A 115,343-nucleotide genomic window follows, 5' to 3' on the forward strand; every position below is an offset into this window, starting at 1 on the left:
ATAGCAGAAGTTTGCCGACGGGTTTCATAACCCCATTGGTGCCTTTTGCAGAAAGGCGGATTATAATTATGATAAAAATTATGATGCACGGATGCTGTGGACATATGGGTCAGGTAATTTCAGAGCTTGTGGAAAAGGATCCGGAGGCAGAGATCGTTGCCGGAGTTGACATCGCAGATAAAGGCAATACTTCTTATCCGGTGTATACAGATCTTTCTGTCTGTCAGGAAGATGTGGACGTTGTGATTGATTTTTCTTCTGCAAAGGCAGTTGATGCGCTTCTTGACTACTGTGGAGAAAGGAAACTTCCTCTGGTTCTGTGTACAACAGGACTCAGCGAGGAGCAGCTGGCTAAGGTGGAAGAAACTGCAAAAAAAACAGCAGTGCTGAAATCTGCAAATATGTCTCTTGGGATCAATACTCTTTTGAAATTAATCCAGGATGCAGCAAAGGTTCTGGCAACAGCCGGATTTGACATGGAGATTGTGGAACGTCACCATCGTCTGAAGCTGGATGCGCCAAGCGGAACAGCTCTTGCTCTGGCAGACAGTCTGAACGAGGCCATGGGAAATGAATATCACTATGTTTATGACCGCAGCCAGAAGAGAGAAATGCGTTCTGATAAGGAAATTGGTATTTCTGCTGTACGCGGAGGAACAATTGTAGGAGATCATGAGGTGATTTTTGCAGGTCCGGATGAAGTGATCGAATTTAAACATACGGCATATTCAAAGGCTGTATTTGGAAAAGGCGCTGTTGAGGCAGCTAAATTCCTGGCAGGAAAGCCGGCCGGCCGTTATGATATGGCAGATGTGATAGAAGGATAAATAAGTAAGGCAGGACAAGTGCTGAAAAGCATAAGTCCTGCCTTTTTTGGGAAATTTTTCCGGCATAAAAATAAAAAAAATACGCATATTACCTGTATGAGCTATAAAAACCCAAGAAAAGGAGACAATCAGTATGAAAAACGTCAAAAAGGTCATTACAGGTATAATGCTTATGCTGGCATTAAGTGTATTTACTGCCTGCGGGGAACGAACAGGCAATAATGCAGACGAAACAAATACGGCGAAAGACAATGTTATGGACAATGGAAACAGAGAGAACAACAGGAATGACAGGAAGGATGCAGCGCCGGGTGCTGACAAAACAGATGACAATATGACAGATAACAATGGAACATCTGCGGATACAAACACAAAGAATGACAATATTGCGTCTGAAAATAACGCAGCTGACGACAACACTGTTGCAGGTGAAAATAATACAGTAAATGACAACGCGGCAGACAACAACAGAGAAAACACTGCAGACGGCATGGCAGATCAGAACACTGACAGAAACAATGACACAGTTTCCGGTGAACTGGGAAACAGTGTAAGGGATCTGGGCGAAGGCGTTGGCAATGCTGTAGAAGATGTAGGTGACGCAGTGGGAAATGCTGCAAAAGGAAGATAGTCCTGCGGATTTGAAAAGCTGAAAAAGTTTTATATTGCACTGGAAATAAAATCGTATTATGATAACAGAATAAAAATCCGGATTGCAGCGACTGCCATACAAAGACATGCTGATACAGGACAGAAACAATAGCTGTAGGAGCATGTCCTACATAGAAAAAGACTACACGTTGAAATTATTTTCTGTAAAAAGGAAGAACAGGATATCAGAAGCTCATACTGTACCAGAAAGAGGGCAGAACCTGTACGTTTTTCCGTTGGTTCGGGATAAAACAGCCACATAGGGGCAAGATGTGGGAAGGAGGAATTATGTCAACAATGACAAAGAGAGCCCTTGCGGACGCTCTCAAAAAAATGATGGAAAAGAAGCCTCTTTCCAGGATCACTGTAACAGATCTTGCAGAGGTTTGTGAGATCAACAGGCATACATTTTATTATCATTTCAGAGATATTTATGATCTTGTGGAATGGATTTATCGCAGCGAGGTGGAAAAAGCAATCACAGGAGACGGACTTCCTGAAAGCTGGGAGGAGCGATTTCGGCGATTTTTTGCCTATGCACAGGAAAATAAAAAATTTATTATGAGTACTTATGCATCGGTTCAGAAAGAGTACCTTTTGAAATTTATGTATACATATATCGTTAAAATTATCAGTCACATCTTAGATGAGGCGTCAGACGGAATCACGGTTGCTCCTGAAAAACGTAAATTTATCACAGATTTTTATACCTATGCATTTGAGGGAATTATATTTTCATGGGTAAGAGACGGAATGGAACAGGATCCTGAGGAACTGATCCAGATGCTGGGGATTATTATTATGAGGGGAAATGGAGAAGCTTCTCTTTTACGAATTCTGGAAACAGAAAACGGATCTTAATAAAAATATATTTTTGGACAGATAGGGGACAGTGGTAAAAAATTAAACACTGTCCTGTTTTTGTTTATAGAAAAAATCATGCAGGAGAATATAATGTATTTATGAACAAAAGGAAAAGCATGATTGACCAGGCGCAGTAAGCGCTGTAAGGAGGAGTTTTCAGATGAACAGGGTGACACACGCAGCAGGAAGAAAGGTATTTGCCAGAATTATAGATCATGAGCTCAGTCAGATAAGCAGGAACCGGGAACAGGCTTATGAAAAAATTCTTGATACTGCTCAGAAGTATATGGATGAATTTAATCTGGGTATTAACTGGGAGTATCTGAGGAGAGTGACCTTAAATCAGGGATATACGCTGAATACATATATAAATTCTATGGTTGATCAGCTTCATCCAAATGTACTGAAAACAACTCTTCTGAATCTGGGATATGAAGCATTTTATAATGGAACAAAGACAATCCGTGAGATGCGTAAAGTCCATAACTGCAATATCCCCTGGATCATTCTGATGGATCCTACAAGTGCCTGCAATCTGCATTGTACCGGATGCTGGGCAGCGGAATATGGAAATAAGCTGAATCTGAGCTTTGATGAAATGGATTCCGTGATCACCCAGGGAAAAGAGTTGGGAATTTATTTTTATATGCTCACAGGAGGAGAGCCTCTTGTCCGCAAAAAAGATGTGATTGCTCTTTGCAAAAAACATAATGACTGCGTATTTCTTGCATATACCAACGGTACACTGGTTGATGAAGAACTGTGCCGTCAGATGCAGGAGGCCGGAAATCTGTTTCTTGCCCTGAGTTTGGAAGGAAAACCGGAGGTAAATGATCTTCGCCGGGGCAAGGGCGTTTACGGAAAAGTTATGCACGCCATGGATCTTCTGAAAGAAAATGGTCTGGTATTCGGAACGTCCATCTGCTATACCAGTCAGAATATTGAAAGTGTTACCAGTGATGAATTTATTCAGATGCTTGTGGAAAAAGGCTGCAGATATTCTCTGTATTTCCATTATATGCCAGTTGGAAATGAGGCTTCACCTGAACTGCTTCCTACAGTAGAACAGAGAACTTATATGCATGACAGGGTAAGAGAGATCAGAAATATGGAACATGGTCCCGGACTTTTTACCATGGATTTCCAGAATGACGGTGAGTTTGTAGGCGGCTGTATTGCAGGAGGAAGAAATTACTTCCATATTAATGCAAACGGTGATGCAGAGCCTTGCGTATTTATCCATTATTCCAATGGAAACATCAGGGAGAATACAATTCTTGAAATACTGAAACAGCCGCTGTTTATGGCTTATCACAATAATCAGCCGTTTAACGACAATATGCTCCGTCCATGTCCGATGCTGGAAAATCCGGAAATCCTTCAGAAACTTGTAGAAGAATCCGGCGCACATTCCACGGATCTTCAGTCACCGGAAACACCGGAACACCTTTGCGGAAAATGTGTGGAATATGCAAAGAAATGGGCTCCGGAGGCAGAGCGGCTCTGGAAAGAAACACAGGAGAAGAAAGCTTCCAGATAAATATAAAGTTTTTAGTCTTAAAGAATACAGGTATCTTGAAATCCGAAATATCAGGATGGAAAAGAGCCTGTATTTTTTGCTTTATTTTGGTGGTTCCATTTTGGAGATATTTGTATTAGAATAAATGATAAGGAAGTCGTACAAATGCGGCAGAGCATGATATAAGACACAAAATGAGGATTGGAGAAATATATGAAGGTTGTAATTCTGGCAGGAGGATTTGGGACAAGGATCAGTGAGGAAAGCCATCTGAAACCGAAGCCCATGATTGAAATAGGTGAGAAGCCGATTTTGTGGCACATTATGAAACTGTACTCTCAATATGGATTTCATGAGTTTGTAATCTGCTGTGGTTATAAGCAGCATGTGATCAAGGAGTGGTTTGCGGACTACTATCTGCATAACAGTAATATTACCTTTGATTTTACCCAGGAAAACAAAATGATCGTTCACAATAATGTCCTTGAGCCGTGGAAAGTAACTCTGGTAGATACCGGACTGAATACCATGACCGGAGGAAGGATAAAAAGAGTCAGAGAATACCTGGATGGGGATACTTTCATGCTGACTTATGGCGACGGCGTTGCAGATATTAATCTGAAGGAACTTCTGGATTATCACAGATCTCATGGCAAAATGGCTACGATCACAGCAGCTCAGCCGGGAGGTCGTTTTGGAATTCTGGATATCTGCGAAGATGGAAGTATTACCAATTTTAAAGAAAAGAAAAAAGAGGACGGAGGCTGGATCAACGCAGGATTTATGGTTCTGGAACCGGGGATCCTGGATCTGATCGAAGGCGACGATACAGTATTTGAAAAGGAACCTTTGGTAGAGGCTGCCCGGAGAGGTGAACTTAACGCATACCGTCATAAGGGCTTCTGGCAGTGTATGGACACATTAAGAGAAAAGAATCTTCTGGAAGAGCTATGGCAGAATGGACAGGCTCCCTGGAAGATCTGGGAATAAAATAAAAAGAAAGGAGGCAGGATATGAAGCGGGAAAAAGAGGCATGTCATTGCAAAAATATTACTTATGGAATGATCGAGGACGCTGTGAAGTCAGGAGCATCCAGTTATGAGGAAGTCCAGAAACTTACCGGATTCGGAACCGGATGCGGCAAGTGCAGGGATTTTATCCGCTGTTTGGTTCGTGATATTCTGGAAGAAAATCAGTAAAATAAGAATCATAAAAAGAGTACAGACAACTCTCAGTATCTGAGAAATCTGTACTCTTTGTTTTTTATGCTTATGCGCAGGATGCGGAAGCTGTAAAACGATCCAGAACCCTGCTGCTGAGTTTTTCGAATAACTGTCCGTAAACGGAGCCCAGAATATTGTTGAGGATACGGAAAAGAATTGCTCCGGGAAGTCCGAGGAAACTTGTTGCAATAGCCATTGCTCCAAGAGAATTAAATACTGCCTGCCATTTATAGGAAGCAGAAAGTCCTACGCCCACGCCCCCGATCATACCGATATAAGGTAAAATGGAAGGTGAAAACAGAAGGTACAGGGCAAGGAAAACAACCCCGCCGATTAGATTTCCCGGAATACGGCCCTTTACACGATATCTCAGATCATCACGGAACGGCATAAGTACGGACATGGCTGCAATTCCAATCCACATACATCTCGGGATATGGAGAAGTCCTCCAAAAAAGATTGCTGTAGAAACACCAAAAGTTACTGTGAGCTGCCAACGTGTACGAAGAGAATTCACGCGAAATTCTTTCAGAACATCAATCAGAGTTCTTTTGTATGGAATTTTACGGTGATTTCTGTAAAATACGATTCCGGTCAGCAGAGCTCCCACGCCGATAGCTGCCAGTCTGAGCAGATAATTTTTTCCGGAAGTATCATAACCATAAAGAAGGAGATAGCCAAGGACAATAGTGGAGTGGTTGGCCATCATTACATTGTGACAGCCAAGAAGAAGAAGGAGAAAGATGCATATCACATTGATAAGCAGTTCACCCAGGAGTCCGGCCATATTTGCAAGTCTTGGTCCAAATGCCAGAATAGCAAAGATAATTGCCATGGATGTGAGGGAACCTGTCATCTTCATTCCAAAATCTGCATGTCGGAAAACCATAACACAAAGAAGGATAATAACACCTACAATGCTGTTGTCATCTCCAAAAATTTTGCCATATGCCGTAACAAAGGCCACGCAGAATACCATAGTAATAAAAATCTTAAACAGATAAACAAATGTGTGACGTAGTTTTTCACGGGAATCAGTGCAGTTCTTGATAAGTGCTTTTGAACCCGCCTGATTTAACTGAAGTTCCTGATAAAATGTCATAAAAACGCTCCTTTCTGCTGAATTATCGGGGAGGAATTATATCATTCAGAAAGAGGTTTGTCAAATGATATTTTTGTGTCCGTTTTGTAAAAAAAGAAAATACCTTGCGTATGTACAACGGATATGCTGCTGAAAAACTATCGGATAGAAGCAGAGAATGAGATAAAAGAGAACGAAATAAAAGAGAATGAGATAAAAGAGAATGAAATAAAAGAGAACGAGATAAAAGAGAATGAAATAAATAAGAAAGCTCCCGAAGATCCATAGATGGAATTCGGGAGCTGATTTTTAATAAATGCTCAGTATCATATAGATAAATCCTGCTGCCAGCATGTCTACAGGAAGACCACGGAAAGCTTTTCCGGTGCGGGCAAATTTTAAGGTCCGTTTTACTGAAAGGAACAGGACAACAGGAACAATGATGCTCCATAAAGTTCCGGGAAGACCGCTGAAGCTTTCCACTGTAAAGGGGTGGAACATGATAAAAGCGGGAATAGCCGGGAACAGGCTGTTCATTCCTTTGCAGTCTTTTTTCAGGATTCCATTTGTAAATGCCAGTACAAGACCTGCTGCCAGGAATGCAAAAATTGTCTGCTGGAAGGCCTTTGACTGGAAGGATGCTGTCAGGAGTGTGTTTCCGAAAATGTTTCCGCTTCCCATGAATTCACGGAATATGGCAAGCAGGATCCACAGTCCCCAGGCAATGGCTGACTCCCAGAGGAGTTCGCCGTATTCAGCTTCTGTATTGCCGGAGAGAGCGTGTCTGGCGCACAGAAGACCTACAAGAAATACCATGATCCAAAGCTCTGTTGTCAGTGCAGTTCCGAGAACCGCAAAGCCCACCAGAAAGGCTGAGGCGCAGACAGAGCCGGAGGCAATATATACACAGAGCTGAAGGCTCCATGCAGGAACAGCTTTTTCCAGGAGATTTTTCAGCAACTCTGCAAACACAGAGGTAAAAATCACCAGGATTCCGGCTGCAAAGGCTTCCTTCATTCCTGCGGAAAAAAGAATGATTCCCAGGGCAAAGGCTTCTGCCGGATATCTTAATTTCATAGTGATTCCTCCGTTTTCTTATTTAACTGTCTGTAAGAAGTTATATGCGTCATTGATTCCGTTTACTGCTGCAGTAGAGGACATGGTTGCTCCGGAAACCGCATCGATCTGTGTTCCCTCTCCTGCTGTAGGTGCCTCTTCTTCTGCAGGAGCTTCTGTTGCTTCAGGCTCTGCGGCCTTAATTCCGGAAGCCTGCTCCAGACACTGAGTTGCCAGATCAATAAATCCGTTTACAGAAATGCTTACGCCTGTTACAGCGTCAGTTTTGCCTTCTGCGTCAGTGGTAAGGAAAGCAAGAGACTGGTTCTCAATGAGGGCTTCAGCAAGTGCTTCGGCCTGTTCTTTCCATGTAGGACCGTTCTCGGTCATAGTATATTCGCCGTTTTCAGACATGATACTTTTTTTGGAACCGTCTTCTGTTACAGCGTCCCAGTTTGCTTCTGTGATAGCGCCGTCTTTTACAGTAAGGGTAACAACTTCAGTGAAGCCGTTGGAATCCGGCTCAGATGTTTTTGCTTCATAGGTTCCGTCAGTAAGTTCTGCGCCTGCAAACGGATCCTCCTGTGCCGGCTTAAGTCCTGCAGCCTGTTCCATACACTGTGCAGCCAGATCGATAAAGCTGCTTACGGAAATACTTACACCGGATACCGCATCGGTTTTGCCTTCTGCGTCAGTGGTAAGGAAGGACAGGGACTGATTCTCGATCAGCGCTTTTGCCAGAGATTCAGACTGCTCTTTCCATGTAGGGCCGTCTTCGGTCATCGTGTATTCGCCGTTTTCAGACATGATACTCTTTTTGGAACCGTCCTCTGTTACAGCGTCCCAGTTGACTTCTGTGATAGCGCCGTCTTTTACAGTAAGGGAAACAACATCAATAAAGCCGTTGGAATCCGGTCCGGATGTTTTTGCCTCATAGGTTCCGTCTGCAAGCTCTGCTCCTTCCAGGCTGGTCAGGTCTGTTTCCTGTTTCGCAGATTCTGTTTCTGAACTGCTGTTTTCAGAGTCGGCAGAAACGTCCATTCCCGGAAGGAAAACAGGTGCCTCTGCGCCTTTGAACTGGTCAAGGAACTCAGGTTCTGTGATCTTGGAGCCAAGTCCGTCAGTTTCTGACTGTTCCACAACCTGAACATCTGTGATTTTGGAAGCGGAGCTGTCAAAAGCAACATCCATAACAATATCGCCTACATAACCTTTTGTGCGTACAGTTACCAGATAACCGTCAGCTGTTTTTCCTGCTTTTTCAATATTTTCTGCACCGCTTACATCAAATTCTTCCATAGTTTCTGAGTTTTCGCCGGAAGCGTCTGTGCCTGTACTCAGAGCAAGAGATTTTGAGCCGATGATCACACCGAAAGACAGTGCGGTCACTACAACCAGTGCCAGAATTCCTTTTACTTCTTTATTTTTCATGATTTTTCCTCCAAATTAAGCTTTTTTTACTCCGTATACATGTTTTTTATAGAGAAGAGACAATGCGCCGCCAAGACAGTTGGCTGTCAGGATTCCGAAACAGATTCCCTCCGGATAAAAACTGAAGATACGAATGGCTGCGGTGATGATACCCGCTGTGATCGCGTATAGCAGCCGTCCTTTTCTTGAGGCAAAGGCATAGTCCGTAAGCATGTAGCATGCGCCGAGGATGAGACCGCCGCCAAAAAGATTCAGGAGAATATCTCCGGTAAATAATCCTGCCGGTCCAAAGATAAAGGTCAGGATCACTACAGTTGCAATATAAGTAAGAGCGGCTTCTGCGTTTACGATTCCCATAAAGCACATATAGGCAAATCCTACAAGGAGAAGCAGTTTGCTTGTTTCACCAAGGGCTCCGGGCGTTTCGCCAAGGAACATCTGCAGATAGCTGTAGCCTGCCTCGCCGCCGTTTTTTACTGTTCCGAGAACAGTGGCAGAAGAAACAGCATCAAAACCAGCAGCAGTCAGTGTACGGGGAGCAACATACTGCATAACAGCTCCCGGCCATACTACCATGGTAAAAAGACGACCCATCAGCGCCGGGTTGGCAAAGTTGCAGCCGATACCGCCGAACATCTGCTTTACAACAAGAATGCTGAAGATTCCGGAAGCGGCAACCACCCACAAAGGAACAGTAACCGGCATATTAAAGGCCAGAAGGATTCCGGTGACAACAGCGCTGAAATCATTGGCAGTTACTGGCTTTTTTGTGATCTTCTGCCAGAAATATTCAGTCAGGACACAGACTGTAACAGAAAATCCGGTAATATACAGCGAACGGATCCCGAAAAAGTAAATGGAACCCAGAAGGGCAGGCATCAGCGAAATCGCAACGTGGAGCATAATATTTCGTGTTGTATTGGCTGTGCGGATATGAGGTCCGGTTAAGGTTTTTACCTGATTCATGATTTTTTCACCGCCCTTTCTCTGATTCGCTGTTTCACGATATCTCTGGCTGTGCGGGTACGCACGGAAAGTTCACGTCTTGCAGGGCAGATATAGGAACAGCAGCCGCAGGCAATACATTCACTTGCATAAAGTTTTTCGCAGAGATCATAGTCTTCTTCAAGGAGAGCAAATTCAATCTTGTATGGAACAAGGCCTGCAGGACACACGCTTTCGCATCCGGAACAGCGGATACAGGGCTGTTCTTCAAATCCCGGTTCCGGAAGGACCAGGATTCCGGAAGTATTTTTTGTAACATGGAAAAGCTCTGTTTCGCCATTCCAGTTATTTGCCACACAGGGACCGGTCATAGGACCGCCTGCAATTACACGGTTTTCAGAAACAGTAACTCCGCCGCAAAGCTGGATCAGCTCTCTGGCTGAGGTTCCAACAGGAACAAGGAAGTTTCCGGGATTTTTTACCGCGCCGGTCACAGTGACGATTCTGCGGGTAAGAGGATGTCCTCCAAGAAGCATATCTGCTGCTGCTTTGGCGGTGCTTACATTGGAAACGATCACTCCTGAATCAGCCGGAAGACCTCCCATGGGAACCTCGCGGTCAAGAACTGCCTGGATAAGCTGGCGTTCTCCGCCCTGTGGATATTTTGTAGGAAGAACTTTGATCTTTATATTTTCCTCTGGACCCATCAGACCGGAACCAGTCATTTCAGCCAGAACTTTATTAAGATTTTCCGCAGCCAGAGGCTTGTTGTCTTCCAGGCACACATAAGCGCTGGATGCGCCGCTTGCTTTGAGAAGAATACGGACACCGTTTAACAGGGCATATCCGTTTTCCAGCATAAGACGGTAATCGCAGGTGAGGAAAGGTTCACATTCTGCACCGTTGATCAGAAGATCTGTGATCGTTTTGTCAGTTTCGTATTTTTTGTGGGTGGGAAAGCCTGCGCCGCCCATTCCTGTGAGACCGCCGTCACGGATTCCTGAAAGGATTTCCTGTCTGGAGATTTTGCTGATATCAGCAGCCCCTTTATAATAGGAAACTTCTGTGTTTATTTCCGGATCAGTTTCTTTCTGTACAATACATGCCATGATGCTGCGCCCCTGCTCCTGAATCTCTTTGATCTCAAGAACTTTACCGCTTACACTGGCGTGAAGGGGAGCGACCATGAACGCTTCCGGTTTCCCGATCAGCTGACCCTCTTTTATATGATCTCCGGGACTGACAAGAAAGCTGCACTTTCCTCCAAAGGACTGTTCCGCAAGGATTGTAACAGTTTCCGGACAGTAAGGCTGTACGGCAGAATCCATGGACAGAGCCTTGTCAAAGCCGTCTGTAGGATGTACGCCGCCGGGGAATACAGATTTTTTTCGTTTCTGCATATCCTGACCTCCTTTATTTTTTGATAGTTCATTATTGTTAAATAGTTCACATGCCGAATCAGCATACCATATGAATAGGAATTACGCAAGAAAGATTTTACAAAATTATCTGTAAAAATTTTCTTCTGGAATTTACTATGTGCAGTCTTTTGTGATAAGATGCATAAGAAAACATAAAAAATAAATTTCAGTATATCAGATGAATGAATAGATACTATTTTTGAAAAAAGGAGGCAGATAACAGTGAAGTCAGCAGGCTGTGATTATTGTGCAAATTATGTTTATGATGATGAAACAGAAACTTACTACTGTGATGTAAATCTGGATGAAGACGAATACTACCGGTTTCTTACAGGAAATATGAAAGAATGTCCTTATTACCGCAACGGGGATGAGTACAGGGTTGTGCGTCATCAGATGTAAAGGACAGAAGAAAACCAAAGAAAAAGAGAATGGAGATTTTTAAATGGTAACAATGGAACTGGATAATTTCAGCCTGGAACAGATCTGTGATTCCGGACAGTGTTTTCGCATGAAGAAAACAGGGGAGTATACCTACTCTCTGGTGGCAGGGAATCAGTATCTGGAGATTTCTCAGAAGGGAAGTATTGTGGATTTTAATTGCAGCGATACAGAACTGATCTGTTTCTGGGTTCCTTATTTTGATCTGGATGCAGATTACAGCGCTTACATAGAAAAAGTAAATCCACGGGATAAATATTTAAGCGCGGCAGCGGCTCATGGAAGCGGGATCAGAATCCTCCAGCAGGATCTGTGGGAAATGATCGTTACATTTCTGATCTCTCAGCAGAATAATATTTCAAGGATCCGGGGCTGTATTGAAAGGCTGTGCGCCCGATACGGAGAAAAAAGGATTTCCGGAAACGGAGTGGAATATTATGGTTTTCCTGCTCCCGAGGTTCTGGCGCAGGCTACAGAACAGGAGCTGAGAGAACTGGGGTTGGGATATCGTGCAAGGTATATTGCGGAAACGGCCCGAACCATTGTAAAGGGAGAAATTTCACTGGAAAAAATCTACAGGATGCGTTATTATAATCGTGCAAAGAATGAACTGATGAAGCTCTGTGGCGTGGGAGAAAAGGTGGCGGACTGTATCTGTCTTTTTGCCCTTCATCACATGGACGCTTTTCCTGTGGATACTCATATCAGGCAGGTTCTGGACGAACATTATAAGAGAGGATTTCCGAACCGCAGGTACCATGGGATCAGAGGTATTATGCAGCAGTATATTTTTTATTATGAACTGACAGAAGGGAGAAGGTAATATGAATTTTCAGTTTGCACACTATAATTATAATGTGATCGACCTGGACAGATCTATCAGATTTTATGAGGAGGCTCTCGGGCTGAAAGAGATCAGACGTAAAGAAGCTGAGGACGGAAGCTTTATCCTTGTGTATCTTGGAGACGGAACAACGGGATTTGAGCTGGAGCTTACATGGCTTCGTGACTGGGAAAAGGATCATTACAATCTGGGAGATAATGAGATCCATCTTGCCTTTACTGTGGATGACATGGAGGCTGCTCATAAAAAACATCAGGAAATGGGATGTATCTGTTTTGAAAATCCTGCTATGGGTATTTATTTCATCAATGATCCGGATGGATACTGGCTTGAGATCGTTCCGGCAAAATAATACAGAAAAACAGGCAGCCTGCATAACAGCGGACTGCCTGTTAGATTTTTCAGACCTTTTCCTTTCGGTCGCTGCGCCCCACAAGATAATCAAGGCTGATATTATAATAATCCGCCAGGCGGATGAGCATTTCTACAGGAATATCTCTGGAGCCTGTTTCATAATGTGAATAAGATCTCTGACTGATATGGAGAATTTCGCCGATCTGCTTCTGAGACAGATCAGAATCTATACGCAAATCCTGAATTCGCTGAAATTTCATGCAAATACCTCCTTTTGCAAAAAGTATAGGTCGGAACGCTCCGTGCTATTCGGATTTGGAACGAAATGGACTATACAGAAAAAAGAGGGCATAATTGTGGGAAAGTGCGTAAACGACCGGTAAGTATAATGAAATGGATGGAAAGTACAAGGGTACGGTTTGCTTTATTCATAGTAACCTGTAAACTGTGAAGGATATGGAGTATAAGAATTGTATTTTGAACAGGATATGATTATAATAGGCACAAAGATTTTATTTTGAAGGAGATATGAAAATGGAATATGCAGTTTCGGTTATCAAAAATGTTCTGGGAGCGCTTTATCAGACCAGCGGCGCTTCTCTGATCATTGCAGTGCTGTTTATGAGTGTATATATGAGGATCAGGAGAAAGAGTACAGGCGCTGTGATCCGGGAGTGGGTAAATGAATTTCGCAGCAGCAGTCAGTTTCGCCGGGAATTTCTGCTGGTATTTTATGTGTGCATGATGCTTTTCAGGACCCTGCTGTGCAGACCGATATGGGGGAATCCTCTGGACAGTGTTCTGGGGATCTGGGGAGCTCAGAATGCAGACGGAGCTGTTTACACAGAAAATATTGAGAATCTGATCCTTTTTGTTCCGTTTATGATTCTTTTATACTGGGCGGAAGAGAAAAGAGAAGACAGGAGAAAAATGCCTGTACAGACAGTTCTTCTGAAAAGTCTGTGGATCAGCTTTGTTGTTTCGCTGTTTATTGAAGGATGCCAGCTGTTTCTGAAGATTGGGACTTTCCAGCTTACAGACCTTGTGTTTAACAGTCTGGGAGGACTTCTGGGAGGACTGATCTACTGGGGATTTGACCGCAGCCGGAAATATATCTCAGAAAATGTGAAAAAGCTGGGCGGCTGGGATGTTGAGCCCTGGAAAGCTCCAGAGGTTGAAACGGCTGAACATACTTCTGCCGTGTCCGGAACTATGGCGGAAACCTCAGAAGAGCCGCAAAAAGAAGAAAAAAGCAGTGTGAACTATGAAAGTATTGAACTTCTGGTCCGTCAGGCAGGCGAAATGCTTTATAAGGCCAGACCGGTCCGGGAAAATATCCATAAAAAAGAAGGATTTGCCAATTTCTGCACGGATTTTGACACAGCTATCCAGAAATTTTTAATTGAAGGTCTGGAAAAGATCCTTCCCGGCGCTGCATTTTTTGGCGAGGAGGATACCGAGGGCAATCAGGGAGCAGATGCCTGCGGTGAATATACGTTTTATATTGATCCCATAGACGGAACAACAAACTTTATGTTTGGCTACCATCACAGCTGTGTTTCTGTGGGACTTGCTCATAAGGGCAGGATGATCGCAGGATTTGTGTATAATCCTTATGTGGACGAAATGTATAAGGGGATCCGCGGTCAGGGAAGCTGGCTGAACGGACAGAAGCTTGAAATGGAAAATATTTCTGTTGCTGAGGGGATTGTGGCTTTTGGATGCGCAAGATATAATGAGGACGGAGCAGACAGCTTTTTCCGCGCAGTAAAGGAACTGTATATGAAGAGCCTCAGCATCAGAAACGGCGGTTCCTCAGCCCTTGACATTTGCAGGATCGCATCCGGAAACAATGCGGTATATCTGGAAATGAAGCTTCAGCCCTATGATTTTGCGGCAGCATCTTTGATCCTTGAGGAAGCAGGAGGCGTGATCAGACAGTTTGACGGAACTCCGGTTACTCTGGACGGTCCGTGTTCTGTTGTGGCAGGTACCGGAAAAGCCTGTGAGGAAACACAGGAGATCATAAAAAGCTGCAGATAAAAGATTTTGACAGGATATGGTGAATGAATGGCGAAAATACATAAAATTCTTACGGGAATTACCCTTTGCGGAATCATCAGTGCAGGGACTGTGCTGTATCCGGTGTGGGCCGGCGCAAAAACAGAAAAATATACGGATACAGATTTTGTCATGAATACAGTGGTTTCTGAAACTTTGTATACAACAGGAAAAAATCTGAATCCTTCTGTGGGAGAGCTTCTGAAAAATACAGAAGAGAACCTTCTTTCCTGGACAGAAGAAAATTCCCAGATTGCAGCTTTGAATGCCGCAGAAGGGAAAACTATGGAAGTTTCTGATGAACTGGCAGGGTATCTGGAAAAAATACAGAAGCTTTCGGTGGATTCGGACGGAGCGTTTGACCCCACCATTGGAAAAATCATCCGCTTGTGGGATATTGGAGGAGAAAACGCCGGAATACCTGAGCAGGAGGAACTGGATAAGCTGCTTAAAGAAACCGGTTATGAAAAACTTGAGCTGGATGGAAATAAAGTGACCTTAAAAGACGGAGCGACTCTGGATCTGGGAGCAGCAGGAAAGGGAATCGGATGTGACCTTGTGATGGAGCTGCTGAAAAAAGAGAAAGAGGTTTCAGGTATGATCCTGAATCTTGGGGGCAGCAGCGTCATGGCATATGGAGAAAAGCCGGATCAGTCTGACTGGCGGGTTGCAGTAAAAGACCCCAGAGATCCGGAAGGAGAGTATCTGGGAGCGATCACGTTAAAAGGTGGAGAATTTCTTTCTACCTCAGGCGATTATGAAAGATATTTTATGGAAGATGGAAAAAGATATCATCATATTCTGGATCCGGAAACCGGATATCCGGTGTGGAACGGACTGACAGCAGTTACTGTAGTCTGCGACAGCGGGATTCTGGCAGACGGCCTTTCCACCGCCTGTTTTGTGCTGGGAAAAGAGAAAGCCCTTCCGCTTCTGGAAAAATACGGAGCAGATGCTCTGTTTGCAGATGAGGAGCATAAGGTGTATCTTACAGAAGGCATGGAAGAGCGTTTTGAACTGATGAAAAATACATATAAGGTACAGAAATAAAATATTGGACTGGTGTAAGGGAAGTGACTTAAAGATGAATTCTTTTTGTCACTTCTTTTGTAAGCAGACCGATCAGAAGACCGGTGATCACTCCGGAGATCAGAAGCACAGGCGCATAATAGAGCAGGCTGGTATTTTCCACGATCAGGGCAGCCACGATCAGCTGTCCGATGTTGTGGGATACGCCCCCGGCAACGCTGATGCCAAGAATGCTGAATCCGGAACTTTTTTTCATAAGAGTCATGACAAAAAGGCTTAAAGCCGCTCCTGCAAGACTGTAGATGATAGTGAACATATTTCCGAAAAGAAAACCGATCACAACAATGCGTACTGCCGATACCAGAGCGGCTTCCTTCCAGGTATATGTTTCAAGTATAAAAAGAACGGCGAGATTTGCCAGTCCCAGCTTGATTCCGGGAATCCCCGCAAAAAACGGGATCAGGGACTCCACATAGCCGAAAATAATGGCTACAGCGGCAAACAGTCCGAGATATGCAGTTTTTTTATTGTTCATAATTCACACTGCCGTGTCAAATTCCGGAGAAGATTCTTCGGAGTCAGCGGCTTTTACTCCTTCTATTACAACTTTATTGGGAAGGCAGACAATGGTTCCGCCTGAACTTCCCACAGCTTTCTGCCTAATGCAGAGATGATCGGGACAGTCTGCTTCTGTCATTTTTACTTTTCCGTCTTTGATCTCGCAGACATTGGTATCTCCGATAGCGATCACCTGATCCTCTGCAAGAGAATAGGTTCCATATTCCTGACCGTTTACAGTAATGCGGATGGAACCATAGTCATCTTTCCGCATGAGAAACATACCGCCCCAGAGAGCCAGAGCAACAGCCAGAATGGCTGCGATCATAATCAAATCTTTTTTTTTCAATTCAGGATCCTTTCTTTATTTCTTTCACATGATCATCAGGGGTTAAAAGGGCTTCTGGTCCGGTCCGGTACAGTTGTGCCGGCACAGGATAAACCCTGCAGTTTGGTGTTTATCATAGCATAAGGCATAAAATCTGACAAGTCCTGAAGTTAGATGATAGAAACACAGCGGGGGTACAGGGAGAAAGAGGGAGACTGTTTACTGTGTCGGCATCAGCGAAAGGGCAATATTCAGGGTCAGACCACAAAAAATTCATTGTTTTCCATGTGAGAAAGTGATAGAATAGAATAGATTAATTGTATTAACCTAATTACGGAAGATTCCGTAAAACAGATTTTATATAAAAATAAAGATAAACAGGAGTATATTATGAGCGTGTTTTCAAAAGTATTCGGGACGCACAGCCAGCGTGAAGTAAAACGTATCATGCCGCTGGTAGAAAAGACAGAGGCTCTGCGCCCGGAGATGCAGAAATTAACGGATGAAGAACTCAGAGACAAAACAAGAGAGTATAAAAGACGTCTGGAAGAGGGAGAGAATCTTGATAACCTTCTTCCGGAGGCCTTTGCTACAGTGCGCGAGGCGGCCAAGCGTGTTCTGGGAATGGAACATTACCGTGTCCAGATCATCGGCGGTATCATCCTTCATCAGGGCCGAATTGCAGAAATGAAAACCGGTGAAGGTAAGACCCTTGTATCTACACTTCCGGCATATCTGAATGCTCTGGAGGGCAAGGGAGTCCATATCGTTACAGTCAATGATTACCTGGCAAAGCGAGATGCAGAGTGGATGGGCAAGGTTCATGAGTTCCTTGGTCTGACTGTAGGCGTTGTACTGAATGACATGAAGCCGGAGGAACGCCGGGCTGCTTATGGCTGTGACATTACCTATGTGACAAACAATGAGCTGGGATTTGACTATCTTCGTGATAACATGGTTATTTATAAAGAACAGCTGGTACAGAGAGATCTGCACTACTGTATCATTGATGAGGTTGACTCTGTTCTTATCGACGAGGCCCGTACACCTCTGATCATTTCCGGACAGAGCGGCAAATCCACCAAGCTTTATGAAGTGTGCGACGTTCTTGCAAAACAGCTGGAACGCGGTGAGGCAAGCCATGAGATGACAAAGATGGCGGCCATCATGGGTGAAGAGGTTGTTGAAACAGGAGATTTTGTTGTAAATGAAAAGGACAAGATCGTCAACCTGACTGAACGCGGTGTGAAAAAGGTTGAGAAATTCTTTAACATTGAGAACCTTGCCGATCCGGAAAATCTGGAGATCCAGCATAATGTGATCCTTGCTCTCCGCGCTCATAACCTGATGCATAAGGATCAGGATTATGTGGTAAAAGACGATGAGATCCTGATCGTTGACGAGTTTACAGGACGTATCATGCCGGGACGCCGTTATTCTGACGGACTTCATCAGGCAATTGAGGCCAAAGAACATGTGAAGGTAAAACGTGAGAGCAAAACTCTTGCAACCATTACTTTCCAGAACTTCTTTAATAAATATGCAAAAAAAGGCGGTATGACAGGTACTGCCCTTACTGAGGAAAAAGAGTTCCGTGATATTTACGGAATGGACGTTGTTGAGATTCCTACCAACAAGCCGGTACAGCGTAAGGACCTGGAAGATGCTGTTTATATGACAAAAAAAGAGAAATTCAATGCAGTTGTCGAGGCTGTCAAAGAAGCTCATGCAAAACAGCAGCCGGTTCTTGTAGGTACAATTACTATTGAGACTTCTGAACTTCTCAGCAGAATGCTGCGCCGTGAAGGAATCCAGCACAGCGTACTGAACGCCAAGTTCCATGAGCAGGAGGCGGAGATCGTTGCTCAGGCAGGACAGGCAGGAGCAGTAACCATTGCCACTAACATGGCGGGCCGTGGTACAGATATTAAGCTGGATGATGTGTCAAAAGAGGCCGGCGGTCTGAAGATCATCGGTACTGAGCGTCATGAATCCAGACGTATTGATAACCAGCTCCGCGGACGTTCCGGACGTCAGGGAGATCCGGGAGAATCCCGTTTCTACATTTCTCTGGAGGATGATCTGATGCGTCTGTTCGGTTCCGAGCGTCTGATGAAGATCTTTACTTCACTTGGCGTTGCAGAGAATGAGCAGATTGAGCACAAAATGCTTTCCAATGCGATCCAGAAAGCACAGGAAAAGATCGAGTTCAATAACTTTGGTATCCGTAAAAACCTTCTTGACTATGACCAGGTAAATAATGAGCAGCGTGAGATTATTTACAAAGAGCGCCGTCAGGTTCTGGATGGAGAGAATATGCGTGATTCTATCTACAAGATGATCACAGATATTGTGGACAATACAGTAGACAGATGCTTCTCAGATGATGTGGATGCGGTAGAATGGAATCTGGATGAGTTTAATTCTATTCTTCTTCCGATCATTCCGATCCAGGCTCTTACTCAGGAAAAAGTAAAAGGCAAGAAGAAAAATGAGATGAAGCATATTCTCAAGGAAGAGGCTGTGAAGCTTTATGAGACAAAGGAATCTGAGTTCCCGGAACCGGAGCAGCTTCGTGAGCTTGAGCGAGTGGTTCTTTTGAAATCCATTGACAGCAAATGGATGGATCACATTGACGACATGGAAATTCTTCGTCAGGGTATCGGTCTTGTAGGATACGGACAGAGAGATCCGGTTGTTGAGTACAAGATGAGCGCTTATGATATGTTCAATGAGATGATAAACAGTATTCAGGAGGACACAGTCCGTATGCTGTATCATGTACATGTTGAACAGAAGATTGAGCGTGAGCAGGTGGCAAAGGTTACCGGAACAAATAAAGACGATTCCAGCGCCCGCAAGCCTGTTCAGAGAAAAGAGGACAAGGTTTATCCGAATGATCCGTGTCCGTGTGGAAGCGGCAAAAAATACAAACAGTGCTGTGGCCGCAAAATGATGAAAGCATAAAAAAATAAGGAAACGGAAGGGCTGGTCACATCTGATGACAGCCCTTCTTTTATATAAGAAGTTTTGGGAAACACAGATGAATTAAGGGGACAACTATGTCCTGTCAGGAGAAAATATGATAAAAATTGACTTGGTGACCGGATTTTTGGGAGCCGGAAAAACAACTTTTATAAAAAAATATGCCTCTTATCTGCTGAAAAAGGGGATGAACATCGGAATCCTGGAAAATGATTTCGGAGCAGTAAATGTGGATATGATGCTTTTGAAAGAACTGGAAGGGGAAAACTGTGAGCTTGAAATGATTGCAGGAGGCTGTGACCGGGAAACTCACAGACGCAGATTTAAGACAAAGCTGATAGCAATGGGAATGTGCGGATATGATCGGGTGATCGTGGAGCCTTCCGGGATTTTTGATGTGGATGAATTTTTTGACGCTCTTCATGAGGAACCTCTTGACCGCTGGTATGAAGTAGGTAACGTGATTACCATAGTGGATGCCGGACTGGAAGAAGAGCTTTCTGCTCAGGGAGAATACCTTCTGGGGTCAGAGGCTGCCTGCGCAGGCCGTGTGGTGTTCAGCAGAGCCGGAGAAACTTCGGTGGAAAAAATAAGGGAAACAACAGCGCGCCTGAACCAGGCAATGGAAACGATCCGATGCAGCAGGAGATTTGGAGAAGATATTTTCTGTAAAGACTGGGAAAGTTTATCTGATAAGGATTATGAAATGCTGCTGAACTGCGGACACCGGAAAGAAACTTACGAAAAACAGCATTTTGTTCAGCAGGCTTTTCAGTCTCTTTATTTTATGAATACAGGAATCTGTGCAGAAAAATTAAAGGAAGCATCGGATAAGATCATGTCAGATTCTGAATGTGGATCTGTGTTTCGAATCAAAGGTTTTGCCAGAAATAAAGAAGGAAACTGGATGGAATTGAACGCTGTCAGGGGAGAAAGCTGCCTTCGCCCTATCGACACAGGACAGGAAGTAATAATTGTGATCGGAGAGGCTCCGGTAAAAGAAAAAATTGAATCACAGTTAAATTTTATGACTGATAATTAACATCTGTTCAGTTGTGGCAAAAGGATGTGTCTGGTATGATAAAAGCAGCAAAGGCCGATGCACAAATCATAACAGAGAAGGAGAATTGCCATGAAAACAGGTGAAATGATCAGAATGTACAGAAAAAACAGGAATCTGACACAGGAAGAAATGGCAAACCGCCTGGGTGTTACAGCCCCGGCTGTGAATAAATGGGAAAATAATGTTTCTCTTCCTGATATCACTCTTCTTGCGCCCATTGCAAGATTGCTGGAAACAACTCCGGATACACTTCTGTGCTTTCGCGAGGAATTAAGTTTGGAGGAAGTGAACGCTATTGTGCAGGAAGCTGGTGAAAAATTTCAGAAGGAGAGCTATGGACAGGTATTCGAATTCTGCCGGAAAAAGATTCATCAGTATCCGGGCTGCGACAATCTTGTGGTACAGCTTGCGGTAGTTCTGGACAGCTGGCGGATATTGAAGAACATTCTGGAAACAGAAATGAAAAAATACGACCAGGAAATCCTGGGGTGGTATAAGCAGGCTCTGGAAAGCGAGGATACCGAGATAAAGGAGCGGGCGGCAGAGGCACTGTTCAGTTACTATTTCCGAAATGAACAGTACGAAGAAGCTGATGGCTGCCTGGAATATTTTTCTGCAAAAGATCCGGGAAGAAAGATTCATAAAGCACTTTTATATGAAAAAAGAGGAGACAGACCGGCTGCGTGGAAAGCATATGAGGAGCTTTTGTTTCAGACTGGAAATTTTGCAGAGATGGTGCTTGGCGGACTGTTTTCCCTTGCTGAGAAGGACGGAGATCTGGAAAAAGCACGGATGTTCACAGAAAAGCTGATACAGCTGGCGGAACTTTTTGAGACAGGGGAATACCATAAGGCTTCTGCCAAAATGAGCCTGGCTTTGGCGGAAAAGAACAGAAATAAGCAGGAACAGTACATGGAGGAAGTGATTTCGGCTGTGGATCAGCTGGATTCTTTTAGAAGTTCTGATCTTTATGCACATATGGAATTTAAAGAGATGCGCCGGGAATTTGCAGAAAACATGAAAAAAACTCTGCGGGAGAGTTTTCAGAAGGAGAGTGCTTGTCAGTTTTCAGAGTGATTTTTTGGATGTAGAGAAGCAGAAAGAACATATATTATGAACAGGTGACAAAAACAACGCCGGATTGGAAAGCCAGCTTCGGTTTGGTGCTGTTTTAGGCAAAAGGGTTGACATTCTGCCTTGTTCGTGCAATTAATATGGGGACAGACAGAAACGGAGGAGAAAAAGTGGAAAAAAATACAAAAATTTTGTTTACGGATCTGGACGGAACTCTTTTAAACGATAAAAAAGAAGTAACAGCCGGCAATCAGGCTGCCATAGACAGAGCCCTGGAACAGGGACACAAAATTGTTGTAACCACAGGGCGTCCCCTTGCTAGCGGACTGGATATTGCAGAGAGGATCGGGCTGACAAAAGAAGGCTGTTATGTGATCGCCTTTAACGGAGGGCAGATTTACGATCCTTTTCATAAAGAAACCATTTTTGGAAAAACCTTGTCAAAACAGGTGGCAAAATCTCTGTTTCAGGAGGCTATGGACAGAGGGCTTCATGTTCAGTCCTATTCGGATACGCAAGTTCTTTCTCTTAAAGAAAATCGGGAATTACTTTTTTATATCAGTGGTTCTACCGTATCTTATAAGATTGTTCCGGATCTGGATTCAGCATTTCCAAACGATCCGTATAAGATTTTGCTGGTAGGACTGGACAATCGTTCAGAACTGGACAGATATCAGAAAGAATGTGTGAATCCTCTGAAGGGAACCGTGAGAAGCTTCTTTTCTACAGAAAATTATCTGGAAATCGTTCCGGACGGTGTTTCCAAGGGCGTTGCAGTAAAATGGCTCTGTGATCATCTGGATATCCCTCTGGAAAATTCCGTGGCAGCCGGAGATGCGCCAAATGATGTGGAAATGCTGCAGGCGGCTTATGTGGGTGCTGTGATGAAAAATGCCTACGAGGGAATGGAAAAGTATGCAACCTATGTGACAGAGCGGGATAATAACCATGACGGTGTGGCAGAAATTATAGAGAAGTTTATTTTAAGGTAAACAGAAGAATGAAAACTCCTGGTGTTTTAAATGCCGGGAGTTTTTGTCATGTAAATGATGATTACAGTATTATCTGTCAGCGCCGGGGCTGAAAAAATTCGTGGAAGAAAATAAAAGTACATTTATAAGAAACAACCAATCATATTACAGGAATTTTCGGATTACTGTACCTTCCCTGTGCCTATACAGGGCTGGCTCTCTGTGTTATGATAATTGCAGAAGGAGGCGCCTTTATGGAACAGGAAAATCACACATATATAGCCATTGATCTGAAATCCTTTTATGCTTCTGTGGAGTGCAGGGAGCGGGGACTTGATCCAATGAGGACGAATCTGGTTGTGGCAGATGGCAGCCGTACACAGAAAACAATCTGCCTTGCAGTATCACCGTCTTTGAGGGCATATGGGATTCCGGGCAGGCCAAGGCTTTTTGAGGTAGTCCAGAAGGTGAGAGCGATCAATGGTCTGCGAAAAAGAAAAGCGCCCGGAGGAAGTTTTTCCGGGGCTTCTTATCTGGCATCGGAGCTTGAAGCATATCCGGAGCTTGAGCTTACCTATATTACAGCTCCGCCAAGAATGGCGTTTTATATGGATTACAGCACAAGGATCTATAATATTTATCTGAAATATATAGCGCCGGAGGATATGCATGTATATTCCATTGATGAGGTGTTTATTGACGCTACTCATTATCTGAAAACCTATGGTATGACTGCCCGCCAACTTGCTATGACTATGATCCGGGATGTGCTGCAGTCAACAGGGATCACAGCCACAGCGGGCATTGGAACCAATCTGTATCTGTGTAAGATAGCAATGGATATTGTGGCAAAGCATATAGAACCTGATGAAAACGGAGTTAGGATTGCCGAGCTGGATGAGATGTCCTACCGGAAACTTTTGTGGGATCATCAGCCCCTTACAGATTTCTGGAGAGTGGGAAAAGGCTATGAAAAAAAGCTGAAGGCCAATGGGATTTTTACCATGGGGGATGTGGCGCGCTGCTCTGTGGGAAAGACGGAAGATTTTTATAATGAGGAGCTTCTTTATAAGCTTTTTGGAATCAATGCAGAGCTTCTGATCGACCACGCCTGGGGATGGGAGCCCTGTACGATCCAGGATATAAAAAGCTACAGACCTTCCAGTAACAGTGTGGGATCCGGTCAGGTTCTCTCATGTCCCTATAGTTTTGAAAAAGCCAGACTGGTAATCCGGGAGATGGCAGATCTTCTGGCTCTGGATCTTGTTGACAAGCGCCTGGTAACAGATCAGCTGACTCTTACGGTAGGATATGATATTGAAAATCTGAAAGATCCGGGAAAGAAATACAGCGGGGAAGTAACCACAGACCGTTACGGAAGAAAAATCCCCAAACATGCTCACGGAACCATTAATCTGAAGAATCAGACTTCTTCTGCAAAGAAGATCGTAACTGCGGTGATGGAGCTTTATGACAGGATCATGGACAGAGATCTTCTGATAAGAAGAATGTATCTGGCAGCAAACAAGGTAGTTCCGGAGGAAATGGTACAGAAAGAAGAGTCTTTTGAACAGCTTGACCTGTTTACGGATTATGCTGCGCTGGAAAAGCAGAAAGAGCAGGAAGAAGCTGCGCTGGAACGTGAACGCAAAATGCAGGAGGCTATGCTGGATATTAAGAAAAAATTTGGGAAGAATGCAATTCTGAAGGGGATGAATCTGCAGGAGGGCGCTACGGCCAGAGATCGAAATTCCCGGATCGGAGGCCACAAGGCTTAGAAATTCTCGCAGTCTGATAAAAGGAGAACAGAGATGAAGAATTATTTTGGTGAAACACATAAATATGACGATATCATCAACTTTCCTCATCATGTGTCCGGAACGCATCCGCAGATGCCGGTGGAGGACCGGGCGGCTCAGTTTGCTCCCTTTGCTGCGCTGACAGGATATGGAGCAGCTATTAAGGAAACAGAAAGATATACAGAAAAGAGAATACAGCCGGATGAGGAGAGAGTGGAGCTTCTGAACAGACGGCTTGAATTTATCCGGGAACACATTACGGAGAAGCCTGAGGTGTCTGTCACCTTTTTTCAGCCGGATCTGAAAAAAGAAGGCGGAGCGTACATTACAGTCACCGGCATTGTAAAAAAGATCGATACGTTCAGACACAGAATTCTTATGAGGGACGACACGGAAATTCCTTTTGAAAATCTCTGGGAAATTGTTTTTCAGGAAAAATAAAAGATTCCGGTCTTTACGGATGTATTGATTTTTTGTATACTATACTAAAAAAGTCAACAAAGGAGGAAATACTTATGCTGGAAATTGGTACAAAGGCGCCGGCGTTTGAGCTGCCGGATCAGAACGGAGAAATGCATACGCTTGAAGAATATAAAGGGAAAAAAGTGATTCTTTATTTTTATCCCAGAGATAACACACCCGGATGTACAAAACAGGCATGTGGCTTTGGAGAACTTTATCCACAGTTTACAGAAAAAGGGGCGATTGTTCTGGGGGTAAGCAAAGACAGTGTGGCGTCTCACAAAAAGTTTGAGACAAAATATGACCTTCCGTTTACTTTGCTGTCAGATACAGAGCTTTCCTGTATTCAGGCATATGATGTGTGGAAAGAAAAGAATATGTACGGCAAAAAAACAATGGGTGTGGTACGCACCACGTATTTAATTGACGAACAGGGCATCATTATTAAGGCCTTTGGAAAGGTAAAAGCTGCAGATAATCCGGCGCAGATGCTGGGTGAGCTGTAAAATGAAGATTATCATATCGCCTGCGAAAAAAATGAACGTAGATACAGATACCTATCAGGTAACAGGACTTCCGGTATTTCTTGAAGATACAAAACTTCTTATGAATGAAATCCGGAATCTCACGTTTGCTCAGGCAAAGGAACTCTGGAAATGTAATGACAAGCTGGCTCAGCTGAATTATGACCGTTTCCGCAGAATGGATGTGGAACGCTGTCTGACTCCGGCAGTTCTGACATATGAGGGCCTTCAGTACCAGCATATGGCTCCGGAAATTTTTACAGAAGAAGCCCTTGCCTATATAGACAGGCATCTTCGGATCTTATCAGGGTTTTATGGAGTGCTGAAGCCTTTTGACGGAGTGACACCCTATCGACTGGAAATGCAGGCAAGATTATCTGTCAAAGGGAAAAAGGATCTGTATGATTTCTGGGGAGACCGGCTGTATAGAGAGCTGACAGAGGACGATCATCTGATTTTAAATCTGGCTTCCAAAGAATATTCAAAGGCAGTAGAAAAATATCTTACGCCCCGGGATCGATTTATTACAGTGGAGTTTGGACAGATTAAGGACGGAAAAGTAAAGCAGAAAGCGACTCTGGCAAAAATGGTCCGTGGAGAAATGGTGCGGTTTATGGCAGAAAATAATATCTGTGACCTGGAGGGCATAAAAAAATTCCAGGCGCTGGGCTTCCGATACAGCGAAGAACGGTCAGATACAGATAAAATGGTATTTCTGGCAGAACAGGCTGAGAAATGATGGGATGATTTTATGCAATAGAATAAAGGACACATGAAAGTCCCGGATATTCTGATATTGCAGGAAAACAGAATACGGTACAAAGTTTTATGGCAGATACAGAGCGGTCAGCGTTTCTGTATCTGTTTTTTGTTAAGGTGTAATAAATACCATTAGAGAAATCCGGATCCTTTGCTCTGGGATGAAAACAGAGGGAATCAGAAGTTATTATAACATTTGCATAATTTTTTCTGCTTTCTTCGGGCGTTTTGAATCATAATTTCATGGCGCTATTTTTTCTTTATGATAAATTAATATCTCCTGTCCGGAGCTTAATGCCGACTTTATAAAAACTCGTATACAATGTCTGAGAACAGAAACAAGGGTTACTGTTTACAGAGTGAACAGTAACAAATAAGGAACTCTCAGGAGTATCCCTGTATGTGCAAAAAAAAGCACAGAGAGGAGAGGATTAGTATGATGGATATTCTGATGATAGCGGTTCTTCTTGGCTGCTTTGGCCTTGTGAAGCTGTTTGCAGATTTCTGCGAATCACAGGTGAATCCAAAAGAAAAATAAGAGGAAAGGCGGAGTAAGATTATGATAGCATTGGGAGTCATCATTCTGGCACTTGGCATCTATCTGGTATATGCGCTGATATATCCGGAAAAGCTGTAAAAATTTACAGATCTGTTCAGAGAATGGTGGATTTTAATTTATGACAAAAGGGAGAGCAACAGGAGGAGAGAAATGTTACAGATCATTCTTACGCTGGCAATTTTCCTGATACTTGTGATTCCCATGGGAAAGTACATGTATCACATTGCCACAGAACAAAAAACTTTTGCAGATAAAGTTTTTAATCCAATCGATCATTTAATATATAAAATCTGCGGTATCAAAAATGAGGATATGGGCTGGAAAAAATATGCCCTTACTCTGGTAACTGCAAACGCTGTGATGGTTTTTGTGGGATACCTGATCCTCAGGATTCAGAATCTTCTGTTTCTGAATCCAAATGGTATTGAAGGAATGGAACCAACTCTTTCCTTTAATACGATCATCAGTTTTATGACAAACACCAACCTGCAGCATTATTCCGGTGAAAGCGGACTTTCCTATGCAGCGCAGATGTGCGTCATCATTTTTATGATGTTCACTTCAGCAGCCAGCGGTTATGCCGCATGTATGGCATTCTGCAGAGGACTTTCCGGAAGAAAGCTGGGGAACTTTTACAGAGATATGGTAAGGATCACAACCAGGATCCTGATTCCGGTATCTTTTATAGTAGGTCTGATCCTGGTAAGCCAGGGAACACCGCAGACACTGATGCAGAACTTTACAGTAGAAACAATTGAAGGAAAATATCAGGACTTTGCAATGGGACCGGTAGCGGCGCTTGAATCCATCAAGCATCTGGGAACAAACGGCGGCGGTTTCTTTGGAGCAAACTCAACTACACCATTTGAGAATCCTACTGTAATCTCAAACATGGTTGAAATGCTTTCCATGATGATTCTTCCGGGAGCCTGCATCGTAACCTTCGGACATATGCTTCACGACCGAAAGAAAAACAAAGTAAAGGCAGCAGCTGTTGCAGTAGCACCTGCAAAGAAAAAAATCCTTATGGGACGTCAGGGCGCTGTAGTATTTGACGCAATGGCAATCATCTTTATGATCGGACTGCTGTTATGCTACAATTCAGAGATGGCAGGAAATCCTGTGATCGGTGAAATGGGAATCGACCAGAGCGCAGGAAGCATGGAAGGAAAAGAGGTTCGTTTCGGAACTGCCCAGTCCTCCCTGTTTACCACAGTAACCACATCCTTTACCACAGGTACAGTAAACAACATGCATGATACCCTGACTCCTCTTGGAGGTCTGGTGCCAATGCTTCATATGATGCTGAACTGTGTGTTTGGCGGCAAGGGCGTAGGCCTTATGAACATGGTTATGTATGTGATCCTGGCAGTATTTATCTGCGGCCTTATGGTTGGACGTACACCGGAATATCTGAATAAAAAAATCGAAGGAAAGGAAATGAAGCTGGTAGCGATTGTAATCCTGATCCATCCGCTTCTGATCCTTGGTTTTTCCGCACTGGCAGTTGCAGTTTCCGGAGGACTGGATGGTATTACAAATCCGACCTTCCACGGACTGAGCCAGGTATTGTATGAATACGCTTCCTCGGCAGCAAACAATGGTTCCGGTTTTGAGGGACTGGCTGATAACAGTGTATTCTGGAACGTTACAACAGGACTTGCAATGTTCTTCGGAAGGTATATTGCTATTGTAGCGCAGCTTGCAATTGCCGGTTCCCTTCTGGTCAAGAAGAGAGTGAATGAATCCATTGGTACACTGAGAACTGACAATGTTGTATTTATGATCGTTCTTGTATTTATTGTATACATCTTTGCAGCACTGACCTTCTTCCCGGCTCTTGCACTGGGACCGATCGCAGAGCATCTGTCGCTGTGGATGTAGTAGATGCAGAAAAAAGGAGAAGAGAAACATGGCTAAGAAGGAAAAAACAAAATTCATTACTCCGGATATTCTGAAAACTTCTATTATTGGAGCATTCCAGAAACTGGATCCCAGATATATGATCAAGAATCCGGTAATGTTTGTTGTTGAGATTGGATTTATTATCACTTTGATTCTGACATTCTTTCCTACACTGTTCGGAGGAAATGCAGAGTACAGAATTTATAACGGAATTGTAACAGTGATTCTTTTTGTGACAGTGCTGTTTGCAAACTTTGCAGAATCTGTTGCAGAGGGACGTGGAAAAGCCCAGGCAGCTTCTCTGAAAAAAACAAAACAGGACACAAAGGCGCGGGTACTTCTTCCAAATGGACAGGAAAAAACAATCAATGCGTCTGAACTGAAAAAAGGCGATATTGTTCTTGTAAAAATGGGAGAGGTGATCCCAAATGACGGCGAGGTTATTGAAGGAATCGCTTCTGTAGACGAATCTGCTATTACAGGAGAATCTGCTCCTGTAACAAGAGAAGCAGGCGGAGATTTTTCCTCTGTAACAGGTGGAACTACTGTAGTATCTGACTGGCTGAAAATAAAAATCGTTGCTGAGCCTGGAGAATCTTTCCTGGATAAGATGATTTCTCTTGTAGAAGGTGCATCCAGACAGAAAACACCAAATGAAATAGCGCTGAATACGCTTCTGATCGTGCTGACCCTGATCTTCCTGATCGTTGTGGTAACTCTTTATCCGTTTGCAAATTACCTTGGAGTAGAGATTCCGGTATCATGGGCAATCGCTTTGATGGTATGCCTGATCCCAACTACCATTGGAGGACTTCTTTCTGCGATCGGTATTGCAGGTATGGACCGTGTTACCCGTTTTAATGTTATCGCAATGTCAGGTAAGGCCGTGGAAGCCTGCGGTGATGTGGATACCATGATCCTTGACAAAACAGGAACAATTACTTTTGGTAACCGTCTTGCAGCAGAATTTTATCCGGTGGAAGGCGTAGATAAGGAAGACCTGATCAGATATAGTGTTCTGTCTTCTCTGCTTGATGGAACTCCGGAAGGAAAATCTACAGTTGACCTGGGCAAAAAAATGGGATGTGATCCGGACGGTCTGAATACAGAAGGAATGGAATTTGTAGAATTTACTGCTCAGACAAAAATGAGCGGGGCTGACTGCAAAGATGGAACTGTTATCAGAAAAGGTGCATACGAAGCAATTAAAACATTTGTACAGGAAAAGGGAGGAAAGATTCCTTCTGACCTGGAAGGTATTGTAACAGAAGTTTCCAACCTTGGCGGAACTCCTCTGGTTGTATGTGTAGACGCCAAGATTTACGGAGTCATTTATTTGAAAGATACGGTGAAACCGGGACTGGTAGAGAGATTTGAGCGTCTTCGTGAAATTGGTATCAAAACTATTATGTGTACCGGCGATAACCCTCTGACAGCGGCAACCATTGCAAAGGAAGCCGGAGTAGACGGATTCATTGCAGAATGTCGTCCTGAGGATAAAATCACAGCCATTAAAAAAGAGCAGGCAGAAGGTAAGCTGGTAGCCATGACAGGTGACGGAACGAACGATGCTCCGGCTCTTGCTCAGGCAGATGTAGGTCTTGCCATGAACTCAGGAACACAGGCAGCCAAGGAAGCTGCAAACATGGTGGATCTGGATTCTGACCCGACAAAGATCCTTGAGGTAGTGGAGATCGGAAAGCAGCTTCTGATCACAAGAGGATCTCTGACAACCTTCAGTATTGCTAATGATATTGCAAAATATTTTGCCATTATCCCGGCAATGTTTACGCTGGTCCTGCCACAGATGCAGATTTTGAACATCATGCATCTGGCTACTCCGGCAAGCGCCATTCTTTCCGCACTGATCTTTAATGCGATTATTATTCCGGCGCTGATCCCGATTGCCATGAAGGGAGTCAAATATAAACCTATGAAAGCAGAAAGACTTCTTCTCAGAAACATGGGAGTATATGGACTTGGCGGAATTATTATCCCGTTTGTGGGAATCAAGCTGATAGATCTGATTGTAGCTCCAATGCTTGCGATGCTTGGAATGTAGGAGGAATATTTCATGAAAAAGTTTGGAAAAATGCTGGGAAAGGCAGTTGTATTCTGTATAGTGATGATCGTGCTTTGTTCATTCATCTATCCTCTTGCCCTGACAGGTGTGAGCCAGCTGACCATGAAGAATAATGCAAATGGAAACCTGATCGACAAAAATGGGGAACCTACCAATAATATAGAAGAAGCGGTGGGATCCGAGCTGGTAGGTCAGGATTTTACAGAGGATTATTTTTTCAGAGGAAGAGTTTCTTCTGTAAATTATAATACATACACAGAGGAGCAGAAAGAAAACGGCGAGTATACAGGCGTATCCTCAGGAAGCTTTAACTATGCAAACTCCAATCCTGAACTGGAAAAAAGAATTCAGGAAGATCTGGATGAGTTTCTGAAAACTCATCCAGGAGTAAAAAAAGAGGATATTCCTTCTGACCTTCTGACTGCTTCCGGTTCCGGACTTGATCCACATATCAGCCCGGAGGCAGCGCAGGTTCAGGTTGCGGCAGTAGCTAAAAATTCCGGCCTTTCTGAGCAGGAAGTACAGGACATTGTAAAAGAGAACACAGAACATAAGGTACTTGGAATTTTTGGAGAAGAAAGAGTAAATGTGCTGAAATGCAATCTTGACATTGCAGGCGCAATGGGACTGATCTGACAGAAAGAAGAGGGCGGAATGGGAGATACAAGACCTGATTCAGAATATCTGTTAAAAAAGCTTCAGTATGAGGAAGAGCAGAAGCTGAAAAAAAACAAGGGTAAGCTGAAGATTTTCCTGGGATATGCAGCAGGCTCCGGCAAAACCTATACAATGCTGGAAGCGGCGCATGAAGCAAAAAAACATAAGATAGACGTGGTGGCCGGGTATATTGAACCTCATGACAGGCCGGACACACGCAAACAGGCGGAGGAGTTAGAAACCATTCCGCCTCTTGTAGTAGAATATAAAGGAGTAAAACTCAGGGAGTTTGATATTGATCGTGCTCTGGAACGAAGACCTCAGCTGATACTTGTAGATGAGCTGGCTCACACCAATGCTCCCGGATGCAGAAATGAAAAGCGGTATCAGGATGTTAAGGAGCTGCTGCGGGCGGGGATTGACGTATATACCACGATCAATATCCAGCATTTGGAAAGCCTCAATGATCTGGTGGGGTCTATTACCCATATAGAAGTGCGGGAAAGAATCCCGGACAGTGTATTTGACCATGCAGATCAAGTGGAGGTCATTGACATTGAACCGGAAGATCTTCTGGATCGAATGAAAGAGGGCAAAATCTATAAGCCGGTGCAGGCAGAACGTGCTATGAATAATTTCTTTAAGCGCGAAAAACTTGCCGCTCTCCGAGAAATCACCCTGAGACGCACGGCGGACCGTGTAAACCGTATTGCAGAGGAAGAACGGAATATTACCGGGGATATGGATTACCATACAGGAGAACATATTCTGGCATGTATTTCTTCAGCGGAATCAAATGCCAAGGTAATCCGGTCTGCCGCAAGACTTGCGTATGCATTTCATGCACAGTTTACAGGACTTTATGTAGAAACACCTGCTATGCAGGAGGCGGACGAAAAAATAAAGCAAAACGTCCGGAGAAACATGGAACTTGCGAAAGCCCTTGGCGCAAAAATAGTTACCGTGTATGGCTCGGATATCGGAAGTCAGGTGGCGGAATATGCGATTGTCAGTAATGTTTCCAAAGTGGTTCTTGGCCGGACAAATCACAGATTTTTTATGAAAAAGCCAAAATCTGAAGTGCTGGAAACCTTGAACAGTCTTGCCCCGAATATTGATGTTTATATTATACCGGACATGAAAAATATGAAGCCGGTCGTAAAATATAAACATATTGGCGTACACAAAAATCCGGAGAATACAGCAGCGCAGAGATTATGGGAGTTTGCTGAAATTAATGTGATATTGATCCTTACAACAATTGCTGCCTATATTCTTCAAAGGTTTCACCTGCCGGAATCTAATATTATTATGGTATATATTTTAGGAGTTCTTATATCCTCATATATATCTGACAATAAAATATATGCAGTTTATTCGTCGCTTTTTAGCGTACTGGCGTTCAACTTCTTTTTCACAGAGCCTTATTTTTCATTAAAAGCATATGACAAGGGATATCCGACTACGTTTATTATGCTGTTTATTGTTGGGCTTTTTACAGCGTCCCAGACAAGAAAGCTGAAGCTTCAGAATAAAGAAAGTGTAAAAAAAGCCTATAGAACAGAAATACTTCTGGAAAACAGTCAGAAGCTCCGCCGTTGCAAATCCGAAAAAGAGGTCTGGCAGCAGTTAGCCGCTCAGATAGAGAAGCTTTTGGATTTATCGCTTGTTATTTATCCGGTCAACAAAGAGGGGCTTTTGGAGGAGACAATGTTGTTTCCGCGGCAAGGCGCAGACAAAAACAGCCTGGATTCTCTTCTTACCCCTCAGGAAAAGGCGGTTGCAAAATGGGTGGTAGCAAACCAGCATCGGGCAGGCGCCTGCACTCATACGCTTCCGACTGCAAAAGCTATGTATCTTCCTGTTCGTGATGAAGAAGAAGTGAAAGGCGTGGTGGGAATCTTCCTGGAAGAACGAAGGCAGATCCAGGAGTTTAAGTATGGGCTTCTGGTGGCTATGCTCAATGAAACAGGAGTGAAGTTGAATGATAATTTCTGATGTTTTTTCATCCGGTTATTGACAAAAATAAAAACAAGTGTTATATTACAAATAGAACAAAAGACAGGGGGATGCAGCAGTAACTTGCCGGCATCTCCTTTTTGCAGGACTTGTGAACCGGAGGTGGCATAATGGCGAAAAGAGACTATTATGAGGTCCTTGGAGTGAGCAGAAATGCTGACGAAAAGGAAATCAAAAGAGCATACAGAAAACTTGCCAAGCAGTATCATCCGGATATGAACCCGGGGGATAAGAAGGCAGAACAGAAATTTAAAGAGGTTACAGAGGCATATAATGTTCTCAGTGACACAGAAAAAAAGAAACTATATGATCAGTTTGGCTTTGCCGCATTTGAAGAGGGAGCTCATGCAGAAAATGCAGGAGGTTTCCGTGGCGGATTTTCGGGTAATGGAAATGGATTCGGAGGTTTTGATTTCGGCCAGGACGGAAACGGTACTTACCGGGAATATCATTTTGAAAATGGCAATATGGATGATATTTTTGGGGATATATTCGGAGATATGTTCCGTGGTCAGGGCGGATATACCGGAAGAGACCGGGCAGGTTCCGGAAGTGGTTTTACAGGAAATTCAGGTTTTCGGGGTTATCAGGACTTTGGAGGCAGACAGAGCGCCGGGCGGGGCAGCGACCTGCGTTCAGAGGTAAGCGTCAGTTTTAAAGAAGCTGTTTTTGGATGTGACAGGATGTTGCAGCTTTCGGATCCTAATGGAAAAGCCCAGAAGCTTCAGGTGCATATTCCGGCAGGAATTGAGGATGGAAAGAGCATCCGTCTGAAGGGGAAAGGAAATCCCGGATACGGAGGCGGAGCAGCAGGTGATCTTTTTTTGAAGGTTCATGTGGAACCGGAAACCGGATGGGAAAGAAAAGGTCAGGATATTTATACAAAAGCAGAGATTCCCTTTATTACAGCAGTTCTGGGCGGAGAGGCAAAATTCTCGACTCTGTACGGAGATGTAATGTGCAGGGTTCCGGCAGGAACTCAGTGCGGCGGAAAAATCCGTCTGAGGGGAAAGGGGGTTCCTTCCATGCAGAATCCTTCTGTAAAAGGCGACCAGTATGTGACAATACAGATTCAGGTGCCAAAAGCAATAAGCAGGGAAGCAGCGCAAAAACTGAAGGAATATGAAATGTCAATGAACGGAAACCGTTCGGGCAGACGGGGAAGCGCAATATAAAGCGCTTCCTTTTTTATACGTCTTTATCCTGCCCCAAATATCTATGCATCGTGTAGGTGTTTTGAATGTTGCAAAAACATTCTGAGATATCTTGATAACAGAAATAAAATCGCTTATAATTTGGCAAAGAGGTGATGTGTTTGGAAGAATTTCGAAAGGAACCTGCAACGATTGTACTGATTATCATAAATATTGCTGTATTTCTTATGGTGGAATTTACAGGACTCTCACAGGATACGCTTCATATGCTGGACTGGGGCGCTGCCTATGCTCCGCTGATCGTAGAAAACGGGGAATTTTATCGTCTGTTTACCAGTATGTTTCTTCATTTTGGGATTGAGCATCTGCTCAATAATATGCTGGTGCTGTTTGTTCTGGGAAGCCGCCTGGAAAGAGTGATCGGAAAAGTCCGTTTTATGATAGTTTATCTGGCTGGAGGTATGGCGGGAAGTGTGATTTCTCTGTTAGTGGATTTAAGACAGGGAGAATATGCGGTATCAGCAGGAGCCTCCGGGGCGGTATTTGCTGTGATGGGTGCAATGATCTATGTTGTGATAAGAAATAAAGGACGCCTGCAGGATCTGTCTGTACGGCAGATTCTTGTTCTGGCAGCTTTTTCTCTGTACTTTGGATTTGCCAGTAGCGGCGTGGATAACGCCGCGCATATGGGGGGACTGGCAGCCGGCTTTCTGCTGGCAGTTTTTTGTTATCACAGGCGGAAAAGAACCTGAAATTCAGTACCTTTGCCCGGCATACTTCGAACCTTCAGACTGCCGCCGTGTGCCTCGATGATCTGGCGGGTGACAGGAAGCCCCAGTCCCGTTCCTGTGGGCTTGTAGGTAACGAAGGGATTGAAAATATTTTTTATCTGGGTTTCTGTCATTCCGCATCCGTTGTCGCAGACAGAAATACAGATGCCGTCAGGAACAGCGGCTGCTGTAACAGAAATCGTACCATGAGAGTGCTGAATGGATTCCTGGGCATTTCTCAGAAGGTTCAGAATCGCCTGATGGATTTTGGTCTGGTCCAGACAGAGAAGGGGAAGGGTCTGGGGAATGTCTGTTTCCAGGGTGATTCCAAGATACTCCAGAGCAGGCTGGAAGGAACGGATAATACTTTTTAAAAGGAGTGTAATATCTGTTTGTACAGGGGAAAGCTGCTCTGCGTTGTTGTAACGGGACAGTTCGTTCAGCAGCTCTCTGATATATTCCAGATTTTCCATGATACTGTACCAGCCGTCATAAGAATTCAGCTCAGGATGAGCAGAAGCGATCATTTGAAGCTCGCTTTGGATCAATGCTACCGGATTGCGTATTTCATGGGTGAATTTTGATAAAGTCATTTGCAGCTCTTTTTTCTGCTGTTCTAAAGTTAAATTTTCCTGCATAATCTGTCACCTCGTTTGCAGTGTACCATTCCCGCCTGTTTCGGGCAAGAAATTTCATGTTGAAAAAATCGACAAAGTACGAGAGAATAGAAGAAACAATAGTTCATAATTCAAAGGAGAAGTATATGATGGAAAACTGTATTTTTTGTAAAATCGCAAATGGCGAGATCCCGTCTGCAACACTGTATGAAGACGAAGAATTTCGTGTGATTCTTGATCTGGGTCCGGCAAGTAAAGGACACGCTCTGATCCTGCCGAAAGTCCATGCGGCAAATATTTATGAGCTTCCGGATGAAACAGCAGGAAAAGCAATGATTCTGGCAAAGCATATGGCAAAGAAGCTGACAGATGCACTGGGATGTGACGGATTTAATATTGTACAGAATAATGGGGAAATTGCAGGACAGACAGTATTTCATTTTCATATGCACCTGATTCCCAGATATCAGGGAGACGGTGTGGGACTGACCTGGACGCCGGGCAGTCTTACCGATGAGGACAGAGATGAGATTCTGGCAAAACTGAAATAGGAATCAGGTATTGTACAAAAGATGAAAAACGAGGATTTTAATGATATTTATAGGAAATACCATAGATTCTCTGTAAAAAGCGCTTACAGGCTTGTAAAGGACAGAATGCTGGCAGAAGATATCAGTCAGGAAGTGTTTTATCATCTCTATGAGATCATGGATACTTTGGATCTGGGTAATGAGGAAAAACTGAGAGCGCTGATATTTATAGCAACTGTCAATAAAACAAAAGATTATTTTAAGAAACCATGGAAAAGACAGGAATATGTTGTTCTGGAGGAATGGAAGCGCAGAAAAACCAGTGAGGAAAAGCTGAATCCAGAAAGGATCATGCTGGACCGGGAACAGATTGAGTACAGAAAACAGGTACTGCTCAAACTGCGCCGCGTAAATCCTGTAAATTATAATATCCTGATTATGGTGAAATATTTTGGGATTTCTCCGGATTCTGTCGCAGAGGAATACGGTATCACAAGAAATAATGTGAATAACCGTATCCTCCGGACAAGAAAATGGATGAAAGCAGAGCTTGAAAAGCTGCATAAAAGATATTAAAAGTTACTGGACTATCTGGATCCTGCACATTCTTCGATCATGGAAACAATATGGTGAATGGAATCCATCTGACTGCCTGCAGACATTGCCTTTTCATATTTATGACGGTCTGCATACAGACTTCGGATTACTGACAGAAGCTTTTCGTCAGTGATTTCTTCCTCTTCAAGAACCATACTGTAGCCCTGACGTTCAAAGGAACGGGCGTTAAGGATCTGATCGCCTCTGCTGGCATTGGCAGAAAGCGGGATCAGAAGGTTTGGTTTATGAAGAGCGCTGATCTCGCAGATGGCATTGGCCCCGGCTCTGGAAATTACAATATCAGCCAGAGCGAAAAGATCAGAAAGCTCTTTTTTAATATATTCAAACTGAACATAGCCTTCTGTTCCTTTCAGGGATTCGTCGGTTTTGCCTTTTCCGCAGAGATGGATCACCTGGAATTCTTTCAGAAGCTCTGGAAGGATGCTGCGGATATGCTCATTAACTGACGCGGCTCCCAGGCTTCCTCCGATTACCATAAGCACAGGTTTATCTGAAGTGAAACCGCAGAAAAGGCGTCCGGCTTCCTTGTCTCCGCTGAGGAGTTCTTCACGGATAGGAGTTCCGGTAAGAACTGCTTTTTCCGGAGGAAGACTTTTTACTGTTTCCGGGAAATTACAGCATATTTTTGAGGCGGAAGAAAGACAGAGTTTATTGGCAAGTCCGGGAGTCATATCAGATTCGTGGATGATTGCCGGAATTTTACGCTTCTTTGCAGCGATTACAACAGGAACAGTGACAAATCCGCCTTTGGAAAATACCACGTCCGGTTTCAGCTGTTTCAGCAGTTTTTTTGCCTCATGAAAGCCTTTTAATACACGGAAAGGATCTGTGAAATTTTTTACATCAAAGTAGCGCCTTAATTTTCCGGAAGAAATACCATAATAGGGAATACCAAGCTCTTCGATCAGCTTTTTTTCGATTCCATCATAGGAACCAATATAGGAAATCTGGTATCCGGCTTCTCTGAGAGCGGGAATAAGAGCGATGTTTGGAGTGACATGTCCGGCAGTACCTCCGCCGGTAAGTACAATATGTTTCATAGGGGATTCCTCCTGAATAAATCTTTTTGTTACCAATAAATATGAACCAATGGCAAAGAATTGTCAAGAACACAAAATTTACTGCAGGAGGTACTCCGAAATAAATTACGGTTTGTGGCAGTAAGAGAAGCGAACAGTTAAGGGAATGAAATCCGGCCGGCTGCCGGGAATAGCAACAGAGATGAAGTCCGTCAGGCTCCTGAAAGCCGTTATGAGGCAGTTCAGAGAATTTATGGAAAGCAGAGAAATAAATTCAAATGTCTGAGAATACGGCACTGGGAGAAAACCATGAAAAATAAAGTTAAAAGGAATGGAAAACAACAGAATAATCAGGCATCAGACAAAGGAAAAAAGATATTTTTAGATGAGCAGTATGTGAAAGCAGCTGCGCAGATGGAACGGGAACTTTTTGCGGACAAAGATTTTGAAGACTATGAGCCTGAGGATAGTGAAGCAGAAGCACGTTCGTATGAAAATCTGGTCGACAGGCTGAAGAGAGAGGGCGTATATAGAGAAGAATATGCAGATATGGCAGAAGCTTCAGGCATAGAGGCTGCGAATGAAGAAGAATTTCCGGAGACAGGAAAAACTGTAGCTGTAGAGGGCGGTCTAAAGACAGGAAAAGTTGCGGTTGCAGAAGAGGGTCTGAAGACAGGAAAAGCTGCGTGTGCAGAAGACGTCCTAGAAACAGGAAAGTTTGCGGATATAAAAGTTTCACAGGATCCCTCTTCCGGCAGAAGAAAATATGGCAGGGTGCATGTGGGGAAGGTTGCTGGAGTTGCACTGCTGTGCTGTACCTGTATATTTGCCGCCAGTATGACAAGCCAGGCGAACAGAAATTATCTGATAAACAATATACGTGTGTGGAGTGGAAATGATACAAAGACAGTAGTTGATAACAGTGAGCAAAATGAAAAAGTGGATACGGCAGAATATGAAGCTGTAGAGGAAATTGAAAAACAGCTGGGAGTAGAAATGCCGGAGTTTTATTACAGACCCAATGGATTTGAGTTTGTGAGCTATGAGATAGACACGACAGTGGATATTGCACGGATTGAATACCAATATAAAGATAATATTATTAGTTATATTGTTGACAAACAAAATATGGATGCAGCAAGTAAAATTATCAGTGCAGATTCAACCCAGAAGTTTGATGTTATTCAAGGAGCGGAAGGACAGAAGATATTTATAGAAAAAATTCAAGGGGACCAGGACCGGAAGCCAAGTTATTCTGCCCATTGGGAAATTAATGGAACGTTATATTATTTATCAGGGAAAATAGAAGAGCAGGAATTGAAAAAAATATTAGAACAAATGAAATTTTAGCGTGATTTTTTCAAATTTCTGTCGTATTACTTATGTAAGGGTTGGTTGCAGAGGAAAGGAGGGATAATGATCAGTAGATGGAAACGGATGCTGGGGATTAGTTTAGTGGCAGGAATCCTTGCAGTGGGAAATACAGCTGTGGTTTCAGCTCAGTCGCTCAGCATTATGGATGAACTGGAAACTACAGCGGACTATGCGGAAGATACCAGCTATAGTCTGCTTCGGGGAAATCATCTGAATTTTGGAACAGTAAAGGTTCAGAGAATATCCAGCAATGAAATTGGAATTTATGGCGTAACTCAGTGCCATCATGCCTGTGACAAGGTATATTTGTCTTTATATCTTGAACGTAAGGTAAATGGAAGCTACGGAACCTACAAGTACTGGGAGTTTACTGCAGACGATGCAACAAGCCTAAGCCGAGGATTAAACGTTGCAGTTCCCAGCGGTACTTATTATCGTGTGCGTGGTTATCATGCTGCCAAGGACGGCACAATCAAGGAATCAACATCTACGCTTACAAGCGGAATATTAATTAAGTAATCATGTGGATTTCCGCGGTATAAGGGACGATACCTTTGGAAAGAAACAAATTTTATGACATACAAAACATAACACTGACAACTGAATAGCGGAGCATGGATGCAGACTGCAGGATGTAGAGAAAAAACAACTGCCAACCGCCATTACCATCAGGCAGCGTGAAATGCTCGCATTAGATAACAGGTAAACAGTGAGATTACGACAAAACATATGTTGGACGTGTAAAAAATAACTCGTCAACGAATACGACAAACCTTTGAAGCCAGGGCAGGATCTGAGTATCCTGTCCTGCTTTCTTTTGAAAAACAGCTGTTAAAATTACGGGAAATCGTGTATAATAGTTATAAAATATTTCAATTTAATAAAGATTGTCTGACAAAGGGGGCTTGCATATGAAGATTACATTTATCGGTGCAACGCACGAAGTGACAGGAAGCTGTTACTATCTGGAAGCAGCAGGAAAAAAGTTTCTGGTAGACTGCGGCATGGAGCAGGGGCCGGATTATTATGAAAACAGAGATATTCCGGGAAATCCTGCGGATCTGGATTTTGTACTGCTGACCCATGCTCATATGGACCATTCCGGTAATCTTCCTGCAATTTATGCCAAAGGTTTTCAGGGACCGGTGTATGCCACAGACGCTACCTGCAATCTCTGTGACATTATGCTCCGTGACAGCGCTCATATCCAGATGTTTGAGGCTGAATGGAGAAACCGTAAGGGACGCCGTCAGGGCAAACCGGAATTTATTCCTGCGTATACTATGGAAGACGCAATGGGCGTGATCCGAAATTTTGTTTCCTGTCCCTACGAAAAAACCGTGACTCCGGCAGAAGGGATCGAGGTACGATTTGTAGACGCCGGGCATCTTCTGGGATCAGCAAGTATTGAAATTACGATCACGGAAGGAGAAACAAAGAAAAAAATTGTCTTTTCCGGAGATATTGGAAACACAAAGCAGCCTTTGATCAAAGATCCTACCTGGCTTCATGAGGCTGATTATGTGGTGATGGAATCCACTTACGGTGACAGAAGCCATGGAGAAAGACCGGATTATGTGGGACTTCTCAGCGAAGTGATCCAGAGAACCTTTGACAGAGGCGGAAATCTTGTGATTCCTTCCTTTGCTGTAGGCCGTACTCAGGAAATGCTGTACTTTATCCGGCAGATCAAAGAAGAAGGAAGAGTTACAGGACACGGGAATTTCAAGGTATATGTGGACAGTCCCCTTGCAAACGAGGCTACAACAATTTTTGGGGAACACAAGTATGACTGCTTTGATGAGGAGGCTGTTGCACTGACCCGTAAGGGAATCAATCCTCTGAGCTTTCCGGGGTTAAAAACTTCTGTTACCAGTGATGATTCGCGGGCGATCAACTTTGACGAGGACTGCAAAGTGATCATATCTGCAAGCGGAATGTGTGACGCAGGTCGTATCAAACACCATCTGAAGCATAATCTGTGGAATAAAAAGAACACCATTCTTTTTGTGGGATATCAGGCAGTTGGAACGCTGGGAAGAGCGCTTCTGGAAGGTGCGACAGAAGTGAAGCTTTTTGGAGAGGAAATCCATGTGGAGGCGGAAATCTGTCAGATGCCGGGAATCAGCGGCCATGCAGATGTGAACGGTCTTCTTGACTGGATCGGAGCCTTTGAAAAGAAACCTGAGAGGGTGTTTGTCACTCATGGAGACGATACGGTTACGGAACTTTTTGCTGACAGGCTGCGAGAAGAAAAAGGACTGGACGCAGTGGCACCTTTCAGCGGAACCGTTTATGATCTGAAAGAAAATGTATGTATTTATGAAACAACGGGAGTGAAGCTGGAAAGAATCCATATTGCCTCCAGAAACAGCAAGGCTGCCAGAGCGTTTGAGAAGCTGGTTGCAATGGGACAAAGACTTCTGTCTGTTATTAAAAAGAACGAGGGCTGTTCCAACAAAGATCTGGATCGTTTTTCCAGAGATATCCAGTCGCTTTGTGACAAATGGGACAGAAAAGACGGATAACAGAAAATGGCTGCGGAATTTTATTCGGATTCCGCAGCCATTTTTCTATTGTGGAATAATCAGGCCAGAGCTTCTTTTAAAGCTTTTGATAACTGATCCGGGCAGGAGGTAGGACGTACACCGCAGCGGATTCCCTCAAGACGATTGATCGCTTCCTCTGCTTCCATGCCTTCTACAAGACGGGCAATGCCCTGAGTGTTTCCGGAGCAGCCGCCCTGGAATTTTACATTGTGTATTTTTTTCTGGTCGTCCAGTTCAAATTCAATGGCACTGGAACATACTCCGCTTGTTTTGTATCTCATTTGTTTTTCCTCCCTGATGTAATGGATTTTGGGGTGCTATTCATTGCTGAAACACATTATAGCAGAATTTAAAAAAAGTTTCCATATAAACGAAACTTTTGTTATAATGGATAAGCAGGTTACATTACTGTCCTGCCAGGTGCTTTGGCATATATGTCAAAATCCCGGAACATACAGGTAAAAATGCCATTACCGGAGATGCTTCGGAAGCATTTTGTTTAAACTGATAAAACAGATTACAGACCATAAGACAGGAGAATTTTAATATGAGATGTATTGGAATTATAGGAGCAATGAGCGATGAGGTTGCAGGACTGAAGGCTCTCATGGAGGATACACAGATTACAAGAAAAGCTTCCATGGAGTTTTATTCAGGAACTCTGGAAGGAAAAAAGGTAGTCGTTGTCCAGTCCGGTATCGGAAAAGTCAATGCAGCTGTCTGCGCTCAGATCCTGGTAGATGATTTTCAGGCAGAAGTTTTGATCAACACAGGAATTGCAGGAAGTCTGAATAATGATATTAATATTGGAGATATTGTAGTTTCTACAGATCTGATCCATCATGATGTGGATGCACGAGCTTTTGGATACAAAAAGGGACAGGTTCCGGGTATGGATGCGTTTTCTTTTGGAAGCGATGATGCTCTTCGCAGCCTGGCAGTAAAGGTGTGCAAAGAGGTAAATCCGGATATTCAGGTATTTGAGGGAAGAATTGCTTCCGGTGATCAGTTTGTGGCAGATCAGGCAGTGAAGGATGTTATTGTCAGCGAATTTGGCGCTTATGCAGTTGAAATGGAAGGCGCTGCCATTGCGCACGCAGCATATCTGAACCATGTGCCGTGTCTGGTGGTCCGTGCTATTTCTGACAAAGCGGATGGAAGCGCGGAAGTGGATTATCCTGCTTTTGAGAAGCTGGCAATTGAACACAGCATGAAGCTTACCAGAAGAATACTGAGAGAAATGCAGGCATAAAAAGTAACATCTGAGCTTTTTCGGCATAGTTTAAAGAAGAGCTTGGAATAAGTGGGAGCCTGTCTATGTATTATGATGAATTTTTTCCGTTTTATGCAGCATACGCAGATCCTTTACTTTATGAAAGAGAAAATATACAGGAAAAGGAATTTGCGCTGATGAAATCCTGGTATCCGGAAACTGCCCGCAGGCTACAGGAAAGGGTAGAAAAGGAATGTCAGCTTCTGGATTATGAAGGAAGCCGTATTTATGACGAATATCCGGACAGATGGATGCTGCGCCGGATTTGCCAAAATATCAGGGAAACAGAAGAAAACACAATGGAGGTTCAGTCGGTATCTTTGGAAAGACTGGAAGATCTGATAGAAGTGCTTTTGTATCAGGAGATATCCAGAAGACGATGCAGAAGGAGAAGATGCCGCGGATACTGAAAGGGGCAGGCCGGAACGCCTGAATAAAGGCGAGAAAGAGTTATATAGAAATGATAAAAACGTTACAGGAATTTTTGGAGGAGCAGATCAGCGAGGAACTGATACTTGCCGTACTCAGCGGCAGCAGGAAAAAGGAAATTCCATCAAGAGTGAGAATACGACCGGTGGAGCTGAAGGGCAGGATTCTGTACCAGGCATCCTCCACAGTGGGGACAAAGGTCCTTCATGAAAATTATACCAGAAAAGAGCTTTTGGCCTATATGGAACAGGCTCTTTCGGGAGATTATTCTCAGCTCCAGGTACAGGGCAGCAGCGCAGACGGCAGTGTTCTTGTAAGCAAAAAAGGAAAACAGACCATTAAAGTGAAGCCTCACGCTGTAAAAAAGCCCGCAAAAATACTTTCACACAACAGGGTAAAGCAATACATCCTTCCGGAAGGAAAACCGGTACCTTTTCTGGTGGATCTGGGAGTTATGAGCCCTGAGGGGAAGGTTCATGTTTCAGCCTATGATAAATATAAACAGATCAATCGTTTTCTGGAATTTATAGAGGATATCCTTCCCCGGCTTTCCAGGGACAGAGAAATTACAATCGTAGATTTTGGCTGCGGAAAGTCATATCTGACCTTTGCCATGTACTATTTTCTCCGGGAGCTGAGAGGGTATGATGTGAATATCGTGGGACTTGATCTGAAGGCGGATGTGATCGAAAACTGCAGCCGTCTGGCAGAAAGCTACGGTTATGACAAACTGCATTTCTGCCAGGGGGATATAGCCGGATATGAAGGCCTTCAGAAAGTGGACATGGTGGTTACTCTGCATGCCTGTGATAAGGCAACGGATTACGCACTGGCAAAGGTTGTCGAGTGGGGAGCAGAAGTGATTTTTTCCGTACCCTGCTGTCAGCATGAGCTGAACGGTAAGATCAGCAGTGAACTTCTGGAGCCTGTATTGAAATACGGAATTCTGAAAGAGCGTATATCTGCTCTTATCACAGATGGAATCCGGGCTAATCTTCTGGAATCAAAAGGATATTCCACACAGATCCTGGAATTTATTGATATGGAGCACACGCCTAAGAATCTGTTGATCCGCGCGGTAAAGAACGGAAAAGAACAGAGTACAGACAAGCTGAAAAAAATGACAGAGGCTCTTCATGGGGAGCTTACGCTGGAACAGCTTCTTTATCCCGGGGATAATCAGAAGGGAGCGGTGTAAAGACAGATGAAAAAGTTTTTTCGCAAGTTTGCAGTGCTTTTTCTGGTGTTTGTGCTGGGAGTGACCGGAACTGCGCTTTTGATGAACAGCCGGTCCACAGATGACCGTTCTGATATGAACAATCCGGTTCTTCCGGAAGTGATGATTGATTTTGGAGGAACCCTTTCCAATCTGATGCATGGATACAGACAGCCCATGCAGGCTGATTTTGTCAGGGAATGTATTACGCCGCTGGATACTACCCGTACAGTATCTCTGGTGGTAGCTCCTCACGAATCAGAGGTAAAAAGCCTTTCTTACGAGATCAGAAGTTCAGATGGAACCAAAGTGATTGAAAACAGAAAGATCAGCGCGCTGGAATCTTCCGGAGACGGGTATCTCAGAACTTCAGTGCAGATCAGCGCAGGTCTTCTGATGAATCAGGAGTATTCCATGCAGATTACTCTGGATACGGATTCCGGCGAGGCCTATTATTACACAAGGGTTGTTTCCAGAGCCGCAACCAATGTTGCAGAGTATGTGGCCTTTGCCTCATCCTTTGCTCAGAAGTGTATGGATAAGACCACAGCAGATGAACTGGGACCATATCTGGAAGCAACAGAAGCGTCAGCCCGTAATTTTGCTGATATTTCCATTACCTCACCGTTGGCAGATGTAAGCTGGGGAAATTTACACCCTCAGATTTCCAGAGCCGGTATTCCGGTGATTAAGGATATCAATGAGAGTACAGCCAGTATTTCTCTGGAATATGAGATCATGGCTGCCAATGATGAGGGAAAAGCAGAATATTATAATGTGACAGATTTTTACAGAATGCGTTACACGGAAACACGTATTATGCTTCTTGATTTTACAAGATCAGCCCGTCAGATTTTTAATCCGGAGCTTTCTGTGATCAGCGATAAAGGCCTGCTTCTTGGCGTGGGAAATAAAGACGTTTCCTACATGGCGAATAAAGATGCCTCTGTGGTGGCTTTTGTCCGGGAGGGCGAGCTGTGGACTTATGCGCCGGAAAGCGGGAAATTTGTGGACGTATTCAGCTTCCGCAGAAATGTTGACAGTGATTCCCGGGATGCAGACACAGACCATGATATGAAACTTCTTGGTGTGGAAGAAAACGGCGACGTGGACTTTATGGTTTATGGATATATGAGCCGTGGAAACCATGAAGGGTACAGCGGTGTTGGCATTTATCATTATAACAGCGACCAGAACATGGTAGAGGAAAAAGTTTTTATACCAGGTACAGAGTCCTATGAATTCCTGAAAGATGATCTGGGGATCCTCTCTTATGTAAACAGGGATAATCAGCTGTTTCTGGTGATGGCGAAAGACCTTTATCAGATCAACATTGACGAGAGCAGCTATAAGGTGCTGGCAGAGGGAATCAACAGAGATAATTTTGTGGTTTCCGATACCAATGCTCATGCAGCCTGGATCGTGGTCCAGGGAGAGAAGGCGGGTCAGATACAGATGATGGATTTTGATTCTCAGAAGGTAAGGCTGATCGCACCGGGGCAGGGACAGGAGCTTCGCACTCTGGGATTTATGAATGAAGATCTGATTTACGGACTTCTTCAGAGCGGAGATATTCTGACCGATGAAAACGGACACAGCACAGAAGGGCTGATATCATTTCGGATCGAGGATTTTGAGGGTAATCTGAAAAAAGAATATCACCAGGAAGGAATGTATATTGTTAATCCTGTAGTGGGCCGGACGCTTATGGAGTTTCAGCTTGCGGTAAAAGGGAAGCAGGGTTATTCTGTCCGGAAAAAGGACAATATTATGAACAACGGAAATAAAACTGCCAAGCTGGTAATTGCAGAGCAGACCGGTTCTGACCGTCAGGGGGTTATGACCCGTCTGACCTTTGAGGATAAACCGGAATCAGACAAGCCGCTGGTTCTCAGGTCCAAAATGCGCAGTGTGAAAGAGCATATTGTGGAACTGGAGGTGGAAACACCCCAGGAAGAACTGTATTATGTATATGGAAAAGGCGGTCTGGACAGTACATGGACAGATCCTGCATCAGCAGTAAGACGCGCAGATTCCCAGATGGGAGTTGTTCTGAACAGAGCCCAGCAATATGTATGGGAGCGAGGCAATCTGAAAACACAGATTACTCTGAACCCAGAGGACATTCCGGAGATCATCCGGTCAGGATCCTGGGATAAAAAAGTGCTTCAGGACGGAATGGGAGATACCGGAAAAATAATCGACCTTTCCGGCTGTAGTCTGGAAAACATTCTGTATGAGATCAGCGCCCAGAGAGCAGTGATCGCAAAAACAGGAGAAAATTCCAGTGTTGTGATCGTTGGTTATGATGAATATAATACCTGGCTTCTTGATCCGGCTACCGGAGAAGTGAAGCCTTACGGAATGCAGGACAGTACAAAAATGTTTAAAAAGGCAGGAAATAATTTTATTACCTATCTGGAAAGTGCGACCTATTGACAGGGCGCACCTTCCTGAAAATAAATAAAAAAGAAGAGGATTCTTCAGAAACAGGAGGCAGCATTATGCAGAAAGAACTGATGGAAAAATTTGTGGAGGTTTATGGGGAAGGCGGAGAAATCCGTGAATACTTTGCGCCGGGAAGAGTAAATCTGATCGGAGAACATACAGATTATAATGGCGGACATGTATTTCCCTGCGCTCTGACACTGGGTACATATGGACTGGCTCGTAAAAGAGACGACAGAAAATTACGTTTTTATTCTGTGAACTTTTCCAGACTGGGCGTGCTTGAATCTTCACTGGACGATCTGATCCCTTCTGATCAGGCAGGCTGGACAAACTATCCGAAGGGCGTTATGTGGGCTTTTGAAAAAAGAGGCATTAAGCTGGAGCATGGTGTGGATTTCCTGATCTATGGAAATATTCCCAACGGTTCCGGACTTTCTTCTTCCGCATCTCTGGAAGTTCTTACAGGCCTGATGCTGAAGGATATGTTTGGCGTTGAGGAACTGTCCATGCAGGATCTGGCGTTGATCGGACAGTATTCTGAGAACAATTTTAATGGAATGAACTGCGGTATTATGGATCAGTTTGCAAGCGCCATGGGCAAAAAAGACTGTGCGATCTTCCTTGATACCAGCACACTGGATTATGAATACGCTCCGGTAAAACTGAAAGACGCAAGAATCGTTATTACAAACAGTAAAGTGAAACACAGCCTGGTAGGCTCTGCGTACAATGACAGAAGAAATGAATGTGAGACAGCTCTTAAAGAACTTCAGAAAGAAGTTGACATCAAAACTCTGGGAGATCTCAGCGAGGAAGAGTTTGAAGCTCACATGTCTGCTATTACAAGCGATATCTGCAGAAAGCGTGCAAAACATGCAGTTTATGAGAATCAGCGTGCGGTCAAAGCAGTCAATGCCCTGAAAGCGGATAATGTTGAGGAGTTTGGAAAACTGATGAATGCTTCTCATGTTTCCCTTCGTGATGATTATGAGGTTTCCTGTGAGGAAATTGATATTCTGGTAGATCTGGCATGGCAGATTCCGGGAGTGATCGGTTCCCGTATTACAGGCGGCGGTTTCGGAGGCTGCACCGTAAGCATTGTAAAAAATGACGCAGTAGATCATTTTATTGATACGATCGGAAAACAGTACAAAGAAAAAGTCGGACACGAGGCAGAGTTTTATGTAGTAGATATCGGTGACGGCGCTCATGTGATCGCATAAAATCAGGAGGGAAAGACAGATATGTTAAGCAAAAGCATCAGAAAACTGGTACAGTATGGAATCGAGACAGGACTGACACCGGAATGTGAAAAAAACTATACCATCAATCTTCTTCTGGATGTTTTTCATGAAGAGGAATACACAGAACCGGAAGAAGTACCGGAAAATGTGAACCTTGAAGAAACACTGGGAGAGCTTTTGGATGAGGCTGTAAAACGTGGACTGATCGAGGACAGCGTTGTATACCGTGATCTTTTTGATACACGTCTTATGAACTGCCTGATGCCAAGACCTGCTCAGGTTCAGAAAGAATTCTGGGACAGATATCAGAGCAGCCCTCAGGAGGCTACGGATTATTTTTATAAATTAAGCCAGGACAGCGATTATATCCGCCGTTATCGTGTAAAAAAAGATCAGAAATGGACAGTGGAAAGTCCTTATGGAGATATTGATATTACCATCAATCTGTCAAAACCGGAAAAGGATCCAAAAGCCATTGCGGCAGCAAAAAATGTAAAGGCAAGCAGTTACCCCAAATGTCTTCTCTGCCCTGAAAATGAAGGTTACGCAGGCCGTGTGAACCATCCGGCAAGAGAAAACCACAGGATCATTCCCATTACAGTAAACGACAGCCCGTGGGGATTCCAGTATTCACCTTATGTATATTACAATGAGCACTGTATTGTATTTAACAGTCAGCATACTCCAATGAAGATCGAGAGAAATACCTTTATCAAGCTTTTTGATTTTGTAAAGCTGTTTCCTCATTATTTCCTCGGATCCAATGCGGATCTTCCCATTGTAGGCGGATCCATTTTAAGTCACGATCATTTCCAGGGAGGTCACTATACTTTTGCTATGGCAAAGGCTCCCATTGAGAAAAACGTAGTGATTCCGGGATATGAGGATGTGGAGGCAGGAATCGTAAAATGGCCGCTGTCTGTTCTTCGTATCCGTCATAAGGATGAGAAACGTCTGATCGACCTTGCTTCACATATCCTGGAGGTATGGAGAGGATATACGGACGAAGATGCATTTATATTTGCGGAAACAGACGGAGAGCCGCATAATACGATCACACCGATCGCCCGTAAAAGAGATGATATGTTTGAACTTGACCTTACACTGAGAAATAATATTACCACAGAGGAAAATCCTCTGGGCGTATACCATCCTCATGCAGAATATCATCATATTAAAAAGGAAAATATCGGTCTGATCGAGGTTATGGGTCTGGCGGTACTTCCGGCACGTCTGAAAGAAGAGCTGGAGCTTCTGGAAGAGTACATTCTGGAAGGAAAAGACGTTTCTTCCAACGAAAAGATTGAAAAACATGCCGCATGGGTACAGAAGTTCCTTCCAAAATATAAGGATCTGAACAAAGACAATATCCATGAGATCCTTCAGAAGGAAGTTGGCAATGTGTTCGTTCATGTGCTGGAGGATGCCGGTGTTTATAAATGTACAGAGGAAGGCAGAGCCGCCTTTATGCGCTTTGTGGAAAAACTCTGATATTTTGCCGTAAAACTCCTGCATTTACACCTTGCAGGAACACAGTGAATGGGATATACTAGAAAGCGAAACGGATGTTTGTACATCTGCTTCGCTTTTTATATCACGAGTTATCATTAAACAGAGAGAGGAAATAGATTATGAAACTTACAACTGTAAAAGAAATTTACACAGACCGGGAAACCTTTCTGGATCAGGAAGTGACCGTAGGCGGCTGGGTACGCAGTGTACGTGGCTCCAAGGCATTTGGATTTATTGTACTTCATGACGGTTCCTGTTTTGATACACTTCAGGTAGTCTATCATGACACCATGGATAATTTTGCGGAGATCAGCAAGCTTAATGTAGGAGCTGCCATTATCGTAAAGGGAACTCTGGTTGCAACACCGGAGGCTAAACAGCCTTTTGAGATCCAGGCAACAGAGATCCAGGTAGAAGGAGCTTCTGCGCCGGATTATCCTCTTCAGAAGAAACGTCATACTATGGAATACCTGAGAACAATGACACATTTAAGACCAAGGACCAATACCTTCCAGGCAGTGTTCCGTGTACGTTCCCTCTGCGCATATGCCATTCATAAATTTTTCCAGGAGAGAGGTTTTGTATATGTTCACACACCTCTGATCACAGGAAGCGACTGCGAGGGCGCAGGAGAAATGTTCCGTGTTACTACTCTGGATCCTCAGAATCCGCCGGTAGATGACAACGGAAAGGTTGATTACACTCAGGACTTCTTTGGAAAAGAGACAAACCTTACAGTAAGCGGACAGCTGAACGGAGAAACTTACGCTCAGGCATTCCGCAATATCTATACTTTTGGACCGACTTTCCGTGCGGAAAATTCCAATACCACCCGTCATGCGGCTGAGTTCTGGATGATCGAGCCGGAGTGCGCATTTGCAGATTTGAATGATAACATGGATCTTGCTGAGGATATGCTGAAATATGTGATCCGCTATGTGCTGGAGAACGCTCCTCAGGAAATGAACTTCTTTAATTCCTTTGTGGATAAAGGACTTCTGGATCGTCTGAACCATGTGATCGATTCTGAGTTTGGTCATGTAACTTATACAGAGGCAATCGAACTTCTGGAAAAGAACAATGACAAATTTGACTACAAGGTGTTCTGGGGCTGCGACCTTCAGACAGAGCATGAGCGCTATCTGACAGAACAGATCTTTAAGAAACCTGTTTTTGTAACAGATTATCCCAAGGAGATCAAGGCATTCTATATGAAACAGAATGAGGACGGAAAAACCGTTGCAGCTATGGACTGCCTTGTTCCGGGAATCGGAGAGATCATTGGAGGAAGCCAGAGAGAGGATGATTACGACAAGCTGAAAGCCCGCATGGACGAGCTTGGCCTGAATGCAGAGGACTATCAGTTCTATATGGATCTTCGTAAATACGGCTCCACCCGTCATTCCGGCTTTGGCCTGGGCTTTGAGCGCTGCGTGATGTATCTGACAGGAATGGGAAATATCCGCGACGTAATTCCTTTCCCAAGAACAGTAAACAACTGTGATTTATAAGGAGTCATAAATGATAAGATTTATTCATCTTGCAGATGTTCATCTGGGGGCAGTTCCTGACAGGGGCTGCCCGTGGAGCCATGAGCGGGAGGAAGAGATCTGGGAAACTTTCCGCCGGGTCATTGCGTCTGTACGCAGAGATCCGGTGGATTTGTTATTTATAGCAGGAGATCTTTTTCACCGGCAGCCGCTTCTGAAAGAACTGAAAGAAGTTAATTACCTTTTTTCAACCATACCGGAAACAAGAGTGTTCCTGATGGCAGGAAATCACGACTATATAAAGAGAAATTCCTTTTACCGGGGATTTTCCTGGGAACCTAATGTGACATTTTTTGACAGTGAGGAAATGAACTGCGTATATATCGAAGAGCTTCAGACGTTTGTTTATGGAATGAGCTATGAGCATCAGGAAATAAAAGAACCTCTGTATGACAGCTGGACACCGGAGCAGGAGCCGGGATTCCATGTGCTTCTTGCTCACGGCGGAGATGAAAAACATATCCCCATGGATGCAAAAAAAATTCTTTCCTCAGGCTTTACTTATCTGGCGCTTGGACATATCCATAAACCGCAGGCGCAGGTAAGGGGAAAAGCGCTGTATCCAGGCGCACTGGAGCCTATTGACCGCAATGATACAGGAGATCACGGATACATTGAGGGGAGCTATGACAATGACAGGATGCGTCTGAAATTTGTACCCTTTGCATCCAGAAGCTATCAGAATCTGGTTCTTACTCTGGATGAAACCTCCACACAGTATTCTCTGGAAGAGATGCTGAAAGGAGAGATCCTGAAACGTGGCGGAAAAAATATTTACAGGCTGCTTCTGAGGGGAAAACGCGCTCCGGAATTGATTCTTCTTACAGAGCGTCTGAAAAAGCTGGGAAATATTGTGGAGGTTCTGGATGAATCCAGACCTGCTTATGATCTGGAAGAGCTGTACAGAAAGTATACAGGAACTCTGATCGGAGATTATATCGGATATTTTATGGGAAGAGAGCTGACTGTGGTGGAGGAAAAGGCTCTGTATCACGGGCTCCAGGCATTGCTGGAAACCAGCATACTGAATTAACGGCGGGAAAGAATTATGAACATAAAACGAATTACAGTCAGGAATTTTGGAAAGCTTCAGGACAGGACCATGGAGTTTTCAGATGGAATCAATGTGCTGTACGGTGACAATGAAAGTGGAAAAACCACCACTCATACCTTTGTGAGAAGTATGCTGTACGGAATCCAGAGACAGAGAGGGCGCGCTGCCCGTAAGGATGCTTACAATCTGTATCTGCCCTGGAAAAATCCTGCTGACTATGGCGGAACCCTGTGGTTTGAAAACGGAGGCAGGAATTTTCGGATCACGAGAAATTTTTATAAGGAAAATCCTTCAACAGAATTTCTCTGTGAGGATGACGGAGAGATCCTGGATGTGGATCAGGGAGATCTGGACGCTGTGCTTGGCGGGATCAGTGAGACAGTCTATGAAAACACAGTTTCAGTGGCGCAGCTCAAAAGTACCACAGGTCCGGAGCTGGTAAGAGAAGTTCAGAACTATATGGCCAGTTATCAGGGAGCAGGAGACAGTTCAGTAGACCTTGGACGGACCATGCAGATGCTGAAAATGGCGAGAAAAGGCTATCAGGTACAGGCAGAACAGAAAAAAAGAGAAAACCAGCGGGAAAAGGAAAAAATTGCTTCCGCAATGGACTATATAAGAGGTGAGCTTGAGGAACTTGAGGAAAAAGAAACCAGAGTTTCCGGACAGGAAAAAAGCTTTTATATAGGCGGTGACGGCAGTAATCTCGGGGACCTTAAGGAACGGCTGGCAGACCTTGGGAAAAAACGCAGAGTTCTGGAAATGATCATGACAGCAGCTCTGGTGCTGGGAATCGGCGGAGCGCTGGCAGTGGCCGGAATGACAAAAAGCCTGCTCATTGCCATGGTGATCGGTGTGATCGGCGTTGCAGCCGGAGTTGGCGCCTATCTTGCGAGGCTGCGTATAGCTGAGGAAATAGAAAAAAAAGAATGGCAGAAAAACCGTATTCTTGCAAGGCAGGAGAAGCTGTCCTGGAGCCGTGAGAATATCAGCGAGGCCCGGAAAGAAAAAGAAACAGCTCTGGAAAATGCTGCGGCAGAATACAGAGAAGCAGAAGAGTATGTATATTTCCCTCTTGCAGAAGAAATGGAAATAGAATCTCTGAATCTGGCAATGACAGTGATCGATCAGGTTTCCAGAGATATTCACCGCCAGGTGGGAGGAAAACTCAGAAGAAGGATCTCCGGGATCCTCTCAGAGATCACAGGCGGCAAATATACAGAGATTCTCATGGATTCAGATCTTCATATGACAGTGAACACAGGGGAGCGTACAGTGCCTCTGGAAAGCCTCAGCAGAGGTACTGTGGAACAGATCTACTTTTCCCTCAGAATGGCGGCAGGAGAGCTTCTGTGCGGCAGAGAACAGCTTCCTGTATTTCTGGACGAAGTATTTGGGATGTATGATGAGGAAAGACTTACCTCTGTGCTGAAATGGCTGGCAAAAGAAAAACGACAGGTGATCATCTGCAGCTGCAGACAGAGAGAAATGGAAATTCTGGAAAAGAACGGAATCTCCTATAATAAAATAGTGCTGTAGATGAATACAGAAAAAAGCCCTCTGGCAGTCACAGGACTGCGCAGGGGGCTTTTTGCAGTATCAGCTTGATTGTTCAGAAGTCTGTTGTGAAAGCTTCTGAAGGATTATTTATACTGATCCATATAGTTGTTTACACAGCGTTTGATACGGTCTACCGGATTCAGAAGGTGGCTGACAGACATATCGTGGTTCAGGGTATCAATGATAAGAGCAATGTATTTACTCATATCGCAGTTGATATAATATGGCTTCTCCAGAAGCTCCGGTGTCTGGTATACCAAGTTGGTAGTAAGAAGCTTGTCAAATACGCCGTTTTTGAATCCCTCGTCAAATTTGTCCATACCATCTGTAAACAGACCGAAAGTAGAGCAGATATAGATTCTTCCTGCGCCTCTCTTTTTCAGGAGAGATGCGATCTTGAGAACAGTGTCTCCGGAGGAGATCATATCATCGATCAGGATCATGTCCTTGCCTTCCAGTTTTGGTCCCAGGAATTCATAGGCTGCGATCGGATGGCGTCCGTTTACACGTTTGGAGTAATCCAGACGTTTATAGTACATACCCATATCAACACCAAGAATATTGGCAAGATAAATAGCACGGTTCATGCTTCCCTCATCAGGGCTGATGATAGCAAAATGCTCATTATCAATATGCAGACCTTCTTCGTTTCTGAGAAGAGCCTTGATAAACTGATAGGACGGCTGAACAGTTTCAAAACCATGAAGAGGAGTTGCGTTCTGAACGCGGGCGTCATGGGCGTCAAAGGTGATGATGTTTTCCACACCCATTCCGGTCAGTTCCTGAAGAGCTGTAGCGCAGTCCAGTGATTCACGTCCTACACGTTTGTTCTGACGGCTCTCATAAAGATAAGGCATGATAACATTGACTCTTCTGGCCTTGCCGCCGATTGCTCCGATTACACGTTTCAGATCCTGGAAATGATCGTCAGGGGACATCAGATTGGTGAAGCCGCTGATACGGTAGGTCATGCTGTAATTACATACATCAACCATAAGATAAATGTCATCGCCGCGGACAGACTCTGTGATTACGGATTTTCCTTCTCCGGAACCAAAACGGGGAGTCTGTACTTCGAGAATGTAGGAATCTCTCTGATAACCTTCAAAAGCAAAGGAATTAAGCTCCTGATGATTTCTTTCCTGTCTCCATTTTACAAGCCAGTCGTTGACTTTGGAGCCAAGGGACTGACAGCTTTCCAGAGGGATCAGCCCCAGTCTTCCTACAGGGAGTGTTGTGAGATCTTTGGTGCTTAATTGTGCCATTCTTTATTTTCCTCCTAAAAATATTTTCTGTATGCGGATATCTTTTCCAATGAGCTTCAGCATCTGAAAATTGCTTGCGAGCCGGGAAAAGGTTCTCTCGGAATAGGTGGCAGAAAAATCTTCCAGTTTCAGATTGGTAGAGATGATCGTGGATTTTCTGCGGGCAAGCCGCTCATTGATGCACAAAAAAAGTTGAGAAGATACAAAGCTGTTGGTAAGCTCTGTACCAAGGTCGTCAATGATCAGAAGATCACAGTCGTAAATAAAATCTTCTCCCGGATCAGTTTCCGACTTTCTGGCAAAAGTATTCTGAGCCAGCTTGTCAAAAAGATCAAAAGCTGAAAAATAAAGTACGCAGTGGGCGGTTTTCAGCAGTTCACGGGCAATGCAGTGGGAGAGGAAGGTTTTGCCTACTCCGGTGCTGCCGTACAGAAAAAGATTCTGGCAGCCGGAATCAAAAGTGCGTACAAAATCCACAGCAGTTTCATAAGCGTGTTTTGCTGTTTCTCTTGCAGTCAGTCCGGTTGCTTCATTTTTTATTGTATCAGAATACCAGTCAAAAGAAAAGTGTTCAAAATTTTCTTTTTCCAGAATTTCTGCAAGATTGGACTGAGTATAAAGAAGCTCGATCTCTGCCTTTTTGAAGCAGGAGCATTTGCCTGAGTCCGTATAGCCGGTATCCTGGCAGCGGGGACAGAGGTAATGAGGCTCCAGATAATCTTCAGGAAATCCATTTTCCTTCAGAAGAGAGCGACGTTCCTGTGCCAGCCTGGCTACTTCTTTTTTCAGGTCTTCTACAGAGCTGCTCTGTCCGCAGAGCAGAGAACGTGCCTTCTGAGCGCTGAGAGAGGCAACATCCCTGTCGATCTCTGCCAGCCTGGGGACTTTTGCAAAGGCGCAGGAGCGCCGCTTTTCCAGATCATGCATAACCTGAGTCTGTCTCCGGTTGTATTCTCTCATAATAATATCATATTGAAAGTTCTGTAAAGACACGTCATCCCTCCTTGCCTGAAAATTACTGGTTCAGCAGGCGCTTTTCATATTCGTCGAAATTATATTCCCGCTGCTGAAAATTGTTAAAGCGGTTGCCGGAAGCAGGGGTGGCAGGTTTGGACTGCTTTTTGTCCTGTTTCCGTTTCTTGTGCTCTGCATCCAGAGCCTGGATATCCTCCAGAGTTTTTACCTGTTTCTTTTTCCAGCCTTCCAGAATCTTGTCCGTATACTGGAAGCTGGCCTGGCCTGTCTGGAGAACGGTTCTGGTACAGGCTTCCTGAATGATGGCAATGGAAAAACCATAAGTCTTCAGCCAGGTGTCCATCAGGGTGATCTCTGTTTCCACAGGGCTCCGGTTGGTGATACCCAGAGCCTTCAGGATGGAATAATAATCCTTGCTGTACCGGGCGTTTGTCTTTTTGGCTTCTGCCACAGTGGAGATCCCCTCCTGAGCCCAGGCGAGGGCAACGGTTTCCATATATCGGATGCTTTTATGGCTGCGGCTGACGCAGTATTCGATCAGGTATTCGATCAGATCTGCGGAAAAGCCCAGACCGTCATAGAAGAAAAGAATCTTCTGTATTTCTGTGGGGGACAGGGTTTTGCCCAGATACTGTTCTGCAATATAAAGAAGCTGGATAATATCTTCGTTCTGCTTCAGCTCTTTTACACGGTCCGGTGTCAGTGGAGCCGCTTTTGGCGGAACCTGCTGTTTGACAGTGGCGGCAGCCGTCTCCTCCTCAGCTGAGGATCTGGCCTTTGGCAGCAGAAGCGCAATTCCCCGCAGGGTTTTATCTGCGGCAAAATCCAGGGCAAGAAGCTCCTGTCTGGACCAGTATTTTAACGCGCGCAGAATATCCCTTTCTGTGCAGAGCAGGTGGTCGGCCATCTGTTCCAACGTGAAAGAAACCGGAGTAGTGGACAGCGCCCGTAAAAGATAAATGTAAACCTTTACAAACTCACCATTGGCCTCCGGCATATAGTCATCTATAAAAATATTGGACAGAAGCGTAACCTCTGACTGGGAGGGCTTCTGCAGTGTAATCATGCTCATGAACGATCTCCCGCTTTCTGAATCTTTTAAGTCACCTGCATTATAGCACAAGATTTTTCAAATGAGAATAGGGTATTTTAAGGGGAAATCTTTCCACATAAAAATGTGGATAATGTGGATAATGTGGACAACGAATTTTCTCGAATATTTGACCTAAATCTCGGAAACCGCGTATTTTGTTGCTTTTGCGTTAAAAATAGGTAAAATTGATGTAGAAGAATGTCGGATGATGGAGGCATAAAAAATCCACATGTCCGGCACGGGGGATATGTGCATAAACATGTGGATAATGTGGATAACTTAGTTTCCGAGGAGCTGTTCTCCTATATTTACAACGTCTCCGGCCCCCATAGTTATCAACAGGTCACCCTGTGTACAATTTTCAAGTAAAAAATTCTCGATTTCATCAAAAGTCGGGAAATATTCGCAGGAAGTTCCAAGTTCTGCAATTTTCTCTTTCAGATCTTCTGAAGAAATTCCAAGAGTATCGGTTTCTCTCGCCGCATAGATATCTGCCAGTACCACATGGTCAGCCAGAGAAAGAGCCTTTGCAAATTCAGGAAGAAGAGCTTTGGTGCGTGTGTAGGTATGAGGCTGGAACACACACCAGATCTTTTTGTGAGGATAATTTGCAGCAGCATGAAGTGTGGCCTCGATCTCAGTGGGATGATGGGCATAGTCATCGATAATGGTCACTCCGCCAATCTGCCCCTTGTACTGAAAACGCCGGTTTGTGCCTGTAAAGCTGTGCAGCCCTTCTGAGATCATTTCCCAGGAGAGATTTAAAAGCTGAGCTGCGGCAACGGCAGACAGAGCATTGGAAACATTATGTACTCCCGGAACGCTGAGAGAGCAGGTGCCAAGAGCCTGTCCCTTATGGCATACAGTAAAGGATGCATGCCCAAGCTCGTTGTAGGTAATATCAGAAGCTGTATAATCTGCCTCATGTTCCAGACTGTAGGTAAGTACCTGGCAGGTAAGTCCTTCTGTGATTTTTTCATACTGCGGCGTATCAGCGTTGATGATCAGAGTTCCGTCCTTGGGAAGAAGCTCTGCAAATTTACGGAAAGAGCAGCGGATATCATCAATATCTTTGAAGAAATCCAGATGATCCGCATCAATATTCAGGATAATGCTGATTTTTGGGAAAAAGCTCAGGAAGCTGTTGGTATACTCACAGGCTTCGGTCAGGAAAGTTTCTGACTGTCCCACACGGATATTTCCTCCAATGGCAGGAAGAATGCCGCCTACACTGATAGTAGGATCGCAGTCTCCTTTCAGCAGAATGTGGGAAAGCATGGAGGTAGTGGTTGTTTTTCCGTGGGTTCCCGCCACTGCAACAGGGGTGTCATAATTGCGCATGATCTGCCCCAGAAGTTCGGCCCTTGTAAGCATGGGGAGGTTCATCTCCTGTGCTTTTCTGAATTCCGGATTGTCCGGGTGGATCGCTGCAGTGTACACAACAGCCTGAACGGTATCGGAAATATTGGAGGCCCGCTGTCCGTAATATATTCTGGCGCCTTTTTCTTCCAGAGTTCTGGTAAGAGGGCTTTCTTTTGCGTCAGAACCGGAGATGGTGAAGCCTTCTTCAAGAAGAACCTCAGCCAGTCCGCTCATACTGATACCGCCGATGCCGATAAAATGAATGGACATCGGTTTTTTAAAGTCTATCTGATACATAATATTATTCTCCTGTTCATTATGAATATGTTCTTATTATAACCCGATAAGCCTTAAATGAAAAGTATTACTTATTGGAAAGGATATATCATTAACAAAGGCGTTGCGGAAGGTATTTTGATCAGATTACCGGGAACGGAGCGTACAGCAACAAAATCATGTGCAATAACTCCAAAAAAATGCAAAATACAGGTAAAAATATTGTAAAAAATGTTCACTAATCTGGGTGAGTATGGTATAATTAAAAATCATAACATACAAGGGGTGAATGCATGATGATGAAGAAGGAAATGATTGCCATGCTTCTGGCTGGCGGTCAGGGCAGCAGACTTGGTGTGTTGACAGAAAAGGTTGCAAAACCAGCTGTCGCATTTGGCGGAAAGTACCGTATTATTGATTTTCCGCTGAGCAACTGCATCAATTCAGGCATTGATACAGTGGGAGTTCTGACACAGTATCAGCCGCTGCGTTTGAATACTCATATTGGAATTGGTATTCCGTGGGATCTGGACAGAAATGAAGGCGGAGTCACTGTTCTTCCTCCCTACGAAAAGAGTACAAGCAGTGAGTGGTATACGGGAACTGCCAATGCGATTTTTCAGAATCTGGATTACATGGAGCAGTATAATCCGGATTATGTACTGATTTTGTCAGGAGATCATATTTATAAGATGGACTATGAGGTAATGCTGGACTTTCACAAGGCGAATAAAGCAGACATTACCATTGCATGTATGCCTGTCCCTATTGAGGAGGCAAGCCGTTTCGGTATCATGGTAACAGACGATACCGGAAGAGTAACAGAATTTGAGGAAAAACCGGAAAAGCCAAGCAGTAACCTTGCGTCTATGGGAATTTATATTTTCAGCTGGCCGGTTCTCAAGGAGGCTCTGATCGCACTGAAGGATCAGAACGGCTGCGATTTCGGAAAGCATATTCTTCCGTACTGCAAGGAAAAAGGACAGAGGCTTTTTGCTTACGAATATAATGGATATTGGAAAGATGTGGGAACTCTCGGATCTTATTGGGAAGCCAATATGGAACTGATTGACATTATTCCGGAGTTTAATCTTTACGAGGAGTTCTGGAAAATTTATACAAAAGGCGATATTATTCCGCCTCAGTATATTTCGGCAGATGCGGTAACAGACAAATGTCTGATCGGTGAAGGCGCTGAAATTTATGGTGAGGTACATCGCTCTGTGATCGGCCCCAATGTTATCATTGAAAAAGGCTGTGTGATCCGGGATTCTATTATCATGCGCAATTCTGTGATCGGTGAGGGAACCGTGATGGATAAAGCGATTGTGGCAGAAGATGTTGTGATCGGAAAGAATGTAACACTTGGCTGCGGAGAGGAAGCGCCTAACGTACTGAAGCCTGCAGTGTATGCATTTGGAATCGCCACAGTAGGCGAGCGCAGTGTAATACCGGATAGTGTAAAAATTGGCAAAAATACAGCTATTTCAGGAGTTACTGTGACGGAAGACTATCCGGATGGAATACTGAAGAGTGGACATAACATTAAGGCAAAGGATGGTGAGAAGGCATGAGAGCAATTGGAATTATTCTGGCAGGCGGAAACAATAATCGTATGAGGGAGTTGTCAAATAAAAGAGCTATTGCAGCCATGCCTGTAGCGGGAAGCTATCGCGCCATTGACTTTGTTTTGAGCAATATGGCAAACTCTCATATCCAGAAGGTGGCAGTGCTGACGCAGTACAACGCCAGATCTCTGAACGAACATCTGAGTTCCTCAAAATGGTGGGATTTCGGAAGAAAACAGGGCGGTCTTTTTGTGTTCACACCTACCATCACAAAAGAAAACAGCTTCTGGTATCAGGGAACGGCAGATGCGATTTATCAGAATATCGAGTTTCTGAAAAACAGCCACGAGCCTTATGTTGTCATTGCATCAGGAGACGGGATCTACAAACTGGATTATAACAAAGTGCTGGAATTTCATATTGCCAAGAGGGCAGACATTACAGTTGTCTGTACAGAATGTCGGGATCAGAGTGAGGTAGAGCGGTTTGGCGTGATCCGTATGAATGACGACTGCAGGATCGAGGAGTTTGAGGAAAAACCTATTATATCTTCTTATAATACAGTATCTACAGGTATTTATGTAATACGAAGAAGACAGTTGATCGAGCTGCTTGAAAGAGCCGCACAGGAAGACCGGCATGATTTTGTAAATGATATTCTGATCCGTTACAAGAATCTGAAACGGATTTATGGATATAAAATTGATTCTTACTGGAGCAATATTTCTACAGCAGAGGCATATTACAGAACAAATATGGCATTTTTGGAGCCGGAGATCCGCAATTATTTCTTCAGACAGGAACCGGCCGTAAAAACAAAGATTGATGATCTGCCTCCTGCAAAATATAATGCAGGCGCTCTGGTAAAAAACAGTCTTGTTGCCAGTGGCTGCATCATCAACGGAACAGTAGAAAATTCAGTTCTGTTCAAGGGTGTGTTTGTGGGCAATAACTGTGTGATCCGAAATTCTGTGATCCTCAACGACGTATATATAGGAGATAATACGCATATTGAGAACTGTATCGTAGAAAGCCGGGATACCATCCGGGCAGATTCTGAGTACTGTAGTGAAGACGGGATCAGGATCGTGGTAGAAAAAAACGACCGCTATGTAATTGGATAAACGGAACTGGGCTTGTCGTATAAGATTCGGCAAAACAGATTTCCGTTCAGTTGGCGTATGAAAGATGAAAGGGGCAGAAAAAGATGAATATTACAGATGTACGTGTGAGAAAAGTTGCAAAAGAAGGAAAAATGAAAGCAGTTGTATCTATTACAATTGATGATGAGTTTGTAGTACATGATATCAAAGTGATCGAGGGCGAGAAGGGACTGTTTATTGCAATGCCCAGCCGTAAAGCGGCAGACGGGGAATACCGCGACATTGCACATCCTATCAATTCCGCAACCAGAGACAGAATACAGACTCTGATCCTTGACAAATATCAGGATGTTATGAACGAGACGGACGGACAGGAAGAGGCAGCAGAGGAATAACACCGGATATCTGTAATAAAAATGAAATGATTTAGTAAAAGAGATGTTCTGAAACAGAATTTGTCGAAAGAGAGTGTTTCAGGATGTCTCTTTTTTGCGTGGATATCGACAAAATATTACATACTTGTTACAAAAATAAAATAAAAGTATTGATTTTTGGATGAAATATTGTTATACTTGTCCTACGAAAAAAATTATGAGGTGTTTATATGAAGATGAAGAAAGTTCTTTCACTGCTGTTGACCGGCGCCCTGACTGTTTCCATGGGGACAAGCGTTTTTGCATCCACAGAAGACCAGATCGCAGCTGCACAGGCACAAAAGCAGGAGGCACAGGCGGGACTTGCTCAGGCGCAGGCAAACATCAGCAGTCTGGAAAGCAAGAAACAGGAACTGGAATCCTATATGGCAGAACTGGACGCACAATATAATGAACTGACCAATACAATTTCACAGCTCAGTGTGGAAGCAGCAGAAAAAGAAGAAGAGCTGAAAAAAGTTCAGACAGAGCTGGAAAGGGCAAAGAAAAAAGCGGAGAATCAGTATGAGGCAATGAAGCTTCGTATTGTTTATATGTATGAAAATGGCGGAAGTTCCATGCTGGAAACACTTCTGTCCTCAGAAAGCCTGGCAGATTTTCTGAATCAGGCGGACAATATTTCAAGAATTTCCGAGTATGACAGAAATATGCTGAAGCAGTATGAAGCAACTCGCGAAAATATTCAGGTACAGGAGAAAAAGGTAGAGGAGGAATCCAGCTCCATTAACAGCCTCCTTTCCGAAAAAAGCGCCAAACAGCAGGAGGTGCAGTCTCTGGTTGCAACTACCGGTGACAGTATCAACTCCTATATCAGTCAGATCAGCGCAAGCCAGGAGGAAGCAAGCATTCTGATGGCTCAGGTGGACAGCGCAGACAGCAGTATCGCAACCCTGATGGAGCAGGCCGAGCAGGAAAGGGCTGCCGCAGAAGCTGCTGAACAGGCTGCAGCAGAGCAGGAAGCTGCTTCCCAGGAAAGTGAAGAGCCGGAATATGATCCGGAAACAGATACCACAGACTCTGAAAGCAGTTCTACAAGCAGTGACGTTACTGTAGAGGAGGTTGCTCCGGAAGAAGATACAGAACAGGACGCAGGAAATACGGAAGCTGAGCCGGAAACTCCGTCAGATACAGAAGGAAGCTCTGGTTCCGCCGGTTCCGGTCAGGGTACATATCTTGGGAATTTTATGCTGACAGCTTACTGTAACTGTGCACAGTGCTGCGGAACAGCAGGAAATGCCACTGCCAGCGGTGTGATGCCTTCAACAGGTCATACAGTAGCTATGGCGGGAGTTCCTTTTGGAACACAGCTTCTGATCAACGGAACCGTATATACGGTTGAGGATCTGGGAACCCCTTACGGACATGTGGACATTTATTTTGGAAGCCATGAAGAAGCATTAAGCTTTGGTCTGCAGTATGCGGATGTATATCAGCTGAACTAAAACTATACAGGAATTACATTAAGAAAAGACTGCCGGGAATGGCAGTCTTTTCTTAATGTAAAGGATGTTACTGCAGAAAAATCTCATGGAAACTGAAGCATAAACCAAAGCTGTTTCGTTTACTTTATTAAAGAGAGAACAGACACGGAGCAAGGCTGTGGCAGAGGGCAAAATCAAAATATGAATTTTTTATAAAACCGGAGGATTTCAGTCATTTTAGCATTGATTAAATGAGATAATACGTTATACTATTATCTACAGAAGAATACACACTAAAAATGATTTTGAGGCGGTGGACCGCCTGATGGGAAAGGGTGATATTTTGGATTATCTGAGGAAGTCAAAACATATATGGATCATCCCGGCGTATGCAGTTTTTTATATGATTTCTTTTATGCTGGTAGAAAAGATCAGTACAGAAACTCATCTGATCCATTCTTTTGTGGATGATCTGATTCCGTTTTGTGAATATTTTATTATTCCTTATGTACTGTGGTTTCTTGTGGTTCTTGGAAGCGTCATGTATTTTGCACTGGGCAGTCCAAGTAAAAAAGAGTATTATCAGTATATGGCGACTTTGGGTGTGGGAATGACTCTGTTTCTTGTTATTTCCTTTGTGTATCCCAATGGTCAGAATCTCAGACCTGAGCTTACAGGAGAAGGGCCTTTTATTCAGGCAGTGCAGCTTTTGTACCAGACAGATACTCCCACGAATATTTTTCCCAGTATCCATGTATTTAATGCAGTGGCCTGTTGTGTGGCATTTTTAAATAACAAAAAATGCAGGCAGAATAAGCTCTTCACAGCCGGAAATATTGTGCTGACGGTATCTATTGTTCTTTCAACCATGTTTTTAAAGCAGCACAGTGTGGAAGATGTAGTTACCGCCCTGATTCTGAATGTGATCTGCTATCAGGTATTTTACAGGATCATCCCGGAGAATATGCAGAAATTTGAACAGATGCTTACCAGAAAGGAACTCTGTACAGTACCCAATCTGCTCAATGCCGGCCGGCTTGTGCTTGCGCTTGTATTTATGGCAATGATCGAGCGGTACAGACTGATAGGAGAAAAATCTCTGCTTGCAGTGCTGCTTCTTGCAATCATAGCAGCAGATATTCTGGCAGGAAGACTTGTGCGGAAGCCGGGACAGATAAGCGAAGCGGGAAGACTTCCGGAACTTCTGGCGGACAGGGTTTGCCAGTTTGTGATTCTTTCCTGCCTGATCCCGAAGTATTCTCTGGCAAAAATGTTGCTGGTGTTATTTTTTATCAAGGAGAGTTATACGGTGGTCCTTGGCTGGAGAGTGATTTTATATGCGAATAAAGAGGCTCAAGCTCCCTGGTATGAAACCCTGAATAAAACGGTATTCTACATAGTGGCGCTGATCCTTTTTGCAGGAACTGGAATTCCCGCATCAACAGCCGGTATTCTGATCGGAGCCTGCGGAATCTGTATGATGACGGCCTTTGTGATAAACATAGAGGAGATCCGCGCAGCAGAAGAGAAATTCAGACATTCTCTTGGAGAAAAGGTTCCGGAAAGAATCGGATAAAAATAAAAAAGTGCAGCGGTTGTGCTGATACAGAGGTGTGGTTCTTTACAGGACCGCACCTTTTTAAAAAAAGCAGATTCCTGTAGATTCATGTAGAACTTTCGGAGAAAATAGGATATAATATATTTCAGAATCACAGGGAATACAGGATTATAACTGGCAAAACCAAAGGATTCTGAAGTTTTCAGTACAAAAATTTTATGGAGGTTCAACATGGAAAACGTATATATTATGGAGCATCCGCTGATCCAGCACAAAATTTCTCTGCTCCGTCACAAAAATACCGGAACAAATGAGTTTCGTAAGCTGATCGAAGAAATTGCAGTCCTTATGGGATTTGAGGCGCTGAGAGATCTTCCTCTGGAGGATGTGGAAGTGGAAACTCCGCTGGAAACATGTATGACACCAATGATCGCAGGTAAAAAACTTGCAGTTGTACCGGTACTTCGTGCAGGTCTTGGAATGGTTAATGGAATCACAACTCTGGTACCGTCTGCAAAAATCGGACATATTGGACTGTACAGAGATCCTGAAACACATGAACCTCATGAATATTACTGTAAACTGCCGGATCCGATTGATCAGAGACTGATCGTAGTAACAGATCCTATGCTGGCTACAGGTGGTTCAGCAGTTGCAGCAGTGAATTTTATCAAAGAGCATGGCGGAAAGAACATCAAATGTATGTTTATTATTGCAGCTCCGGAAGGACTGGAGCGTCTGCATAAAGCTCATCCTGATGTGCAGATCTATGTAGGACATGTGGATCGTGAGCTGAACGAGAACGCATATATCTGCCCTGGTCTGGGAGATGCAGGAGACAGGATTTTCGGCACAAAATAAAAATCAGAACAAGTACAACAAAAGCGGATGGTGTATTTTCGGAGAGCGTGTTTTCCGGGACACGATCCGCTTTGCTGTGCAATAGAAAGGAACGGGATCTATGACAAAAAAACAGAGGGCGCTGGAGGCGATCCGCAGACTGAAAGAAGAATATCCTGATGCGGGTTGTACTCTGGATTATGATCAGGCATGGAAACTTCTGGTCAGTGTACGCCTTGCGGCTCAGTGTACTGATGCCAGAGTAAATGTAGTGGTAGAGGATCTTTATGCAAAGTATCCTGATGTAGAGGCTCTGGCAAAAGCAGACCCGGAGGAAATTGAAGCAATCGTAAAACCCTGTGGGCTGGGAAAAAGTAAGGCAAGAGACATCAGCGCATGCATGAGGATACTTCATGAACAGTATGAAGATAATATTCCCACAACCTTTGAAGAGCTGTTGAAGCTTCCGGGAGTGGGGAGAAAAAGTGCAAACCTGATTATGGGAGACGTATTTGGGAAACCTGCGATTGTGACAGATACACACTGTATCCGTCTGACAAACAGAATAGGTCTGGTAGACAACATTAAGGAGCCAAAAAAAGTAGAAATGGCATTGTGGAAGATTATTCCTCCGGAAGAAGGCAGTGATTTTTGCCACAGGCTTGTTTACCACGGAAGAGACGTATGTACTGCGCGGACAAAACCGCATTGTGACAAATGCTGTCTGGAAGATATATGCAAAAAAAATATCTGACACAGAGGGAAAATTGGAATATGACATGAATAATCAGGAAGAAAGTGGTGAAATATAATGGATAAAAAGCATGTGGAGGATTCCCGTACAGAAAATACATATCTGATCATGCCAAAACATATTAATTGTTACGGCAGGCTGTTCGGCGGTATTCTGATGCAATGGATTGACGAGGTGGCCGGAATTGTGGCGCACCGTCATGCAGGAACCATTGTAACAACAGCCTGTGTGGATAATCTGAACTTCAAAGCCGGGGCTTATTTGGGCGATACAGTGGTTTTAGTAGGAAAAGTAACCTACGTAGGGAAAACATCTATGGAAGTACGCATAGATACTTACGCAGAGGATCCCAATGGAATGCGAAGGGTAATAAACAGAGCCTATGAAGTTCTGGTATCAATTGATGAAGAAGGAAACAAACTTGAGGTTCCGGGCTTGCTTGTCGAAACAGAAGCACAGAAAGCAGAGTGGGAAGGCGGACAAAAACGTTATGCATTAAGAAAGCAGAGACGAAAAGAAGGATTTTGATGAGGCGCTTTATGCCTGCATAATTTTTTAAAAAGATCTGTATATAGAAAGCAAACAGAAACGGACATAAAACAATATAAAAAATGCGTGAAAGCGGTTATTTCAGATGAAATACCGCTTTTTTCTTGTGTGAAAATGAAAGAACATGTTTGTATAAATGGTCTTTAATATCATAAATGTGAGGAAATGAACGGATAGTTCTGGAAAATTGTGATATTTTACTAAAAGCACAATATAAAATTGTGAAAAAGTAACAAAAAGAAAAAAACGGACAGAAACAAACAATAACGTATTTACAACTGTGGTAATATATGATAAAATCAAACCATCAAAACCGGAAAAACATGGCAAAATGACCAAAAACAAAAAGGAGGTAACACTAATGAAGAAAAAAATAATGGCTCTTGTTCTGGCAGCATCTATGATAGCAGTTCCGTTTACAACTGCTTATGCCGGTGAAAAGGATGCATCAGCTGAAAAAACAGAGGAATCTGCTGATAAGTCAAAAGAGACAACAGAATCTCCGGTAGCAGGAAAGAAAATTGCATATATTATGTACATGACTCCAGCTACAATTTTCCAGATGTGGTCTGATTCTTTCACTGAGACAGCTGAAAAACTGGGAATGCAGGCAGACACGTTTTTCTGTAATGACAGTGCCGATACATGGAAACAGACCATTGAACAGTGTGCGCAAGGCGGATATGATGGGCTTATGGTTTCACATGGCGGTCAGGAATATGCATATGATTTTCTGTCAGGAATCCTGGAACAGTATCCGGATCTGAAAATTGCCACATTTGATACTCCGTTTAAAGATGCCAATGGTGAAGTTGCCAAGATTCCCGGTGTCGTTCAGTTCTTCCAGCAGGATGCAGGATTTGCCTCCAGTCTTGTTGAAAGTATTATGGATATGTACCCCGAAAAAGTAGAAGCAGGGGAGCCGGTTAATATACTGCAGGTTCAGCAGGGAGCGGGATATAACAGTCCCTTTGACCGTCGGCAGATTGGATATCAGCCATATGAAGACGAAGGAAAAATTAAAACAGTTGAAAGAATTGCTCCAATTGACGATCAGAACGCAACATCTTCTATGAGAGATGTAACAGCGGCAACTTTACCTAAGTATGGTGAAGGTGAAATTGATGGAATCTGGTGCTGCTATGATGCATATGCACAGGGTGTGTATCAGGCGCTGGTTGAGGCAAATTCAGATATTCCAATGGTATCAGTAGATATCTGTAATGAGGATATCCAGTTTATGCAGGAAGGTAAAAACTGGAAAGCATGTGCGACTACAAACTGGAGTTCCAATGGAGAATTTGCATGTCGTGTTCTTGCACTGGAAATGGCAGATCAGTATGATGATATTTATGCTGCATCCTGCTATTATGAAGATCCTGGTGACTGGATGGAAATTCCGTCTGTAATTGTTACTCAGGAAATGGTTACATCAAAAGATGGAATCAATATTGAAAATCTGGCTGAAGTTGCCGGTGAAGAATATTCCGATACCTCCTGGATGCCGACTTGTGATTGGATGGTTGATCTCCTTGGTCACTGATCCATCTTAAAGGAATTGTTCTTATACATACGTGAATAAAAGAACATTAGGATTAGGTGAGGCGTCGGGGCTGTGTTCCGGCGCCTGTATTTTAAGGAATATGATACAGGGGTGTAAAAACTAGATGGAAAAGAGGGAATTTATGGATAAGATTACACTTGGAACAAGAAATGTCTCTATTGAATTTCCCGGTGTAAAAGCTCTTTCCAATGTAGATTTTGAAATTGAAACAGGAGTGATTCATGCTCTGATGGGGGCAAACGGAGCGGGTAAATCTACATTGATGAAAGTTCTTGCGGGTTCAAATCCAGGATATACAGGAGATGTTCTTTACAATGGAAATCCTGTAGAATTGCGAAATCCGGCGGCAGCTAAAAAACTTGGAATCCAGATTGTATATCAGGAAGTTGACATGGCTCTGATCCCAACGCTGACGGTTGCGGAAAACGTTATGTTTAATGACCTTGTAATGAACATGGGACATAAGCAGTTTGTAAATTACGGAAAGATTCGGAAAGAGGCAAAAGAAGCTCTTGCCCGTTTAAATGTAAATATTGATGTACGGCGTATGTGTGGAACATTAACATTGGCACAAAAGCAGATGGTATTAATTGCTCGTGCTGTACAGAGTGCGTGTAACTTCCTGATCCTTGACGAACCTACAGCTCCTCTGTCTGACACAGAGACAGAAGAGTTGTTCAGAGTAGTCCGGCATCTTCGTAAAACAGAAAATCTTGCAGTTATTTTTATTACGCATCGTATTCATGAGGTACTGCAGATCTGTGATTCTTATACAGTTATGAGAAATGGCGAAATTGTGGATACGACACCGATTACGCCTCAGACGACTTCGAAAGAGATTGTGGATAAAATGCTGGGACGCTCTTTTGAAGAGAACTTCCCGAAACAGGTTTGTGAGATAGGAGAAAAATCTTTTGAGATCGATCATCTTACAGAGCGTGAGGGACGTGTTCAGGACATTTCCATGTATGTGCGGAAGGGCGAAATCGTTGGTCTGGCAGGACTGGTAGGAGGCGGAAAAACCGAGTTGTGCAAAACGATTTTCGGAGTTTATAAAAAGTCTGCCGGTACTATAAAGCTTAACGGAAAAGAACTGAATATTAAGACCCCTTCAGATGCGGTAAAAAACAGAATTGCACTTGTTCCTGAGGAACGACGTAAGGAGGGAGTACTGGTTGCAGAGACAGTAACTTTTAATACGACAGCAGCCAGTCTGGATGATTATTGTACATTTTCTTTTGTGAATGACCGTAAAGCGGCCAGGAAAGCAGAAGAGTATGTAAAAAGTCTCAGTATAAAAACACCGTCGATCAAGCAGAAAGTTGCCTATTTATCCGGCGGAAATCAGCAGAAAGTCGCAGTTGCAAAATGGCTTGCAGCAGACTGTGATGTCTATATTTTTGATGAACCGACTAAGGGCGTGGATGTAGGCGCAAAACAGGAAATTTTCACGTTGATCAATAATATTGCAAAAGAAGGCAACTGTGTTATTTATGCAACCTGTGAAAACTCAGAACTGTTATCCATTACGGATCGTATGTATGTAATGTTTGATGGACGCATTACGGCAGAATTGGAAACTGCAAAAACTTCTGAGGACGAAATTATGCACTATGCTACTGGAGCAACCAGTGCATACACAGGCTGAGGCCTTTAGTAACATATCCATTATGGGAGGAAAATAATATGGTTCAAAATGCTAAAATGAAAAATATTGGAAAAATGCTGTTGAGCTGGGCGGCGGTAATCGTTTTAGTTGTTGCAGTTGTGATTTTTACGATTGTGAAAGGCACAGCATTTTTCTCTGTGGCAAACCTTCTGAACATTCTTCGTGCAATGTCTGTTGTTACGATTTTTGCTCTTGCTGCAACAGTATCTATGGCTCCGGACGGATTTGATATGTCAGCCGGAACACTGGGAACATTCAGTGCCTATGTGTTTGCCGCATCATTTCTGTGGTTTGGGCTTCCGCTCTGGCTTGCGGTTGTAGTAACTATTTTGTTTACTATGTTTTCATATTTACTGACGATGTTTCTGATTCTTGTATGTAAGATTCCGGATATGCTGGCAACCTGCGCACTCCAGTTTGTACATGCAGGTCTGGGTTTGGCATTTACAGGTGGAAGCGCTGTTTCTGCAGGACTTGGTGTTCCGAAATGGGTAGCAAACCTTCGTGGCGGTGATACAAGTCCGCTTCGGGGAGGCTGGACTGAGGGCTCTCAGAATATCGGAAAGTCTCCGTATATAATTATTATCATGATCGTGTGCGTGGTAATCTGCTGGGTTCTGTTGGAACGTACCAAACATGGACGCTATCTCTATGCAATGGGCGGAAATAAAACGGCGGCAAAACTTTCCGGTATTAATGTAAAGAAATACCGTTTTATGGCAGGTATGTTTGCGGCTCTGTTTATTGCAGTAGCAGGTATCGTTGTATGCTCCCGTAACTCTGCAGCACAGATCAACGGATGCGACAGCTATCTCATGAGTTCTCTGGCAGCAGTATTTATCGGACGTTCTGTAGGTGGGGCGGAAAGACCGAATGCCCTTGGTACAGTTGTAGGAGCGCTTTTAATTACTGTTCTTGAGAATGGTCTGACAATGTGCGGTGTCGTTTATTATGTACTTCCGGCAGTTAAAGGTGCAGTTCTCTGCCTGGCGCTGGTTGCAGCTTATATCACAGTAAAAGAAGATTGATAAAAAATGAAATGGAGGGTTTGAAATGTCTAAATTTGATACATATTTTTTAATGACTACAGAGGATGCTATTGAGTATGCAAAATTGAAAGTTCCGCAGATGGAATGGGATGCGGAAAGTATGGAATGTAAAGAAATTGGAGATGGAAACCTGAATTATGTTTTTAAAGTAACAGATGGCAGGGGTCACAGCGTTATTATTAAACAGGCAGGCGGTGTGGCGCGTATTTCGGAAGATATGAAATTGGATACAGACCGTAATCGCATTGAGTCCGAGATATTGGTACTTCAGGGAAAACTTGCACCTGGATATGTACCGGAAATATATTTTTATGATACGGTTATGAGCGCCTGTGGTATGCAGGATCTGAGTGATCACGAAATTATGCGTACAGCAATGTTGGAGCATAAAATTTTTCCGAAATTTGCAGATCAGATTTCTACTTTTATGGCTCAGGTTCTGATGGGAACTACAGATGTGGTGATGGATCATCAGGAAAAGAAAGACTTACAGAGAAAGTTTATTAATCCTGAGTTATGTGATATTTCAGAGGCGCTTGTCTACACAGAACCATATAATGATGAAATGCACAGAAATAATGTATTCGCTCCAATAGCAGACTTTGTGAAAGAAAAACTTTATAATGATGAAGAACTGCATTGTGAAGTAGCAAAACTTAAAATGGATTTTATGACAAGGGCGCAGTCTTTGATTCATGGAGATTTACATACAGGTTCTATCTTTATTAATGAAGACAGCACTATGGTATTTGATCCGGAGTTCTGTTTCTATGGACCTATGGGATATGATATTGGAAATGTTATTGCCAATATGATTTTTGCATGGGCAAACGGAGACGTGTATGGAAAAACTGAGTTCTGTACATGGGTAGAAGAAGTAATTACAGATGTTGTGAATCTGACAATGGAAAAAATGCGTGCTTATTATGAAGAACATGTAACAGATACTATGTGCAAAAATGAAGCATATAAGAATTATTATATGGATACTATTCTGTCTGATACATCTGCAGTTACCGGACTGGAGCTGATCCGGCGCATTGTGGGGATGGCAAATGTAAAAGACATTACCAGTATTGAGGACAAAGAAAAGCGTGCCCGGGCGGAGAAAATCTGTATTACTGCAGCGATTGACTTTATTAAAAACCGAGACACGAAAAAATGTGGCAGATGTTTCCTTAATACATTAAAAGATGCTATTGCTGCAATAGATGCGTAACAGGCATGCTACTGCAATTACGAAAGGAGAATACAGTTATGGAAAATGCTTTAAATCTGGACACAGTACGACTGGCAGATAATAAAAAAGAAATCGTTATTCTTGATCAGACGCTTCTTCCCAACCAGTGTAAATATTTGAGCATTAAGGAAGCGGGAGATATTTGGGAGGCGATTTATTCTCTTCGGGTACGCGGCGCTCCGGCTATTGGTGTGACTGGTGGATATGCTTACTATGTGCTGGCAGATCAGATTGAAACAGAAGATAAGCAGGAGTTTATAAAAAAATGTACTGAGATGATGGAGTATATCAATTCATCGCGTCCTACAGCAGTAAATCTTTCCTGGGCTTTAAACCGTATGCATGATGTTATGTTGAATGAAATTCATAACATGAGCATATCACAGTTAAAAGTGCGTCTGATGGAAGAAGCGGATGCAATCCGTCAGGAAGACATTCAGATCAGCCGAAATATTGGGGAATATGGATTTAAGCTGTTAGATGAGCTTGGAAAAGGTGTGGGAATTATGACACACTGCAATGCCGGAACGCTGGCAACTGCAAAGTATGGAACAGCGCTTGCGCCTATGTATATTGCTCTGGAACATGGCTGGGATCCCAAAAACGATATGCATGTATACTGTGATGAAACTAGACCTCTTCTGCAGGGAGCGCGTTTAAGTGCATATGAAATGCAGGCAGCGGGAATCGATACCTATGTGCAGTGCGATAATATGGCTTCGTATACAATGAAAGAAGGAAAAGTAGGAATTATATTTGTAGGATGTGACCGTGTGGCAGCCAATGGTGATTTTGCAAACAAGATTGGAACCAGTGGTGTGGCGATTATTGCAAAACATTATGGAATCCCGTTTTATGTATGCGCTCCGTCTTCTACGATTGATATGACACTGGAATCCGGAGATGAGATTCATATCGAGCAGAGAAAAGGCGAAGAAGTTACAGAGATGTGGTATGAAGAGCGCATGGCTCCGGAAGGAGTCGGAGTGGTAAATCCTGCCTTTGATGTGACAGATCACAGTCTGGTTACAGGAATTATTACAGAGAAGGGAATTGCATACGCACCGTTTAAAGAATCTTTTGAAGCTATGGGAATTAAACCGGTTGAAAAATATGTAGATAAAAAATAAACAATAAAAGGGCGACCACAATCGCCCTTTTATTGTTAATAATATCGTACAGAATTTTTGGTGAGCCATTCTTTCCATTCTGGAGAAAATTCACAGTCCGTAATAATAGCATCCATTTTTTCCAGGGGGATAACTGCAGAAAAAGAAGTCTTATCCAGCTTTGTGTGATCCACTACAAGAAATTTCTGGTGGGCGTGCTGGAGCGCAATTTTGTAAAGCATGGCAGAATCTTCATTGATATCTGTAACGCCAAATTCCATACAGACGCTCCGGCAGGAAACAAATGCTTTGTCAAAAAAGTATTGCTGGAGAGAGCGGACAGTTCCGTTTCCGGTGAAGCCTTTGGTTCTGGCAGAAAATTCACCTCCGGTAAGAAACAGACGCACGGTGGAAGAATGCGAAAGAATATTGGCAATTTCCAGAGAGGTTGTAACGACCGTTAATTTTCGGGTGATGATTTTTCGTGCAATATACCAGGAAGTAGTGGATGAATCAAGAAAAATAATATCGCTGGGCTGAATGAGAGCATCACATTTTTGTGCAATGATTTCTTTTTCAGGGATACGCAGTGCCTGTCTGGTTGTAACATCCAGATCATTCTGAACTCCTTCCAGTATGTAGGCTCCTCCATGAGTGCGTATAAGTTCCTGATCTTTTTCCATTGCACGGAGATCACGGCGAATAGTTTCTTTAGTCACGTTCAGACGTGCGGACAGATCAGAGATAGTAACACTTTTTTGTTCCTGAAGCAGTTTTTTGATGGCTTGTTTACGGGTGATTGCTAACACAGCGAAAAGACTCCTTTCATATATTTAAGCATCTTTGTTTTAATTTAAGATATCATGGTTTAAGTGAAAAATCAAATACAACAACCGCACATGGAAGAAGTTTGAATATTGGAGATATTTTGATGAGTTCTGAGCTGATAAGCAAAGTTTTTCTTATAAATAGGATAAAAAGAACAATATATACAAAATGCACAACTAATACGGAGATAAAACAACAAAAACGGACAAAATAATTGACAAAGCAAACAAAAGTGATTAAAATATAGTTAAAAATGAAAATGATAATTTGCGTATAACAGAAAAAACTATTCAATAAGTACAAAGATAAGGAGGCAGAATATGAAAAAAATTATTAATGCGCCGGAAAATTATGTAGACGACATGCTTAAAGGGATTTATGCGGCCCATCCGGATCAGGTAAAATGTGCGGAAGATGATCTTAGAAGCTATTGCATTGCACACAAAAAAGAAGGAAAAGTTGCTATTATTACCGGAGGAGGATCGGGCCACCTTCCATTATTCCTGGGATATGTAGGAGAGGGACTTATTGATGGATGTGGTGTAGGCGGTGTATTCCAGTCTCCGTCTCCGGAACAGATTTATAAGATTGCAAAAGAGGTTCATGCCGGAGCAGGTGTGTTGTTCCTTTATGGTAATTATACCGGAGATATTATGACATTTGATATGGCATCAGATCTTTGTGATATGGATGACATTGAATGTAAAAGTATTGTTGGGGCTGACGATGTAAATTCACATGCAGATCCAGATACACGCAGAGGTGTGGCTGGAATCTATTTTATGTTTAAGGCAGCAGGGGCAAAAGCAGATGAAGGCGGAACGCTTGATGAAGTAATGGCTGCAGCGCAGCTGGCAAAAGACAATACACGTACTGTTGGATTTGCTCTTACACCTTGTATTATTCCGGAAGTAGGACACGCAAATTTTGAATTGAAAGAAAATGAAATGGCAATGGGAATGGGAATCCATGGAGAACCTGGTGTATGGAATGGTCCGTTAAAAACATCCCGGGAGATTGCCGAAGAATCCTTAACTACGCTTCTTGGGGATATGCCCTTAAAAGAGGGAGATGAAATTTCTGTTCTTATTAACGGACTTGGAGCAACTTCTGTTGAGGAATTATACATACTTAGCAATGATGTAAACGAAATTCTTACAGCCAAAGGAATTCGTATTTACAAAACTATTGTAGGTGAATATGCAACATCTATGGAAATGGCAGGCGCATCTATTTCTATATGTAAAATGAATGATGAGATGAAGCGCTATATGGATCATCCGGTAAACACACCGTTTATCTGCCAGAAATAATCATAGATTTGAGGAGGTTTCATATGGAAATAATTACATTTGACCATATACCGGATCTGTTTGCCTCTGTGGGTGAACTTTTTGTAGAGAAAAAAGAGGAATTATGCGAAATGGATGCCCGGCTGGGTGATGGTGATTTAGGACTTACTATGAGTAAGGGATATGGTTCTCTTCCGGAGCTGATACATAATGAAATGGATGGAGCTGACGGAGATATAGGGAAACTTCTTATGAAATCCGGAATGAAGATGTCAGGACTTGTCCCCTCTACAATGGGATTTCTTATGTCCAGTGGTATTATGGAGGGTGGAAAAAATTTAAAGGGAAAGACAGAAATAGATGGAAAAGGGCTGGCAGCATATCTTATGGGATTTGCAGCCGGTATACAAAAGAGAGGTAAATGTCAGACAGGACAGCGTACAATTTATGATTCTGTATTCCCGGCAGCTCAGGCAGCTGAGGATCTGATCGAAAAGAAACCGGAAGCTTCTCTGATGGAAGTAGTGACAGCGGCGCTTAATGCTGCAAAAGAAGGCGTAGAAGCGACCAGAAATATGGTTCCTGTATTTGGAAAAGCAGCAGTTCATGCGACACAATGTGAGGGTGTTGTCGATCAGGGGGCGGTTGCCGGTTATTATAAGATTTTGGGACTTTATCATTACATATGTGCTGAGTAAAAAGGCTGGGGCGATTTATTCGTCCCAGCCTTCGTAAAATCGGATATTCACAGAAATATTCCGTACAATATCTCCTTCCTGAAGCTCCATATCTTCTTTATCAGAAACAGACGGGAGATTGCAGTCATCCTCAGAAAGTTCCAGAGAAATCCAGTTATACGCTGCCTCATTTGCATTATCAATGGCATCGTCCAGAGTGTCGCCGTCAGCATAGCAGCATTCCAGATCCGGGAAAAATCCATGATAAGTTCCATTTTCAGTTTTGCGGAATACCGCAGGATAAATAAATTTCATATACACCTCCTACTGTTTGTTACAAAATGTTATGAAAAGTATTGTAACATATTCTCACAGCGATAGAAAAGAAAAATTATCTGTGAGAGGGAAATTTGGGATATGTAATTTTATAAAAAGCTTACGATATCTTTGGTTTCTTTGCGTTTGGGGCGTTTAGGCTCCTCGGCAGGTATGCCTACGGCAATCACGGAAACAATGATTTCTTCCTCTGGAACAGAAAGAAATTCTCTTATTTTCTGGGCATCCCGTATGCCGATGATCAGAGTGCCGTAACCCAGTTCTTCTGCTTTGAGAACAAGGTTTGCATTCTGCAGTCCAAGATCATAACAGCCCCAGCCGTTTTCAAGTTCATTGTCTGCAGTTCCGTTCTGTTTGAAGCCGGAGCGGTTGCGTACAAAGGTTGTAACAATAAGGGTTGCATTTTCAGATTTCAGGGCATTGCCGGAAGGAAGGCAGTCTGCGCGAAATTGCCGGGTCATTTCTTCGGACAAAAGACAGTAGTAGCGGCCTGTCTGGGAATTTTTCCAGGATGGCGCTTCCTGGGCAGCCTGGATCATTTCCATAATATGTTCTTTAGGGATCCGGTGTCCGGCGCTGTATTTGCGGACACTTCTTCTTTTTTCGATCAGCTCTTGAAATTCCATATATGTTTCTCCTTTACGTGTATAAATGAAGTATTTTATTGAAAGGTGAAGGTTTCATTGTTTAAAATCAGCAGAACTACAGAAGCGTTGCATTCACCTTTTGCTCATATTAAGCAGATGTTCTGTCGGTTTTTGGACAGTTATATCAGATATTACTATTATGACATTTTTTTGAGGATTTGGCAAAGAGAATATGGTTTATGATAAAAATAAAAATAAATCACCCACAAATGTTGCCACACCTTGAAAGTATGTGAAAAACTGTTAGACTAAAATTGTTCGGTGCGAATGAAAAAGAAAAAGATTCCCACGTTGTCTGAGAACTATAAGAGGTATCTGGCAGCGTGGGAATTTGTTTTTTATAGTTCTATAGAAGAATCAGGAACAAACAGTACAGTCAGAAGGAACTGGTTTGTATTTACAGTTATAAATTTACAGTAATATTTATGGAGATGAAAGAATGAGAAAAATGAAAAAGTTATGTGCAGTGGGACTGGCTGCGTTGTGTCTTGCAGGAGGCATGTGCAGCGTCAGAGTGGCAGAAGCATCAGAAAATATGGAAAAGCAGTCTTGTGACCAGATGCTGTATTCTGCAAGGATGTGGGAAAATAATGGCAATGTTTATACTGTATATAATGTAAATGCAGAGGGATATACATCTCTGTCAGGAAATTATATGGACACCATTGCCGTATATGAGAATAAAATTTACTGGAGAAAAAATAACGGGGAAGAAAAAGATCCGGCCCCGATCATACGAATGAACCTGGACGGATCCGGGCAGGAGGTTCTGGCAGAAGATGCCCATCCTTCCACTTTTTTGTGTATTGACGAAGGATTTATTTATTATACTGCTGCAGATGAAAAGGGAAATCAGAAAAGCCGCAGGATCAATCTGGACACAGGAGAAAATCAGGAGGCCCTGCCTTACAGATTCAGAGCAGGCAATGAAAACTTCTGGTTTTCCACATCTCTGGATAATGGAATGTGGTACTGTTCAGAACCGGGATACAGAAATATCAGATCAATGTCAGGAGTGAATGGGCTTCGTCTGGGGGCTTTGGATCATAAGCTTTATTATATGGTACAGGGGGAGGATTCTTTATATACAACCTGTTCCTTTGATGTTCACACAAGTGAAACAGAGATATTGCTGAGAAATCAGAAGGCCAAAAGCATTGTCAGCGGAACTGGATTGTACTATAAGCAGGAAAATAACGGGTATACCACTCTGTATCGAAAAGATCTCCGTACAAGTGAGGAAACCAGCTATGACCTGGGAGAATTTCATTTATATATGGGCGGCGGATTTTATGAATTAGAAGATAAAATCTGTTTTACGCAGTTTCGTCCAGAGTCGATGAATGATAATGCAGAGCTATGGGAGCTGGATACACATACAGGACAAAAAAGGCTGATCGGGCAATGGTATAATTCAAATGCAGTCAATGCGGCAAAGGAACCATGATTTTTAAAAATAAATCTTGACAAAAAGAGAGCAGAACACTATAATGAACATTGTTCATATTGAAAATAGTTTCAAAGGTGTGATCAGGGAAACAGGAGAACGATAGAATGAATACAGTTGTTACCTCCAGGGCAGCGATTCTTGAAGCCAGCAGGCAGCTGATCCGGGAAAAAGGCTGGGCTGCGGTGAACATCAGAAGTGTTGCCGGAGCATGTGGAGTTTCGGTAGGCTCTATTTATAATTATTTTAATTCAAAAGCAGATTTGATGGCTGCTACCGTAGAAAGTATCTGGTGTGATATTTTTCATTTTTCAGATGAGGATGCGTTTGACAGCTTTACAGAATGTATCCAGTGGGTGTTTACCAGTCTGGAAAAAGGGGAACAGAAATATCCCGGATTTTTTGCACTTCACTCCGTAGGTTTTGCCGCAGGCGAAAAGGCAGGAGGGCAGCAGTTAATGGCCAGGTCCTGGAATCATATGCGTAGGGGATTCTGTATGGTGATGGCTCAGGATAAAAAGATCCGTCAGGACGCCTTTGATGAGTCCTTTACCAGAGAAATGCTGGCAGAGCTTGTATTTTCCCTGATTCTTGCGGATATGCTGCAAAAAAAATATGACAGCAGTTCTATTCTGGAAATGGTCAGAAGACTGATTTACTGATAGTTATGTGCAGAAGCAGATGTTTCTGCACCTTATTTGGAAACAAAGTGAACAATGTTCAGAAAGGAGGAACAGGAAATGTTCAAAGTAAAAAAGAATATATTGCTTATGATCGCATGTTTGGTATGGGGAATTGCAGGAATCAATATTCTGCGCATAGGACTTCTGGTATACCCTTCCTATGTTACTGTGGGAAATATTGTTCTTTCTGTTATGGTGTTTACTGTTTTTCAGTATTTTATCTTTGGAAAACTGGTAAAAAAACATACAAAGAGAATACGGGCATACGAAGAAGAAAAACAGTTTTTTCTGAAATTCTTTGATGTGAAATCTTTTGTGATCATGGCTGTTATGATGACAGGAGGGATTTATATTCGAGAGTCCGGTCTTGGCCCGGAGGTATTTATTGCTGTGTTTTATTCCGGTCTTGGCGCCTCACTTTTGCTGGCAGGGATTCTTTTTGGCAGAAATTATTTCAGAGAAATCCGATTACAGAAAAAAACAGCATAGAAATGCTGTGAAATAAATAATAAAAAAGGAGACAAATATTATGCAGGCTTTTGGAGAAACTTTATTTGATGTAGTTTATCTTGTTCTGGTTATTACCGTAGGAATCAAAATGATCAGACAAAGCAAAGGAGACAGACAGTATCGTCTGTTTGGAATTATGGCAGTCACTTTGGGATGCGGAGATGCGTTCCATCTGGTTCCACGGGCATATGCGTTATGTACAACAGGACTGGAAAACTATACAGCAGCTCTTGGTATCGGTAAATTTATTACCTCTATTACAATGACTGTATTTTATATTCTTCTGTATTATGTATGGAGAAATCGTTATAAGATTGAAGGAAAAAAAGAAATTACAATAGCCGTATATGCGATGGCAGCTCTTCGTATTGTACTCTGTCTGTTTCCTCAGAACGCCTGGACAAGTGCCGATGCGCCGTTGTCCTGGGGAATTTACAGAAACATTCCATTTGCAATTCTTGGTCTGATCGTGATCGTTCTGTTTTACAGAAGTGCGAAAGAGCATAAAGACAGAGATTTCCGCTGGATGTGGCTTACCATTGTACTGAGCTTCGGATTTTATATTCCTGTTGTACTCTGGGCAGACACCATACCGGCAGTTGGAATGTTGATGATTCCAAAAACCTGCGCTTATGTATGGACAGTTATGATCGGATATTATGCCATGAAAAAACAGGCCAGATAAGATGCTATGCTATTGCAGCCTACTGCTTTCGGGCAGGAGGCTGGCGGAACTGTTTTTTATAGGCGCGGGAAAAAGTGGTGTAATCTCGGAAGCCGCTTTGTAGAGCCGCTTTTATAACCGGCGTTCCCTGAGCGATCAGAGAGCGGGCAAGGAGGAGCCGTTTGCTTGTAACATAATTATGGATGGTACAGCCGGTTTCCTCCTTAAATTTTCGCATCATATGATATTTGCTGAAAAAGAACCGGGATGCCAGAGCGTCAATGGAAAGATCTTTTTCAAGATTCTGGTTGATATATGACACAAGCTGCTCTACATGAGAGTCAGAGGAATAGGATTTTTGGTCAGTAATATACTGCTTTTGCAGAAAAATGCGGTTTACATGAACCATAAACTGAGTGAAAAGAGCCTGTTTCAGAAGCGGATCTCCAAATTGTGTACCGGACATGGATGCTTCCAGTTCACAGAGAATATTTTTTATCTGCTCCATAAGACGGGCATCCAGACGTATCAGGCTGAAGCTGCGGTCATTTGCTTTTTGGAAACAGGTATTTAGCTCAGAGGCTTTCAGATCATCTTTGATCCACAGAATAAACCGCTCATAGGGAAGCGAAAAGTCGATTTCCGGCATATGAATGGAGCCCCGGCTTATCAGCAGCATATCCCAGGGCTTCAGATGGTATGCTTTTCCTTCTATATGATAGGTGACTTTTCCAGAGAGAAAAATAATGATTTTATGAAAATCATGATAATGATAAAAATATTCTTTTTCAGTCTGATCTTTAATGTGAAACAACCGGAAGTCTTCTTTCAGATATCCGGTTTTTTCTTTTTGGACGGGAATAAAAGAATTCTCTGTCGGTTCTGAATCGCAGGAAGCAGACCGGGTATCCAGGTGGTCAGAAGAAGTATTCATGGGCTTCAGCTCCTTTATTGATTATGTTCAGTTTATCGCAGATAAGGAATTACTGCAAGTGTGGACATTGGATAAATGCTCAGGCTGTCGGGTATAGGGCAAATGACAACAGGAGCATTTTTTGCAATATCATTGGCATTTTATCCTATATACATAGAAAAAATATCAGATATAATGGTATTATAATAAACGTGAACATAAGATTCAATGGAGGGTTTTTAGATGGCAGGCTGCATTACAATGGTGAAATATCAGGGACTTGGCAATGATTATCTGGTTCTGGATCCAAACAAAAATCGTGTACAGCTTCAGGGCAAAAAAATTGCTCTTATGTGTCAGAGAGGATTCGGACTGGGAGCAGACGGAGTTCTGTACGGACCTGTGGAGATCAATGGCAAAACAGGTGTGCATATTTTTAATGCAGACGGAAGCGAGGCTGAGATCAGTGGAAACGGAGTAAGGATTTTTGCAAAATACCTTATGGATCAGGGCTATGTGAAAGAAAAGAAGTTTTCGATCGAAACGTTGTCCGGCCCTATTGAAGTAGAATGTCTGAACAGCCGTGCAACAGAGTTTCGTGTAAATATGGGAAAGGCTTCCTTTTTGTCAGAGGAAATACCGGTAACAGGAGAGATCCGTGAAGTGATCAATGAGGATTTCTCTTTTCAGGGAAAGGCTTACAAAGCAACCTGTCTGACAGTCGGAAATCCTCATTGCATTATTTTTATGGACAAAGTCAGCAAGGAGATGGTAAAGGAACTGGGACCTTATGTGGAAAATGCAGATGAGTTTCCGGAAAGGATGAACCTCCAGATCTGTCGTAAGATTGACACAGGAAATCTGGATATTGAGATATGGGAAAGAGGTTCCGGCTATACAAAAGCATCCGGTACCGGAAGCTGCGCGGCAGCAGTGACCGCCTACCGTCTGGGAATGGTGGAGAGCCGCGTAAATGTGAACCAGCCCGGCGGAATGATCCAGATCGACATTACGGATAACGGTGATGTTTATATGACCGGAAGTGTTGGATATATTGCGGATATGAGGGTTGCGGAGAGCTTTTTCTCCTGATAAATAAAAACATAAAACGCCGTTGTTTTGCGGATGAAATGACTGAATTCTTTCTGGGATAAGGGAAATTTCATTTGTAAAGAAACGGTGTTTTTTTATTGCCTGAAAACAGCATTCATATCCCCCGTGGGGACTTGTGAGTCTATTATGCAACATGATATAGTGTTGTTTAATGAACATTTCCTGCATGATTTTTATATGCTTTATAAAAAGAATAAAAGGGAGGGAGTTATGGGAATCAGGGAAAAATATTACAATAATACGAGAAAACCTGTGGGACTGTTGGGAAAACGTATGGTAAATACCATGAATACAGGCCATGCAGAGGTATCTGACTGGGGAATGGATCATCTGAAAGAAATAAATCCGTGTACGATTGCAGAACTGGGATGCGGTGGTGGACGTAATGTGGAACAGCTGCTGAAAAAATATCCGGATGCTTCTGTAACTGCATTGGATTATTCAGCTGTTTCTGTTAAAAAGACCTGTCAGGTAAATAAAAAAGCCATACAGGAAGGCAGATGCAAGGTTGTACAGGGAGATGTTTCAGCCATGCCTCTGGAAGATGAGTCCGTGGAGCTGGCAACTGCATTTGAAACAGTTTATTTCTGGCCGGGACCATTAAAGAGTTTTCAGGAAGTATTCAGAATATTAAAGCCAAAGGGCTGTTTTATGATCGTAAATGATACAGACGGCACCAAGGAAATCGATCAGCAATGGGTTCAGATGATTGATGGAATGCATTTATACAACGAAAAGCAGCTGACGCAGTATTTGCAGGAAGCAGGATTTTCTGGAACCAGAGTTTATAAGGATGAAGAAAAAACTGGATTTGTGTAATGGGAATAAAGTAAACCGTTTTAAAGGAGAAAAAAATGAAAAACACATTATGGAAACGCTTATTAATTGCAGGAATTTCGGGGACAGTTGTATGTTCAGCCGGAGGAATCACTGTTCAGGCAGAGGAAACACAGGAAATTACATTTACAGATCTTGACGGACAGGAACACACATTTGAAGAACCGGTAGATAAGGTGATCATTCAGTGGACAGCTGCAGGCGGTCCGTTTTTTACCATGGCGGCTCTGTTTGGAGAAGATCTGACGGATCATATGGCAAATCTGGATGCCGGTCTGCAGGAAACAAACGCAGATATGTGGGAGGTATTTACTGAAGATGTTCCGGAATTGAAGGAGCTTCCGGATTTTGGTTCACTTGGTGACAGTACATTTAATATGGAAGCAGCTGTTTCCAGCGAAGCGGATGCAGTTCTGGTTCCCATAGGTCTGAAGGAAGCAATTGTGGACGGAGGATATCAGGACAAGTTTGAAGCAGTAGATATTCCGATTGTGTACATTGATTTTCATGCAGAGGTCCTGGAAAAACATATTCAGTCTATGGAAATCATGGGACAGATGTTTGGCGAGGAAGAGAGAGCTCAGGAATTAATTGATTTTTACACATCACACGTAGAACCGGTATATGAAAAAGTAGATGAACTTTTAAAAACAAACGAAAGACCTGTAGTTCATATGGAGGTTGGTTATAAAGGTCCGGAGGGACTGCCCGACAGCTTTGCCAGCGATTACATGTGGGGAAAACTGGTACATCTTGCAGGAGGAGTTCCAAGTGGTGAAGGCGTTGTAGAGCACAGAGGAGATCTTCAGCCGGAATTTCTGTTAAAGCTGGATCCGGAAAAGATCATTTTTGCAGGCCTGTATGCGCCTGAAACACCAGGCTCTATCCGTATGGGATATAAAAGCACAGAAGAAGAAACAAGAAAACTGGTGGACGATTATTTTGCAAAGAGAGACGGCTGGACAGAACTGACAGCATACAAAAATAAAGAGGTTTACATTGTACAGCAGGTTCTTTCCCGTTATATTTTTGACTGTGCTACCATAGAAGCGCTGGCGCAGGCAATCTGGCCGGAAGAATTTGCAGATTTGGATCCGACAGCTACTCTGAAAGAATTTTTTGATGAATTTCTTCCGTTTTCCTTTGGCGGTAACTGGTTTATGAGGTATTAACCAGTATGACGACAGGAGCTAAAACAGAAGAAGTATTTCGTTATAAAGAAAATACCAGAAAAAAACTTCTGATCATTATCGGAGGACTCTGCCTTTGTATCATCAGCTTTCTGATGGAAGTTTTACTTGGCGCATCTGAAATGCCTGTGCCGGAAATTCTGAAGGCGCTGTTTTGTCCGGGAAGTGTTGATAAAATTTCCAGAGTGATTGTCTGGCAGATGCGTCTTCCGGTAGCAGTAATGGGAATCGTGGTAGGGGCTTCACTGGGATTGTCCGGTGCAGTCATGCAGACGATACTGAATAACCCGCTGGCAAGTCCCTACACTCTGGGACTGTCTGCCGGAGCCGGATTTGGCGCCTCGATTGCTCTGACAACAGGATTGGGAGCGCTTGCGGTATTGGGAAACTTTCTGGTACCTATGTGTGCGTTTGTTTTTGCCCTGATGGCGTGTATGGGAATTTATTTTATCAGTAAAGTCAAACGTTTTACATCGGGGATCATGATCCTTGCCGGAATCGGTATGGTATTCTTTTTTGAAGCCGGGCAGTCATTTCTCCAGTATATGGCTTCTCCGGAAGAACTGTCCAATATTGTTTTCTGGACTTTTGGAAGTCTTATGAAAGCAGACTGGTCCAATGTTACAATGATAGCAGTTGTATTTTTGCTTGCATTTGTATTTGTATTTACAAAGTCCTGGAAAATGACAGCCATGAGCATTGGAGATGAAAGAGCAAAGAGTATGGGCATTAATGTGGAACGGCTTCGTATGCAGATGTTTATTATGATTTCTCTTCTGACTGCAACAGCAGTGGCATTTGTTGGAAGTATTGGTTTTGTAGGAATTGTAGGTCCTCATATTGCCAGGATCTTGCTGGGCGAGGATCAGAGATTCTTTATTCCAATGTCTGCTCTTGGGGGAGCGGCTATTTTGTCCATCGCATCGGTTGTGTCAAAGATAATCGTTCCGGGCGCGGTTTTCCCCATTGGAATCTTAACGTCATTGATCGGTGTGCCGGTATTTTTTGCATTGATTCTCAGAAAGAGGTGAAGTACATGCTGGAAGTAAAAAATCTGTCATTTAGTTATGGGAAAACTTCTGTTCTGGACAGGATCAGTTTTTGTGCCCGGCCCGGCGAGATCACAGCTATTATAGGCGCAAACGGTGCGGGGAAGAGTACCATCTTAAAATGTATTGCCGGTTTGAATAAGGGAACCGGAGACGTTTTGTTTTGCGGGAAAAATCGCAAAGATTTATCTTCTGATGAGATTTCCCGTACGGTCAGTTATCTGAACCAGAATACGGTATGCGATGCAGAGCTGAATGTTTATGAAATAATCCTGCTTGGACTTCTGAATGACTTGAAGTTCAGAATTACAGATTCTGATATGGAAAAGGTAGAGGAGATTATGCGCCTGTTATCGCTGACTCCTTTTGCTCACAGAAGGATCTCGGAGCTGTCAGGCGGACAGCAGCAGCTGGTTTTTATAGGGCAGACACTGATAAAAAATCCCAGGATCATCCTTATGGATGAGCCTACAAGCGCCCTGGATCTGAACCGTCAGTTTTATCTTATGGACCTTCTGAAAGAAATTACAGAAGAAAGACAGTTTACAACAGTGGTAACGCTGCACCACCTGGATATCACTGCGAAATATTCCGATCATGTGGTTGTGATCGATTCGGGAGGCGTTTATCAGGACGATAAACCGGAAAAGATTTTTACCTCAGAAATGTTAAGAGATGTTTATCGTGTGGAGTCAGAACTGTACACAGATCAGTATGGGAAACATCATCTGGTTCCCATTGACAGAGTGATATAATGTATATAAGACGCCGGTTTCTGTTTTTGAGAGACCGGCGTTTTTGTCCTGTTTACCGGCTTCTTTTGCTGCTTCTCTTGAAGTTTGGCAAAGGATATGGTATGCTAGGAACACTTGATATGTGCCGTTTTTTGGAACTGGCATTGTCTTGACAAATATAAAGAAAGTAGGTGAAGCTGTGGTTGAGTTAGATCAGTTCAAGAGTATTCTTGCAACATACACAGAACCATTAGTGGAAGTGAGGGATTCACTTTGACCTGGCTAATAAAGAAAAGCGGGTTGAAGAATTAGAGCGCGAGATGGAAGCGCCTGATTTCTGGGATGATGCAGAAGTGTCCCAGAAAAAAATGAAAGAGCTGAAAAGCATGAAGGACGATATGGAAACCTATCATAACCTGGTAACACAGATGGATGATATGGAAACCATGATCGAGATGGGGTACGAGGAAAACGATCCGGATCTTATTCCTGAAATTCAGGAAATGCTGGATGAGTTCCGTACTGATTTTGATAACATCAGAGTAAAAACACTTCTTTCAGGAGAGTATGACAGCGAAAATGCCATTATCAAGCTGAATGCCGGTGCGGGAGGAACTGAGGCCTGCGACTGGTGCGGAATGCTGTACCGTATGTACAGCCGCTGGGTAGACCGTAAAGGATTCACCATGGAAGTGCTTGATTATCTTGATGGCGACGAGGCCGGAGTAAAATCCGTTACTTTCCAGGTAAACGGAGAAAATGCCTATGGTTATCTGAAATCCGAGAAGGGTGTACACCGTCTTGTCCGTATTTCACCGTTTAATGCAGCAGGTAAACGTCAGACTTCTTTTGTATCCTGTGACGTAATGCCGGATATCAAAAAAGATCTGGATGTGGAGATCAATGACGAAGATATCCGTATTGATACTTACCGAAGCAGCGGTGCCGGCGGACAGCATATCAACAAGACTTCTTCTGCTATCCGTATCACACATTTCCCAACCGGAATCGTGGTACAGTGCCAGAATGAACGTTCCCAGCATATGAACAAGGATAAAGCCATGCAGATGTTGAAAGCCAAGCTCTATCTTCTGAAGCAGCAGGAGGCAGAGGAAAAGCTTTCCGGTATCCGCGGAGAGGTGACAGAGATCGGCTGGGGCAATCAGATCCGTTCCTATGTTATGCAGCCGTATACTATGGTGAAGGATCACCGTACAAATGAAGAAACAGGAAATGTGGATGCAGTGATGGATGGAGGGATCGATCTGTTTATCAATGCATATCTGAAATGGATCGCCCTGTCAAAAAAAGCAGAGTAGGTTCTGCTCTTCTCTTTATGGGTGCTTTGCAAAAAATACTTGCAGACTGTACTCAGGTGTGATAACATATCCCTCGTAGGAAAACAGGTGTCTTTTTGAAACGGACATCCCTTCGGGGGATATCTTTTTATCATATACAGGAGAAAGGACATGGAAAAAACAGCAGAAAAAAATAAATATTATGTAGTAAAAGAAAGGGCAGTTCCCGAAGTGCTTCTGAGGGTATTGCAGGCCAAGCGCCTTCTTAAATCAGAAAAGGTAAGCACGGTTCAGGACGCAGCGGAGCAGACAGGGATCAGCCGCAGTTCTTTTTATAAATATAAGGATGATATTTTTCCTTTTCATGAACAGGCAAGAGGAAAAACCATTACCTTTATTATACAGATGGACGACGAGCGGGGACTTTTGTCCACGGTTCTTCAGACCATAGCAAGGTTTCACGGTAATATCCTTACCATTCATCAGAGTATTCCTATTAACGGAGTAGCCACACTGACTTTGAGTGTGGATATTCTTCCAGGAAGAGGAAATACAGAAGCTATGGTAGAGGATATTGAGAGAACTGAAGGAATCCATTATCTGAAACTTCAGGGATGAGAATAGCCGGACCATCGAAAAGGCTGTTGTAGGACGGCACAGAAGCAGAAGACAGCAGGAAGAAACTTATATGGGAGGAAGATATGGTAAATATAGCAGTATTAGGATACGGCACAGTAGGCAGCGGTGTCGTTGAGGTTATCAACACAAACCATAAGAGTATTAATAAAAGGGCCGGCGCAGAGATCAACATCAAATATGTACTGGACCTCAGAGATTTTCCGGGAGATCCTGTACAGGAGATTCTGGTACATGATTATGAGATCATCGTCAATGATCCGGAGGTAGATATTGTTGTTGAGGTCATGGGCGGCATTGAACCTGCATATACCTTTGTGAAGCGCGCGCTTGAGGCTGGAAAAAGCGTATGTACTTCCAACAAGGCTCTCGTTGCAAAGCATGGTCCGGAGCTTATGGAGATTGCCCGTGAAAAGGATATCAATTTCCTGTTTGAGGCAAGCTGCGGAGGTGGTATTCCGATTATCCGTGCTTTGAATTCCTCTCTTACGGCAGATGAGATTGATGAGATCACCGGAATCCTCAATGGAACAACAAACTATATGCTTTATAAAATGAGTACCGAGGGTTCTGAGTTTGATGCAGTTCTCAAAGAGGCTCAGGAAAAGGGATATGCAGAGGCAGATCCTACAGCGGACGTGGAAGGTTATGATGCATGCCGTAAAATTGCCATTCTTTCTTCACTTGCCTATGGAAAATTCCTGAATTACGAGGAAATCTATACAGAGGGTATTACAAAGATCACACCGGAGGATATGGAATATGCGGCAGAACTGGGAATGACAGTCAAGCTTCTGGCAACCAGCCGCAAAGTGGGAAAAGATTCCTTCTATGCAATGGTAGCGCCGTTCCTTCTTGGAAAAAACAGCCCACTGTACAGTGTCAACGGTGTATTTAACAGTGTGTTTGTACATGGGAATGTCCTTGGAGATGCAATGTTTTACGGAAGCGGCGCAGGCAAGCTGCCAACAGCAAGCGCTGTTGTAGCAGACGTTGTGGACGAGGCAAAACATCTCCACAGAAATATTATGACAAACTGGACCAGCAGACAGCTTCATCTGATGGAACTGGATCAGGTTGCAGGAAGATTTTTTGTAAGAGTAAAAGGAGCTACTGTAGAGCAGGTGGAGGAAGTGTTCGGAAAGGTTGAGATCGTTAATCTGAAGAAGCTTCCGGGAGAGTTTGCATTTGTGACTTCTGCAATGAAGCAGGCTGAATATAAAGAAAAAGCAGCCCTCCTGAACGGAAAAGTAGTTTCCATGATCCGTGTAAAGGACTGATCTGAGAAGTTCCTGAAAGTAGCCAGGGACAGCTGCTCAGAAGAGCAACCGAATGTCCGGCAGTGAGACGTCGTCGTCGGGAGCGTACCTGAATGTCTGAGATAACAGACAGCGAGGAGGTAATTATGAAATATGTTGTGGTTTTGGGAGATGGAATGGCAGACTGGCCAATGGAAAGTCTGAATGGCGGAACACCTCTTTCCTGTGCCGACACCCCCTGTATGGATGAACTGGCGGGAATGTCTGAAATCGGAACTGTTTCCACCATACCGGAAGGGATGGCGCCGGGAAGCGATACAGCAAATCTTTCTGTAATGGGGTATGATCCCCGAAAATATTACACAGGGAGATCACCTCTGGAAGCTTTGAGCATCGGAGTGGACATGAAAGAAAGCGATGTGGTTTATCGCTGTAATCTTGTGACTTTGACAGAGGAGGATGTTCCTTATGAGGAACAGAGAATCCTGGATCACAGCTCCGGTGAGATCAGTACGGAGGACGCGGCAGTTCTTTTCAATGACGTATGCAGAGAGCTAAAAAACGAAAGCTGCAGTTTTTATGTGGGAACCAGCTATCGTCACTGCCTTGTGTGGGACAACGGAAAAAAACTGGAGCTTACACCTCCTCATGATGTGCTGACACAGACGGTCAGAGATTATCTTCCGCAGGACGAAATGCTTCTTTCCATGCAGAAAAAAAGCTACGAGATCCTGAAGGACCATCCCTTGAATCGGAAAAGAAAAGAGCAGGGACTGAACCCGGCAAACAGTTTCTGGTTCTGGGGGGTGGGCACAAAGCCTGTTCTCACATCTTTTGAGGAGATTTATCACAAAAAGGGTGTGATGATCTCTGCTGTAGATCTGCTTAAAGGAATTGCGGCAGGAGCGGAAATGGACTGCAGGATCGTGGAAGGAGCAAACGGCGGACTTGATACCAACTATGAAGGGAAGGCCCGTGCTGGGGTAAAGGCTCTGACAGAAGAAGGCTATGATTTTGCGTATATTCATGTGGAAGCTCCGGATGAAATGGGGCATCAGGGAAGCGTTGAGCGCAAGATCCGCTCTATAGAATATCTTGACCAGAGGCTGATACGCCTGGTAAAAGCAGGACTGGATGCATCGGGAGAGGATTACCGGATGCTGATCCTTCCGGATCATCCTACGCCTGTGGAGGTACGGACCCATGTGGCGGAACCGGTACCTTATCTTCTTTATGACAGTACAGCTCCCCGGAGCCATAAACGGCATTATAATGAAAAGGAAGCTCTTGAAAGCGGAATCAAAATAGAATACGGCTGGGATATGATGAAATATCTTTTCGGAGGAAAATTATGTTAATTGTAAAAAAATTCGGAGGCACCTCAGTGGCAGACAAGGAGCGTATTTTTAATGTTGCCAGAAGGTGTATCGAGGATTATAAAAAAGGAAACGATGTAGTGGTGGTACTTTCTGCAATGGGCAAGTACACAGATGAACTGATCTCCATGGCACGGGATATCAGTGAAAAACCGCCAAAAAGAGAAATGGATATGTTGTTCACCATTGGAGAGCAGATGTCTGTAGCTCTTATGAGTATGGCAATGGACAGCCTGGGCGTTCCGGCAGTGTCACTTAATGCTTTTCAGGTATCTATGCATACCACAAGCGTACATGGCAATGCCAGACTGAAACGAATTGATACGGAGCGTATCAGAAGAGAGCTGGACAGCCGTAAGATCGTAGTAGTAACCGGATTCCAGGGAATCGACAAATATGATGATTATACAACTCTGGGAAGAGGCGGCTCTGATACTACAGCAGTGGCTCTTGCTGCCGCTCTGCATGCAGATGCCTGCGAGATATATACAGATGTGGACGGAGTTTATACAGCTGATCCACGTAAAGTACCGTCAGCCAGAAAGCTGAAAGAGATCACCTATGATGAAATGCTTGATCTGGCAACACTGGGAGCGGGTGTACTTCACAACCGTTCTGTGGAAATGGCTAAAAAATACGGAGTACCTCTTGTGGTGCGTTCAAGCCTGAATACAAGTGAAGGAACTGTTGTAAAGGAGGAAGTAACAGTGGAAAGAATGCTGATCAGTGGAGTTGCCCTTGATACAGAGGCAGTGAGAATCGCAGTAATTGGTCTGAAAGACCTGCCGGGAGTGGCATTTAAACTTTTTGATGTTCTTGCAAAGAAAAATATTAACGTTGATGTGATCCTGCAGTCTATCGGACGGGCAGGAACAAAGGATATTTCTTTTACAGTGGATGACAAAGATCTTGATGAGGCTGTGGCAGCTCTGGAAGAGCATCAGGCAAGACTGGGATATAAAGAAATCCATTCTGAAAGAAATGTTGCAAAGCTTTCCATTGTAGGAGCAGGCATGATGAGTAACCCGGGTGTGGCAGCAAAAATGTTTGAAAGCCTTTATAATGAAGGTGTGAACATTAATATGATCTCCACCTCTGAGATCCGTGTGACAGTTCTTATTAATGAAAAAGACGGTATCCGTGCAATGAATGCAGTTCATGATGCCTTTAATCTGGCTGATTGATCTGAATATACATATAAAATCCCATTTCAGTTCAGGGCTGAAATGGGATTTTGTCATATATACCGGAACATTATACCGGATAGCGGGATGTGAAAAGTACGCCGTGTCAGGCAAAAATATATTTTTGATATAAAGGATAAAATCTGCAAATTGACACAACAAAAATTGTGAAAAATAACTGGAAAAATGCCTTCGGTTTCGATATAATAGAAAAAATAACCAATGGAGGATGAATATATGAGGAAAAAATATTTAGTATTTCTGCTTGCCGGATGTATGACCTTCAGCGCGCCCTCAATGGTATGGGCAACAGAGCAGACAACAGAAGCGGCTACAGAGGCGGCAGCAGGGGAAGCAGCTTCTCAGGCGGGGGAAACCGCAGATACTGCTTCGACATCCGGACTTGGAACAGATGTTTACAGCTTCCAGGTGGAATATGCAGGCAAGCTTATTCAGCTTCCTATGACTTATGACGAGTTCACGGCTCTTGGCTGGACCCTCAGTGAAAATGACAGTCCGGATACTATGGTTCCCACAGGTTCCTATGCAATGGTAACATTTAATAATGGTGAAGTAAGCGCTTATGTTAATGTGATCAATTTTGGTATTAATGAGGCAGCTGTCAAAGATTGTCTGGTAGCAGGGATCAAGCTTGATATGAGCTGGGGAGATACGGATCTGACTGCAACTCCTGTAAATCTTCCGGGCGGTATTTCCATGGGTGTTTCCAATATAGATGATATTAAGGCGGCATATGGCGAGCCAAGCGATGTTTATGACGGAGATCTCTATACAAAACTGACCTATGAAAAAGATTCCTACGAAAAGGTGGAACTTTATGTTTATAAAGAAACCAACACACTTCTCCAGGCTGATATCCGGAATTTTAAAGAGCCGGAAAATTTTGACAAAGGAAGCGTCAGTACAGAGGTACCGGAAATTGTAACAAATTATCAGGCTCCTGCAGCCCTGGGAAGTGATTTTATGGATCCGGAAGTGGAGTTCATGGGAAATCTTTACCGGCTTCCTGCTCCTGTATCAGTTTTTCTGGAAAATGGATGGGAAATGAAGGATGTTGCAGAGGATGCCTTTGTGGAAGGCGGCGGTGTGGAATTTATCGAGATGATGAAAGAGAATCAGACAGTAAGATTTTCTGTTCATAATCTGACAGAAAATGCAACTTCCATTGAAAACTGCTTTGTAACAGAACTTTCTTTTGGCGCCTATGACCCGGAGGTGCTTGCGCTGAAACTTTCAGAGGATATTACTCTCGGAGCAGATAAAAGCGAACTGATCGCCAAGGCAGGAGAGAGAGGATATCTTTATGAGGATAGCGATAACTATCTGACTATTTATCCCAACAAGGATTCCAAACTGGAGCATTCTGTACAGTTCTGGTTTAACGAGGAGGAAAGCACTACAAAGGTGGCGAGCATCACAGTTCATCATGAAATGGACAAACAATAAGATATCTGACCGCTTATCTGATCATCAGATAGGCGGTTTTTCTGTTATTTAGATAGAAGAAAACAGATCATATTTTCTATGCACTTTTCTGTACAGCAAAACTTTTATAAAACTTAAAAAAATATCGACACTTTTGTTAATTCGTGCTAAAGTATCTAAATAGCAAAAGAAAGAGAGGGTTGAAAATGATTGGAAACAGACGTTATTGGAAAACCTGTGCAAAGCAGATTTTAAGTGGAAAGTGGGGAATTGCCATTCTGGCAATGCTGGCGGCTCCGGCATTAAATACAATCGGGACTATGATCGCGATTCAGCTTTTCCCTGGAGGCTCATTTTTGTCCTGGTTGTTAAGTCAGGCTTTTCTGTTTATAGTTACTCTGCTTTCTATGGTACTAAGTACAGGGTATAATTATATGCTCCTGAATATGGCTCGCAGAAGAGAGTACAGATTTGGAAATCTGATTTATATGTTTAAAAAAGGGTCGGACGGAGTATTGTCAGCTGCGCTGATCGTTTCTTTGATCGATACAGTTCTTATGATTCCGTTTTATTATCTGGCAAATATGACTGCTCCGGCAGCAGAAACAGCGGAAGCAATTCTGGAGTGGAGTCAGCCGATCATGTACAGTTTAGTGGCGGCAACGGTTCTGGGAGTGGTAATAAAACTTCCCTTTGCCATAGCATTTTATATTCTTGCAGATAATCCGCAGATGCGCGGAATAGAAGCCCTGAAAAAAAGCGCATCTCTTATGAAAGGGCATATGGTACAGTATCTGATCCTTCAGATCAGCTTTATCCCTCTGATGTTTATCTCCGTACTGCTGATGTATGTGTTATTGCTGTGGGTAATGCCATATATATACGCTACCAATACCATATTCTATATGGATGTGATCGGAGAGCTGAAAGAAGAACAGAAAAAACATATACATGAGGTGACAGACTGGATTCCGAAAGAACTGGAAGATACTGCTGCAGATAAAGAGCTGCAGGAACAGCAAACAGGAGATGATTATAATTCAGAGGCATAGACTCTGATAAAAATATTTTTTGAGAAATATATGTAAATGAAACAACTGGAGGAAAATATGAACATTATTCAGATGATTACAAAGGAGCTTGGAGTAGAAGTCTGGCAGGTGGAAGCTGCTGTAAAGCTGATCGATGAGGGATGTACCATTCCGTTTATTTCCCGTTATCGTAAAGAAGCAACCGGTTCTTTAAATGACGAACAGCTTCGTTCTCTTCACGAGAGACTTCTGTATCTGAGAAATCTGGAAGATAAGAAAAATCAGGTGATCGGAAGTATTGAAGAGCAGGGAAAACTTACGCCGGAGCTGAAAAAACAGATTCTTGAAGCTCAGACTCTTGTAGTGGTAGAGGATTTATATCGTCCATACAGACCGAAACGGCGTACCCGCGCCATCATTGCCAGAGAAAAAGGACTGGAACCGCTGGCAAATATTCTGATGCTTCAGATGACAGATAAATCTCTGGAAAAAGAGGCAGAGGCTTTTGTATCAGAAGAAAAGGGCGTTGCAGATGTAAAGGCGGCTATTGACGGAGCAAAAGATATTCTGGCAGAACATATTTCTGATGAGGCAGATTACAGAATCTATATCCGTAAGCTGACTGCGCAGAAGGGAACCATTGTTTCTTCTGCCAGAAAGCCAGAGGAAAGCTCAGTGTATGAGATGTATTATGAATTTGAGGAGCCTGTAAAAAAACTTGCAGGTCACAGAGTTCTTGCGCTGAACCGTGGAGAAAAAGAAAAAATCCTTACCGTAAAGATCAATGCTCCTGAGGAAGAGATCCTGGGCTGGCTTATCCGTCAGGTAATTAAAAAAGACAATCCCAATACAACGCCTGTTCTGAAAGAGGTTGTGGAGGACAGCTACAAGCGCCTGATCGCTCCGGCCATTGAACGTGAGATAAGAAGTGAACTTACAGAAAAAGCAGAAGACGGAGCCATTCATGTATTTGGAAAAAATCTGGAACAGCTTCTTATGCAGCCTCCGATCATGGGAAAAGTGGTTCTGGGATGGGATCCTGCATTCCGTACCGGCTGTAAGCTGGCGGTGGTGGACGCCACAGGAAAAGTGCTTGATACAACAGTGATCTACCCTACAGCACCTACCTCTGATGCCAAGATCCGCGCGGCAAAGGATACCCTGAAAAAGCTGATCAAAAAATATGATATTTCTCTGATCTCTCTGGGAAATGGAACGGCATCCAGAGAGTCCGAACAGATCATTGTGGAGCTTCTGAAGGAGATTCCGCAGCAGGTTTCCTATGTGATCACCAATGAGGCCGGTGCATCCGTATACTCAGCAAGCAAGCTTGCCACAGAGGAGTTTCCTAATTTTGATGTAGGACAAAGAAGCGCGGCTTCTATTGCAAGGCGTCTTCAGGATCCTCTTGCAGAGCTGGTGAAGATCGATCCAAAATCCATTGGAGTGGGACAGTATCAGCATGATATGAACCAGAAAAAACTGGGAGAAGCTCTTGGAGGAGTGGTAGAGGACTGCGTAAATAAAGTGGGCGTAGACCTTAATACGGCTTCCGCTTCCCTTCTGGAATATATTTCCGGAATCAGCAAAGCGATTGCAAAAAATATCGTGGCATACAGAGAAGAAAACGGCCGTTTTAACAGCAGACGGGAACTTCTGAAAGTAGCGAAACTGGGACCGAAAGCCTTTGAGCAGTGTGCGGGATTTACCAGGATCACAGGAGGCAAAAATCCTCTTGATTCTACAAGTGTACACCCGGAAAGCTACGAGGCAGCTCAGAAGCTTCTGGAAAAGATGGGATTTACCACAGAGGATATTGCAGGAGGAAAACTGGGCGGAATTTCCCGTAAGATCAGTGATTATAAAAAGCTTTCAGAAGAACTGGGAGTGGGAGAGATCACACTGAGAGATATTGTGAAAGAGCTGGAAAAACCGGCGCGAGATCCCCGTGATGAAATGCCGAAACCGGTTCTTCGTACCGATGTTCTTGATCTGAAGGATCTGAAAGAAGGAATGATCCTGAAGGGAACTGTGAGAAATGTGATTGATTTCGGCGCTTTTGTGGATATCGGAGTTCATCAGGACGGACTTGTCCATATTTCAGAAATCAGTGAAAAATACATTAAACATCCCCTGGAAGCTGTCAGTGTAGGTGATGTGGTTGATGTTCGGGTACTGGGCGTTGATATGAAGAAAAAACGTATCAGCCTTTCTATGAGAGGGATTAAATAAAAACCATAGTCACAAATAATGTAAGTACTAAAAAAAAATTAGAAGATTGAAAAAATAGTTTGAATTTTCTGATTGTATTGACAATTTTCAACATTTTCGATATGATTAGGACATATGCAGAGAGGCGGAACGCAGACAGTGTTGTGCCTCTTTATGTATGTTTTATAAAATATGTTCATTGTGTTTCTTTGCAGTCAGAAGCACTGTGGATCAAAATGGAGGAAAAGGGAATGAAAAAAGCATTAGCAGTAGGTCTGGCAGCCGCTATGGCAGTTTCCATGACAGCGCCGGTGTATGCAGAAGGAAAAGGAGTTGCCAAAGAGGATCTGAAAGTTGGAATTATCTATATTGGTGATGAAAACGAAGGCTACAGTGCAGCTCATATGGCTGGTATTGACGAGATGGTTGAAAATCTGGGACTGGAAGAATCTCAGGTAATCGAAAAAACTCTGATTGGTGAGAATGAAGCATGTTATGACGCTGCCGCTGATCTGGCAGATCAGGGATGCCAGGTTGTGTTTGCAAATAGCTTCGGACATGAAACATATGTCCTTCAGGCGGCAGGAGAATATCCGGACGTCCAGTTCTGTCATGCAACAGGAACTCAGGCAAAGGCAAGCGGACTTGCAAATATGCATAACTATTTTACAAACATTTATGAGGCACGTTATGTTTCCGGTGTTGTTGCAGGACTGAAACTGAACGAGATGATCGAAGCCGGAGAAATCACAGAAGATAAGGCAAAAATAGGATATGTAGGCGCATTCCCATATGCAGAGGTTATTTCCGGATACACTTCTTTCTATCTTGGAGCAAAGAGCGTATGCCCTGCAGTTACTATGGAAGTAAAATATACAAATAGCTGGGCAAGCTTTGACCTGGAAAAAGAGTGTGCAGACGCACTTATCTCTGACGGATGTGTTCTGATCAGCCAGCACGCAGATACCACAGGCGCTCCTACCGCATGTGAGGCAGCAGGTGTTCCATGTGTAGGATACAATATTGATATGACTTCTGTTGCACCAAACACAGCTCTTACTTCTGCATCTATTAACTGGGGTGTATATTATACCTATGCAGTACAGTGCATTTTAGACGGAACAGAAATTGATGTTGACTGGTGCAAGGGATTCGCAGATGGCGCAGACAAACTGACACCACTCAATGAGAAGGCTGTTGCAGAAGGAACAGAAGAAAAGGTAAAAGAAGTAGAGGACGCAATTATTGACGGTTCTCTTCATGTATTTGACACTTCTACATTTACAGTTGACGGCAAAGAAGTTACTACTTACGAAAAAGATGGAACAGAGTATGTTTCCGACGGATATTTCCATGAGTCCGAATACGGATCTGCTCCGGTATTCGACCTTGCAATTGACGGAATTACATCTATCGTAGAGTAAGGAAGAGATACAGCGGAGCTGCTTGTCAGCAGCTCTGCTTTTTTATATGATGGAATATTTCCAAAGAAAACTTCTATTTTATAAAAAAGCAGAGCAATCTGTATAATAGTAAAATTTATTGTTCAATGCATCAAAGGAGGGAATAGAAGTGGGAGAGAATTATGCTCTTGAACTGAAACAGATCACCAAGCGTTTCGGTTCCGTTCTTGCAAATGACCATGTGGATCTGACCCTGAAAAAATCAGAGATCCTTGCGATCCTGGGAGAAAACGGAAGCGGAAAAACCACGCTGATGAATATGATCTATGGAATTTACTATCCGGATGAAGGACATATTCTGGTAGATGGAAAAGAAGTTACAATCCGTTCACCTAAGGATTCTTATGCACTGGGAATCGGTATGGTGCATCAGCATTTTAAGCTGGTGGATGTTCTGACCGCAGCAGAAAATATTGTTCTCGGTCTTCCGGGAAAAGCAATGCTGAATATGAAAAAGATCACAGAGGAAATTCAGGTTCTTGTTAATAAATATGGATTTGACCTGGATCTGTCCCAGAAGATCTATGAGATGTCTGTTTCTCAGAAACAGACAGTAGAAATTGTCAAAATGCTTTACAGAGGAGCAAGGATCCTGATCCTGGATGAGCCTACTGCTGTTCTTACACCTCAGGAAGCGGACAGACTGTTTGATATTCTCAGAAATATGAGAGATGACGGATGCTCCATTATTATTATCACTCATAAGCTTCAGGAGGTTCTGTCCCTTTCAGATCGTGTGGCGATCCTCAGAAAAGGCTGCTACATAGATACGGTAGAGACTTCCGGCGCAAGTGTTCAGAGTCTGTCAGAGATGATGGTAGGCGCCAAGGTGGACCTGGATATCGACCGTCCGGATCCGGTAAATCCGGAGAAACGCCTGGAGATTAAGGGGCTGACCTGCAAAGATAAAGAAGGCGTCAAAACACTGGATGATGTAGATCTTACGGTCAACAGTGGAGAAATCCTGGGTATTGCCGGAATTTCCGGAAGCGGACAGAAGGAACTTCTGGAAGCTATTGCAGGACTGCAGCCTACTGAAAGCGGAAGTATCCGGTTTACAGACAGCGACGGAAATGTGAAAGATCTGGCAAAAATGAATTCTGTGGAGATCCAGGAGCTTGGCGTAAGTCTTGCCTTTGTGCCTGAGGACCGTATCGGTATGGGTCTGGTAGGCGATATGGATATGACAGATAATATGATGCTGCGAAGCTATCACAATGGCAAAGGCGGTCTTCTGGACAGAAGAGGGCCAAGGCAGCTTGCCTCAGAGATCAAGGATCAGCTTGAAGTCATGACGCCAAGTATTTCAGCGCCTGTACGTCAGATGTCAGGCGGAAATGTACAGAAAGTACTGGTAGGACGCGAAATCGCACAGAATCCGAAGATTCTTATGGTAGCATATCCTACAAGGGGAATTGATATTAATTCTTCCCATACCATTTACAAACTTTTAAATGAGCAGAAAAAGCACGGAGTAGCAGTGATCTGCGTTATCGAGGATCTGGACGTACTTCTTGCTCTCAGCGACAGGATCGCTGTGCTCTGCGGCGGAAAAATAAGCGGAGTTGTAAATGGAAGAACTGCTACAAAAGAGGGAATTGGCCTTCTGATGACAAAACATGAAAAAGGAGGGGAGCAGTCATGAAAAGAGAACCTTTCTTAAAAATGGCCAAGCGTGAAAAGATCAGCTGGCAGAAACGGCTTCTGATTCGTTTTATTGCCCTTCTTCTGTCTCTGATCGTGTGCGCGGGCGTGATTTTTTTACTGGTAAGAATGAACCCCATGGATGTATATAAAGCGATCTGGGACGGCGCTTTAGGTTCTGAACGCCGTGTATGGATTACTCTTCGTGATACGATGGTTCTTCTGTGTATTGCAATCGGTCTGGCTCCGGCATTTAAAATGCGTTTCTGGAATATCGGTGCAGAAGGTCAGATTCTGGTAGGCGGAGCCTGTGCGGCAGCTGTGATGATCTATGCAGGGGACAGCATGTCTCCGGTACTCCTTCTTATTATAATGTTTGTATGCAGCGCGCTTGGCGGAATGATCTGGGGAATGATTCCCGGAGTGTTCAAAGCATACTGGAATACAAACGAAACACTGTTTACTCTGATGCTGAATTATGTTGCTATGCAGATCGTTACGTTCTGCATTGTGTTCTGGGAGAATCCCAAGGGCTCCAATACGGTGGGAATTATTAATCAGACCACTCAGGCAGGCTGGCTTCCGGAACTTTTCGGACAGAAATACGGATGGAATGTCCTGATCGTTCTTGTATTTACAGTTGTGATGTTTATTTACCTGAAATACAGCAAGCAGGGCTATGAGATTGCAGTCGTAGGTGAAAGTGAGAATACAGCAAGATATGCGGGAATCCGTGTAAAAAGAGTAATTATCCGTACCATGGCCATTTCCGGCGCTATCTGCGGTGTGGCAGGCTTTATTATTGTCAGCGGCGCAAGTCATACAATTTCCACTGCAACAGCAGACGGCAGAGGCTTTACAGCGATTATTGTTGCATGGCTTTCCAAGTTTAATACATTTATCATGCTGGCAGTATCCTTTGGCATCGTGTTTATGCAGCAGGGTGCAGTGCAGATCGCAACTCAGTACGGATTAAATGAAAATGCTTCCGATGTAATCCTTGGAATTATTCTGTTTTTCCTGATCGGAGCAGAGTTCTTTATTAACTATAAGGTTGAGCGCGCAAAGAAATAGGAGGAAGATGCAATGAGTGTTCTTATTATTTTTATTCAAAAAGCCATTGTCCAGGGCATCTGTATTCTGTATGGTGCGCTTGGCGAGATTATGACGGAAAAATCCGGAAACCTGAATCTGGGAATTCCGGGAATTATGTACATGGGCGGTATTTCCGGCCTTATGGGAGCATTTTTCTACGAAAAGGATAACCCCAATCCCAATGCTCTGGTGGGAGTTCTGATCTCACTTTTGTGTGCGTTTGTGGTTGCATCCCTTGGCGGACTGATCTACAGTGTCCTGACGATTACGCTCAGAGTAAACCAGAACGTAACCGGTCTTGCCCTTACTATTTTCGGTACCGGCTTCGGAAACTTTTTCGGCGGTTCTATTTTCAAGCTTGCAGGCGGTGTAGGACAGATTTCCGTAAAGGTTACAGGAAGCGCCTATACAGCCAAGATTCCGGGATTATCTGAAATTCCGGTGATCGGAGATCTTTTCTTCAGCTATGGATTTATGACGTATCTGTGTATCATTGCGGCAGTAGTCCTTTCTGTATTTTTGTTTAAAACAAGATATGGACTGAATCTCCGTGCCATCGGAGAGAACCCGGGAACTGCAGATGCGGCGGGAATCAATGTTACCAAGTATAAATATCTTTCTACCTGTATCGGAGCAGGACTTGCAGGTCTGGGCGGACTGTATTTCGTTATGGAGTATTCAGGCGGAACCTGGACAGACAACGGTTTTGGAGACAGAGGATGGCTAGCAGTTGCCCTTGTTATCTTTGCCCTGTGGAAACCGCTTAATGCCATCTGGGGTGCGTTTCTGTTTGGAGCACTCTACATCCTGTATCTTTATATCCCGGGACTGGGAAGAAGTATGCAGGAAGTATTTAAGGCTCTGCCTTATGTGGTTACGATTATTGTTCTTGTGTTTACCAGCTTCCGTAAAAAGAAGGAACACCAGCCTCCGGCAGGTCTGGGACTTCCGTACTTCAGGGAAGAACGCTAAAAAAGTATTGCAAATACATTTATACGGCAGTATAATAAAGCATATAAAAGGAAATTCTTCGGGGCAGGGTGACTGTGATCTGCATGATGCAGAAAGCGGAATTCCCTACCGGCGGTATAGTCCGCGACCCGCTATGAGCGGTTGATCTGGTGACCGGAAGCATCCGGAATTCCAGAACCGACAGTAAAGTCTGGATGAGAGAAGAACACGCTTGTTTTTACGTGCTCAGTGCCCCGGGAATATTTCCCGGGGTTTTTTGCGCAGCAGGAAATCAGTACGCAACCTGAGAGGAATTTTCTTTAAGAAGAAGGCTGTTATTCAGGACCTTCAAAAAAGAAAAGGAGAGATAAAGTATGAGTGAACAGGTTTTAAGAGGTGGGAATGTAATGGAGAGAAGTCGGACAAGGACACTGACACAGATTGCTATGCTGGGAGCTGTGGCAGGAGTACTGATGAACTTTGAGTTTCCGATTCCGTTTCTGGCGCCGTCTTTTTACCAGCTTGATTTTTCGGAGATTCCGGTACTGATAGGAAGCTTTGCCATGGGACCTCTGGCAGGTGTGGTGATCGAGCTGGTGAAGATTCTGGTACATCTTGTGACAAAGGGAACCATGACTGCAGGTGTGGGTGATGTGGCAAACTTTATTCTGGGATGTGCTTTTGTGATTCCGGCAGGCCTGATCTACCGTTTCCACCATATCAAAAGCAGAAAACATGCTGTAGAGGGAATGGCTGCAGGAACAGTTCTTACAACTGCGGCCGCTTGTCTGATGAACGCTTTTGTACTTCTCCCGGCATATGGAAAAGCTTTTGGAATGCCTGTGGAGGCATTTATTGAAATGGGGACAGCTGTAAATCCTTCTGTAAACAGTCTGCTTGGATTTGTGGCAATGATCATTGTTCCTTTTAATCTGTTTAAGTATACACTGACTTCCGTGATCGTGTTTTTTATTTATAAAAGGATCCGTGTTATTTTAAAAGGCGACTGAAAATAATATTGAAATAAAAAGAAAACAATCAGGGCTGAGGCTTTGGTTGTTTTCCTTTTGGGAAGAAAGAAGGAGGGTTTGCTATTAAGGTATATTTTCATCTTCCAGGATTGTTTGAATTTTACGAACTGTATCAGATATTTTTTCCGTTATACCGCAGGCACAGAGAATATTTTTATGACTGGTGTGAGATAGGCTCTGTATACGGAGCTCCGGCAGATTGTATCTGGGGCGGCGGCCGTGTAGGAGAGGGAAATCATGATCCGCAGGAGGTTTTAGCCCTGATGCAGGAATATGGGATTTCAGCCCGACTGACATTCAGTAATTCTCTGCTCAGGCAGGAACATCTTTTGGATAAAAAGTGTAATGCTCTTTGTGAAGTGTTTGCAAAAAAGGGACAAAATGGTGTGATTGTTCATTCAGACCTGCTTCTGGAATATTTAAAAATAAATTATCCGGAACTTTATTTTGTTTCGTCTACCACAAAGGTACTGACAGATTTTCAATTATTTATGAAGGAAGTCAACCGGGAGGATTTTCTTTATGCCGTACCGGATTTTCGTCTCAATAAGTCTTTTGATAAATGGAAAATTCTGTCCCAGAGCCAGAAAGACAAGGTGGAATTTTTATGTAATGAATGCTGCTGGTTTGGCTGTACAGACAGAAAAAGCTGTTATGAGACTGTGAGCCGTAAAAACCTTGGAGAGGACTGTCCGGAGCATCACTGTGCGGCTCCTGACGCCAGTTATGGCTACCGTTTTTCAAAGGCAATGGAAAATCCCGGATTTATCAGTATCGACGATATAAAAAATGTTTACATGCCAATGGGATTTTCTAATTTTAAGATAGAAGGACGGGGACTTGGCAGCGCTTTGATTCTGGAATTTTTGCTTTATTATATGACAAAACCGGAGTATCATATTCATATAAGAGAAAAGATATATTTAGATAACATGCTGGATTTATTTTAAAGGAGAAAATTAACAATGGGAAAGATACATAATGTAGAAAAACTTACCGACAATCGTTTTGTCAACCTGTATCATGTGGATGCAACCAGTGTACATAATACGCCGGTATCTTACTTTGTGGCGTCCAGAGCGAAAACAGTTAGTGAAATGAAGCTGAAAACAGGAAAAAACGATCCGGACGGCGTTATCATCTACAGCCTGTACGGAGAGAAAAAAGACAGGGTGGTTCTGATCCGCCAGTATCGCTATACCCTTGGCGGATATGTATACGAATTTCCTGCGGGACTGGTGGAAGCAGGGGAAGATTTTCACGAAGGGGCAGTCCGTGAAATGTATGAAGAGACAGGTCTTACCTTTACTCCGCTTCATGTGGATCCGGCCTTTGAAAAGCCTTATTTTACTACCGTAGGGCTTACGGATGAATCTTGCGCCACCGTTTATGGTTATGCTTCCGGTGAGATCAGTAAGGCAGCCCAGGAGGACAGCGAGGAGATTGAGGTGGTTCTGGCAGATCGGAATGAAGTAAGACGCATCCTGAAGGAAGAGCGTGTAGCCATCATGTGCGCTTATATGCTGATGCATTTTTTGAAAGATGAAGAACCGTTCGAATTTCTGAATGAAGAAATATAGCTTGACAAATGCGAGAAAAACATGCTATAGTTTTTATGGTTATAAAAGCTATAGTGTGTTACTCTTTGGGAGGCATTAACTATACATAACAAGAAGTGTTTATGTGTAGTAGTGTCTTTTTTTATACAAAAAACCGGTTGAAACAGGATACAGCTGCGTATACTCACTTCTTAGATGATAATAAAAATAAGAAGGAGTAAAGTAAGAATGAAAGACAAAATTTTCAGTGTTCTTCAGCGTATAGGACGAAGCTTTATGCTCCCTATCGCCATCCTTCCGGTAGCAGGCCTTCTGCTGGGTATCGGAAGTTCGTTTACGAACGCAACCACTATTGAAACTTATGGATTAACAAAAATTCTGGGAGATGGAACCATTCTCCACTATCTTCTCATGATTATGAATAAGGTAGGAAGCGCTGTTTTTGACAACCTGCCTTTGATTTTTGCAGTAGGCGTTGCCATTGGGATGGCAAAAAAAGAGAAAGAGGTTTCCGCTCTTTCTGCAGTAATTGCTTATTTTGTTATGAATACAGCAATCAACGCCATGCTTATCAACAACGGACTGATTCTTGAAAATGGAGAGATTGCAGAATCTGTCCTTGAGGGAACAATTACTTCCGTCTGCGGTATTCAGTCTCTTCAGATGGGCGTATTTGGAGGAATTATTGTAGGCCTTGGAGTGGCGGCTCTTCATAATCGCTTTTATAGAATCCAGCTTCCAAGCGCATTGTCTTTCTTTGGAGGAACAAGATTTGTTCCTATTATTTCTACGATCGTATACATGTTTGTGGGAATTTTGATGTATTTTGTATGGCCGGCAGTTCAGAATGGTATTTTTGCACTGGGTGGTCTTGTGACAGGTTCCGGATATGCGGGAACGCTGATCTTTGGTCTCATTAAGAGAGCGCTGATCCCGTTTGGACTGCATCACGTATTCTATATGCCTTTCTGGCAGACTGCAGTTGGCGGCACTATGGAAGTGGCAGGTCAGATGGTACAGGGTGGACAGAATATCTTTTTTGCACAGCTGGCTGATTCCGCAAATATTGCACATTTCAGTGCAGATGCTACCAGATATTTTTCCGGCGAGTTTATTTTTATGATCTTTGGTCTTCCCGGCGCAGCGCTGGCTATGTATCAGTGCGCGAAGCCTGAAAAGAAAAAAGCAGCAGGCGGTCTTCTCCTTTCTGCAGCTCTGGCATGTATGGCAACAGGTATCACAGAGCCACTGGAATTTTCTTTCCTGTTTGTAGCGCCGGCTCTTTTTGCAGTACAGGTGATCCTTGCAGGTTCTGCTTATATGATCGCTCATATGCTGAATGTTGCGGTAGGTCTTACTTTTTCCGGCGGATTTCTTGACTTTTTCCTGTTTGGTATTCTTCAGGGAAATGAAAAGACCAGCTGGCTTCGAGTAATCCCTGTAGGTATTATCTACTTCCTTTTATACTATTTTATTTTTAAATTCATGATCCGGAAATTTGATTTCAAAACTCCTGGACGTGAAGAAGACGATGTGGAAACAAAACTTTATACAAAGGCAGACGTGAATGCCAGAAAAGCTGCAGCCGGAGAGGTACAGGCTTCAGACAGTGAGGATCCGGTCAGCGAGGCGATCACCAGAGGCCTTGGCGGCAAAAAGAATATCAGTGATGTGGACTGTTGTGCAACAAGGCTTCGTTGTACGATCCACGATGCTTCCAGGGTCAATGACAGCATCCTGAAAGCAACAGGAGCTTCCGGCGTAGTCCATAAAGGAAATGGAGTGCAGGTTATTTACGGACCAAATGTGACGGTGATTAAATCTAATCTGGAGGATTATCTGGAAAAAGCTCCGGATACCTATGCAGAAACAGAGGAAGCAGGAGAAACAAAGCAGGAAGAAACAAAGAATACAGAAACAGAGAAAAAGGTTGTAAAACGCATCGTGATCTCCAGCCCTGTTACCGGAATGGCAGCGGATCTGGGAACAGCTCCTGACGAAGCTTTTGCACAGAAGATGATGGGAGACGGCGCCGTAGTAACACCTGAGGAAGCATTTGTATGTGCTCCGGAGGATGGAGAAGTTGCTTTTGTATTTGACACAAAGCATGCTATTGGATATATGACAGATTCCGGGATCAGCCTCCTGATCCACGTAGGAATCGATACAGTAAAATTAAATGGAGAGGGATTTGAGGTTCTGGTGGAAAACGGACAGAAGGTAAAAAAAGGTCAGCCTATGCTGAAGCTGGATCTGGATTATCTGAAAGCCAATGCGCCGTCTCTGGCGACGCCGGTTCTCTGTACGGAGCTTGAAGACGATCAGAGGATCCGTCTTCTGAAAGAGGGACCGGTGAAAGCAGGAGAACCACTGTTTGAGGTGGAAGTGCTGAACTAGGATCCGATGGGGAAAGATACGGATGATGTACAGGATAGTGAAGGTTTTAAATCATAATACATTTATTGGGATTCGAAGTAAAGATAAGTGTAAATGTCTGATCATGGGAAAGGGCATTGCTTTCGGCAGAAAGGTGAGCGAAAGTATTTCCGTGGGAGAAGATGCAAAAGTCTACACGCTGACGGAACTTACGGAAAGAGGATCAGCAGAAGAGATCATTCGCTCCGTTCCTCCGGAGTGCCTGGAGCTGGCAGGAGAGATCCTTGATCATGCAGAAAAAGTATTTGGTCAGATTGATCGTTCTATTTTATTCCCTATGGCAGATCACCTTGCTTTTGCTGTACAGCGTATCCGAAACCAGGAACAGATTAGTAATCCTCTTACGGAGGATATACGGATCCTGTTCCATCAGGAATACAAGGTTGCCAAGTGTGCCGAACAGCTTCTCAGGGAAAGGCTTCATGTGGAAATTGATGAGCATGAGATCGGATATATTGCCCTTCATGTTCATGCAGCTATCGAAGATCAGAAAGTTTCCCAGGCCATGCAGCTGACCAGGGCGGTAAGAGACTGTATCTCTCTGGTAGAAAAACAGACAGGGACCACCATTGACGTAATGTCTCTTTCTTATAACAGGCTGATGAACCATATCCGTTATATGGTGGCACGCGCTCTCAGCGGGGAAAAACTGAAGGTAAATATGAACGATTATATTTCCATACGTTTTCCAAAAGCATTCGATATGGCATCCCAGGTGTGCGGAGAAATGATGAAAAATCTGAAGATCTGCCTGGATGATGTGGAGGTCGGATATCTTGCCATGCATCTGGAACGTGTGATGGATACGGAATTAAAGTAAGTGTTCATGCGGCTCGTTGCTGTAAAGGTCGTGAACAGCAATGAATTGAATGATGATATGCAGAGTACTTTTTAAAATACTATGGTAAAAAAGATAGATATAATGTAAAATAAAACAAAAAACAAAAAATGGAGGAATATCATGAAATCATTTGAGTACACAATTAAAGACGAACTGGGAATCCATGCAAGACCGGCAGGACTTCTTGCAAAAGAGGCTAAAAAATACAGCTCTGTATGTATGATCGAAAAAGGTGGCAAAAGCGTAAAACTTTCTCAGCTCATGATGCTGATGTCTCTTGGTGCGAAACAGGGAGATCTTGTTAAGGTGACTGCAGAGGGTGAAGATGAGGATACTGCTATTGCAGAACTGGAGAAATTCTTTAACGAAAATCTCTAATCACAAAATATAGAAGCCACAGGTCAGGGAGGAAAAAAGTATGCAGAGTTTCCAGGGAAAATCCGTATATAAAGGAATTGTAATGGGACCGGTAGTCGTCCTCAAAAAGAATGATTATCAGGTAAAGAGATCCAGGATCGAGGATGCAGATGCTGAGACCAGCCGTGTTCAGGAGGCAGTAAAGCGTTCTCAGGAACAGCTTCAGAAGCTTTATGACAAGGCACTGAAAGAAGTCGGAGAGGCAAGCGCGGCTATTTTTGAAGTACATCAGATGATGCTGGAGGATGAGGATTATCTGGAGGCTATTCAGAATATGATCCAGACAGAAATGGTAAACGCAGAATATGCGGTTGCAGTAACAGGGGATAACTTCTCTCAGATGTTTGCATCTATGGATGATGATTATATGAAAGCCCGTGCAGCAGACATCAAGGACATTTCAGAACGTCTGGTCCGCAATCTCAGCGGACAGGAAGATGCAGACTTAAGTGACATCGATCCGTCTGTCATTGTAGCGGATGATCTGAGTCCCAGTGAAACTGTTCAGATGGATAAGGAAAAGATCCTTGCTTTTGTTACGGTTCATGGTTCCACCAACTCTCATACTGCGATCCTTGCCCGTATGATGAATATTCCGGCGCTGATCGGAGTTCCTCTTGCACTTGACGAACTGAAAAATGGTACGACTGCAGTAGTAGACGGATTTACCGGACAGGTAACTTTTGAGCCGGATGAAGAAACTCAGGCAGCCACACTTAAAAGAGTTCAGGAAGAAAAAGAGAAACTTGCTCTTCTGCAGGAACTGAAAGGAAAAGAAAATATCACACTTGATGGTAAAAAGATCAATATCTATGCAAATATCGGAAGTGTTGGAGATATCGGCTATGTTCTGGAGAATGATGCAGGCGGTATCGGACTTTTCAGAAGTGAATTCCTGTATTTAGGCAGAAATGATTTTCCTACAGAGGAAGAACAGTTCCAGGCATATAAGCAGGTTGTGCAGACTATGGCCGGTAAGAAGGTCATTATCCGTACCCTTGATATCGGGGCGGATAAGCAGGTGGACTATTTTAATCTTGGAAATGAAGAGAATCCGGCACTGGGATACCGTGCGATCCGTATCTGTCTGAAGCAGCCGGATATCTTTAAAACTCAGCTGAGAGCTCTTTTCCGTGCAGCTGTATACGGTAACCTTTCTATCATGTATCCAATGATCACTTCTGTTGAGGAAGTGGAAAAGATCTATGAGATTGTGAAAGAGGTGGAGATCGAGCTGAAAGCCCAGGAAATTCAGTACAGGATTCCGGAACAGGGAATTATGATCGAGACTCCGGCAGCTGTTATGATCAGCGACCGTCTGGCTGAGATGGTAGACTTTTTCAGCATCGGAACAAATGACCTGACTCAGTATACTCTGGCGATCGACCGTCAGAACGAAAAACTGGATGATTTTTACAATCCGCATCATGAAGCAGTTCTGCGGATGATACAGATGGTTGTAGACAATGCACATAAATGCGGCAAATGGGCAGGTATCTGTGGGGAGCTGGGCGCTGACCTGACTCTGACAGAGAAGTTTGTCCGTATGGGACTGGATGAGCTGTCCGTGGCTCCGTCCATGATTCTGAAACTCCGCAAGATCGTCCGGGAAATGAAAGCAGAAGATTGAATATAGAGATTGTTAACAGGTATCGAAGCCAGATATTTTTACTATATGTTAATATCTGTCATAAAAGCTTTTTGCGAGACATCGGAACTGTGTTCCGGTGTCTTTTTGCAGTTAATATTTCGGATATGCTTATTTATTGTATGATTTCATATTATATGAAACTGAGATTTATAAAAACATATGTGGTAAGAGTAAATATGCCTCGAGATTCTTCGACAAAACTTGACAGGATTCTCCATATGAAATACAATGTTCCCTAACTGAAAAGGGAATTTACAGAAAAGGAGACAACCATGGTCTATTCGTTTTATCAACTGCTCTGGCTGTACATGATTTATTCGTTTATAGGCTGGTGCGGAGAAGTTGTTGTGGCAGCAGTAAAAAGACACCGTTTTGTAAACCGGGGGGCAGTCAGCGGCCCTTTTTGTCCGATTTATGGTCTGGGAGCTGCTGTGGTGGCTGTATTCTTTCCGGAGCTTAAAGGAAATCCGCTTTTTCTGTTTTTGGGCGGAATGGTAGTCAATACCTTTGTGGAATATGTGACAGGCCGTATTATGGAGATGAGCCTTCATAAAAAATGGTGGGATTATTCAGACCAGAAATTCAATCTGGGAGGATATGTATGCCTGAAAACCTCGGTTCTCTGGGGAATTTGTACCGTTCTTATGATTTATGTGCTGAACCCTGTATTTACCGGACTTGTGGGACTGATTCCAAAGCTCTGGGGAGAAATTATCCTGTGGGTGCTTTTTGGCCTGCTTATTGTAGATTTTATTGGAACAGTGATTGCTGTCTGGGGGCTGAAAAAGAAAAACGGTCGGATCGATCAGATCAGAGAAGGCCTTGGACGTACTTCAAAGCTTCTTGAAAATACCATGACCAGACGGCTTCAGGCGCGTATGATCAAAGCGTATCCCAATCTTGAGAAGGATGAAAAGGAGGATGTGTTTGCTTCCGGATGCGGTTTTTATAAGCTGGCCTGTCTGTTCTTTATCGGAGCCTTTCTCGGAGATATTACAGAGACTGTTTTCTGTCGTTTTTCCATGGGAAGATGGATGAGCCGCAGCAGTGTGGTATTTGGGCCGTTCAGTATTGTATGGGGACTTGGCTGCGCCATGCTTACCTGGATCTTGTACAGATACAGGGAACAAAGTGACCGAAGACTGTTTCTTTGCGGGACGATTCTCGGCGGCGCCTATGAGTACATCTGCAGTGTGTTTACAGAAATTGTGTTTGGAACTGTATTCTGGGATTACAGTAAAATTCCCTTTAATCTGGGCGGAAGGATCAATCTTCTGTATTGTTTTTTCTGGGGATTTGCAGCTATTATCTGGATGAAGGGTATTTATCCGTTTTTGTCCAGATGGATTGAAAAAATTCCGGTACGGATTGGAAAGCCTTTATGTATGATCATGGTTTTTTTTATGAGCGTAAATATAGCACTGTCCGGACTGGCTCTTGATCGGTATTCCAAAAGACATGATGGCCTTCCGGCAAAAAATGCTGTGGGAGAGCTGATGGATGACTGGTTCCCGGATCCTTATATGGAAAAGGTTTATCCGAATATTAAATTCAGGTAGGATAAAAGCCCTTTTGTGTCGGCAGAAATGCAGACATGAAAGGGCTTTTTTGGCAGCTTTATTTCTTTTTCTTTTCCAGATATTCATTCAGAGTGGCATTGGAAATGTCAGTGATAAACATATGGCCTGGCGCGTGAGTGATAACAATGGGCGGCTTTGCATTTTCAACAGCTGCCTGAGGTGTGACACCGCAGGGCCAGAACACAGGAATCTCTCCCGGGTAGATATCTACAGCCTCTCCGTAGTCCGGGTTCATGATATCGGTAACGCCGATTGCTTCCGGATCTCCCATTTGTACAGGGGCGCCATGAACATTTGGCATTTTTTCAGTGATCTCATAGGCTTTCTTTGCATTTTCCGGAGTCATTGGACGCATGGAGCATACCATAGGCCCGGAAAAAGGTCCGACAGGGACAGTCTGGATACTGGTTTTAAACATGGGGACATTCCGCCCCTGCGCAATGTGGCGGACTTCGATTCCTTCACGGATCAGCGCCTCCTCAAAAGAGAAGGAACAGCCGATCAGAAAGCCGACATATCCTTCTTTCCAGTATTGAGATGCATCAGTGATTTCCTTTGTAAATACTCCGTTTTCATAAATGCGGTATCTGGGGATATCTGTGCAGATATTTCCGCCTTCTCCCATATCATGAGTTTCAGGAGTGCCTTTGATGATTTCCAGAACCGGACAGGGAAAGGGATTTTTTGCTGTAAATTCTTCAAAATCTGCTGCATACTCCGGCGGCAGAATAACAAGATTTGCCTGGGCATAACCCCTGCACATTCCGGCTGTGGGAAAATCAATTTTACCCTGTCTGATCAGACTGCGGACTTGTGAGGGGGCCATATCTATATATGGTGTAATATCAAATGCCATAAAAGAGTCCTCCTTTTTTACGTTAATGTATAAAAATACTATATAGGAAAATAATGGAAAATGCAATCCTGTGTTGTCAGGGAGTGTTGATGTGGATAAGTCAGGTATATTAATAAAAGATTGGTGCATAAAATAAAAAGAAAGCAGCAGAAGGCGGCAGTTATGGCAGACCAGAAGCTTGATAATCTTTTAAATCTCGCCTTAGATTCTACAGAAGAGGAACGGAAAAAGTCAGGGAATTTGAATATCGGATACGAAGAACGGTCCGGAAACTGGGATATCATAGTAAAATATAGTGGTGATGCAGAGGCATTGTCAGGAGAAAGAATCCGGACAGTGCCTCTTTTGGGTGGATATGCAGTGGTGAATCTTCCGGAAGAAGAGATTCCGGAGTTTGCATCAAGACCACAGATAGAGTTTGCAGAGATTCCAAAGCGGTTGTATTTTCAGGTGAACCAGGCGCTGGATGCCGCCTGCATCCGCCCGGTTCAGGAGGGATATTTTCCGGGAGCTGCGCAGACAGGAAATACAGCAGACCGCATGCCTGAACAGATAACTGGCAATATTTCAGGGGGGAAACAGGGGCTTTCCGGGCAGGGAGTGCTTGTGGGAATCGTGGACTCCGGGGTGGACTGGCAGCATCCTGATTTTTGCAATGAAGACGGCACAAGCAGAATCCTGCGGTTATGGGATCAGAGCCTTCTGGCAAAGCCCGGAGAAAATCCCCCGGAGGGATATGCAGCAGGAGTGGAATATACAAAAACAGATATCGACAGGGCATTGAGACTTTCCAGGGCAGAAGGAAAACAAATTGTTCGGGAACAGGACTTCAGCGGTCATGGAACCTCTGTTCTCGGAATTGCGGCAGGAAATGGCAGAGCTTCCGGAGGTGTGAACCGGGGAGTGGCTTATACCAGTGATATTATTGCCGTAAAAATGGGAATGCCCGGAGAGAATTCTTTTCCAAGAACAGCAGAGCTGATGCAGGGAGTTGATTATCTGGTCCGGCAGGCGGCAGAGCTTGGAAGACCAATGGCTGTTAATATCAGCTTTGGGAATAATTATGGATCCCACAGAGGAGATTCGCTTCTGGAGACATATTTAAGCAACGTATCTGATGCAGGAAGGACAGTGATCTGCGTGGGGACGGGAAATAATGGAAATGACAGCGTTCATACAGCAGGAATCCTGGAAACAGGTACGCAGGCAGAAATTCCATTCAGTGTCAGCCCCCGGGAGCCGGTGCTTAATGTACAGCTGTGGAAATCTTACGCAGATGAAATAGAAATTTCTCTTGTGACTCCTTCAGGAGAAAGGATAGGGCCTCTGTCTGAACAGATTGGAACTCAGAGATATCAGGCCGGAGAAACAGAGCTTCTGATCTATTATGGAAAACCAGGCCCTTTCCAGGTGACTCAGGAAATATATTTTGACTTTATTCCGAGAGGAGCTTATATTACAGGAGGTGTGTGGAAAATTCAGCTTCGGGGACGAAGGATCAAAGACGGCAGTTATCAGCTTTGGCTGCCGGGGGGAAGGGTTTTGAATCCGGCAACCGGATTTTATTATCCGAAGGCAGAGGAAACGCTTACGATTCCCTCTACTGCAGCTAAGGTAATTACAGTAGGAGCCTATGATTCCAGACTGAATGCCCCGGCAGATTTTTCAGGAAGAGGCGGGGGCAGCCTTTTTTATCCAAAGCCGGATCTGGCTGCGCCGGGAGTGGAAATTACAGCGCCGGTTCCCGGCGGAGGATATGGAACCGTAACCGGAACTTCGTTTGCTGCGCCTTTTGTTACAGGCTCGGCAGCGCTTTTGATGGAGTGGGGGATCGTCAGGAGAAATGATCCTTTTCTCTGGGGAGAAAAGGTGAAGGCTTATTTAAGACGAGGCGCGCAGCCCCTGCCGGGATTTGATAAATATCCTGATAATCAGGTGGGGTATGGGGAGGACGTTATAATAAGGTTACATTGAAGAAAGTCAGTAAAATCAAGTGTTTCCGTTCATTTTCCCAACACAGAAACGAAGCACTTTCACCATGATTTTGAAGAAAATCTGCCCGGGTTGGATTCAAAATGATATGGAAAGAAAGATTTGTAGCAATGACGTAACATGAATATCTGGTTTTGTTACAGATAAAAGCTTAAACGAAAGAGAGGTCACAGTAATATGAAACTGACTTATACAAATGTAAATGGATACCTGATTCCCAATCT

107 protein-coding genes and 1 riboswitch (1 of these 108 running past the window's edge) are annotated in these 115,343 nt (G+C 43.6%); of the genes, 87 read left to right on the forward strand and 20 right to left on the reverse strand.

Annotated features, from left to right (window positions below; genetic code table 11):
* The first annotated feature begins 68 nt into the window (after positions 1–68).
* The 6 genes from dapB to LU279_RS00030 all read left to right on the forward strand — a co-directional run bounded on the left by dapB (position 69) and on the right by LU279_RS00030 (position 5,060).
* Positions 69–827: a 4-hydroxy-tetrahydrodipicolinate reductase gene (dapB, locus tag LU279_RS00005; protein WP_274419840.1), complete on the forward strand. Its 759-nt coding sequence runs from the start codon at positions 69–71 to the stop codon at positions 825–827.
* A 133-nt stretch (positions 828–960) separates the two neighbouring features.
* Positions 961–1,458 (forward strand): hypothetical protein, encoded by a 498-nt coding sequence (locus tag LU279_RS00010; RefSeq protein WP_274419842.1) that lies wholly within the window; start codon positions 961–963, stop codon positions 1,456–1,458.
* A 308-nt stretch (positions 1,459–1,766) separates the two neighbouring features.
* A complete protein-coding gene (locus tag LU279_RS00015) occupies positions 1,767–2,339 on the forward strand; it encodes a TetR-like C-terminal domain-containing protein (RefSeq protein WP_274419844.1) in 573 nt (190 codons plus the stop codon).
* A 163-nt stretch (positions 2,340–2,502) separates the two neighbouring features.
* Complete coding sequence (locus LU279_RS00020) at positions 2,503–3,882, forward strand: radical SAM protein (protein ID WP_274419846.1); 1,380 nt, start codon at positions 2,503–2,505, stop codon at positions 3,880–3,882.
* Positions 3,883–4,074: 192 nt separating this feature from the next.
* On the forward strand, positions 4,075–4,851 hold the full coding sequence (gene rfbF, locus LU279_RS00025; protein WP_274419848.1) for a glucose-1-phosphate cytidylyltransferase: 777 nt from the start codon (positions 4,075–4,077) through the stop codon (positions 4,849–4,851).
* 23 nt (positions 4,852–4,874) lie between these two features.
* Positions 4,875–5,060, forward strand: coding sequence for a (2Fe-2S)-binding protein (locus LU279_RS00030; protein WP_022068787.1), 186 nt, complete (start codon positions 4,875–4,877; stop codon positions 5,058–5,060).
* A 70-nt stretch (positions 5,061–5,130) separates the two neighbouring features.
* Here the strand turns inward: LU279_RS00030 and LU279_RS00035 are convergent, their stop codons facing one another.
* From LU279_RS00035 to rsxC, 5 genes are all read right to left on the reverse strand, one after another.
* Positions 5,131–6,186: an FUSC family protein gene (locus tag LU279_RS00035; RefSeq protein WP_274419851.1), complete on the reverse strand. Its 1,056-nt coding sequence runs from the start codon at positions 6,184–6,186 to the stop codon at positions 5,131–5,133.
* Between the two features lie 288 nt (positions 6,187–6,474).
* Entirely contained in the window at positions 6,475–7,242 is a 768-nt protein-coding gene (locus tag LU279_RS00040) for a hypothetical protein (protein WP_274419852.1), read from the reverse strand.
* A gap of 18 nt (positions 7,243–7,260) precedes the next feature.
* The gene (locus LU279_RS00045) at positions 7,261–8,652 is read right to left on the reverse strand and encodes an FMN-binding protein (RefSeq protein WP_274419854.1); all 1,392 of its coding nucleotides are present in this window, start codon (positions 8,650–8,652) and stop codon (positions 7,261–7,263) included.
* Between the two features lie 15 nt (positions 8,653–8,667).
* Entirely contained in the window at positions 8,668–9,618 is a 951-nt protein-coding gene (locus LU279_RS00050; protein WP_274419856.1) for an RnfABCDGE type electron transport complex subunit D, read from the reverse strand.
* A complete protein-coding gene (gene rsxC, locus LU279_RS00055) occupies positions 9,615–10,997 on the reverse strand; it encodes an electron transport complex subunit RsxC (RefSeq protein ID WP_274419858.1) in 1,383 nt (460 codons plus the stop codon). Before rsxC ends, LU279_RS00050 begins: the two co-directional genes overlap by 4 nt.
* A 243-nt stretch (positions 10,998–11,240) precedes the next feature.
* On the opposite strand from rsxC, the gene LU279_RS00060 reads away from it, so the two are divergent.
* The 3 genes from LU279_RS00060 to LU279_RS00070 are packed head-to-tail and all read left to right on the forward strand — an operon-like array spanning position 11,241 to position 12,655.
* Positions 11,241–11,420: a DUF6472 family protein gene (locus LU279_RS00060; protein WP_274419860.1), complete on the forward strand. Its 180-nt coding sequence runs from the start codon at positions 11,241–11,243 to the stop codon at positions 11,418–11,420.
* A gap of 43 nt (positions 11,421–11,463) precedes the next feature.
* Entirely contained in the window at positions 11,464–12,282 is an 819-nt protein-coding gene (locus LU279_RS00065) for a DNA-3-methyladenine glycosylase family protein (protein ID WP_274419861.1), read from the forward strand.
* 1 nt (position 12,283) lies between these two features.
* The gene (locus LU279_RS00070; RefSeq protein WP_274419863.1) at positions 12,284–12,655 is read left to right on the forward strand and encodes a VOC family protein; all 372 of its coding nucleotides are present in this window, start codon (positions 12,284–12,286) and stop codon (positions 12,653–12,655) included.
* A 49-nt stretch (positions 12,656–12,704) separates the two neighbouring features.
* On the opposite strand, the gene LU279_RS00075 is transcribed toward LU279_RS00070, so the two are convergent.
* Positions 12,705–12,917: a helix-turn-helix domain-containing protein gene (locus tag LU279_RS00075; RefSeq protein WP_022068778.1), complete on the reverse strand. Its 213-nt coding sequence runs from the start codon at positions 12,915–12,917 to the stop codon at positions 12,705–12,707.
* A 274-nt stretch (positions 12,918–13,191) separates the two neighbouring features.
* Between LU279_RS00075 and LU279_RS00080 the strand changes: the two genes are divergently transcribed.
* Both LU279_RS00080 and LU279_RS00085 read left to right on the forward strand, forming a co-directional pair.
* Positions 13,192–14,700 carry an inositol monophosphatase family protein gene (locus tag LU279_RS00080; protein WP_274419864.1) on the forward strand — a complete coding sequence of 503 codons (1,509 nt, stop codon included), beginning with the start codon at positions 13,192–13,194 and terminating at the stop codon, positions 14,698–14,700.
* A 27-nt stretch (positions 14,701–14,727) separates the two neighbouring features.
* Positions 14,728–15,768, forward strand: coding sequence for an FAD:protein FMN transferase (locus LU279_RS00085; protein ID WP_274419867.1), 1,041 nt, complete (start codon positions 14,728–14,730; stop codon positions 15,766–15,768).
* Positions 15,769–15,796: 28 nt separating this feature from the next.
* Here LU279_RS00085 and LU279_RS00090 read toward each other — a convergent pair whose 3' ends face one another.
* Together LU279_RS00090 and LU279_RS00095 are read right to left on the reverse strand one after the other, a co-directional pair.
* Entirely contained in the window at positions 15,797–16,282 is a 486-nt protein-coding gene (locus tag LU279_RS00090) for a Gx transporter family protein (protein ID WP_274419870.1), read from the reverse strand.
* Positions 16,283–16,285: 3 nt separating this feature from the next.
* Positions 16,286–16,654: a NusG domain II-containing protein gene (locus tag LU279_RS00095; protein WP_274419872.1), complete on the reverse strand. Its 369-nt coding sequence runs from the start codon at positions 16,652–16,654 to the stop codon at positions 16,286–16,288.
* A gap of 369 nt (positions 16,655–17,023) precedes the next feature.
* Here LU279_RS00095 and secA point away from each other — a divergent pair, with 369 nt between their 5' ends.
* From secA to LU279_RS00170, 16 genes are all read left to right on the forward strand, one after another.
* A complete protein-coding gene (gene secA / locus LU279_RS00100) occupies positions 17,024–19,600 on the forward strand; it encodes a preprotein translocase subunit SecA (protein WP_274419874.1) in 2,577 nt (858 codons plus the stop codon).
* A gap of 115 nt (positions 19,601–19,715) precedes the next feature.
* Positions 19,716–20,660: a GTP-binding protein gene (locus tag LU279_RS00105; RefSeq protein ID WP_274419876.1), complete on the forward strand. Its 945-nt coding sequence runs from the start codon at positions 19,716–19,718 to the stop codon at positions 20,658–20,660.
* A gap of 90 nt (positions 20,661–20,750) precedes the next feature.
* The gene (locus LU279_RS00110) at positions 20,751–21,758 is read left to right on the forward strand and encodes a helix-turn-helix domain-containing protein (RefSeq protein WP_274419878.1); all 1,008 of its coding nucleotides are present in this window, start codon (positions 20,751–20,753) and stop codon (positions 21,756–21,758) included.
* Positions 21,759–21,925: 167 nt separating this feature from the next.
* Positions 21,926–22,747 carry a Cof-type HAD-IIB family hydrolase gene (locus LU279_RS00115; protein ID WP_274419880.1) on the forward strand — a complete coding sequence of 274 codons (822 nt, stop codon included), beginning with the start codon at positions 21,926–21,928 and terminating at the stop codon, positions 22,745–22,747.
* Between the two features lie 233 nt (positions 22,748–22,980).
* The gene (locus tag LU279_RS00120; protein WP_274419881.1) at positions 22,981–24,504 is read left to right on the forward strand and encodes a Y-family DNA polymerase; all 1,524 of its coding nucleotides are present in this window, start codon (positions 22,981–22,983) and stop codon (positions 24,502–24,504) included.
* Positions 24,505–24,537: 33 nt separating this feature from the next.
* Positions 24,538–24,966, forward strand: coding sequence for a hypothetical protein (locus tag LU279_RS00125; RefSeq protein ID WP_274419883.1), 429 nt, complete (start codon positions 24,538–24,540; stop codon positions 24,964–24,966).
* 74 nt (positions 24,967–25,040) lie between these two features.
* Positions 25,041–25,493, forward strand: coding sequence for a thioredoxin-dependent thiol peroxidase (bcp, locus tag LU279_RS00130; protein WP_274419884.1), 453 nt, complete (start codon positions 25,041–25,043; stop codon positions 25,491–25,493).
* A gap of 1 nt (position 25,494) precedes the next feature.
* Positions 25,495–26,250: a peroxide stress protein YaaA gene (yaaA, locus tag LU279_RS00135; protein ID WP_274419886.1), complete on the forward strand. Its 756-nt coding sequence runs from the start codon at positions 25,495–25,497 to the stop codon at positions 26,248–26,250.
* Positions 26,251–26,670: 420 nt separating this feature from the next.
* Positions 26,671–26,808 (forward strand): hypothetical protein, encoded by a 138-nt coding sequence (locus LU279_RS00140; RefSeq protein ID WP_274420473.1) that lies wholly within the window; start codon positions 26,671–26,673, stop codon positions 26,806–26,808.
* A gap of 21 nt (positions 26,809–26,829) precedes the next feature.
* Entirely contained in the window at positions 26,830–26,907 is a 78-nt protein-coding gene (gene kdpF, locus LU279_RS13570) for a K(+)-transporting ATPase subunit F (RefSeq protein WP_178710095.1), read from the forward strand.
* Positions 26,908–26,979: 72 nt separating this feature from the next.
* Entirely contained in the window at positions 26,980–28,713 is a 1,734-nt protein-coding gene (locus LU279_RS00145) for a potassium-transporting ATPase subunit KdpA (protein WP_274419887.1), read from the forward strand.
* A gap of 28 nt (positions 28,714–28,741) precedes the next feature.
* A complete protein-coding gene (kdpB, locus tag LU279_RS00150; protein WP_274419889.1) occupies positions 28,742–30,796 on the forward strand; it encodes a potassium-transporting ATPase subunit KdpB in 2,055 nt (684 codons plus the stop codon).
* A 12-nt stretch (positions 30,797–30,808) separates the two neighbouring features.
* Positions 30,809–31,453 carry a potassium-transporting ATPase subunit KdpC gene (kdpC, locus tag LU279_RS00155; protein WP_274419891.1) on the forward strand — a complete coding sequence of 215 codons (645 nt, stop codon included), beginning with the start codon at positions 30,809–30,811 and terminating at the stop codon, positions 31,451–31,453.
* Positions 31,454–31,471: 18 nt separating this feature from the next.
* Complete coding sequence (locus LU279_RS00160) at positions 31,472–33,472, forward strand: DUF4118 domain-containing protein (protein ID WP_274419892.1); 2,001 nt, start codon at positions 31,472–31,474, stop codon at positions 33,470–33,472.
* Between the two features lie 131 nt (positions 33,473–33,603).
* Positions 33,604–34,668 carry a DnaJ C-terminal domain-containing protein gene (locus LU279_RS00165; RefSeq protein WP_274419893.1) on the forward strand — a complete coding sequence of 355 codons (1,065 nt, stop codon included), beginning with the start codon at positions 33,604–33,606 and terminating at the stop codon, positions 34,666–34,668.
* 134 nt (positions 34,669–34,802) lie between these two features.
* A complete protein-coding gene (locus LU279_RS00170) occupies positions 34,803–35,399 on the forward strand; it encodes a rhomboid family intramembrane serine protease (protein WP_274419895.1) in 597 nt (198 codons plus the stop codon).
* Here the strand turns inward: LU279_RS00170 and LU279_RS00175 are convergent.
* A complete protein-coding gene (locus LU279_RS00175; RefSeq protein ID WP_274419896.1) occupies positions 35,378–36,055 on the reverse strand; it encodes a sensor histidine kinase in 678 nt (225 codons plus the stop codon). The two genes, LU279_RS00170 and LU279_RS00175, sit on opposite strands and share 22 nt — an antisense overlap.
* Positions 36,056–36,183: 128 nt before the next feature.
* Between LU279_RS00175 and LU279_RS00180 the strand changes: the two genes are divergently transcribed.
* Together LU279_RS00180 and LU279_RS00185 are read left to right on the forward strand one after the other, a co-directional pair.
* Entirely contained in the window at positions 36,184–36,585 is a 402-nt protein-coding gene (locus LU279_RS00180) for an HIT family protein (protein WP_274420443.1), read from the forward strand.
* A 21-nt stretch (positions 36,586–36,606) separates the two neighbouring features.
* Positions 36,607–37,140: an RNA polymerase sigma factor gene (locus LU279_RS00185; protein ID WP_274419898.1), complete on the forward strand. Its 534-nt coding sequence runs from the start codon at positions 36,607–36,609 to the stop codon at positions 37,138–37,140.
* An 11-nt stretch (positions 37,141–37,151) separates the two neighbouring features.
* Here LU279_RS00185 and LU279_RS00190 read toward each other — a convergent pair whose 3' ends face one another.
* Positions 37,152–38,222, reverse strand: coding sequence for an undecaprenyldiphospho-muramoylpentapeptide beta-N-acetylglucosaminyltransferase (locus tag LU279_RS00190; protein ID WP_274419900.1), 1,071 nt, complete (start codon positions 38,220–38,222; stop codon positions 37,152–37,154).
* A gap of 288 nt (positions 38,223–38,510) precedes the next feature.
* Between LU279_RS00190 and LU279_RS00195 the strand changes: the two genes are divergently transcribed.
* The 3 genes from LU279_RS00195 (at position 38,511) to LU279_RS00205 (ending at position 42,103) form a co-directional block, all read left to right on the forward strand.
* Positions 38,511–39,551 (forward strand): DUF4367 domain-containing protein, encoded by a 1,041-nt coding sequence (locus LU279_RS00195; protein WP_274419902.1) that lies wholly within the window; start codon positions 38,511–38,513, stop codon positions 39,549–39,551.
* A 66-nt stretch (positions 39,552–39,617) separates the two neighbouring features.
* Positions 39,618–40,094 (forward strand): DUF6147 family protein, encoded by a 477-nt coding sequence (locus LU279_RS00200; RefSeq protein ID WP_274419903.1) that lies wholly within the window; start codon positions 39,618–39,620, stop codon positions 40,092–40,094.
* A gap of 392 nt (positions 40,095–40,486) precedes the next feature.
* On the forward strand, positions 40,487–42,103 hold the full coding sequence (locus LU279_RS00205; RefSeq protein WP_274419905.1) for an MBL fold metallo-hydrolase RNA specificity domain-containing protein: 1,617 nt from the start codon (positions 40,487–40,489) through the stop codon (positions 42,101–42,103).
* Positions 42,104–42,162: 59 nt separating this feature from the next.
* Here the strand turns inward: LU279_RS00205 and LU279_RS00210 are convergent, their stop codons facing one another.
* On the reverse strand, positions 42,163–42,405 hold the full coding sequence (locus tag LU279_RS00210) for a TIGR03905 family TSCPD domain-containing protein (protein ID WP_274419907.1): 243 nt from the start codon (positions 42,403–42,405) through the stop codon (positions 42,163–42,165).
* Between the two features lie 266 nt (positions 42,406–42,671).
* On the opposite strand from LU279_RS00210, the gene LU279_RS00215 reads away from it, so the two are divergent.
* The 9 genes from LU279_RS00215 (at position 42,672) to LU279_RS00255 (ending at position 54,392) form a co-directional block, all read left to right on the forward strand.
* Entirely contained in the window at positions 42,672–43,376 is a 705-nt protein-coding gene (locus LU279_RS00215; protein WP_274419910.1) for a 5'-methylthioadenosine/adenosylhomocysteine nucleosidase, read from the forward strand.
* Between the two features lie 65 nt (positions 43,377–43,441).
* Entirely contained in the window at positions 43,442–43,807 is a 366-nt protein-coding gene (locus tag LU279_RS00220) for a hypothetical protein (protein ID WP_274419912.1), read from the forward strand.
* 50 nt (positions 43,808–43,857) lie between these two features.
* On the forward strand, positions 43,858–45,024 hold the full coding sequence (locus tag LU279_RS00225; RefSeq protein ID WP_330684506.1) for a methyltransferase: 1,167 nt from the start codon (positions 43,858–43,860) through the stop codon (positions 45,022–45,024).
* A 6-nt stretch (positions 45,025–45,030) separates the two neighbouring features.
* The gene (locus LU279_RS00230) at positions 45,031–47,481 is read left to right on the forward strand and encodes a hypothetical protein (RefSeq protein WP_274419913.1); all 2,451 of its coding nucleotides are present in this window, start codon (positions 45,031–45,033) and stop codon (positions 47,479–47,481) included.
* 65 nt (positions 47,482–47,546) lie between these two features.
* Positions 47,547–48,716: a galactokinase gene (locus tag LU279_RS00235; RefSeq protein WP_274419915.1), complete on the forward strand. Its 1,170-nt coding sequence runs from the start codon at positions 47,547–47,549 to the stop codon at positions 48,714–48,716.
* A gap of 21 nt (positions 48,717–48,737) precedes the next feature.
* Positions 48,738–50,228 carry a UDP-glucose--hexose-1-phosphate uridylyltransferase gene (gene galT / locus LU279_RS00240; RefSeq protein WP_274419917.1) on the forward strand — a complete coding sequence of 497 codons (1,491 nt, stop codon included), beginning with the start codon at positions 48,738–48,740 and terminating at the stop codon, positions 50,226–50,228.
* Positions 50,229–50,368: 140 nt separating this feature from the next.
* Positions 50,369–51,760, forward strand: a complete 1,392-nt coding sequence (gene asnS, locus LU279_RS00245; RefSeq protein ID WP_274419919.1) for an asparagine--tRNA ligase — start codon at positions 50,369–50,371, stop codon at positions 51,758–51,760.
* A gap of 10 nt (positions 51,761–51,770) precedes the next feature.
* Complete coding sequence (locus LU279_RS00250; protein ID WP_274419921.1) at positions 51,771–52,832, forward strand: metallophosphoesterase family protein; 1,062 nt, start codon at positions 51,771–51,773, stop codon at positions 52,830–52,832.
* Positions 52,833–52,847: 15 nt separating this feature from the next.
* The gene (locus LU279_RS00255) at positions 52,848–54,392 is read left to right on the forward strand and encodes an ATP-binding protein (RefSeq protein WP_274419923.1); all 1,545 of its coding nucleotides are present in this window, start codon (positions 52,848–52,850) and stop codon (positions 54,390–54,392) included.
* A 104-nt stretch (positions 54,393–54,496) separates the two neighbouring features.
* Here LU279_RS00255 and LU279_RS00260 read toward each other — a convergent pair whose 3' ends face one another.
* The 4 genes from LU279_RS00260 to murC all read right to left on the reverse strand — a co-directional run bounded on the left by LU279_RS00260 (position 54,497) and on the right by murC (position 59,405).
* Entirely contained in the window at positions 54,497–55,678 is a 1,182-nt protein-coding gene (locus tag LU279_RS00260; RefSeq protein ID WP_274419925.1) for a ribose-phosphate pyrophosphokinase, read from the reverse strand.
* Between the two features lie 3 nt (positions 55,679–55,681).
* Positions 55,682–56,671, reverse strand: coding sequence for an ATP-binding protein (locus LU279_RS00265; protein WP_274419927.1), 990 nt, complete (start codon positions 56,669–56,671; stop codon positions 55,682–55,684).
* A 22-nt stretch (positions 56,672–56,693) separates the two neighbouring features.
* A complete protein-coding gene (locus tag LU279_RS00270; RefSeq protein WP_274419929.1) occupies positions 56,694–57,725 on the reverse strand; it encodes a DnaD domain protein in 1,032 nt (343 codons plus the stop codon).
* Positions 57,726–58,025: 300 nt separating this feature from the next.
* Positions 58,026–59,405, reverse strand: a complete 1,380-nt coding sequence (murC, locus tag LU279_RS00275) for a UDP-N-acetylmuramate--L-alanine ligase (protein WP_274419930.1) — start codon at positions 59,403–59,405, stop codon at positions 58,026–58,028.
* A gap of 275 nt (positions 59,406–59,680) precedes the next feature.
* On the opposite strand from murC, the gene LU279_RS00280 reads away from it, so the two are divergent.
* The 13 genes from LU279_RS00280 to mtnA all read left to right on the forward strand — a co-directional run bounded on the left by LU279_RS00280 (position 59,681) and on the right by mtnA (position 74,263).
* Positions 59,681–60,958, forward strand: coding sequence for a glucose-1-phosphate adenylyltransferase (locus LU279_RS00280; RefSeq protein WP_274420447.1), 1,278 nt, complete (start codon positions 59,681–59,683; stop codon positions 60,956–60,958).
* Complete coding sequence (gene glgD, locus LU279_RS00285) at positions 60,955–62,076, forward strand: glucose-1-phosphate adenylyltransferase subunit GlgD (RefSeq protein WP_274419931.1); 1,122 nt, start codon at positions 60,955–60,957, stop codon at positions 62,074–62,076. Before LU279_RS00280 ends, glgD begins: the two co-directional genes overlap by 4 nt.
* 83 nt (positions 62,077–62,159) lie before the next feature.
* A complete protein-coding gene (spoVG, locus tag LU279_RS00290; RefSeq protein ID WP_274419932.1) occupies positions 62,160–62,450 on the forward strand; it encodes a septation regulator SpoVG in 291 nt (96 codons plus the stop codon).
* 209 nt (positions 62,451–62,659) lie between these two features.
* Positions 62,660–63,931, forward strand: a complete 1,272-nt coding sequence (locus LU279_RS00295; RefSeq protein ID WP_274419933.1) for a PcsB-like coiled-coil domain-containing protein — start codon at positions 62,660–62,662, stop codon at positions 63,929–63,931.
* A gap of 304 nt (positions 63,932–64,235) precedes the next feature.
* On the forward strand, positions 64,236–65,486 hold the full coding sequence (locus tag LU279_RS00300) for a phosphatase PAP2 family protein (RefSeq protein ID WP_274419934.1): 1,251 nt from the start codon (positions 64,236–64,238) through the stop codon (positions 65,484–65,486).
* A 213-nt stretch (positions 65,487–65,699) separates the two neighbouring features.
* Entirely contained in the window at positions 65,700–66,329 is a 630-nt protein-coding gene (gene upp, locus LU279_RS00305; RefSeq protein WP_274419935.1) for a uracil phosphoribosyltransferase, read from the forward strand.
* Between the two features lie 100 nt (positions 66,330–66,429).
* Positions 66,430–67,062, forward strand: a complete 633-nt coding sequence (locus tag LU279_RS00310) for an endonuclease III domain-containing protein (RefSeq protein ID WP_274419936.1) — start codon at positions 66,430–66,432, stop codon at positions 67,060–67,062.
* A 57-nt stretch (positions 67,063–67,119) separates the two neighbouring features.
* Positions 67,120–67,590, forward strand: coding sequence for an acyl-CoA thioesterase (locus tag LU279_RS00315; protein ID WP_274419937.1), 471 nt, complete (start codon positions 67,120–67,122; stop codon positions 67,588–67,590).
* A gap of 382 nt (positions 67,591–67,972) precedes the next feature.
* The gene (locus tag LU279_RS00320) at positions 67,973–69,154 is read left to right on the forward strand and encodes a substrate-binding domain-containing protein (RefSeq protein WP_274419938.1); all 1,182 of its coding nucleotides are present in this window, start codon (positions 67,973–67,975) and stop codon (positions 69,152–69,154) included.
* A 142-nt stretch (positions 69,155–69,296) separates the two neighbouring features.
* Positions 69,297–70,823, forward strand: a complete 1,527-nt coding sequence (locus tag LU279_RS00325) for a sugar ABC transporter ATP-binding protein (RefSeq protein ID WP_274419939.1) — start codon at positions 69,297–69,299, stop codon at positions 70,821–70,823.
* Positions 70,824–70,861: 38 nt separating this feature from the next.
* Complete coding sequence (locus LU279_RS00330) at positions 70,862–71,872, forward strand: ABC transporter permease (protein ID WP_243270982.1); 1,011 nt, start codon at positions 70,862–70,864, stop codon at positions 71,870–71,872.
* A 25-nt stretch (positions 71,873–71,897) separates the two neighbouring features.
* Positions 71,898–73,112 (forward strand): S-methyl-5-thioribose kinase, encoded by a 1,215-nt coding sequence (gene mtnK, locus LU279_RS00335; protein WP_274419940.1) that lies wholly within the window; start codon positions 71,898–71,900, stop codon positions 73,110–73,112.
* A gap of 38 nt (positions 73,113–73,150) precedes the next feature.
* Positions 73,151–74,263, forward strand: coding sequence for an S-methyl-5-thioribose-1-phosphate isomerase (gene mtnA / locus LU279_RS00340; RefSeq protein ID WP_274419942.1), 1,113 nt, complete (start codon positions 73,151–73,153; stop codon positions 74,261–74,263).
* A gap of 35 nt (positions 74,264–74,298) precedes the next feature.
* Here the strand turns inward: mtnA and LU279_RS00345 are convergent, their stop codons facing one another.
* Complete coding sequence (locus LU279_RS00345) at positions 74,299–75,051, reverse strand: DeoR/GlpR family DNA-binding transcription regulator (protein WP_274419944.1); 753 nt, start codon at positions 75,049–75,051, stop codon at positions 74,299–74,301.
* 339 nt (positions 75,052–75,390) lie between these two features.
* On the opposite strand from LU279_RS00345, the gene LU279_RS00350 reads away from it, so the two are divergent.
* Together LU279_RS00350 and LU279_RS00355 are read left to right on the forward strand one after the other, a co-directional pair.
* On the forward strand, positions 75,391–76,383 hold the full coding sequence (locus LU279_RS00350) for a dihydroxyacetone kinase subunit DhaK (RefSeq protein ID WP_274419946.1): 993 nt from the start codon (positions 75,391–75,393) through the stop codon (positions 76,381–76,383).
* 23 nt (positions 76,384–76,406) lie between these two features.
* Positions 76,407–77,060 (forward strand): dihydroxyacetone kinase subunit L, encoded by a 654-nt coding sequence (locus LU279_RS00355; RefSeq protein WP_274419948.1) that lies wholly within the window; start codon positions 76,407–76,409, stop codon positions 77,058–77,060.
* Between the two features lie 15 nt (positions 77,061–77,075).
* On the opposite strand, the gene LU279_RS00360 is transcribed toward LU279_RS00355, so the two are convergent.
* Positions 77,076–77,354 (reverse strand): type II toxin-antitoxin system HicB family antitoxin, encoded by a 279-nt coding sequence (locus LU279_RS00360; RefSeq protein WP_022068876.1) that lies wholly within the window; start codon positions 77,352–77,354, stop codon positions 77,076–77,078.
* 110 nt (positions 77,355–77,464) lie between these two features.
* Positions 77,465–78,001: a nitroreductase family protein gene (locus tag LU279_RS00365; RefSeq protein ID WP_274419951.1), complete on the reverse strand. Its 537-nt coding sequence runs from the start codon at positions 77,999–78,001 to the stop codon at positions 77,465–77,467.
* Positions 78,002–78,461: 460 nt separating this feature from the next.
* Here LU279_RS00365 and LU279_RS00370 point away from each other — a divergent pair, with 460 nt between their 5' ends.
* The 4 genes from LU279_RS00370 to LU279_RS00385 all read left to right on the forward strand — a co-directional run bounded on the left by LU279_RS00370 (position 78,462) and on the right by LU279_RS00385 (position 81,347).
* Positions 78,462–79,469, forward strand: coding sequence for a DUF5050 domain-containing protein (locus tag LU279_RS00370; protein WP_274419953.1), 1,008 nt, complete (start codon positions 78,462–78,464; stop codon positions 79,467–79,469).
* Between the two features lie 107 nt (positions 79,470–79,576).
* A complete protein-coding gene (locus LU279_RS00375; RefSeq protein WP_274419955.1) occupies positions 79,577–80,131 on the forward strand; it encodes a TetR/AcrR family transcriptional regulator in 555 nt (184 codons plus the stop codon).
* A gap of 78 nt (positions 80,132–80,209) precedes the next feature.
* Positions 80,210–80,641: a hypothetical protein gene (locus tag LU279_RS00380; RefSeq protein WP_274419956.1), complete on the forward strand. Its 432-nt coding sequence runs from the start codon at positions 80,210–80,212 to the stop codon at positions 80,639–80,641.
* A gap of 40 nt (positions 80,642–80,681) precedes the next feature.
* Complete coding sequence (locus LU279_RS00385) at positions 80,682–81,347, forward strand: hypothetical protein (RefSeq protein WP_274419958.1); 666 nt, start codon at positions 80,682–80,684, stop codon at positions 81,345–81,347.
* A 19-nt stretch (positions 81,348–81,366) separates the two neighbouring features.
* Here the strand turns inward: LU279_RS00385 and LU279_RS00390 are convergent, their stop codons facing one another.
* Entirely contained in the window at positions 81,367–82,260 is an 894-nt protein-coding gene (locus tag LU279_RS00390; protein WP_274419959.1) for a helix-turn-helix domain-containing protein, read from the reverse strand.
* Positions 82,261–82,482: 222 nt separating this feature from the next.
* On the opposite strand from LU279_RS00390, the gene dapF reads away from it, so the two are divergent.
* From dapF to LU279_RS00515, 25 genes are all read left to right on the forward strand, one after another.
* Complete coding sequence (gene dapF / locus LU279_RS00395; protein WP_274419961.1) at positions 82,483–83,331, forward strand: diaminopimelate epimerase; 849 nt, start codon at positions 82,483–82,485, stop codon at positions 83,329–83,331.
* A gap of 231 nt (positions 83,332–83,562) precedes the next feature.
* Positions 83,563–84,171 carry a class I SAM-dependent methyltransferase gene (locus tag LU279_RS00400; RefSeq protein ID WP_330684508.1) on the forward strand — a complete coding sequence of 203 codons (609 nt, stop codon included), beginning with the start codon at positions 83,563–83,565 and terminating at the stop codon, positions 84,169–84,171.
* Between the two features lie 35 nt (positions 84,172–84,206).
* Entirely contained in the window at positions 84,207–85,361 is a 1,155-nt protein-coding gene (locus tag LU279_RS00405; RefSeq protein WP_274419964.1) for an ABC transporter substrate-binding protein, read from the forward strand.
* Between the two features lie 5 nt (positions 85,362–85,366).
* Positions 85,367–86,410 carry a FecCD family ABC transporter permease gene (locus LU279_RS00410; RefSeq protein WP_274419966.1) on the forward strand — a complete coding sequence of 348 codons (1,044 nt, stop codon included), beginning with the start codon at positions 85,367–85,369 and terminating at the stop codon, positions 86,408–86,410.
* 5 nt (positions 86,411–86,415) lie between these two features.
* The gene (locus LU279_RS00415) at positions 86,416–87,183 is read left to right on the forward strand and encodes an ABC transporter ATP-binding protein (RefSeq protein ID WP_274419967.1); all 768 of its coding nucleotides are present in this window, start codon (positions 86,416–86,418) and stop codon (positions 87,181–87,183) included.
* Between the two features lie 178 nt (positions 87,184–87,361).
* Positions 87,362–88,481, forward strand: a protein-coding gene (prfB, locus tag LU279_RS00420; protein ID WP_442870133.1) for a peptide chain release factor 2 whose coding sequence is annotated in 2 segments (ribosomal slippage) — positions 87,362–87,424 and positions 87,426–88,481 — 1,119 coding nt in all. Because the reading frame shifts where the segments join, the coding sequence is not laid out codon by codon here.
* A gap of 150 nt (positions 88,482–88,631) precedes the next feature.
* Positions 88,632–89,078, forward strand: a complete 447-nt coding sequence (locus LU279_RS00425) for an ACT domain-containing protein (protein ID WP_274419970.1) — start codon at positions 88,632–88,634, stop codon at positions 89,076–89,078.
* Between the two features lie 83 nt (positions 89,079–89,161).
* Complete coding sequence (locus tag LU279_RS00430; protein ID WP_274419972.1) at positions 89,162–90,376, forward strand: homoserine dehydrogenase; 1,215 nt, start codon at positions 89,162–89,164, stop codon at positions 90,374–90,376.
* Between the two features lie 125 nt (positions 90,377–90,501).
* Positions 90,502–91,713 (forward strand): cofactor-independent phosphoglycerate mutase, encoded by a 1,212-nt coding sequence (locus LU279_RS00435; RefSeq protein ID WP_274420449.1) that lies wholly within the window; start codon positions 90,502–90,504, stop codon positions 91,711–91,713.
* Positions 91,707–92,915: an aspartate kinase gene (locus tag LU279_RS00440; RefSeq protein WP_274419973.1), complete on the forward strand. Its 1,209-nt coding sequence runs from the start codon at positions 91,707–91,709 to the stop codon at positions 92,913–92,915. Before LU279_RS00435 ends, LU279_RS00440 begins: the two co-directional genes overlap by 7 nt.
* 237 nt (positions 92,916–93,152) lie before the next feature.
* Positions 93,153–94,382 (forward strand): hypothetical protein, encoded by a 1,230-nt coding sequence (locus LU279_RS00445; protein ID WP_274419974.1) that lies wholly within the window; start codon positions 93,153–93,155, stop codon positions 94,380–94,382.
* A gap of 185 nt (positions 94,383–94,567) precedes the next feature.
* Positions 94,568–95,413: a DUF975 family protein gene (locus LU279_RS00450; RefSeq protein WP_274419975.1), complete on the forward strand. Its 846-nt coding sequence runs from the start codon at positions 94,568–94,570 to the stop codon at positions 95,411–95,413.
* A gap of 57 nt (positions 95,414–95,470) precedes the next feature.
* Entirely contained in the window at positions 95,471–97,624 is a 2,154-nt protein-coding gene (locus LU279_RS00455; RefSeq protein ID WP_274419977.1) for a Tex family protein, read from the forward strand.
* Positions 97,625–97,890: 266 nt separating this feature from the next.
* A complete protein-coding gene (locus LU279_RS00460) occupies positions 97,891–99,027 on the forward strand; it encodes a BMP family ABC transporter substrate-binding protein (RefSeq protein WP_442870137.1) in 1,137 nt (378 codons plus the stop codon).
* Positions 99,028–99,175: 148 nt separating this feature from the next.
* Positions 99,176–100,711, forward strand: a complete 1,536-nt coding sequence (locus LU279_RS00465) for an ABC transporter ATP-binding protein (RefSeq protein WP_274419981.1) — start codon at positions 99,176–99,178, stop codon at positions 100,709–100,711.
* The gene (locus LU279_RS00470) at positions 100,708–101,784 is read left to right on the forward strand and encodes an ABC transporter permease (RefSeq protein WP_022067273.1); all 1,077 of its coding nucleotides are present in this window, start codon (positions 100,708–100,710) and stop codon (positions 101,782–101,784) included. The genes LU279_RS00465 and LU279_RS00470 overlap by 4 nt, the downstream gene beginning before the upstream one ends.
* A 12-nt stretch (positions 101,785–101,796) precedes the next feature.
* Complete coding sequence (locus tag LU279_RS00475; RefSeq protein ID WP_274419986.1) at positions 101,797–102,777, forward strand: ABC transporter permease; 981 nt, start codon at positions 101,797–101,799, stop codon at positions 102,775–102,777.
* A 50-nt stretch (positions 102,778–102,827) separates the two neighbouring features.
* Positions 102,828–102,987, forward strand: a riboswitch (FMN riboswitch).
* A gap of 143 nt (positions 102,988–103,130) precedes the next feature.
* On the forward strand, positions 103,131–103,766 hold the full coding sequence (locus tag LU279_RS00480) for an ECF transporter S component (protein ID WP_022067271.1): 636 nt from the start codon (positions 103,131–103,133) through the stop codon (positions 103,764–103,766).
* Positions 103,767–103,849: 83 nt separating this feature from the next.
* On the forward strand, positions 103,850–104,737 hold the full coding sequence (locus LU279_RS00485) for a hypothetical protein (protein ID WP_147598484.1): 888 nt from the start codon (positions 103,850–103,852) through the stop codon (positions 104,735–104,737).
* 15 nt (positions 104,738–104,752) lie between these two features.
* Positions 104,753–105,367: an NUDIX hydrolase gene (locus LU279_RS00490; RefSeq protein ID WP_022067269.1), complete on the forward strand. Its 615-nt coding sequence runs from the start codon at positions 104,753–104,755 to the stop codon at positions 105,365–105,367.
* Between the two features lie 207 nt (positions 105,368–105,574).
* A complete protein-coding gene (locus LU279_RS00495; RefSeq protein WP_178709744.1) occupies positions 105,575–107,743 on the forward strand; it encodes a PTS transporter subunit IIABC in 2,169 nt (722 codons plus the stop codon).
* Positions 107,744–107,765: 22 nt separating this feature from the next.
* Complete coding sequence (locus LU279_RS00500) at positions 107,766–108,602, forward strand: PRD domain-containing protein (protein WP_022067267.1); 837 nt, start codon at positions 107,766–107,768, stop codon at positions 108,600–108,602.
* 141 nt (positions 108,603–108,743) lie between these two features.
* A complete protein-coding gene (locus tag LU279_RS00505) occupies positions 108,744–109,001 on the forward strand; it encodes an HPr family phosphocarrier protein (RefSeq protein ID WP_022067266.1) in 258 nt (85 codons plus the stop codon).
* Positions 109,002–109,041: 40 nt separating this feature from the next.
* Positions 109,042–110,670, forward strand: a complete 1,629-nt coding sequence (ptsP, locus tag LU279_RS00510) for a phosphoenolpyruvate--protein phosphotransferase (RefSeq protein WP_022067265.1) — start codon at positions 109,042–109,044, stop codon at positions 110,668–110,670.
* Between the two features lie 293 nt (positions 110,671–110,963).
* Positions 110,964–112,250, forward strand: coding sequence for a putative ABC transporter permease (locus tag LU279_RS00515; RefSeq protein WP_147598482.1), 1,287 nt, complete (start codon positions 110,964–110,966; stop codon positions 112,248–112,250).
* Positions 112,251–112,308: 58 nt separating this feature from the next.
* Here LU279_RS00515 and LU279_RS00520 read toward each other — a convergent pair whose 3' ends face one another.
* Entirely contained in the window at positions 112,309–113,127 is an 819-nt protein-coding gene (locus LU279_RS00520) for a putative hydro-lyase (protein WP_022067263.1), read from the reverse strand.
* A 162-nt stretch (positions 113,128–113,289) separates the two neighbouring features.
* Here LU279_RS00520 and LU279_RS00525 point away from each other — a divergent pair, with 162 nt between their 5' ends.
* Both LU279_RS00525 and LU279_RS00530 read left to right on the forward strand, forming a co-directional pair.
* Positions 113,290–115,101, forward strand: a complete 1,812-nt coding sequence (locus LU279_RS00525) for a S8 family peptidase (RefSeq protein WP_274419994.1) — start codon at positions 113,290–113,292, stop codon at positions 115,099–115,101.
* Between the two features lie 195 nt (positions 115,102–115,296).
* Positions 115,297–115,343, forward strand: partial view of a TnpV protein gene (locus tag LU279_RS00530; protein WP_119239661.1) — the beginning only. 301 nt of this gene lie beyond the right edge of the window; only the first 47 of its 348 coding nucleotides appear in the window; its start codon is at positions 115,297–115,299; its stop codon lies off the right edge, out of view.

It is taken from the genome of Blautia sp. XA-2221, from assembly GCF_028767025.1.
GTDB lineage: Bacteria > Bacillota > Clostridia > Lachnospirales > Lachnospiraceae > Blautia_A.

Bases quoted from the DNA above. Each gene is read 5' to 3' on its own strand.
- LU279_RS00390 (WP_274419959.1), bottom strand. From the start codon at position 82,260: ATGAATACTTCTTCTGACCACCTGGATACCCGGTCTGCTTCCTGCGAT.
- LU279_RS00365 (WP_274419951.1), bottom strand. From the start codon at position 78,001: ATGGAATTTCAAGAGCTGATCGAAAAAAGAAGAAGTGTCCGCAAATAC.
- LU279_RS00455 (WP_274419977.1), top strand. From the start codon at position 95,471: ATGAACATTATTCAGATGATTACAAAGGAGCTTGGAGTAGAAGTCTGG.
- LU279_RS00515 (WP_147598482.1), top strand. From the start codon at position 110,964: ATGGTCTATTCGTTTTATCAACTGCTCTGGCTGTACATGATTTATTCG.
- LU279_RS00375 (WP_274419955.1), top strand. From the start codon at position 79,577: ATGAATACAGTTGTTACCTCCAGGGCAGCGATTCTTGAAGCCAGCAGG.
- LU279_RS00160 (WP_274419892.1), top strand. From the start codon at position 31,472: ATGGGAGATACAAGACCTGATTCAGAATATCTGTTAAAAAAGCTTCAG.
- LU279_RS00270 (WP_274419929.1), bottom strand. From the start codon at position 57,725: ATGAGCATGATTACACTGCAGAAGCCCTCCCAGTCAGAGGTTACGCTT.
- LU279_RS00200 (WP_274419903.1), top strand. From the start codon at position 39,618: ATGATCAGTAGATGGAAACGGATGCTGGGGATTAGTTTAGTGGCAGGA.
- rfbF (WP_274419848.1), top strand. From the start codon at position 4,075: ATGAAGGTTGTAATTCTGGCAGGAGGATTTGGGACAAGGATCAGTGAG.
- LU279_RS00280 (WP_274420447.1), top strand. From the start codon at position 59,681: ATGATGAAGAAGGAAATGATTGCCATGCTTCTGGCTGGCGGTCAGGGC.
- LU279_RS00355 (WP_274419948.1), top strand. From the start codon at position 76,407: ATGGAAATAATTACATTTGACCATATACCGGATCTGTTTGCCTCTGTG.
- LU279_RS00300 (WP_274419934.1), top strand. From the start codon at position 64,236: ATGGGAAAGGGTGATATTTTGGATTATCTGAGGAAGTCAAAACATATA.
- LU279_RS00495 (WP_178709744.1), top strand. From the start codon at position 105,575: ATGAAAGACAAAATTTTCAGTGTTCTTCAGCGTATAGGACGAAGCTTT.
- LU279_RS00430 (WP_274419972.1), top strand. From the start codon at position 89,162: ATGGTAAATATAGCAGTATTAGGATACGGCACAGTAGGCAGCGGTGTC.
- LU279_RS00330 (WP_243270982.1), top strand. From the start codon at position 70,862: ATGGTTCAAAATGCTAAAATGAAAAATATTGGAAAAATGCTGTTGAGC.
- LU279_RS00180 (WP_274420443.1), top strand. From the start codon at position 36,184: ATGGAAAACTGTATTTTTTGTAAAATCGCAAATGGCGAGATCCCGTCT.
- LU279_RS00140 (WP_274420473.1), top strand. From the start codon at position 26,671: ATGTGCAAAAAAAAGCACAGAGAGGAGAGGATTAGTATGATGGATATT.
- LU279_RS00295 (WP_274419933.1), top strand. From the start codon at position 62,660: ATGAAGATGAAGAAAGTTCTTTCACTGCTGTTGACCGGCGCCCTGACT.
- LU279_RS00035 (WP_274419851.1), bottom strand. From the start codon at position 6,186: ATGACATTTTATCAGGAACTTCAGTTAAATCAGGCGGGTTCAAAAGCA.
- LU279_RS00380 (WP_274419956.1), top strand. From the start codon at position 80,210: ATGTTCAAAGTAAAAAAGAATATATTGCTTATGATCGCATGTTTGGTA.
- kdpB (WP_274419889.1), top strand. From the start codon at position 28,742: ATGGCTAAGAAGGAAAAAACAAAATTCATTACTCCGGATATTCTGAAA.
- kdpC (WP_274419891.1), top strand. From the start codon at position 30,809: ATGAAAAAGTTTGGAAAAATGCTGGGAAAGGCAGTTGTATTCTGTATA.
- LU279_RS00145 (WP_274419887.1), top strand. From the start codon at position 26,980: ATGTTACAGATCATTCTTACGCTGGCAATTTTCCTGATACTTGTGATT.
- LU279_RS00090 (WP_274419870.1), bottom strand. From the start codon at position 16,282: ATGAACAATAAAAAAACTGCATATCTCGGACTGTTTGCCGCTGTAGCC.
- LU279_RS00440 (WP_274419973.1), top strand. From the start codon at position 91,707: ATGTTAATTGTAAAAAAATTCGGAGGCACCTCAGTGGCAGACAAGGAG.
- LU279_RS00360 (WP_022068876.1), bottom strand. From the start codon at position 77,354: ATGAAATTTATTTATCCTGCGGTATTCCGCAAAACTGAAAATGGAACT.
- LU279_RS00210 (WP_274419907.1), bottom strand. From the start codon at position 42,405: ATGAGATACAAAACAAGCGGAGTATGTTCCAGTGCCATTGAATTTGAA.
- LU279_RS00110 (WP_274419878.1), top strand. From the start codon at position 20,751: ATGAAAACAGGTGAAATGATCAGAATGTACAGAAAAAACAGGAATCTG.
- LU279_RS00185 (WP_274419898.1), top strand. From the start codon at position 36,607: ATGAAAAACGAGGATTTTAATGATATTTATAGGAAATACCATAGATTC.
- LU279_RS00080 (WP_274419864.1), top strand. From the start codon at position 13,192: ATGGAATATGCAGTTTCGGTTATCAAAAATGTTCTGGGAGCGCTTTAT.
- LU279_RS00040 (WP_274419852.1), bottom strand. From the start codon at position 7,242: ATGAAATTAAGATATCCGGCAGAAGCCTTTGCCCTGGGAATCATTCTT.
- LU279_RS00415 (WP_274419967.1), top strand. From the start codon at position 86,416: ATGCTGGAAGTAAAAAATCTGTCATTTAGTTATGGGAAAACTTCTGTT.
- LU279_RS00075 (WP_022068778.1), bottom strand. From the start codon at position 12,917: ATGAAATTTCAGCGAATTCAGGATTTGCGTATAGATTCTGATCTGTCT.
- LU279_RS00500 (WP_022067267.1), top strand. From the start codon at position 107,766: ATGATGTACAGGATAGTGAAGGTTTTAAATCATAATACATTTATTGGG.
- upp (WP_274419935.1), top strand. From the start codon at position 65,700: ATGGAAAACGTATATATTATGGAGCATCCGCTGATCCAGCACAAAATT.
- murC (WP_274419930.1), bottom strand. From the start codon at position 59,405: ATGTATCAGATAGACTTTAAAAAACCGATGTCCATTCATTTTATCGGC.
- LU279_RS00125 (WP_274419883.1), top strand. From the start codon at position 24,538: ATGAAGAATTATTTTGGTGAAACACATAAATATGACGATATCATCAAC.
- LU279_RS00205 (WP_274419905.1), top strand. From the start codon at position 40,487: ATGAAGATTACATTTATCGGTGCAACGCACGAAGTGACAGGAAGCTGT.
- LU279_RS00475 (WP_274419986.1), top strand. From the start codon at position 101,797: ATGAGTGTTCTTATTATTTTTATTCAAAAAGCCATTGTCCAGGGCATC.
- galT (WP_274419917.1), top strand. From the start codon at position 48,738: ATGTTAAGCAAAAGCATCAGAAAACTGGTACAGTATGGAATCGAGACA.
- LU279_RS00175 (WP_274419896.1), bottom strand. From the start codon at position 36,055: ATGCAGGAAAATTTAACTTTAGAACAGCAGAAAAAAGAGCTGCAAATG.
- LU279_RS00190 (WP_274419900.1), bottom strand. From the start codon at position 38,222: ATGAAACATATTGTACTTACCGGCGGAGGTACTGCCGGACATGTCACT.
- LU279_RS00460 (WP_442870137.1), top strand. From the start codon at position 97,891: ATGGCAGTTTCCATGACAGCGCCGGTGTATGCAGAAGGAAAAGGAGTT.
- LU279_RS00120 (WP_274419881.1), top strand. From the start codon at position 22,981: ATGGAACAGGAAAATCACACATATATAGCCATTGATCTGAAATCCTTT.
- LU279_RS00085 (WP_274419867.1), top strand. From the start codon at position 14,728: ATGGCGAAAATACATAAAATTCTTACGGGAATTACCCTTTGCGGAATC.
- LU279_RS00105 (WP_274419876.1), top strand. From the start codon at position 19,716: ATGATAAAAATTGACTTGGTGACCGGATTTTTGGGAGCCGGAAAAACA.
- LU279_RS00070 (WP_274419863.1), top strand. From the start codon at position 12,284: ATGAATTTTCAGTTTGCACACTATAATTATAATGTGATCGACCTGGAC.
- LU279_RS00015 (WP_274419844.1), top strand. From the start codon at position 1,767: ATGTCAACAATGACAAAGAGAGCCCTTGCGGACGCTCTCAAAAAAATG.
- LU279_RS00370 (WP_274419953.1), top strand. From the start codon at position 78,462: ATGAGAAAAATGAAAAAGTTATGTGCAGTGGGACTGGCTGCGTTGTGT.
- LU279_RS00045 (WP_274419854.1), bottom strand. From the start codon at position 8,652: ATGAAAAATAAAGAAGTAAAAGGAATTCTGGCACTGGTTGTAGTGACC.
- LU279_RS00230 (WP_274419913.1), top strand. From the start codon at position 45,031: ATGAAAAAGTTTTTTCGCAAGTTTGCAGTGCTTTTTCTGGTGTTTGTG.
- LU279_RS00260 (WP_274419925.1), bottom strand. From the start codon at position 55,678: ATGGCACAATTAAGCACCAAAGATCTCACAACACTCCCTGTAGGAAGA.
- LU279_RS00520 (WP_022067263.1), bottom strand. From the start codon at position 113,127: ATGGCATTTGATATTACACCATATATAGATATGGCCCCCTCACAAGTC.
- LU279_RS00235 (WP_274419915.1), top strand. From the start codon at position 47,547: ATGCAGAAAGAACTGATGGAAAAATTTGTGGAGGTTTATGGGGAAGGC.
- yaaA (WP_274419886.1), top strand. From the start codon at position 25,495: ATGAAGATTATCATATCGCCTGCGAAAAAAATGAACGTAGATACAGAT.
- LU279_RS00215 (WP_274419910.1), top strand. From the start codon at position 42,672: ATGAGATGTATTGGAATTATAGGAGCAATGAGCGATGAGGTTGCAGGA.
- asnS (WP_274419919.1), top strand. From the start codon at position 50,369: ATGAAACTTACAACTGTAAAAGAAATTTACACAGACCGGGAAACCTTT.
- LU279_RS00325 (WP_274419939.1), top strand. From the start codon at position 69,297: ATGGATAAGATTACACTTGGAACAAGAAATGTCTCTATTGAATTTCCC.
- LU279_RS00195 (WP_274419902.1), top strand. From the start codon at position 38,511: ATGAAAAATAAAGTTAAAAGGAATGGAAAACAACAGAATAATCAGGCA.
- LU279_RS00065 (WP_274419861.1), top strand. From the start codon at position 11,464: ATGGTAACAATGGAACTGGATAATTTCAGCCTGGAACAGATCTGTGAT.
- LU279_RS00255 (WP_274419923.1), top strand. From the start codon at position 52,848: ATGAACATAAAACGAATTACAGTCAGGAATTTTGGAAAGCTTCAGGAC.
- mtnA (WP_274419942.1), top strand. From the start codon at position 73,151: ATGGAAAATGCTTTAAATCTGGACACAGTACGACTGGCAGATAATAAA.
- LU279_RS00445 (WP_274419974.1), top strand. From the start codon at position 93,153: ATGAGGAAAAAATATTTAGTATTTCTGCTTGCCGGATGTATGACCTTC.
- LU279_RS00030 (WP_022068787.1), top strand. From the start codon at position 4,875: ATGAAGCGGGAAAAAGAGGCATGTCATTGCAAAAATATTACTTATGGA.
- kdpF (WP_178710095.1), top strand. From the start codon at position 26,830: ATGATAGCATTGGGAGTCATCATTCTGGCACTTGGCATCTATCTGGTA.
- secA (WP_274419874.1), top strand. From the start codon at position 17,024: ATGAGCGTGTTTTCAAAAGTATTCGGGACGCACAGCCAGCGTGAAGTA.
- LU279_RS00410 (WP_274419966.1), top strand. From the start codon at position 85,367: ATGACGACAGGAGCTAAAACAGAAGAAGTATTTCGTTATAAAGAAAAT.
- LU279_RS00250 (WP_274419921.1), top strand. From the start codon at position 51,771: ATGATAAGATTTATTCATCTTGCAGATGTTCATCTGGGGGCAGTTCCT.
- LU279_RS00490 (WP_022067269.1), top strand. From the start codon at position 104,753: ATGGGAAAGATACATAATGTAGAAAAACTTACCGACAATCGTTTTGTC.
- LU279_RS00310 (WP_274419936.1), top strand. From the start codon at position 66,430: ATGACAAAAAAACAGAGGGCGCTGGAGGCGATCCGCAGACTGAAAGAA.
- LU279_RS00225 (WP_330684506.1), top strand. From the start codon at position 43,858: ATGATAAAAACGTTACAGGAATTTTTGGAGGAGCAGATCAGCGAGGAA.
- LU279_RS00315 (WP_274419937.1), top strand. From the start codon at position 67,120: ATGGATAAAAAGCATGTGGAGGATTCCCGTACAGAAAATACATATCTG.
- LU279_RS00165 (WP_274419893.1), top strand. From the start codon at position 33,604: ATGGCGAAAAGAGACTATTATGAGGTCCTTGGAGTGAGCAGAAATGCT.
- glgD (WP_274419931.1), top strand. From the start codon at position 60,955: ATGAGAGCAATTGGAATTATTCTGGCAGGCGGAAACAATAATCGTATG.
- LU279_RS00350 (WP_274419946.1), top strand. From the start codon at position 75,391: ATGAAAAAAATTATTAATGCGCCGGAAAATTATGTAGACGACATGCTT.
- mtnK (WP_274419940.1), top strand. From the start codon at position 71,898: ATGTCTAAATTTGATACATATTTTTTAATGACTACAGAGGATGCTATT.
- LU279_RS00385 (WP_274419958.1), top strand. From the start codon at position 80,682: ATGCAGGCTTTTGGAGAAACTTTATTTGATGTAGTTTATCTTGTTCTG.
- LU279_RS00010 (WP_274419842.1), top strand. From the start codon at position 961: ATGAAAAACGTCAAAAAGGTCATTACAGGTATAATGCTTATGCTGGCA.
- LU279_RS00170 (WP_274419895.1), top strand. From the start codon at position 34,803: ATGTGTTTGGAAGAATTTCGAAAGGAACCTGCAACGATTGTACTGATT.
- dapB (WP_274419840.1), top strand. From the start codon at position 69: ATGATAAAAATTATGATGCACGGATGCTGTGGACATATGGGTCAGGTA.
- LU279_RS00505 (WP_022067266.1), top strand. From the start codon at position 108,744: ATGAAATCATTTGAGTACACAATTAAAGACGAACTGGGAATCCATGCA.
- LU279_RS00470 (WP_022067273.1), top strand. From the start codon at position 100,708: ATGAAAAGAGAACCTTTCTTAAAAATGGCCAAGCGTGAAAAGATCAGC.
- spoVG (WP_274419932.1), top strand. From the start codon at position 62,160: ATGAATATTACAGATGTACGTGTGAGAAAAGTTGCAAAAGAAGGAAAA.
- LU279_RS00425 (WP_274419970.1), top strand. From the start codon at position 88,632: ATGGAAAAAACAGCAGAAAAAAATAAATATTATGTAGTAAAAGAAAGG.
- LU279_RS00020 (WP_274419846.1), top strand. From the start codon at position 2,503: ATGAACAGGGTGACACACGCAGCAGGAAGAAAGGTATTTGCCAGAATT.
- bcp (WP_274419884.1), top strand. From the start codon at position 25,041: ATGCTGGAAATTGGTACAAAGGCGCCGGCGTTTGAGCTGCCGGATCAG.
- dapF (WP_274419961.1), top strand. From the start codon at position 82,483: ATGGCAGGCTGCATTACAATGGTGAAATATCAGGGACTTGGCAATGAT.
- LU279_RS00220 (WP_274419912.1), top strand. From the start codon at position 43,442: ATGTATTATGATGAATTTTTTCCGTTTTATGCAGCATACGCAGATCCT.
- LU279_RS00050 (WP_274419856.1), bottom strand. From the start codon at position 9,618: ATGAATCAGGTAAAAACCTTAACCGGACCTCATATCCGCACAGCCAAT.
- LU279_RS00480 (WP_022067271.1), top strand. From the start codon at position 103,131: ATGAGTGAACAGGTTTTAAGAGGTGGGAATGTAATGGAGAGAAGTCGG.
- LU279_RS00400 (WP_330684508.1), top strand. From the start codon at position 83,563: ATGGGAATCAGGGAAAAATATTACAATAATACGAGAAAACCTGTGGGA.
- LU279_RS00450 (WP_274419975.1), top strand. From the start codon at position 94,568: ATGATTGGAAACAGACGTTATTGGAAAACCTGTGCAAAGCAGATTTTA.
- ptsP (WP_022067265.1), top strand. From the start codon at position 109,042: ATGCAGAGTTTCCAGGGAAAATCCGTATATAAAGGAATTGTAATGGGA.
- LU279_RS00405 (WP_274419964.1), top strand. From the start codon at position 84,207: ATGAAAAACACATTATGGAAACGCTTATTAATTGCAGGAATTTCGGGG.
- LU279_RS00435 (WP_274420449.1), top strand. From the start codon at position 90,502: ATGAAATATGTTGTGGTTTTGGGAGATGGAATGGCAGACTGGCCAATG.
- LU279_RS00525 (WP_274419994.1), top strand. From the start codon at position 113,290: ATGGCAGACCAGAAGCTTGATAATCTTTTAAATCTCGCCTTAGATTCT.
- LU279_RS00320 (WP_274419938.1), top strand. From the start codon at position 67,973: ATGAAGAAAAAAATAATGGCTCTTGTTCTGGCAGCATCTATGATAGCA.
- rsxC (WP_274419858.1), bottom strand. From the start codon at position 10,997: ATGCAGAAACGAAAAAAATCTGTATTCCCCGGCGGCGTACATCCTACA.